Annotated in this window: 112 protein-coding genes and 2 pseudogenes (1 of these 114 running past the window's edge); 73 read left to right on the top strand and 41 right to left on the bottom strand. The window is 36.4% G+C overall.

Annotation, left to right across the window (positions count from 1 at the left end):
- Positions 1-911, bottom strand: partial view of a histidinol-phosphate transaminase gene (gene hisC / locus LS66_RS03885; protein ID WP_034366253.1) — the 5' portion only. The gene continues 202 nt to the left of window position 1, outside the view; only the first 911 of its 1,113 coding nucleotides appear in the window; its start codon is at positions 909-911; the stop codon falls past the left edge of the window.
- 191 nt (positions 912-1,102) lie between these two features.
- Here hisC and LS66_RS03880 point away from each other — a divergent pair, with 191 nt between their 5' ends.
- Positions 1,103-2,551 carry a phosphomannomutase/phosphoglucomutase gene (locus tag LS66_RS03880; RefSeq protein WP_052057352.1) on the top strand — a complete coding sequence of 483 codons (1,449 nt, stop codon included), beginning with the start codon at positions 1,103-1,105 and terminating at the stop codon, positions 2,549-2,551.
- Positions 2,552-2,560: 9 nt separating this feature from the next.
- Positions 2,561-3,592, top strand: a complete 1,032-nt coding sequence (gene pyrC / locus LS66_RS03875) for a dihydroorotase (RefSeq protein ID WP_034366250.1) — start codon at positions 2,561-2,563, stop codon at positions 3,590-3,592.
- 16 nt (positions 3,593-3,608) lie between these two features.
- Here pyrC and hemW read toward each other — a convergent pair whose 3' ends face one another.
- Complete coding sequence (gene hemW / locus LS66_RS03870) at positions 3,609-4,724, bottom strand: radical SAM family heme chaperone HemW (protein WP_034366249.1); 1,116 nt, start codon at positions 4,722-4,724, stop codon at positions 3,609-3,611.
- Positions 4,725-4,822: 98 nt separating this feature from the next.
- On the opposite strand from hemW, the gene LS66_RS03865 reads away from it, so the two are divergent.
- The 9 genes from LS66_RS03865 (at position 4,823) to LS66_RS03825 (ending at position 15,437) form a co-directional block, all read left to right on the top strand.
- Complete coding sequence (locus LS66_RS03865) at positions 4,823-5,332, top strand: RNA pyrophosphohydrolase (RefSeq protein WP_034366247.1); 510 nt, start codon at positions 4,823-4,825, stop codon at positions 5,330-5,332.
- Between the two features lie 61 nt (positions 5,333-5,393).
- Positions 5,394-6,599: an aspartate kinase gene (locus LS66_RS03860; protein WP_034366245.1), complete on the top strand. Its 1,206-nt coding sequence runs from the start codon at positions 5,394-5,396 to the stop codon at positions 6,597-6,599.
- A gap of 13 nt (positions 6,600-6,612) precedes the next feature.
- Positions 6,613-7,161 (top strand): HobA family DNA replication regulator, encoded by a 549-nt coding sequence (locus LS66_RS03855; RefSeq protein ID WP_034366242.1) that lies wholly within the window; start codon positions 6,613-6,615, stop codon positions 7,159-7,161.
- Between the two features lie 22 nt (positions 7,162-7,183).
- Positions 7,184-7,804, top strand: coding sequence for a DNA polymerase III subunit delta' (locus LS66_RS03850; protein ID WP_011115462.1), 621 nt, complete (start codon positions 7,184-7,186; stop codon positions 7,802-7,804).
- Positions 7,801-8,931: a dihydropteroate synthase gene (gene folP, locus LS66_RS03845; protein WP_034366238.1), complete on the top strand. Its 1,131-nt coding sequence runs from the start codon at positions 7,801-7,803 to the stop codon at positions 8,929-8,931. The genes LS66_RS03850 and folP overlap by 4 nt, the downstream gene beginning before the upstream one ends.
- Positions 8,928-9,914 (top strand): hypothetical protein, encoded by a 987-nt coding sequence (locus LS66_RS03840; protein WP_011115464.1) that lies wholly within the window; start codon positions 8,928-8,930, stop codon positions 9,912-9,914. Before folP ends, LS66_RS03840 begins: the two co-directional genes overlap by 4 nt.
- A 71-nt stretch (positions 9,915-9,985) precedes the next feature.
- The gene (locus LS66_RS03835; protein ID WP_034366234.1) at positions 9,986-11,290 is read left to right on the top strand and encodes a TolC family protein; all 1,305 of its coding nucleotides are present in this window, start codon (positions 9,986-9,988) and stop codon (positions 11,288-11,290) included.
- Complete coding sequence (locus tag LS66_RS03830) at positions 11,287-12,372, top strand: efflux RND transporter periplasmic adaptor subunit (protein ID WP_034366232.1); 1,086 nt, start codon at positions 11,287-11,289, stop codon at positions 12,370-12,372. The genes LS66_RS03835 and LS66_RS03830 overlap by 4 nt, the downstream gene beginning before the upstream one ends.
- Complete coding sequence (locus LS66_RS03825; protein ID WP_034366229.1) at positions 12,372-15,437, top strand: efflux RND transporter permease subunit; 3,066 nt, start codon at positions 12,372-12,374, stop codon at positions 15,435-15,437. Before LS66_RS03830 ends, LS66_RS03825 begins: the two co-directional genes overlap by 1 nt.
- On the opposite strand, the gene LS66_RS03820 is transcribed toward LS66_RS03825, so the two are convergent.
- Genes LS66_RS03820 through recA form a run of 8 tightly spaced genes read right to left on the bottom strand, consistent with a single transcriptional unit; the run spans position 15,438 to position 21,526 of the window.
- On the bottom strand, positions 15,438-16,406 hold the full coding sequence (locus LS66_RS03820; RefSeq protein ID WP_034366226.1) for a Gfo/Idh/MocA family protein: 969 nt from the start codon (positions 16,404-16,406) through the stop codon (positions 15,438-15,440). It lies immediately after the preceding gene.
- Complete coding sequence (locus LS66_RS03815) at positions 16,399-17,493, bottom strand: DegT/DnrJ/EryC1/StrS aminotransferase family protein (RefSeq protein WP_034366223.1); 1,095 nt, start codon at positions 17,491-17,493, stop codon at positions 16,399-16,401. The genes LS66_RS03820 and LS66_RS03815 overlap by 8 nt, the downstream gene beginning before the upstream one ends.
- 52 nt (positions 17,494-17,545) lie before the next feature.
- The gene (locus tag LS66_RS03810; RefSeq protein ID WP_011115470.1) at positions 17,546-18,049 is read right to left on the bottom strand and encodes a shikimate kinase; all 504 of its coding nucleotides are present in this window, start codon (positions 18,047-18,049) and stop codon (positions 17,546-17,548) included.
- Positions 18,050-18,051: 2 nt separating this feature from the next.
- Entirely contained in the window at positions 18,052-18,669 is a 618-nt protein-coding gene (locus LS66_RS03805; protein WP_011115471.1) for an AMIN domain-containing protein, read from the bottom strand.
- Positions 18,666-18,932 carry a hypothetical protein gene (locus LS66_RS03800; protein ID WP_034365365.1) on the bottom strand — a complete coding sequence of 89 codons (267 nt, stop codon included), beginning with the start codon at positions 18,930-18,932 and terminating at the stop codon, positions 18,666-18,668. The genes LS66_RS03805 and LS66_RS03800 overlap by 4 nt, the downstream gene beginning before the upstream one ends.
- Positions 18,933-18,947: 15 nt before the next feature.
- Positions 18,948-20,225, bottom strand: a complete 1,278-nt coding sequence (eno, locus tag LS66_RS03795; protein ID WP_011115473.1) for a phosphopyruvate hydratase — start codon at positions 20,223-20,225, stop codon at positions 18,948-18,950.
- Positions 20,226-20,251: 26 nt separating this feature from the next.
- Positions 20,252-20,470, bottom strand: coding sequence for a hypothetical protein (locus LS66_RS03790; protein WP_011115474.1), 219 nt, complete (start codon positions 20,468-20,470; stop codon positions 20,252-20,254).
- Between the two features lie 18 nt (positions 20,471-20,488).
- Positions 20,489-21,526 (bottom strand): recombinase RecA, encoded by a 1,038-nt coding sequence (recA, locus tag LS66_RS03785; protein ID WP_011115475.1) that lies wholly within the window; start codon positions 21,524-21,526, stop codon positions 20,489-20,491.
- Positions 21,527-21,626: 100 nt separating this feature from the next.
- Here recA and LS66_RS03780 point away from each other — a divergent pair, with 100 nt between their 5' ends.
- On the top strand, positions 21,627-22,484 hold the full coding sequence (locus LS66_RS03780) for a menaquinone biosynthesis family protein (protein ID WP_034365361.1): 858 nt from the start codon (positions 21,627-21,629) through the stop codon (positions 22,482-22,484).
- A 9-nt stretch (positions 22,485-22,493) separates the two neighbouring features.
- Here LS66_RS03780 and LS66_RS03775 read toward each other — a convergent pair whose 3' ends face one another.
- Positions 22,494-23,561: an AI-2E family transporter gene (locus tag LS66_RS03775; RefSeq protein ID WP_034365358.1), complete on the bottom strand. Its 1,068-nt coding sequence runs from the start codon at positions 23,559-23,561 to the stop codon at positions 22,494-22,496.
- Between the two features lie 252 nt (positions 23,562-23,813).
- On the opposite strand from LS66_RS03775, the gene LS66_RS03770 reads away from it, so the two are divergent.
- From LS66_RS03770 to LS66_RS03740, 7 genes are read left to right on the top strand one after another with little or no spacing between them, the layout of a single operon-like run.
- Complete coding sequence (locus tag LS66_RS03770; protein ID WP_011115478.1) at positions 23,814-25,106, top strand: O-acetylhomoserine aminocarboxypropyltransferase/cysteine synthase family protein; 1,293 nt, start codon at positions 23,814-23,816, stop codon at positions 25,104-25,106.
- Between the two features lie 8 nt (positions 25,107-25,114).
- Positions 25,115-25,996 (top strand): homoserine O-succinyltransferase, encoded by an 882-nt coding sequence (metA, locus tag LS66_RS03765; protein ID WP_034365346.1) that lies wholly within the window; start codon positions 25,115-25,117, stop codon positions 25,994-25,996.
- 32 nt (positions 25,997-26,028) lie between these two features.
- Positions 26,029-26,865, top strand: a complete 837-nt coding sequence (locus tag LS66_RS03760; RefSeq protein ID WP_052057288.1) for a Nif3-like dinuclear metal center hexameric protein — start codon at positions 26,029-26,031, stop codon at positions 26,863-26,865.
- Between the two features lie 32 nt (positions 26,866-26,897).
- Positions 26,898-27,674, top strand: a complete 777-nt coding sequence (locus LS66_RS03755; protein ID WP_034365343.1) for a zinc ribbon domain-containing protein — start codon at positions 26,898-26,900, stop codon at positions 27,672-27,674.
- A gap of 27 nt (positions 27,675-27,701) precedes the next feature.
- Entirely contained in the window at positions 27,702-28,958 is a 1,257-nt protein-coding gene (waaA, locus tag LS66_RS03750; protein ID WP_011115482.1) for a lipid IV(A) 3-deoxy-D-manno-octulosonic acid transferase, read from the top strand.
- Positions 28,958-29,695 (top strand): RNA pseudouridine synthase, encoded by a 738-nt coding sequence (locus LS66_RS03745; RefSeq protein WP_011115483.1) that lies wholly within the window; start codon positions 28,958-28,960, stop codon positions 29,693-29,695. The genes waaA and LS66_RS03745 overlap by 1 nt, the downstream gene beginning before the upstream one ends.
- A gap of 5 nt (positions 29,696-29,700) precedes the next feature.
- Positions 29,701-30,285, top strand: a complete 585-nt coding sequence (locus LS66_RS03740) for a YqiA/YcfP family alpha/beta fold hydrolase (RefSeq protein ID WP_011115484.1) — start codon at positions 29,701-29,703, stop codon at positions 30,283-30,285.
- A gap of 14 nt (positions 30,286-30,299) precedes the next feature.
- Here LS66_RS03740 and LS66_RS03735 read toward each other — a convergent pair whose 3' ends face one another.
- From LS66_RS03735 to LS66_RS03720, 4 genes are all read right to left on the bottom strand, one after another.
- Positions 30,300-31,193: a toxin-antitoxin system YwqK family antitoxin gene (locus LS66_RS03735; RefSeq protein WP_034365340.1), complete on the bottom strand. Its 894-nt coding sequence runs from the start codon at positions 31,191-31,193 to the stop codon at positions 30,300-30,302.
- Positions 31,194-31,270: 77 nt separating this feature from the next.
- Complete coding sequence (locus tag LS66_RS03730) at positions 31,271-32,611, bottom strand: UDP-glucose/GDP-mannose dehydrogenase family protein (protein WP_034365337.1); 1,341 nt, start codon at positions 32,609-32,611, stop codon at positions 31,271-31,273.
- A gap of 35 nt (positions 32,612-32,646) precedes the next feature.
- On the bottom strand, positions 32,647-33,186 hold the full coding sequence (locus LS66_RS03725; protein ID WP_034365334.1) for a hypothetical protein: 540 nt from the start codon (positions 33,184-33,186) through the stop codon (positions 32,647-32,649).
- A gap of 195 nt (positions 33,187-33,381) precedes the next feature.
- Entirely contained in the window at positions 33,382-33,660 is a 279-nt protein-coding gene (locus LS66_RS03720) for a DUF362 domain-containing protein (RefSeq protein ID WP_011115488.1), read from the bottom strand.
- Between the two features lie 211 nt (positions 33,661-33,871).
- On the opposite strand from LS66_RS03720, the gene LS66_RS03715 reads away from it, so the two are divergent.
- A complete protein-coding gene (locus LS66_RS03715; protein WP_011115489.1) occupies positions 33,872-34,810 on the top strand; it encodes a UDP-glucuronic acid decarboxylase family protein in 939 nt (312 codons plus the stop codon).
- The gene (locus LS66_RS03710) at positions 34,807-35,820 is read left to right on the top strand and encodes a glycosyl transferase family 90 (RefSeq protein ID WP_011115490.1); all 1,014 of its coding nucleotides are present in this window, start codon (positions 34,807-34,809) and stop codon (positions 35,818-35,820) included. Before LS66_RS03715 ends, LS66_RS03710 begins: the two co-directional genes overlap by 4 nt.
- Before the next feature lie 50 nt (positions 35,821-35,870).
- On the opposite strand, the gene LS66_RS03705 is transcribed toward LS66_RS03710, so the two are convergent.
- On the bottom strand, positions 35,871-37,646 hold the full coding sequence (locus tag LS66_RS03705) for an L-lactate permease (protein WP_034365331.1): 1,776 nt from the start codon (positions 37,644-37,646) through the stop codon (positions 35,871-35,873).
- Positions 37,647-37,939: 293 nt separating this feature from the next.
- On the opposite strand from LS66_RS03705, the gene LS66_RS03700 reads away from it, so the two are divergent.
- The 9 genes and pseudogenes from LS66_RS03700 (at position 37,940) to LS66_RS03660 (ending at position 44,652) form a co-directional block, all read left to right on the top strand.
- Positions 37,940-38,671 (top strand): (Fe-S)-binding protein, encoded by a 732-nt coding sequence (locus LS66_RS03700; RefSeq protein ID WP_034328276.1) that lies wholly within the window; start codon positions 37,940-37,942, stop codon positions 38,669-38,671.
- A 1-nt stretch (position 38,672) separates the two neighbouring features.
- Positions 38,673-40,112 carry a LutB/LldF family L-lactate oxidation iron-sulfur protein gene (locus tag LS66_RS03695; RefSeq protein ID WP_034365328.1) on the top strand — a complete coding sequence of 480 codons (1,440 nt, stop codon included), beginning with the start codon at positions 38,673-38,675 and terminating at the stop codon, positions 40,110-40,112.
- Positions 40,105-40,764 (top strand): lactate utilization protein C, encoded by a 660-nt coding sequence (locus tag LS66_RS03690; RefSeq protein WP_034365325.1) that lies wholly within the window; start codon positions 40,105-40,107, stop codon positions 40,762-40,764. The genes LS66_RS03695 and LS66_RS03690 overlap by 8 nt, the downstream gene beginning before the upstream one ends.
- A gap of 9 nt (positions 40,765-40,773) precedes the next feature.
- Positions 40,774-41,163 (top strand): winged helix-turn-helix domain-containing protein, encoded by a 390-nt coding sequence (locus tag LS66_RS03685; RefSeq protein WP_034365323.1) that lies wholly within the window; start codon positions 40,774-40,776, stop codon positions 41,161-41,163.
- 87 nt (positions 41,164-41,250) lie between these two features.
- Positions 41,251-41,663 (top strand): annotated as a pseudogene (locus tag LS66_RS10255) (class I SAM-dependent DNA methyltransferase); the annotation flags it as partial.
- Between the two features lie 219 nt (positions 41,664-41,882).
- Positions 41,883-42,650, top strand: coding sequence for a molybdate ABC transporter substrate-binding protein (gene modA, locus LS66_RS03675; protein ID WP_236096971.1), 768 nt, complete (start codon positions 41,883-41,885; stop codon positions 42,648-42,650).
- A gap of 21 nt (positions 42,651-42,671) precedes the next feature.
- Complete coding sequence (locus LS66_RS03670; RefSeq protein ID WP_011115497.1) at positions 42,672-43,088, top strand: hypothetical protein; 417 nt, start codon at positions 42,672-42,674, stop codon at positions 43,086-43,088.
- A gap of 17 nt (positions 43,089-43,105) precedes the next feature.
- Positions 43,106-43,765, top strand: coding sequence for a molybdate ABC transporter permease subunit (gene modB, locus LS66_RS03665; RefSeq protein ID WP_081947925.1), 660 nt, complete (start codon positions 43,106-43,108; stop codon positions 43,763-43,765).
- Complete coding sequence (locus LS66_RS03660; RefSeq protein ID WP_034365319.1) at positions 43,762-44,652, top strand: ATP-binding cassette domain-containing protein; 891 nt, start codon at positions 43,762-43,764, stop codon at positions 44,650-44,652. The genes modB and LS66_RS03660 overlap by 4 nt, the downstream gene beginning before the upstream one ends.
- A 4-nt stretch (positions 44,653-44,656) precedes the next feature.
- On the opposite strand, the gene LS66_RS03655 is transcribed toward LS66_RS03660, so the two are convergent.
- From LS66_RS03655 to LS66_RS03620, 8 genes are all read right to left on the bottom strand, one after another.
- Positions 44,657-45,979, bottom strand: coding sequence for a peptidase U32 family protein (locus LS66_RS03655; RefSeq protein ID WP_034365317.1), 1,323 nt, complete (start codon positions 45,977-45,979; stop codon positions 44,657-44,659).
- Positions 45,979-46,662, bottom strand: coding sequence for a chemotaxis protein (locus tag LS66_RS03650; RefSeq protein WP_034365315.1), 684 nt, complete (start codon positions 46,660-46,662; stop codon positions 45,979-45,981). Before LS66_RS03650 ends, LS66_RS03655 begins: the two co-directional genes overlap by 1 nt.
- 99 nt (positions 46,663-46,761) lie before the next feature.
- On the bottom strand, positions 46,762-47,862 hold the full coding sequence (gene prfB / locus LS66_RS03645; RefSeq protein ID WP_034365313.1) for a peptide chain release factor 2: 1,101 nt from the start codon (positions 47,860-47,862) through the stop codon (positions 46,762-46,764).
- Positions 47,863-47,987: 125 nt separating this feature from the next.
- The gene (locus tag LS66_RS03640) at positions 47,988-50,267 is read right to left on the bottom strand and encodes an outer membrane protein transport protein (protein ID WP_034365311.1); all 2,280 of its coding nucleotides are present in this window, start codon (positions 50,265-50,267) and stop codon (positions 47,988-47,990) included.
- A gap of 171 nt (positions 50,268-50,438) precedes the next feature.
- A complete protein-coding gene (locus LS66_RS03635; RefSeq protein WP_081947924.1) occupies positions 50,439-51,575 on the bottom strand; it encodes an asparaginase in 1,137 nt (378 codons plus the stop codon).
- A gap of 75 nt (positions 51,576-51,650) precedes the next feature.
- Entirely contained in the window at positions 51,651-53,528 is a 1,878-nt protein-coding gene (dnaK, locus tag LS66_RS03630) for a molecular chaperone DnaK (protein ID WP_011115505.1), read from the bottom strand.
- Positions 53,529-53,549: 21 nt separating this feature from the next.
- The gene (gene grpE, locus LS66_RS03625; protein WP_034365309.1) at positions 53,550-54,107 is read right to left on the bottom strand and encodes a nucleotide exchange factor GrpE; all 558 of its coding nucleotides are present in this window, start codon (positions 54,105-54,107) and stop codon (positions 53,550-53,552) included.
- A gap of 21 nt (positions 54,108-54,128) precedes the next feature.
- Positions 54,129-54,923: an HrcA family transcriptional regulator gene (locus tag LS66_RS03620; protein ID WP_011115507.1), complete on the bottom strand. Its 795-nt coding sequence runs from the start codon at positions 54,921-54,923 to the stop codon at positions 54,129-54,131.
- 339 nt (positions 54,924-55,262) lie between these two features.
- Here LS66_RS03620 and LS66_RS03615 point away from each other — a divergent pair, with 339 nt between their 5' ends.
- The 7 genes from LS66_RS03615 to LS66_RS03585 are packed head-to-tail and all read left to right on the top strand — an operon-like array spanning position 55,263 to position 63,063.
- Positions 55,263-55,886, top strand: coding sequence for a class II aldolase and adducin N-terminal domain-containing protein (locus LS66_RS03615; RefSeq protein ID WP_011115509.1), 624 nt, complete (start codon positions 55,263-55,265; stop codon positions 55,884-55,886).
- 16 nt (positions 55,887-55,902) lie between these two features.
- Positions 55,903-57,270 carry a M20/M25/M40 family metallo-hydrolase gene (locus LS66_RS03610; RefSeq protein WP_034365307.1) on the top strand — a complete coding sequence of 456 codons (1,368 nt, stop codon included), beginning with the start codon at positions 55,903-55,905 and terminating at the stop codon, positions 57,268-57,270.
- Positions 57,270-58,304 (top strand): N-acetyl-gamma-glutamyl-phosphate reductase, encoded by a 1,035-nt coding sequence (argC, locus tag LS66_RS03605; protein WP_034365305.1) that lies wholly within the window; start codon positions 57,270-57,272, stop codon positions 58,302-58,304. Before LS66_RS03610 ends, argC begins: the two co-directional genes overlap by 1 nt.
- A 9-nt stretch (positions 58,305-58,313) precedes the next feature.
- On the top strand, positions 58,314-59,219 hold the full coding sequence (locus LS66_RS03600; protein WP_011115512.1) for a metallophosphoesterase: 906 nt from the start codon (positions 58,314-58,316) through the stop codon (positions 59,217-59,219).
- 24 nt (positions 59,220-59,243) lie between these two features.
- Complete coding sequence (locus LS66_RS03595) at positions 59,244-60,170, top strand: chemotaxis protein (protein WP_034365368.1); 927 nt, start codon at positions 59,244-59,246, stop codon at positions 60,168-60,170.
- A gap of 42 nt (positions 60,171-60,212) precedes the next feature.
- Entirely contained in the window at positions 60,213-62,570 is a 2,358-nt protein-coding gene (locus LS66_RS03590) for a chemotaxis protein CheW (protein WP_034365303.1), read from the top strand.
- A gap of 1 nt (position 62,571) precedes the next feature.
- Positions 62,572-63,063, top strand: a complete 492-nt coding sequence (locus tag LS66_RS03585; protein ID WP_011115515.1) for a chemotaxis protein CheW — start codon at positions 62,572-62,574, stop codon at positions 63,061-63,063.
- 88 nt (positions 63,064-63,151) lie between these two features.
- On the opposite strand, the gene LS66_RS03580 is transcribed toward LS66_RS03585, so the two are convergent.
- Positions 63,152-63,982 carry a methylenetetrahydrofolate reductase gene (locus LS66_RS03580; RefSeq protein ID WP_236096970.1) on the bottom strand — a complete coding sequence of 277 codons (831 nt, stop codon included), beginning with the start codon at positions 63,980-63,982 and terminating at the stop codon, positions 63,152-63,154.
- A gap of 71 nt (positions 63,983-64,053) precedes the next feature.
- Between LS66_RS03580 and serB the strand changes: the two genes are divergently transcribed.
- The 15 genes from serB to LS66_RS03505 all read left to right on the top strand — a co-directional run bounded on the left by serB (position 64,054) and on the right by LS66_RS03505 (position 79,918).
- Positions 64,054-64,692, top strand: coding sequence for a phosphoserine phosphatase SerB (serB, locus tag LS66_RS03575; protein WP_034365298.1), 639 nt, complete (start codon positions 64,054-64,056; stop codon positions 64,690-64,692).
- Positions 64,693-64,694: 2 nt separating this feature from the next.
- Positions 64,695-66,128: a mannose-1-phosphate guanylyltransferase/mannose-6-phosphate isomerase gene (locus LS66_RS03570; RefSeq protein WP_011115517.1), complete on the top strand. Its 1,434-nt coding sequence runs from the start codon at positions 64,695-64,697 to the stop codon at positions 66,126-66,128.
- Positions 66,128-67,306: a glycosyltransferase family 4 protein gene (locus LS66_RS03565; RefSeq protein ID WP_034365295.1), complete on the top strand. Its 1,179-nt coding sequence runs from the start codon at positions 66,128-66,130 to the stop codon at positions 67,304-67,306. The genes LS66_RS03570 and LS66_RS03565 overlap by 1 nt, the downstream gene beginning before the upstream one ends.
- 126 nt (positions 67,307-67,432) lie before the next feature.
- Complete coding sequence (gene ndk, locus LS66_RS03560) at positions 67,433-67,846, top strand: nucleoside-diphosphate kinase (protein ID WP_034365292.1); 414 nt, start codon at positions 67,433-67,435, stop codon at positions 67,844-67,846.
- Complete coding sequence (locus tag LS66_RS03555; protein WP_011115520.1) at positions 67,847-68,200, top strand: hypothetical protein; 354 nt, start codon at positions 67,847-67,849, stop codon at positions 68,198-68,200.
- 15 nt (positions 68,201-68,215) lie between these two features.
- A complete protein-coding gene (gene rpmF / locus LS66_RS03550) occupies positions 68,216-68,365 on the top strand; it encodes a 50S ribosomal protein L32 (RefSeq protein ID WP_011115521.1) in 150 nt (49 codons plus the stop codon).
- A gap of 21 nt (positions 68,366-68,386) precedes the next feature.
- The gene (gene plsX / locus LS66_RS03545; protein ID WP_034365290.1) at positions 68,387-69,388 is read left to right on the top strand and encodes a phosphate acyltransferase PlsX; all 1,002 of its coding nucleotides are present in this window, start codon (positions 68,387-68,389) and stop codon (positions 69,386-69,388) included.
- Positions 69,389-69,397: 9 nt separating this feature from the next.
- On the top strand, positions 69,398-70,396 hold the full coding sequence (locus LS66_RS03540) for a beta-ketoacyl-ACP synthase III (protein WP_034365288.1): 999 nt from the start codon (positions 69,398-69,400) through the stop codon (positions 70,394-70,396).
- A gap of 80 nt (positions 70,397-70,476) precedes the next feature.
- Positions 70,477-72,720: a cation-translocating P-type ATPase gene (locus LS66_RS03535; RefSeq protein WP_034365883.1), complete on the top strand. Its 2,244-nt coding sequence runs from the start codon at positions 70,477-70,479 to the stop codon at positions 72,718-72,720.
- A 19-nt stretch (positions 72,721-72,739) separates the two neighbouring features.
- Complete coding sequence (locus tag LS66_RS03530; RefSeq protein WP_011115525.1) at positions 72,740-72,952, top strand: copper ion binding protein; 213 nt, start codon at positions 72,740-72,742, stop codon at positions 72,950-72,952.
- Positions 72,936-74,651: an ABC transporter ATP-binding protein gene (locus LS66_RS03525; protein WP_034365881.1), complete on the top strand. Its 1,716-nt coding sequence runs from the start codon at positions 72,936-72,938 to the stop codon at positions 74,649-74,651. The genes LS66_RS03530 and LS66_RS03525 overlap by 17 nt, the downstream gene beginning before the upstream one ends.
- Before the next feature lie 162 nt (positions 74,652-74,813).
- Complete coding sequence (locus LS66_RS03520) at positions 74,814-75,584, top strand: fumarate reductase cytochrome b subunit (RefSeq protein ID WP_034365878.1); 771 nt, start codon at positions 74,814-74,816, stop codon at positions 75,582-75,584.
- Positions 75,585-77,561, top strand: a complete 1,977-nt coding sequence (locus tag LS66_RS03515; protein ID WP_011115528.1) for a fumarate reductase flavoprotein subunit — start codon at positions 75,585-75,587, stop codon at positions 77,559-77,561.
- Positions 77,561-78,304, top strand: a complete 744-nt coding sequence (locus LS66_RS03510) for a fumarate reductase iron-sulfur subunit (protein ID WP_011115529.1) — start codon at positions 77,561-77,563, stop codon at positions 78,302-78,304. The genes LS66_RS03515 and LS66_RS03510 overlap by 1 nt, the downstream gene beginning before the upstream one ends.
- A 51-nt stretch (positions 78,305-78,355) precedes the next feature.
- The gene (locus LS66_RS03505; RefSeq protein ID WP_011115530.1) at positions 78,356-79,918 is read left to right on the top strand and encodes a phospholipase D family protein; all 1,563 of its coding nucleotides are present in this window, start codon (positions 78,356-78,358) and stop codon (positions 79,916-79,918) included.
- Positions 79,919-79,935: 17 nt separating this feature from the next.
- Here LS66_RS03505 and LS66_RS03500 read toward each other — a convergent pair whose 3' ends face one another.
- Genes LS66_RS03500 through glmU form a run of 3 tightly spaced genes read right to left on the bottom strand, consistent with a single transcriptional unit; the run spans position 79,936 to position 81,879 of the window.
- Complete coding sequence (locus LS66_RS03500) at positions 79,936-80,307, bottom strand: cytochrome c3 family protein (protein ID WP_034365875.1); 372 nt, start codon at positions 80,305-80,307, stop codon at positions 79,936-79,938.
- Position 80,308: 1 nt separating this feature from the next.
- Positions 80,309-80,515: a sulfur carrier protein ThiS gene (gene thiS, locus LS66_RS03495; protein ID WP_034365871.1), complete on the bottom strand. Its 207-nt coding sequence runs from the start codon at positions 80,513-80,515 to the stop codon at positions 80,309-80,311.
- Positions 80,515-81,879, bottom strand: a complete 1,365-nt coding sequence (gene glmU, locus LS66_RS03490) for a bifunctional UDP-N-acetylglucosamine diphosphorylase/glucosamine-1-phosphate N-acetyltransferase GlmU (RefSeq protein WP_034365868.1) — start codon at positions 81,877-81,879, stop codon at positions 80,515-80,517. Before glmU ends, thiS begins: the two co-directional genes overlap by 1 nt.
- A 98-nt stretch (positions 81,880-81,977) precedes the next feature.
- Here glmU and fliP point away from each other — a divergent pair, with 98 nt between their 5' ends.
- Together fliP and LS66_RS03480 are read left to right on the top strand one after the other, a co-directional pair.
- The gene (gene fliP / locus LS66_RS03485; protein WP_011115534.1) at positions 81,978-82,775 is read left to right on the top strand and encodes a flagellar type III secretion system pore protein FliP; all 798 of its coding nucleotides are present in this window, start codon (positions 81,978-81,980) and stop codon (positions 82,773-82,775) included.
- Between the two features lie 11 nt (positions 82,776-82,786).
- On the top strand, positions 82,787-84,001 hold the full coding sequence (locus tag LS66_RS03480; RefSeq protein WP_034365865.1) for a tRNA (uridine(54)-C5)-methyltransferase TrmA: 1,215 nt from the start codon (positions 82,787-82,789) through the stop codon (positions 83,999-84,001).
- Positions 84,002-84,003: 2 nt separating this feature from the next.
- On the opposite strand, the gene LS66_RS03475 is transcribed toward LS66_RS03480, so the two are convergent.
- On the bottom strand, positions 84,004-85,176 hold the full coding sequence (locus tag LS66_RS03475; RefSeq protein WP_011115536.1) for an MFS transporter: 1,173 nt from the start codon (positions 85,174-85,176) through the stop codon (positions 84,004-84,006).
- Between the two features lie 28 nt (positions 85,177-85,204).
- Entirely contained in the window at positions 85,205-85,906 is a 702-nt protein-coding gene (locus LS66_RS03470; protein WP_034365862.1) for a DUF2716 domain-containing protein, read from the bottom strand.
- Between the two features lie 154 nt (positions 85,907-86,060).
- Here LS66_RS03470 and LS66_RS03465 point away from each other — a divergent pair, with 154 nt between their 5' ends.
- The 9 genes from LS66_RS03465 to fliR all read left to right on the top strand — a co-directional run bounded on the left by LS66_RS03465 (position 86,061) and on the right by fliR (position 94,114).
- Positions 86,061-86,897 carry a peptidyl-prolyl cis-trans isomerase gene (locus LS66_RS03465; RefSeq protein ID WP_034365859.1) on the top strand — a complete coding sequence of 279 codons (837 nt, stop codon included), beginning with the start codon at positions 86,061-86,063 and terminating at the stop codon, positions 86,895-86,897.
- A gap of 2 nt (positions 86,898-86,899) precedes the next feature.
- Positions 86,900-87,985, top strand: coding sequence for a hypothetical protein (locus LS66_RS03460; protein WP_034365857.1), 1,086 nt, complete (start codon positions 86,900-86,902; stop codon positions 87,983-87,985).
- Positions 87,960-88,400, top strand: coding sequence for a ribonuclease HI (gene rnhA / locus LS66_RS03455; protein WP_034365854.1), 441 nt, complete (start codon positions 87,960-87,962; stop codon positions 88,398-88,400). Before LS66_RS03460 ends, rnhA begins: the two co-directional genes overlap by 26 nt.
- Positions 88,393-89,115, top strand: coding sequence for a ribonuclease III (rnc, locus tag LS66_RS03450; RefSeq protein WP_011115541.1), 723 nt, complete (start codon positions 88,393-88,395; stop codon positions 89,113-89,115). Before rnhA ends, rnc begins: the two co-directional genes overlap by 8 nt.
- Positions 89,112-90,188: a chorismate synthase gene (aroC, locus tag LS66_RS03445; protein WP_011115542.1), complete on the top strand. Its 1,077-nt coding sequence runs from the start codon at positions 89,112-89,114 to the stop codon at positions 90,186-90,188. The genes rnc and aroC overlap by 4 nt, the downstream gene beginning before the upstream one ends.
- 76 nt (positions 90,189-90,264) lie before the next feature.
- Entirely contained in the window at positions 90,265-91,608 is a 1,344-nt protein-coding gene (gatA, locus tag LS66_RS03440) for an Asp-tRNA(Asn)/Glu-tRNA(Gln) amidotransferase subunit GatA (RefSeq protein ID WP_011115543.1), read from the top strand.
- A gap of 19 nt (positions 91,609-91,627) precedes the next feature.
- Entirely contained in the window at positions 91,628-93,073 is a 1,446-nt protein-coding gene (gene guaB, locus LS66_RS03435) for an IMP dehydrogenase (protein ID WP_011115544.1), read from the top strand.
- Between the two features lie 10 nt (positions 93,074-93,083).
- Positions 93,084-93,332 (top strand): exodeoxyribonuclease VII small subunit, encoded by a 249-nt coding sequence (gene xseB / locus LS66_RS03430; protein WP_011115545.1) that lies wholly within the window; start codon positions 93,084-93,086, stop codon positions 93,330-93,332.
- Between the two features lie 5 nt (positions 93,333-93,337).
- Positions 93,338-94,114, top strand: a complete 777-nt coding sequence (gene fliR, locus LS66_RS03425) for a flagellar biosynthetic protein FliR (protein WP_034365849.1) — start codon at positions 93,338-93,340, stop codon at positions 94,112-94,114.
- 1 nt (position 94,115) lies between these two features.
- Here the strand turns inward: fliR and LS66_RS03420 are convergent, their stop codons facing one another.
- Positions 94,116-94,682 (bottom strand): phospholipase D-like domain-containing protein, encoded by a 567-nt coding sequence (locus tag LS66_RS03420; RefSeq protein WP_034365846.1) that lies wholly within the window; start codon positions 94,680-94,682, stop codon positions 94,116-94,118.
- 78 nt (positions 94,683-94,760) lie between these two features.
- On the opposite strand from LS66_RS03420, the gene LS66_RS03415 reads away from it, so the two are divergent.
- From LS66_RS03415 to LS66_RS03390, 6 genes are all read left to right on the top strand, one after another.
- Positions 94,761-96,575 (top strand): hypothetical protein, encoded by a 1,815-nt coding sequence (locus LS66_RS03415; RefSeq protein ID WP_034365842.1) that lies wholly within the window; start codon positions 94,761-94,763, stop codon positions 96,573-96,575.
- The gene (gmk, locus tag LS66_RS03410) at positions 96,575-97,177 is read left to right on the top strand and encodes a guanylate kinase (protein WP_011115549.1); all 603 of its coding nucleotides are present in this window, start codon (positions 96,575-96,577) and stop codon (positions 97,175-97,177) included. The genes LS66_RS03415 and gmk overlap by 1 nt, the downstream gene beginning before the upstream one ends.
- A 72-nt stretch (positions 97,178-97,249) precedes the next feature.
- The gene (locus tag LS66_RS03405; RefSeq protein WP_011115550.1) at positions 97,250-97,498 is read left to right on the top strand and encodes a twin-arginine translocase TatA/TatE family subunit; all 249 of its coding nucleotides are present in this window, start codon (positions 97,250-97,252) and stop codon (positions 97,496-97,498) included.
- Positions 97,498-99,144, top strand: coding sequence for an arginine--tRNA ligase (gene argS, locus LS66_RS03400; protein ID WP_034365838.1), 1,647 nt, complete (start codon positions 97,498-97,500; stop codon positions 99,142-99,144). The genes LS66_RS03405 and argS overlap by 1 nt, the downstream gene beginning before the upstream one ends.
- A gap of 1 nt (position 99,145) precedes the next feature.
- Positions 99,146-99,841 carry an AzlC family ABC transporter permease gene (locus LS66_RS03395; RefSeq protein WP_011115552.1) on the top strand — a complete coding sequence of 232 codons (696 nt, stop codon included), beginning with the start codon at positions 99,146-99,148 and terminating at the stop codon, positions 99,839-99,841.
- Positions 99,831-100,172, top strand: a complete 342-nt coding sequence (locus LS66_RS03390) for a branched-chain amino acid transporter permease (RefSeq protein WP_034365835.1) — start codon at positions 99,831-99,833, stop codon at positions 100,170-100,172. Before LS66_RS03395 ends, LS66_RS03390 begins: the two co-directional genes overlap by 11 nt.
- A gap of 30 nt (positions 100,173-100,202) precedes the next feature.
- Here the strand turns inward: LS66_RS03390 and LS66_RS03385 are convergent, their stop codons facing one another.
- From LS66_RS03385 to LS66_RS10045, 10 genes are all read right to left on the bottom strand, one after another.
- Entirely contained in the window at positions 100,203-100,700 is a 498-nt protein-coding gene (locus LS66_RS03385) for a flavodoxin (RefSeq protein WP_011115554.1), read from the bottom strand.
- 151 nt (positions 100,701-100,851) lie between these two features.
- On the bottom strand, positions 100,852-101,658 hold the full coding sequence (locus tag LS66_RS03380; RefSeq protein WP_011115555.1) for a MetQ/NlpA family ABC transporter substrate-binding protein: 807 nt from the start codon (positions 101,656-101,658) through the stop codon (positions 100,852-100,854).
- 50 nt (positions 101,659-101,708) lie between these two features.
- The gene (locus LS66_RS03375) at positions 101,709-102,542 is read right to left on the bottom strand and encodes a MetQ/NlpA family ABC transporter substrate-binding protein (protein ID WP_034365833.1); all 834 of its coding nucleotides are present in this window, start codon (positions 102,540-102,542) and stop codon (positions 101,709-101,711) included.
- Positions 102,543-102,565: 23 nt separating this feature from the next.
- Positions 102,566-103,165 (bottom strand): methionine ABC transporter permease, encoded by a 600-nt coding sequence (locus LS66_RS03370; RefSeq protein ID WP_226989508.1) that lies wholly within the window; start codon positions 103,163-103,165, stop codon positions 102,566-102,568.
- 121 nt (positions 103,166-103,286) lie between these two features.
- Entirely contained in the window at positions 103,287-104,342 is a 1,056-nt protein-coding gene (locus tag LS66_RS03365; protein WP_011115558.1) for a methionine ABC transporter ATP-binding protein, read from the bottom strand.
- A 92-nt stretch (positions 104,343-104,434) separates the two neighbouring features.
- A complete protein-coding gene (locus LS66_RS03360; protein ID WP_011115559.1) occupies positions 104,435-105,211 on the bottom strand; it encodes a pseudouridine synthase in 777 nt (258 codons plus the stop codon).
- Complete coding sequence (locus LS66_RS03355; RefSeq protein ID WP_034365830.1) at positions 105,212-106,345, bottom strand: tetratricopeptide repeat protein; 1,134 nt, start codon at positions 106,343-106,345, stop codon at positions 105,212-105,214. It lies immediately after the preceding gene.
- A gap of 66 nt (positions 106,346-106,411) precedes the next feature.
- Positions 106,412-107,620, bottom strand: a complete 1,209-nt coding sequence (locus LS66_RS03350) for a 2,3,4,5-tetrahydropyridine-2,6-carboxylate N-succinyltransferase (RefSeq protein ID WP_034365829.1) — start codon at positions 107,618-107,620, stop codon at positions 106,412-106,414.
- A gap of 222 nt (positions 107,621-107,842) precedes the next feature.
- A complete protein-coding gene (locus LS66_RS03345) occupies positions 107,843-108,316 on the bottom strand; it encodes a DUF302 domain-containing protein (protein ID WP_034365828.1) in 474 nt (157 codons plus the stop codon).
- Positions 108,317-108,343: 27 nt separating this feature from the next.
- Positions 108,344-108,520: a hypothetical protein gene (locus tag LS66_RS10045; protein WP_158295427.1), complete on the bottom strand. Its 177-nt coding sequence runs from the start codon at positions 108,518-108,520 to the stop codon at positions 108,344-108,346.
- Positions 108,521-108,738: 218 nt separating this feature from the next.
- Between LS66_RS10045 and LS66_RS03340 the strand changes: the two genes are divergently transcribed.
- From LS66_RS03340 to LS66_RS03325, 4 genes and pseudogenes are all read left to right on the top strand, one after another.
- Positions 108,739-110,958: a TonB-dependent receptor domain-containing protein gene (locus LS66_RS03340; RefSeq protein ID WP_034365826.1), complete on the top strand. Its 2,220-nt coding sequence runs from the start codon at positions 108,739-108,741 to the stop codon at positions 110,956-110,958.
- A 98-nt stretch (positions 110,959-111,056) separates the two neighbouring features.
- Positions 111,057-112,496, top strand: a complete 1,440-nt coding sequence (aspA, locus tag LS66_RS03335) for an aspartate ammonia-lyase (RefSeq protein ID WP_034325964.1) — start codon at positions 111,057-111,059, stop codon at positions 112,494-112,496.
- A 79-nt stretch (positions 112,497-112,575) separates the two neighbouring features.
- The gene (locus tag LS66_RS03330) at positions 112,576-114,003 is read left to right on the top strand and encodes an anaerobic C4-dicarboxylate transporter (RefSeq protein ID WP_034365825.1); all 1,428 of its coding nucleotides are present in this window, start codon (positions 112,576-112,578) and stop codon (positions 114,001-114,003) included.
- Positions 114,004-114,185: 182 nt separating this feature from the next.
- Positions 114,186-115,343 (top strand): annotated as a pseudogene (locus tag LS66_RS03325) (cache domain-containing protein); the annotation flags it as partial.

Raw genomic sequence — 115,343 nt, 5'->3', positions numbered from 1 at the left:
ATAAATGTAAATCCCATTTCATTAGCAAATGCTTCGTATCTTGCCATTTCAATAGCATTATTTTTTATACACTCACTCACAAACACTTGGTCTTTTAATGCAATAAGAGCAGCTTGTAAGCTAAGTGTAGTAACATTAAAGGGTGGGCGCACTTTATAAAGCATAGAAATAATATGCTCACTTGCAATACCATAACCCACACGCATACCACCCAAACCATATACTTTTGAGAATGTTCCTAGATAAATCACATTACTAAAACGCTCTATAAGCTGCTTGGGATTAATAGCCTTTGCCTTATCTTTATAAGCTGCAAACTCCTGATATGCGCCATCAACAATTACAAGTGTATCCTTATCCACTGCTTGTATAAATTGCTCAATAGCCGCTGCATCTAAACATTCACCCAAAGGATTATTTGGTGCACATAAAAACACTGCACTTATATGTTTTCTTTCTTTTTCGCTTTGATAGAGTTGAAAAAACTCCTCTAAAATATGTTCATCACTTGGTGTTTTAGAAATCTCTACACCAGCAAGTTTCGCATATACCTCATACATAGCAAAAGTCGTTTTAGCCATAAGCACCTGTGCATTGTGATGATTGAGCGCCTGCATACAAAATTCAATGATTTGGTCACTTCCTGCACCAATAATAATATGTTTAGATTCTATATCAAAATGCGAGGCTAGGGCATTTTTAAGCTCATACATAGAATCATCAGGATACAAAAAAGCTTTATGGGCATTTTTTTGAAGAGATTCTACTACTTGAGCAGATGTTCCATAAGGATTCTCATTACTGCCAAGCTTAATAATATCCTCTGGCTTAATCCCATACTCACGCACGACAAGCTCTATTGGCTTCCCTGCCTCATAAGTTACAATTTGCTTCAATGCGCTCCGAAACACTTCTGTATCACCTCTTATCCATAACTTGGTTTTAACTCATCAAAAAATGGTTTATTTTATCTTAAAATATTTATAAGTTTCTTTAAAATCATATCTTTTGGCTTGTAACGAAAATTTGCTACAATCTACTAAAATATATCAAGAGTAACTAACATTGATAAAAACTCTAAGATTTAAGGGGTCATTCCAAGATGCAAACACTACACAATAAACATATTTTAGAAATTACACATATTTTTCGCGAATATGATATTCGTGGTATTTTCGGTGATGACCTCACGCACGAAGTTGTATGTGGCATAGGGCAACTACTTGGAGAATATATTATAGAATCTAAACTGCCTCCTTGCATATATATTGGCTATGATGCACGCATACATTCGCCTACTCTTCTTACGTGGCTTGCGGAAGGTTTTGCATCAACAGGTATTGAAGTTTATGATCTTGGACTTATCCCCACTCCTGTGGCATACTTTGCAACCTTTAACACCATAGATTCTATCACTTGTCCTCATTCTGTAATGATTACAGGCTCACACAATCCGCCTCAATACAATGGCTTTAAAATTACCATTAATCAAACACCTTTTTATGGAGAGCAAATCCGTGCTCTTGGGACAAAACTCACTACGTTGCTCAATCAACAAAATAAACACAATATTCTCCCAAATACACATCAAAATAAAACATATACAAAAATTAACGCTCTTGGGGCATATATAGATTATTTGACGCGAGCATTTGCCTCCCTTGAGAATTTTCCCTATCTTATTGCTGTAGATTGTGGCAACGGCGTTGGTGGTATAGGTATAAAGAAAATCTTAGAAAATCTTAATATTAACTATACACCACTTTTTTTTGAACCAGATGGCACTTTTCCCAATCATCACCCAGACCCAAGCGAGGAAGAAAATCTCATTGCACTTAAAGACAAAATGAAATCGGATTCTATACCGATTGGAATTGCCTTTGATGGAGATGCTGATAGACTTGCACTTTTAACAACTCATTATAATTATAAAGGCGATGAACTTGCTATTCTTTTTGCGCAAGAGATGAAAAGACGCTTTTTAAGTCCTGTCGTCATTGGCGAAGTCAAATGTTCGCAAGTGATGTATGACGAAATCAACAAAATCGGCAAAGCAATAATGTATAAAACAGGACATAGTAACCTTAAAGTCAAGCTTAAAGAGCTCAATGCACATCTTGCAGCAGAAATGAGCGGGCATCTCTTCTTTAATGACCGATATTTTGGCTATGATGATGCAATTTATGCTTCACTTAGAGCTTTAGAGTTGTTTTTGCACTATACACCAAAGGAACTAGAAGCTACTATCAATGCTCTACCTCATCTTTACAGCACAGACGAAGAGAAGATTTCTACCACAGAGGAAGAGAAATTCACTCTTATTCACACCCTTGGTGAGGCATTAAAAAACCCTCCTGCTGATTTCCCTTCCATTAAAGATATTATCAGCATTGATGGATTGCGTGTAATATTTGAAAATGGCTGGGGACTCATAAGGGCAAGTAATACTACACCTGTGCTTGTTACACGTTTTGAAGCTATAAGCAAAGAAGAATGCGAATCTTATAAAACTCATTTACTTGCTCTTCTGAAAAATTGTCAAAAAACATAAGGACAAGCTATGCCACAAACATTACAACTCACAAACCCTATGGATATGCATCTTCATTTGCGCGAGGGAGAAATGCTTAGTGCTATCTTGCCTTTTAGTGCAAATCCTTTTAGTGCTGCTGTTGTTATGCCAAATCTTAAAACCCCTATTACCACTACTGCACAAGCTCTTGCATACAAAAGGCAGATTCTATCACTTTGTTCTACATCATTTGAACCACTTATGAGTATTTTTCTTACTCCAGACCTTGACAAACAAGAACTTATACGTGCTAAAGAAGCAGGCATTCATATTCTTAAACTTTATCCTAAGGGCTCAACTACGGGAAGTGAGAAGGGCGTTAAAGAGATGTTATGCGAAAAGACACTTCATATCTTTGAGATTGCTCAAGAATTAGGCTTTATTCTCTCCATACACGGCGAGAGTAATGGCTTTTGTATGGAAAGAGAATATGAATTTTTGCCTATTTTTGCCCATATTGCACAACATTTCCCTCGTCTTCGCATAATCATTGAGCATATGAGCGATAGGCGTAGTCTTGAGTTGATTGAAAAATACCCAAATCTCTATGCTACACTTACATTACATCACATCACTATGAATCTTGATGACGTGCTTGGTGGGGGGATTAATCCTCATCACTTCTGCAAACCTATGCTTAAAACCAAAAAAGACCAACAAGCCTTGCTGCAAGCTGCTCTAAATGCTCACCCAAAAGTAAGTTTTGGGTCGGATTCTGCGCCTCATTTAGAATCTGCAAAACTTAACTCCAAAGGTGCAGCGGGGATTTTTTCTGCCCCTATTTTACTTCCAGCCCTTGCTGAAGTTTTTGCATCTCATAACGCCCTTGATTGCTTGCAAACATTTATAAGCAATAGGGCTATCGCAAACTATAAGCTAAAGCATTTTCCGATTAAAACTATCACGCTTGAGCGTGTGGAAAATCCAGTGCCTCCTTACATCAATACACCTCTTGGGCATATTATACCACTCCGAGCGCAAACAAATCTCTCTTGGCGCATTAAAGAGGAAAATAGATGAGAAATAAATGCAGCACCTAAATCCTACATAAAATCCAAGTTGCAATCTCATCTGCCAAAAATAACTCATCTGCTACCAAAAATAATTTGCCATTATAAGATTCCCTAAAACATTTTTTATCATCAAACAAAGGTTTTAGAAATCTTTCATCATCAAATACTGCCATATCCACGCCTTTAACACACCTAAGACCTAGCATTATCTGCTCTAAACGTAAATCCTCCTCACTTAACTCCTCTACTAATCTATAATAAGGGTTTTTGATGTATTCATTGAGACTTGGATAAGCTCTAGTGCGCTTATTTGCTATCCTACCTACAGCTCCTGCTCCACAACCTAAATACTCTTCACCTTGCCAATACCCTAGATTATGCTTACATTCCGCATTTGTATTGAATTTAACATAATTTGACACTTCATATTGATAAAATCCATTTTCTTTAAGGCATTCTCTTGCCCAAAAACTTAACTCTTCATCTGTCTTAGAATCTATTGTCTTTGAATTTTGTGTAGGCTTTGATTTTTTAGATTCCAAAAAAAAACGAGAGCCCTCATCAATACTCAAAGTATAAACTGATATATGACTTAGTGGCAATGCAGCAGCTTGAGTAATTTCTGATGATATAAGCGTTTTAGAATCTAAAGGTGTATTAATGATTAAATCGCAGCTTATATTTTTAAATCCTCCATTATACGCATTCTCTACACATTTAGCAATCTCATACACACTATGTTCTCGTTCTAAAAAAGCTATCTTATCTTTATCAAAACTCTGAATCCCAACACTTAAGCGATTTGCTCCTAGAGATACCAAATCCTTGCACCATTGCGTGTTTAAATAATTTACATTTGCTTCAAGAGTGATTTCACAATCTTTTGATATAAACGCGTTTTTATAAAGAATAGTAAAAATAGCTTCATAATGCTCACTATGCAAAAGATTCGGTGTGCCACCACCAAAAAAAATAGAACTAATATGCGAGTGAGGATGCAAATGGCACAAAGTATGCTCTATATCCGCACAAAGTGCTTGTATGTAAGATTCAAAGTTGTCTTGTTCTACCACAAAAGAATTAAATGCACAATAACCACATTTACTCGCACAAAAGGGAATATGAACATAAAGCAACACAAATGCTCCTTGCAACCTTTATCATTATTAAAATAAATTGTTATATATTATATCCTATAATGCAAGAGATAAATTTATAGAATCTAAAAGGCAAAGGTATGAAATCATCTTGCACACAAGAAAAATTACAACAAGATGCCCCTATTAAAAAGTATCGTCCCAATGTTGCTGCTGTGATTCTCTCAAGTGTATATCCAAAAGAATGCCGATTTTTTATTGCGCAACGTTTAGATATTAAAGATGTATGGCAATTCCCTCAAGGAGGTATTGATGAAGGAGAAAGTCCTCGTGATGCGCTTTTTCGTGAATTGCGAGAGGAAATAGGCACAGATGAAATAGAAATTATTAGTGAATGCCCAGAATGGATACAATATGATTTTCCCAAAAGTATGTCAAAAAAAAAGTATAAAGGCTTTGCAGGGCAGATTCAGAAATATTTTTTGGTGCGACTTAAAAATGATGCTGCTATTAATATCAAAACCAAAGAACCAGAATTTAACAAATATGAATTTGTCAGTAGAAAAAAACTCCTAGAGTGCGTAACACCTTTTAAAAAAGGAGTATATAAGCAAGTTTTAGAGTATTTTAAAAAAGAAGGTTATCTCTAGTGATATATTTTAAGGAAGAACATTTTATGATTACGCCTTTATTTTACACTCAAGGATATATATGCTAATCGTGCAAAAATATGGTGGCACGAGTATGGGAGATTGTGATAGGATCCATAATGTCGCCAAACGCGTTATTAAAAGTAAAGCCCAAGGACATAAGCTTGTGGTTGTCGTATCTGCAATGGGAGGAGAAACGGATAGACTTATTAACTTTACACAACACTTCACGCCATTGCCAAATACACGCGAAGTTGATATGGCACTAAGTGCTGGAGAAAGGGTAAGTGCTGCACTCCTTGCTATTGCTTTGGAATCAATGGGCGTAAAGGCAATTTCGCTAAGCGGTAGAGGAGCTGGAATTATCACTGATGAATTTCATACTAAAGCACGTATTTCTTATATTGATACAACCAAAATTTTTCATCTTCTTAATGAAGATTATGTAGTCGTAGTTGCAGGGTTTCAAGGCATATCACAACAAGGCGAAGTAACCACGCTTGGGCGAGGAGGGAGTGATTTATCTGCTGTAGCATTAGCTGGCGCACTTAATGCTACTGTATGTGAGATTTATAGCGATGTTGATGGTATTTATACAACAGATCCGCGCATTGTTAAAAACGCACGCAAATTAGAAAAAATTAGTTATGATGAAATGTTGGAGCTTGCCTCTATGGGTGCGAAAGTTTTGCTTAATCGCTCTGTGGAACTCGCTAAAAAACTCAATGTCAATCTTATCTGCGCAAGCTCTTTTAGCGAAGCTCAAGGCACACTTATTACCAAAGAGGAGGATATAATGGAAAAACCAGTCGTCAGTGGCGTAGCACTTGATAAAAATCAAGCACGTGTAAGTTTAGCTGATGTGCAAGACCGTCCAGGTATTGCTGCAGATATTTTTGGACTACTTGCAGATAATAATATTAATGTAGATATGATAGTTCAAACAATTGGGCGTGATGGCAAAACTGATATTGATTTTACTATTCCTAAAACTGAAGTTACCCTTACACAACAAGTATTAGAAAAATTTAAAGATGATTTGGGCAATATCGAATACGATAACAACATTGCTAAAGTCTCTATTGTAGGAGTAGGTATGAAATCACATTCTGGCGTAGCAAGCACAGCATTTAAAGCGTTAGCACAAGATAATATTAATATTATGATGATAAGCACAAGTGAAATTAAAATTTCAATGATTATTAACGCCCAATTTGCTGAGCTTGCCGTGTGCAAGCTTCATAGTGTTTATGAACTTGATAAATAAATGCGGATTTACTATGGAAAATATCAGTGATTGGTTTTTGCGTATCATACGCGAAGATGAAAAAAAAGGTATTATGAGTGGGTGGATTGAAGAAAAACGTTTTATTTTTCTACCTTCTATGACATATACGATTGAACACATTATCAAAGGTGGAAGTATTATTGTCCTTACCGATGAAAAATGTGAATGGTTTGGAGACTATATCATTACCCATATTAATCAATCGCACAAAGGGCGTCCTTTTTTTCCTATTGTCCAAATTAAATATCTACACAATATGATAGATTCTAACAAAGAAGGGAGTATTCAAGGTTTTAAACTCATTAAAGATATGCTTGATATGATGTATTCAAATTATAGATTTTGGTATATTGGCAAAAAAAACACACGAGCAGATTTTGCAAAAAATAGCGGTGAAGGGTGGTTTTGGATATTTGATGAAAATAATACATTTTTAAGTTCCACTGATGAAAAACTTGATTATAAACTCTTAAGTCTTTTTAAACTCTTTGATAGAGCTATTCTTGAGGCTATGTTTAATAGAATCTCACTTGATATATAGCAAAAAGAAGGAGGATTAGAAAATGATAGGAGAAATTCATATAACACCTTTTCCTCAGAACCTTATAGAAGATTTTACTCACAATCGTGATGAGCAATATTATGAAATCTTTGAACGAGAAGATTTTAAAATTGATGATGCAAAAGAAGTAATCGCTCAAAGTTACCTTGCACACGAAAAAGAAACACTTATTATCATCACTGCTCATAAATATAATCAAGCTGCACAAAATGCTTTGCTTAAAATCATAGAAGAGCCTCCACAAAATGTGCGTTTTATCCTTATTGCAAAAAATAAAAACGCTTTTCTTCCCACAATTCGCTCTCGTATGCAGCTTAAAATACATAGGCATAAGAGCGACATTGCACCCTTTGAACTTGATATAAAAAAACTCAACCTGCAATCTATTTATGAATTTTGCAAACACAATGAAAATGCTCATCACAGCAAAGAGGAAGTGAAACTTCGCATTCAATCACTTCTTTTTGCACTTTTTGAAGCCAAAATCAAACTCAATGAGCGAGAACTTGCACTTTTTGATAAAGCCATCGCACTCAATCAAAATGATGCAAGTGAAAGAGAAAATTACATTTTTTTGCCACTTTTGCTTAGAATCTTGCAAAAACAAAAGAATAAACAATGATAGTGCAGAGAATCTACCCTCAATCTATTCCTCAAAAAATCCAAGCAATAGGCGCAGATGCCATAGGACAAAAGATTATGAGCAAAAAAGCACATATTTTTGGTTTTGAAATCACTGGTTTAAGCTTTGAAGCAGTCAATATTCTTAAACAAGAAGCTTTAAGTGTGGGTGGGGATTGTGCCACGCCAAGAGATACTATTGCCCATAAAGGCAAACATATTGCTCTGCTCATTGCCACTAGATCTCAACTTGAAAAAATCATTGCAAAACTCTCTATGCAACCCTTTGGCTTAAAGACACTTAAAAGCCTTCTTCAAACACATCTTAAAACACAATCTGCTGTACCCTCCCTTATGGCAATTATTAATGCCACGCCTGATAGTTTTTATAAGTATTCACAAACAGAAGGAGAACAAGCTATAAAAAGAATAAATACACTTTTAGAAAAAGAAGTAGATATTATTGATATTGGTGCGGCAAGTTCTCGTCCGGGCAGTGAGTTAATAGAATCTGATGAAGAAATTGCTCGTTTAAAACCCATTGTAGAATATATTGCTACACATAAACTCTACGAAAAAGTATGTTTTAGTATTGATACTTATAACCCGCAAACTGCTGATTATGCACTTTCTCGTGGATTTAAAATGATTAATGATGTGAGTGGATTCTCTAACGCACAAATGATACAAGTTGCTACAAAATACAATGCCCGAGTAGTCTTAATGCACACTAAAGGCACACCCGAAACTATGCAAAGCCTCACAGATAGCTACACTCATCTTTTTAATGATATAGATTGTTTTTTTGAGCATAAAATTGCTTTATTAAACGATGCAGGCATAACAGATATTATCCTTGATATTGGCTTTGGCTTTGCTAAAGATACCTCGCAAAATCTTGCTCTAATCAAAGATTTGGCACATTTTTTGCACTTTGGATTCCCATTACTTGTGGGAGCTAGCCGTAAAAATACTATCGGACAAATCACAGGGAAAAAAGTAGAAAATCGATTAGCTGGCACACTTGCGCTACATCTTTTTGCCTTACAAAATGGAGCAAGTATTTTGCGCATACACGATGAAGATGAGCATATTGATATGCTTAAAATGTATAAGGCGATGCAATGAATGAACCTAGAGATTTAAAATCCGTTAAGGCATTTTTACTGCGACACGGACATACCAAAGAAGAAATAGAGCGTCTTGATAAAGAAAGCGTTATAAATCTATATGAAAAGGATACTCGCAAAAATACGCTTAATTTTTTACACTATATGAACGAAGATACTTTCTCAGTAATAAGCACGCTTGATGAAGCTGATATTGGTGAATTTAAACTCAAAGTGCAAGAAAATTTAGATAATATGGCTATTCTTGTTGATATTATTAGAGATGGTTTTAATGATTTTAGTTATGCCGATATTGCTGATACTTTGACTTTAAATATTAAAAATATCTCTATCCACAAACTTCAAAGAATCTTGCGTATTGCTTATCGCGAGTTCCAAGAAATTCTCCTTGATAAAATCGCCACACAGCTTAAAGAATTGCCCATTGAAGAATATAAAACAATAATGAATCATTATGAAAGCATTCGCGGTGATACTGCTCGTCTTAGAAGCACTATTCAGGAGCTTTCTGATGAAAAAAAGCGACAGCAAATTCTAGATATGGCACGTTTTAAACTTCTTATTGTAAAAGATTTTATGTCAAAAAATACTTTTAATGATGTTTATAAAGAGTATCTTAATAATACTCCTGAAAAGCTTAAGCTTGTGGAAGATATCCTCATTCTTACAGGTATGTATTCCAAAAATTATCTCAAAAACGTTCCTATGGAAGAACTTGAAGATATGAAAGCAAAACTTCTTGAGCATAAACGACAAGATGAAAGAGACCATAAAATATTTACTCAATACACTCAAATGCTTGATGAATCTATGTATGGCTCTAATGAACAAGAATTTAGCGATGTGTGTGTAAAAATTATTACAGGACTTAATCAAAAACAGATTCTAATGATAAGTGATTATTTAAGCGCAAAAAATCCAGTCTTTGTCAATCGTTTTAACACACTTTTGCGAGATTTTAAAAATAGCCTAAAAAATTAAAATATAAATCATAAAAAAATGAAAAATACACTATAATAAACCCTCACAAAATCAAACAAGGATTGTAAATAATGAAGTATCTGTGCACTTTTCTGCTCTGTATAAGCGTAATGTGGGGAGATTCTGAATTTGTAGATTTCAATAAACTAGAAGAAGAATTTCATATTCATATACCCCAAAATAAGCAAGAGATGGATATTGATGAATTTATTGAGCGTGTGGAAAAAAACTCAATTAATCTTGCAAAATCTCGTGCAATGGCACGAAGTCTTTTTTATGAAGGCAAGGCGATGCGTGCGTGGAATGCTGGATATATTGATGCACAGGTTAATAGAGCAAAATCTCCTGCTGGTGGAACGGAACTTGAAAATACCATTTTGCTTATGCTCACTCCTCGTTTGCCGTGGGTTACTTATACGCTTGCTCAAAGCTATCAAAACAAAATTTTAAGGCAAGAAAAATCCTACGAGCTTACAAAACGTCTTGCTCTTATTGCAGCAAAAAGGCTTTATTTGGATTATCTCGTGCTTAAAGAACAGCACCAAATCTATACAAACCGCTATGAAAATGCCAAAAACCAACTTCGAATGTCACAAGTGCAATATGAAGCAGGACGTATCAGCAAATCTCAATATCTTTTTTTTAAAAGCGATTTTTTAGCAACCAAAGTTGCACTCAAAACTTCTCATACAGAAATGCTTAATGCCCTCAATGCACTCAAAGTAATTTTGGGCATTACAACTGAAAATAGTGATATAGACATAAATGGGTTGGTATTTAAATATTTGCATTTTGATAAGGCAAATCTTGAAAAAACACTCTCTAAAAATCTGTATCTTGAAATCGTATCACTTGATATTAAAGATTACCAATATAGCGCGAATATTGCTTCACAAAGCCGATTTGATAATATTGAAATTGGCGGAGGTATTAAAAAAGCAGAATCAAGTGATGGAGTAACCTTTCAGCTTAAGATTCCTATCCCTTTGACAACCAAATATGATAATCAAAAAGCGATGTATCTCGCACTCCAAAGTGGCTCTATTCGTGAGAGTGAGATTCTTAAAGATTCTTTACTTGTAAATGCCAAATCCTATCTTGAGCAGCTCGCATACAAAAAAGAGGTTATTGCTCTTGCAAAAGATAATGAAAATAATCGCGCACAATTAAGTGAAATTGCGCGAATTGGTTATGAAGCAGGAAAGACAAGTGCATTTGAATATTTAAGCGTAAAAAATGAACATCTTAACGCAATGATTGCTACCACTCAAGCAAAACGCGATTATGTCCAAACACTCTCTATGCTTGAGGAAACTCTCAGCTCTGTGCTCAACCTCAATACTTTGAAAAAACCACTTATGGAGGAACAATCGTGAAAAAATATTTATATTTATTATGCCTCATAATAAGCTTTTCTTTGTGTTATGAAGAAATATCTATCTCTCAAGAAGAACTTGCAAAAAATGGTATAAAAGTTATTGCTCTCAATCAAGCTTTTAACACTAAAGGCGTGCCCTTTAATGCGCTTATCGACTTTGATGATAAAACTTCAAGCACACAAAGCTCAAGTTTTAATGCTATTGTGGTAAATATTTATAAGCGCGAAGGTGAGAGTGTCAATGAGGGAGATTTAATCTGCGATATTAGCTCTAATGACTTAAGTGCGATGTTTTTTGAACTTACCAATGCCCAAGAACGTCTTAAAATTGCCTCCGAAAACGAACGCAAAGATAAATCACTCTATAAAGCTGGTGTTATCTCAAAACGTGAATACCAGCTTAGTTACCTCGCTATGAACGAATTGCGTTTAAAACTCAATGAAATCAAATCAAAGCTAGATTTATTAGGTATTGACCCAAATTTTATTAAAAATGGTGCTCAAGGAAAATATGGCTTTCCAGTTGTTGCAAAAGCTTCTGGGATTCTCTCGGTCGCCCCTAAGCAAAGTGGGGAAAAAATTGAAGCTTTTACGCCTTATGTAAGAATCTCACGGCATACAGATAAAGGAAGTGGTAACCTCCTCGGACGCATTAGAATCCCTTTGCATATTTCACACAATATTCAAAAGGGTGCGCCCGTTTTTGATGATGGTGGCACAAAAATTGGCGAAATTGAGAATCTCTCAGTTATCATTGATAAAACTTCAAATACTATTCTTGCTACTGCCAATATCTACGACACACGATTTAAGGTAGGGGAAATCGTAGAAGTATATATTGATGGTTCTTTGCCTAAAGGAACAATTCTTATCCCTTCATCAGCAGTGATAAAAAACGGTAATGATTACCTCATTTTTGTCCAAAGTGCAAAAGGCTTTAAACCCACCAAGATTCAAAAAGTTGAAGAACGAGATAATAGCTTTGTAATTGAACCTAAAGGCTTGAATAATCAAATGAAAATTGCCATAGGTAATATTATTAGTCTTAAGGGTATGATGGACGGACTAGGGAGCGAATAATGCTAGCTAAAATTATAGAATTTTCCCTCAAACAACGTATGATTGTAGTGCTTAGTGCCATTATGCTTTTTATATTTGGCATATATTCATTTTTTACAATCCCCATTGATGCTTTTCCAGATGTATCTTCTACGCAAGTAAAAATCATTCTCAAAGCACCAGGAATGGCACCAGAAGAGGTAGAAAATCGCGTTGTGCGTCCGCTTGAGCTTGAACTTCTAGGGCTACCTAATCAAAAGAGTTTGCGTAGTCTTTCAAAATATGGTATTGCAGATATTACACTTGATTTTAATGATGGCACTGATATTTATCTCGCTCGTAATATGGTTAATGAAAAACTCTCTATGGCTATGGATGATTTGCCCTCAGGCGTAAGCGGTGGGCTTGCACCGATTGTAACGCCTCTTAGCGATATGTTTATGTTCACCATTGAAAGCGCAAATGATTCTTTATCAGAAGTGCAAAAACGGCAACTCCTTGATTTTACAATCCGCCCTGCTTTGCGTAATATAAAAGGTGTAGCTGATGTTAATCGCTTGGGTGGATATGCTAAGGCGATTGTCGTTGTGCCTGATTTTAATGATATGGCAAGGCTTGGCATTAGTATGAGTGATTTACAAAAAACACTTGAAGCGAATCTCAAAAATGATGGTGCAGGACGTGTATCTCGAGATGGTGAGAGTTTCCTTGTAAAAATACAAACAGCCTCAACAAATATTGAAGAAATTAAAAGTATTCCCATTATTACAAAATTTGGCTATGTGCGTTTAAGAAATTTTTGTGATGTGATTGAAAGCCATATGACTCGACTTGGGCTTACAACTATTGATGGCAAAGGAGAAACAACTCTAGGTTTAGTGCTTTCTCTCAAAGGCGCAAACTCGCGCGATGCAATCGCCGAAATTAAAGTAAAACTAGAAGAACTCAAAGCCGAATTACCTCAAGGCACAGAACTCCGAGTATTTTATGACCGATCCGAACTCACACAAAAAGCAGTCAATAATGTTATCAAAACCCTTGCTGAAGCTATGGTGCTCATTGTAATTTTGCTCTTTTTATTTTTGGGTGATGTGCGCGCAGCTGTTGCTGTGAGTGTAATTTTGCCCCTTTCCATAGCTATAGCCTTTGTAATGATGCGCCATTATGGCATTTCTGCAAACTTAATGAGTCTTGGCGGACTTGCCATTGCAGTTGGTATTTTAGTAGATTCTGCGGTTGTTATGGTTGAAAATGCCTTTGAAAAACTAAGTCTTACCAAAAACTCGCCAAAGCTCCACACTATTTACCGCTCCTGTAAAGAAATCTCGGTGTCTGTATTCAGCGGGATTCTCATCATTATTATCTTCTTTGTCCCAATTCTTACGCTTGAAGGTTTGGAGGGCAAATTTTTTGTTCCCTTAGCTCAAACGATTGTATTTACTCTTCTGGGCTCATTAACACTCTCTATGACAGTAATCCCTGTGGTAAGCTCTTTTGTTTTAAAAGCTACTCAACACCACGAGACAAAACTCACACAATTTTTTCATAAGATGTATGCGCCTATGCTCAATTTTGCCCTTACAAAAACAAAACTCTTGCTTGTAGGTGCTGCGTGCTTCCTTGTTTTTAGCTTCTCACTTTTTCCCTTCATCGGAAGTGCTTTTATGCCCACTCTCCAAGAGGGCGACCTTGTGCTTAATATAGAATCTAGCCCCTCTATTTCTTTGGAGCAAAGTCGTGATGTAATACTTTTAATGCAAAAAGAACTCTTAGCGCGTGTGCCAGAGATTAAAAGTATTGTTGGGCGAACAGGAGCTGATGAAGTGGGGCTTGACCCGGCAGGCTTTAACCAAACTGATGCATTTATATCCTTTAAGCCAAAGGAACAATGGCAAGCCAAAAATATGGAAGAAGTAGAAGACAAAATTCGTGATATCATTAGCGAATTTAAAGGTATGAATATTGCTCTTGTGCAACCAATTGATATGAGAATCTCGGAAATGCTTACAGGTGTGCGTGGAGATTTAGCGATTAAAATCTTTGGTTTAGAAATTGAAAAACTCAATGAATTAAGCGCTCAAATTGTAGATATTCTTAAAGACATTCGCGGTTCATCAGAGGTTTTTACTACCTTCAATAAAGGAGTAAATTATCTTTATGTAACACCTTGGCATTCTGTGATGGCAAATACAGGCATCTCTAGTGATGAATTTACAAAATTTATGCGCTCTAGCTTAGAGGGCATTATGGTAACATATATTCCTCAAGGTTTTGCAAGAATCCCCGTCATCATTCGCCAAGATGCTGATATTGCCTCTGATATTACTAAACTTAAAAGCCTACAAATGAGTTCTCCTGATGGCAATTCCGTGCCCATTAGCTCAATAGCCGATATTGAAGAAATTGATGGACCTGTGCAGATTCAAAGAGAACAAGGTAAGCGTTATAGTGTTGTGCGAAGTAATGTAATAGGACGTGATTTGGGTGGTTTTGTTGAAGAAGCAAAACAAAAGATTAATGCGCAAGTGCAATTACCAGAGGGATATTCTATCACTTATGGAGGACAATTTGAGAATCAACAACGTGCGAATAAACGTCTTTCCACAGTTATTCCTTTGAGTATTCTTGCTATCTTTTTTATCCTCTTTTTTACATTTAAGTCTATTTCTCTTTCTTTACTTATTTTACTCAATATTCCTTTCGCTGTTACGGGTGGCTTTATCTCACTTTTCCTATCAGGTGAATACATTTCTGTCCCTGCATCTGTAGGATTTATCGCACTTTTTGGCATCGCTGTGCTTAATGGTGTAGTAATGGTGGGATATTTCTTGCATCTCCTTAAAGAGGGTTATAGCATTGAGGATACAATTGTTATTGGAGCAAAAAGAAGACTGCGCCCAGTGCTTATGACAGCATTTATCGCTGGACTTGGGCTTATTCCTATGCTTTTATCCACAGGTGTAGGAAGTGAGGTGCAAAAGCCTCTTGCAATCGTAGTCCTAGGTGGGCTTGTAACCTCATCAATGCTTACTCTTCTTCTTTTGCCACCACTTTTTAGAATCGTTGTGCGTAAATTTGGAGTGTAGCTACCTGTTGGCATTATGGATAATATCTTGAATCTGATGAGCAATGCGCATAGCTTTCATACCATCATTTTGATTGGGGCGATTTGCACTTAAAGAGGAAGGAACATTTTTACACAAACTCACAAAATCAATGAGTTCTGACAATAGTGATTCTTGTCCTCTAACTTCAATAGTTTCTGTATTAGCACTAATAGAAACATTATCAAGGCGCTGCTCCACACTCTGCTTATCTACAAAAACTTCTTTTCTTAGCAAATTGCAATCAATATATTCATTATTGGTTGTTATGCTAATTTGTCGCCTACGCTTTTCGGTAATGCGACTTGCTACGATATTAGAAAATGAACCATTAGTATGAATAATACACGCTCTTGCATATTCTATCATATCATTAATCACTACTCCGTGAGCATAAATATCACGCACATCACCATTAAAATTTAATGCCAAGTCAATATCGTGAATCATCAAATCAATTACAACATCACAATCTGTAATACGCGAACTCATTTTGTTCGTGCGAATAAAATCAATATTAATAATTTTATGGGTATTTGGAGTAAGAATATTCTTAAGTGTTAGCACAGCAGGATTATATCTTTCAATAAAACCTACTTGAATATTGAGTGATTTCTCCTTTGCGAGTGTGAGAATAATTTGAGTAGATTCTAAAGTATTGGTTAAAGGTTTTTCTACAAAAATATTTTTGACATAATCACTCACTTTATTGATATAATCAAAGTGTGTAAAAGTAGGTGTTACGATAATTGCCCCATCGCAGCTTTTTAAATCCTCATCAATATCTTTAAGTATCTTAACACCAAAACGCTCACTCATCACCTGACAAAGCTCTTGGTTTGTATCATACAAAAATGCAATTTCTGCATCTTTAAGCATACTTAAGATTCTAAGGTGATTTTGCCCCATTTTACCAATGCCAAAAAGTGCTATTTTAATAGGTTTATCCATTTACAGCCTTTATCACTTCATCTTGCTCTTGACTTGTAAGAAATGGGCTAAAAGGCAAAGAAAGTATCTCATTGCATACCGCCTCACTTATAGGAAAATCGCCCTTTTTATGTGCATAAACCTTGCTTACAACCTCTTGTAAGTGCAATGGAATGGGATAATGCACTGCATAAGGGATATGAGCTTGAGTGAGCTTTTCTATCATTTGATCTCGGTTTTGAATGCGAATTGAATATTGCGCATAAGCGCTCACATTGCCCTCTTGAATAAAAGGAGTAATAACATTTTGGAGATTTTCATCATAAATGTGTGCAATTTCTTGGCGCTTGGCAATTTCAAAATCTAAATATTTAATCTTCACATTAAGAACTGCTGCTTGAAGTGCATCAAGTCGTGCATTCAATCCAATAAAGCTATGTTCATAACGTTTAGTTTGCCCGTGGTTAAGCAAATAACGTATTTTTTGCGCTAATTCATTATCGCTTGTAAAAACTGCTCCTCCATCACCATAACAACCTAGCGGCTTACTTGGAAAAAAGCTAGTAGTAGCGAGAATACTTGCATTGCAAGATTTAAGAATCTTATTATCACACCTTTGACTAGCCCCAAAGCTTTGAGCTGCATCTTCAATGACAGGAATATTGTGCTTTGATGCAATAGCATTTATAGCTCCCATATCAGCCATTTGTCCAAAAATAGCCACAGGAATAATTGCTTTTGTATGCTTTGTGATGGCACTTTCGAGCTTTGTGCTATCAAGATTATAAGTTTTCTCATCAATATCTACAAATATCGGCTTCGCTCCAAGTAGCATAATTGCCTCTACACTTGCAATAAAACTAAATGGAGATGTAATTACCTCATCACCATTTTTTATATCAAGTGCCATTAAAGCTAAAATCAAAGCATCTGTCCCGCTACTGCACGCAATAGCATTTTTAGCACCTATATATGAAGCAAGATGTGATTCTAATTCCTCAACAGCCTTTCCCATAATAAATTGTGAAGAGTGCAACACATCTTGTATTGCGCTATCAATTTCGCTTTTATGATGTTCATACTGCGCTTTGAGATTGATAAATTCCATAATTGACCTTAATAATGAAGTAGAATATTATAATCAAATTAACTTAAAAGAACTATTCTTGCACCTCTTTATCCATACATTCTATAATTTTACGTGCAATTTCCAAAGCAGAAGCATCTCCATTGATAATATATTTGGATTGTTTTTTATAAATACTCTTACGCTCATTATAAAGCTGCCTTGCTTTTGAAATATCACTAAAAAGTGGACGCTTTTCTTGTTCTGTAATAGTCAATCGCTTTAAAATGCTTTCAAAACTCATATCAAGCCAAAACACATAGCCTAAATATGCTACATCATTATAAATAGGCATACCTCCGCCTGTAGCAATCACAGCATTTTTAACATTAGCGGAAAGCCATAAAATAAGTTGGGATTCTATACGTCTAAATCCACTCTCGCCCACTGATTCAAAAATTTCGTTTATACTTTTTCCCATATTTTGCTCTATAATTTGGTCAGTGTCAAGCAAAAAACGTCCTCCAAGTAACGCAATTTCTCGCCCTATGGTTGTTTTACCACTTCCCATAAAGCCAATTAAAACTATATTCTCCACACTTACTCCAAAGTAATCGCAAAACCATCACGTTGAGGAGTAATAACAGGTTTGTAACGTCCATCAAACCCGATAGATATTCTATAGAATCCTTCGTGTGTGGAGATTTCTGCATCACTAAAATATTTTTTACCAAGCTTAATTTTCTGGCTTTCATTGCTTTTTGTGCCTTCAATATCAAGCATAAGTCGATAAGGTTTAGGCAAAATAAAATCACGCAATAATTTTTTACGCGTAGCAATAAAAAGACTGCTTCTGTTAATAATAAGCTCAAATTCACCAAGCTTAAAACGATTTTCTGCATTATATGTAGCCCCTTGTGCTTTTTGTGCAATAAGTAGAGGATAATGCCAATCTATACTCTCATCAAGCTGAATAGTTTTGCTTTCAATAGAACCATCAAGATTCTGATAAGTTACCTGCACACTTTTTAACACTCTTGCAGTGCTTGGCAACACAAATTCTACACTTGAAAGTGGATCTTGATGTATGCTTGGCGCTTGATGTTCTTCAAGTTTTGGTGTAATAACAGATTCAAAAGGATTCTCTCTTGCTTCTAATATATTTGCACAACACATACCCACAAATAATAATACGCATATTAACATTTTCTTTTTCAAGGTTTTAACTCCTTTAATTCAAAAATTTGCTTTTGTAAATGCGCGTTTTGAGCTTCAATTACTTGTGCTTCTTGTAAAAGATGCTTTTTTTGCGACTGTAATCGCAAAAGCACTTCTACAGAATTACTTCCAAAAAGCAAATATCCTAAATAGAGTCCTGTTGCTAACAATAACCCAAAAACAATCAACCACACACGATTGATATAAAAAAAACGCCATAATTTTGAAGGCTTTTCTAATAACTCTTGGGTTTGTGTTCTCATCTTTTTACTGCTTATTTAACGCTTAAAAAGTGTTTTTCCAATATATTCCGCATCACTAATCTCTCGCTCAATTTCAAGCAAACGATTATATTTTGCAATCCGCTCACTTCTTGCAGTTGAGCCAGTTTTAATCTCACCTGTATTAAGTGCCACAGCAAAATCTGCAATAAATGTATCTTCACTCTCCCCACTACGATGACTCATTATGCACTTATAATTATTACGTTGGGCAAGGCGCACAGATTGCATTGTTTCACTCACGCTACCGATTTGATTAGGTTTAATCAAAATTGCATTAGCTATATTTTTTTCAATACCTTCTTGAAGAATTTTTTTATTTGTAACAAATAAATCATCGCCCACAAGCTGAATTTTATTGCCAAGTTTTTGAGTAAGAAGTTTCCAACCCTCCCAATCATCTTCACTTAAGCCATCTTCAATAGAAACAATAGGATATTTTGCTACAAGATTCTCATAATATGCAATCATACCTGCACTATCAAGCACTTTGCCCTCTCCTGCCAAATGATACATACCATTCTCATCTACAAGCTCACTACTTGCCACATCTAGTGCAATAGCAATCTCATCAAGCGGCTTATAACCCGCTTGTTCAATAGCCTTTAAAATAATTTCTATGGGCTCTTCATTGTTTTTTAAATTAGGGGCGAATCCACCTTCATCACCAATGCTTGTAATATGTCCACTTCCTTTAAGAATCGCTTTGAGATGATGATAAATTTCAGCTGATGCACGCAAACTTTCAGCAAAAGTATCAAAACCCAAAGGCATAATCATATACTCTTGAAAATCCACAGTATTATCTGCGTGAGAACCACCATTAATGATATTGAGCATCGGGGTAGGAAGTGTAAGCGCATTGCTCCCACCTAAATAACGATAAAGAGGTAACCTCAAAGATTGCGCACTTGCACGAGCAATAGCCATACTCACACCTAAAGTTGCATTTGCCCCAAGCTCTGAATAATTCTCTGTTCCATCAATTTTTTTTAAAATCAAATCAATTTTACTTTGGTCATAAGGTGATACCCCATCAAGTTGTGCAGCAATTTCAGTTTTAATATTTGCACAGGCTTTCAACACGCCTTTACCAAGATAACGTTCTTTATCGCCATCACGTAATTCAAGGGCTTCTCTTTTACCAGTGCTTGCACCACTTGGAACGATAGCTGCCGCTCTTGTGCCATCACTTAACCTTACTGCTGCCCTAACAGTTGGGTTTCCACGACTATCCATTACTTCTTGTGCATCAATTGCTTCAATATAAACCATACTTTTACTCCTTAAAATAAATGAAATTATACTTTATCTAACCTATCCTCTGGTGGAGAAATTGTCTCAACAATCGCCTCTCTGATTATTTCAGCCATAAAAGATAAAGTAACACGCATAAGCTTAAGAGATTCTAAATCCTTTTTTATTTCATAGCTTTCCTTATATTTTTGCTCTGCCTCCATATACTCATTTAAACGTTTATTGAGTACCGCCAAAGTATCTTGTTTGAGCTTATCCACCACAACCCCTCCTTATAGAATCTACTCATCAGTTTCTGGTTCATCAGGCAAAGGTAAAATCTCGTCCTTTGAGCCAATTTGCTCTTTAATTTTAGCTGTAATCTCATCAGCAAGAGATTTGTTTTCTTTTAAAACAATTTTAGCATTCTCACGCCCTTGTCCAAGCTTTTTATCATTATAGCTTAACCACGCACCGCTTTTATCAATAATATCAAGCTTGATACCATAGTCAATAATTTCACCTTCCTTACTAATCCCCTCACCAAACATAATATCAAATTCTGCTTCGCGGAAAGGTGGGGCAACCTTATTTTTTACAACTTTTGCTTTTGTGCGATTACCAATTTGCTGGTCATTTTGCTTAAGTGTAGCAACACGGCGCACATCAATACGCACACTTGCATAAAACTTGAGTGCATTACCGCCCGTAGTTGTCTCTGGACTACCATAACCCATAGTGCCAATTTTCATACGAATTTGGTTAATAAAAATTAATGTTGCATTCATCTTGTGAAGCACGCCTGTAATTTTGCGCAATGCGTGACTCATAAGTCGTGCTTGAAGCCCTACGTGCTGATCTCCCATATCTCCTTCAATTTCTGCCTTAGGAGTGAGCGCTGCTACCGAATCAATCACTATTAAATCCACTGCACCACTACGTGTAAGGGTTTCTAAAATTTCAAGAGCCTGCTCACCTGTGTCAGGTTGAGATACAAGAAGATTCTCTGTATCCACACCCAAACGCTTGGCATAATACACATCAAGAGCGTGTTCGGCATCAATAAAGGCACAAATTCCCCCGTTTCTTTGACATTCTGCTACGATTTGTAAGCTAAGTGTTGTTTTACCGCTGGATTCTGGACCATAAATCTCAATAATCCTTCCCTTAGGCACACCACCGATTCCAAGTGCCATATCAAGTCCAAGTGAACCCGTAGAAATACTATCAATTTTTTCAACTTGCTTATCACCCAAACGCACCAAAGCACCTTTACCAAATGCTTTATCAATTTGCTTTAAAGCAAGTTCAATCGCTTTTTGCCTTTTTTCATCTACCATATCTATCCTTAATGTATAAACTACAAATAAATGATGCTATTTTATCTAAGTTTGACTAAATTCTCCTTATAATTTTGTTTAAAAAAACACAGGAGAAACTATGATAAATGTCGCACATAGTCCTGATGCAGACGATTTATTTATGTATTATGCTATTGTTTTTGGGTGGGTAGATTCTACAAACTTACGCTTTAGCAACACGGCTAAGGACATTCAAACGCTTAATCTTGATACATTGCAGGGAAAATACGATATTAGTGCAATTTCATTTGCTCTTTATCCGCTTATCGCACAAAATTATGCACTTTTACGCACAGGTGTAAGCTTTGGGAATGGGTATGGACCAAAACTTATCAAAAAAAAAGGAAAAATATGCAAAAAACATTTCAAAGTGGCTTTAAGTGGAGAACATACAACAAATGCAATGATTTTTCGTATTGCTTATCCACACGCACGCATTATTTATAAAAACTTCCTTGATATTGAACAAAGCGTGCTTAATGATGAGGTTGATGCAGGGGTGCTCATTCACGAATCAATTTTAAATTTTGATAAAAGTTTAGAAGTAGAAGCGGAGTTATGGGATATTTGGCAAGAACTAAGCGCTGATAACTTACCCCTACCACTTGGAGGTATGGCTTTGCGCCGCTCTCTTCCGCTTACCACCGCTATAGAATGTGAAAAAATACTTACAAAAGCTGTTGATGTTGCTGTCAATAATAAAAAAATTTTAAGTGAAATGCTTCTTGAGAGAGGTATTATCCGTGTAAATGCCAAAGAGCTTGATATTTATCTTAATCTCTATGCTAATAAAGATTCTATCTCTATGAATGAAAGCGAAATAAAGGCTGTAGATAAACTCTTTGAACTAGGCTATAATGCGGGATTTTATCCACAAATGCTTAAAACACAAGATTACTTTATCCCTACTGAATATGAGCAACTCCGCTTTTCATAAAAAGTGAATCTATAAGCCGATTTTGTCTTGATGATGGGGTGTGAGGGATTCTTTAGCTGTTTGTTTGCGATAGATTCTAAGTAATGAAATAAAAAGTGCTGTAACTGCTGGTCCAAGTATAATTCCCCAAAATCCAAAACTTGTGAGCCCTGCAAGAATGGCAAAGAAAATAAGAAGTTCATTGATTTTCACAGAAGTTTTAAGCACTTTTTTGTTGATAATTCCAATCAAAATAGGCTTAATAATATTATCAATTAACACCGCACAAACAATAAGAGCATAAAGTGCAATAATGAGTGCATTATGTGTATTACCAAGATAAAATTCATATCCTGCCAATGGTAACCACACAAGCCCTCCACCTACTATAGGCACAATTGATGCAAGTCCATAAAGCATACCAAAAAATACTCCATCATAACCAAAAAACATAATCAATATACCAAAAGCAAAACCTTGAAGCACGATGTTTAGGAGCGAAGTATAAAAAACCACTTTAATAACATTTGTTACCTCATCAAGCACATTTGCAATTTGTATATTTTCAAAAGGAATAAGCTCAATAATATACTCATAGGCTTGTTTGCCATAAAGAAAATAAAAAAATAAAAATACAACAATAAAGCCCGTATCAATGATAAATCCCAAGCTTGATTTGCCAAGTTGAGAGCTAAAATTAAACACAGAGCTTAAAATTGATGGAGCAGATATATTATTAAATACATCACGCAATCTTGATTCTATCTCCGGAAACGAGCTAAAGAGCGCGAGAATTTGTGCTTTACTACCCTCAATAAATGCGCCAAAAGCAGTAGGATTAAGTTCAGATACAGAGGTTATAAGAGTTTTCATCAAAGAGAACAAAGGCACAATAAAGAGTAATACTAATATACTCACACTCACAAATGCACATATCACAGGGTATTTGATATATTTTGAGAGAATGTTATGCAATCCATAAGTAGCGATACAAAGCAAAAGAGCAATTAAAATATCCATTAAATAGGCTGCATACACGTAATACATCATATATGCGCTTACTCCAAATACAAGCCAAAAAAATGTAATTGCTCTCACCTTAATTCCCTTCTTATCTTTAAATATTTTATAGATTCTATAAATACTTATTGTAGCAAAAATTACCAAATCAGCTTTTTATGCTCATAGTGAGTTAATATTTTCTATACAAAAAAATAAGATTACAATATGTATTTGTAAAAAAGTAACAATTTATCCTTTTTAGCATATTTATATATATTACATATTGTAATCTTATTTTTTTGTGATATTATTAAATTCAAAAAATAACAAAATACAACGAGGTATAATATGGCAAATCTCTCTCACCACAATCTTTCACAAGATACGCTTGCACTTCACGCAGGTTATACTTATGACACACAGCGCACAATCAGCGTGCCAATTTATCAAAATACTGCTTATAGTTTTGAGAGCTTAGAACAAGCTGCTGCACGATTCGGACTTCAAGAGATTGGTAATATTTATACGCGCTTGAGCAATCCTACCACCGATGTTTTAGGTGCGCGCTTAGCTGCAGTTGAGGGAGGAATATTTGGTGTGCCTACTGCTAGTGGGAGTGCTGCAATTTTTTATGCGATTGTTAATTGTGCGCAAAGTGGCGATAATATCGTATTTTCCAATAAAATCTATGGTGGCACACAAACACTATTCGTGCATACTTTAAAACGATTTGGCATACAAACAAAAGTTTTTGATATTGACAATATTGAATCTTCTTTGGAATCTGTCATAGATGATAAAACAAAAGCGATTTTTTTTGAAAGTATTTCAAACCCACAAATATCTATTGCCGATACGGAGAAAATTACCGCTATTGCTAAAAAACATAAAATTATTAGCATTTGTGATAATACCATTCCCACCGCATTTTTACATAAACCTTTTGATTATGGCGTGGATATTAGCATATATAGTCTAAGTAAGTATATTAATGGGCAAGGAAGTGCGCTTGGTGGAGCAATTATTGAGCGATATGGATTAAATGAATTAATTAAGGATAATCCGCGCTATGAGGTATTTAACACACCTGATGCAAGCTATCACGGATTAATATATGCAAATCTTCCTTTGCCTTGCTTTAGTATCCGGCTTATTACAGAATGGCTTAGAAACATTGGTGCTACTCTCTCTCCACAAGCATCGTGGATTATTCTACAAGGCTTAGAAACTTTAGAGTTGCGTATTAAAAAACATAGTCAAAATGCCCTTAAAGTCGCGGAATTTTTACAATCACATCCTAAGGTGCAAAGTGTGGCTTATGCTGGATTAACAAGTAACCCTTACAATAGACTACTTCAAAAATATTACAAAGATTCTCAAGCAAGTGGGCTTATCAGTTTTGAGGCGCAAAGTTTTGAAGAGGCACAAAAAATTTGTAATGCTACAGAAATTTTTGCAGTAGTAGTTAATATTGGGGATTCAAAATCACTTATCATTCACCCTGCTTCCACAACACATTCGCAACTTAATGCAGATGAACTCTCAAGCGCAGGTATCACACCTTGCACTATACGCCTTAGCATTGGTTTAGAATCTGCAGATGATCTAATACAAGATTTAAAAAAAGCTTTAGAAAAATAAGGAAAACTATGCCACTCATTATCCCAGAAGATATTCCCGCTTATAAATTCCTCAATCAAAATGCTTTTGTTATGGGTTCTCAAAGGGCAAAACATCAAGATATTAGAGCATTAGAAGTGCTTATTGTTAATCTTATGCCAACAAAAATAGAGACAGAAAATCAGATTCTCTCTCTTTTGGCTAACTCTCCTTTGCAGATAAATATTACTCTTCTTTCTACATCAAGCTATATTGGCACAAATACACCCAAAAGCCATTTGGAGCGCTTTTATGTAAATTTTAGCGAAATCAAAGGACGCAATTTTGATGGAGCAATTGTTACAGGAGCACCTATTGAACATCTAGCATTTGAGCAAGTAGCTTATTGGAATGAAATCTCCACAATTATGGATTATCTCAAAAAGCATTGCACAAGCACACTTTATTTGTGCTGGGGAGCAATGGCAAGTTTATATCACTTTCACAAGATTCCAAAAATTTCACTACCACATAAAGTCTTTGGCATCTTTGCACATCATATTATAGAAAATGATTTACTCCTTAGCGGCTTAGATGAAAATATAAGAATCCCTCATTCTAGGCATTCAGGCATTGATGAGCAAAAGGTAAGAAAATCGCAACTCAAAATCTTACTTGAAAGTGATATATGTGGTATTTGCGCACTTAAAGATGACAAAGACTTTTTTATACTTGGACACCCAGAATATGCCAAAAATACGCTTTTACTTGAATATGAACGCGATAAACAAAAGGATTTAGAGATTACACAACCTCTGAATTATTTTAATGATAAAGGAGAACCTGTGCTTTCTTGGAAATCAAGTGCAAGCGTGCTTTTTTCAAATTGGCTCAATTTTTCTGTATATCAAGATACACCTTTTGTTTTATAATTATGTTTATATTTTCATAAATAAGGATTTTTATGCAGCAAGATAAACAAAATACACATCAAAAAAACCCAAAAGTGGGAGAGATTTATGAGCTATGTAATACTATCTCGCCTTTTAACACACAAGAATCTTGGGATAAAAGTGGTTTAAATCTCGGTAGTTTTCATAATGAATATACAGATATTGTGCTTTGTCTTGAGGTAAATCTCGCTATTGCACTCTCGCTTAAACCAAATACACTTCTTATTACACACCACCCTTTGTTTTTCAATCCTACTACTCAAATGATAACAGATACATACCCTCATAATATCGCTGCCATTCTTATTCGTAAAAATTGCTCACTCATTAGTCTTCACACAAATTTTGATAAATCACATCTAAATACCTACCTCACACATCAAATTTTACAATGGCATCATTTTGTGCCAAGTGAAGATGGGCTTTTAATGAGTGGGAAGATTCCGCCTATATCACTTCAAAAATTGGCTCAAGATGTATGCAAAAAGCTGAATGCGCCTAGTGTGAGTTTCGTGCAAGGCGATGATATAACATTTCTTAATCAAGAATCTCAAGCATCTCATACAAATGATACCATTACAGAAGCTTATGTTGTATGCGGAAGTGGTTGCTCACTCCTTTCTCAAATCCACCCAAATCCACATATATGTTTGCTTACAGGTGATATTAAACATCACGATGCAATGATGGCTAAAAGTATGGGCATAAGCCTTATAGACATAGGACACTACGAGAGTGAAAAATATTTTGTGGAAATTTTTGATTCTATTTTGCAAAATGTGGGATATAACGCTATAATTATGGATTGTAAAAATCCATTCTATTTTTGCCAAGCTAAGCATCAATAGATTCTAATCACCTAACCAAAAAGGAAATCCCGATGAATAAGCATTTAAAAGAACTTATAGAAGTGGCGAATTTTGATAAACAAATTGATGACTTAGAACCCAAAATTTCCCAAGCACGTTCCGAACTTAATGAACAAATCAAACAACAAGAGCAAATTTTAAAGAATATAGAAAAGCTTGACCGCGAATCGTATAGCATTGAGCTTGAAATTTCTCATCACAACCGAAACATTCAAGATGCCTCTTCAAAGCTAGAGCAAATTGGCAAAAAGCAAAAAGAAATTAAAACAGAAAAAGAAATGCGTGCTCTTGATGTAGAATCTGATATTGCTAAAGAAAATATGACTCATTCAAATAGCGAAATTGATCGCCTTGAAACACTGAAAAAAAGTAAAGAAGAAGAGAAAAAAGCTTATGAGCCAAAGCTTGAAGAGCTTAAATCTCTCATTAAAACACTTGAAGAAAAAACACAAAGTCAAGTCCAAGAAATTAAAAAAGTGCAACAAGAATTATTTAATAAAAAAGAAGCACTTGTGGAACAAATGGATAGTAAAATCACAAGTTTTTATGCCAAAATTAGACGTTGGGCAGGAAATACAAGCGTGGTTTGTGTTTTCAAACAGGCTTGCGGTGGTTGCTTTATCAAGCTTAATGACACTATTTATAGTGAGATTCTTAAAGGCAATGACATTATTAACTGCCCTCATTGCGGGCGGATTCTCTATGCAAATCCCTCTTCAAAAAGCACTCAAACACCAACAAATACAGCTGAAGAAAAACCTCAAAGCAAGAAAAAAACTAAAGCATAGAATCTAAGAGCTTTTTGAGGAATTGTTATGGATAGAGCAGATTCTACAAAAGATTTAGATAAAAATAAAACTCCTCGTTTTCCTTTTACATATTATTGTCTTTGTATAATACTCTATCTTATAGCACTACCTATTTTAATTGCAAATATATTTCGTGCAAAACATCGTGAATCTATTCCAGCACGTTTTTTTTACTCATCACTTGATTGTGAGCCACAATATTGGTTTCACGCGTGTTCTTTTGGCGAAATAAAATCTCTTGAACCCCTTATCAACGCATCAAAAACTATGCCTTGCACCATTCTTATTACAACTATTACACATACAGGTTTTAAAGAAGCAAAACGCCTATATCAAACGCATTCTGCAGATTCACAAGATACAGCCCATATTGTCGTGCGTTATTTACCTTTTGAAATATTTTTGCCCTTATGGAGTAAATCTTGTCGCCAACTTAAAACTCTCGTGGTTACAGAAGCTGAAATATGGCAAATGCTTTTTTATCTTGCGAAGTCTCATAGAGCACGCACTCTACTGATTAATGCCCGCATTTCTAATCGCTCACACAAAAATTATCAACGTTTTGCGTGGTTTTATCAAGGCATTTTTAATCTTATTGATGAAGTGCTTGCTCAAAGTCAAATTGATAAAGAGCGTTTAGAGAATTTAGGTGCACATAATGTTGAAGTTTTTGGTAATCTTAAAACACTCAATACTCCCTCACTTAGCGCACATTATACCAAACCTTCCTCTGCTGTATTTATTGGCGCAAGCACACATAGAGGCGAAGAAAAGCTTATCCTTGAAGCCTTTAAAGCTCTTAAAAATGCTCAAAAATCATCTGATAACTCTGCACTTTTACTCATTGCACCGCGCCACCCAGAACGTTTTAAGGAAGTGTATGAATTAAGCCTACGCACTTTTACAAACACTACACTTTTCTCACAAACACATTTGAATGCTCATAATGCAGATGTAATTATTATTGATACACTTGGAGAACTTAATAATCTCTATGCAATAAGTGATGTTGTCATACTTGGTGGTGGTTTTGCCAAAATAGGAGGGCATAATCCGCTTGAGCCCGCTTATTTTCATACAAAGCTTATAAGTGGAGAACATATTTTTAATCAATACGCACTTTTTGAGGAAATAGAACATTATGTGCTGATACCTCCCCAAAGCTTAAAAGATACGCTTCTTAGATGGGAATCTCTACCCAAGAGCGCCATTAAAACAAATTCCCAAGACAAACTCACTACCCTTATACAAAAGATATACTGATGTATAAAGATAAGGCTTACAAAGTCCTCGCCCGCACACATAATATTTCTCATAATCAAGCTAAATCTCTTATTGATAAAGGACTTGTCTTCGCTGCAGGCAAAAAAGTAAATATCGCACGACTTGAAATCCCAATCCATACTGCCTTTGAGATTCTTAAACCCAAAAAACCTAAAGTGCTTTTTACCGATGAACATATCCTTGCGCTTGAAAAACCACCATTTATAGAATCTTATGATTTAAGTAATATGTTTGAAGGCTGGCATTTGCTTCATAGGCTTGATAGGGAAACAAGTGGTGTCATTTTGCTCATTAAGGAAGGAAGTGCTTTTCACATAAAAGCAAAAGAGGCTTTTAAAAATCAAGAAGTTTATAAAGAATATGTTTGCCTTGTGCACGGAATCCTAGCAGATTCCATAGAAATAAATAAAGCGATCTCTACAACAAAAAGAGGTTTTGCAAAATCACGCATTGATAAAAAAGGGTTAAATGCACTCACTCTCCTCACCCCTCTAAGTATAATGGGTAAAAAAACCTTGCTCAAAGCCCTTATCAAAACAGGGCGCACACATCAAATACGCGTGCATTGTCAAAGTATCAATCACCCTATACTAGGCGATAGAATCTATGGTAAAAATGATGAAGCAAAACGTCTTATGCTTCACGCCCATAAAATCGCGCTTTTGGGCTATGAATTTACTTCGCCTCTGCCAAAAGAACTACGTATTGGAGAATGATAGCTATGCAATATTTTTATTCTCACGGATTTCACTCTAGTCGTGATTCTCAAGCGTATAAGCGGCTTTGTTGTGGTTTAGATATTGAGCCACAACAACTTGTTTATGACAATGGCGCAGATTTTTATACAAATCTGTATAGCTGCAAAAGTCAATTACAAAATTGTATAGAATCCAATATGCCCTTTGGTTTTATTGGCAACTCTCTGGGGGCATTTTACTTATGGCAACTCACACTATTTGCACCCACTCTAAGTATTCCTACACCTCATACGCTTATTCTTTTCAATCCTGTTCTTGAACCCTTAGTGCAACTTAAAAAATATATCAATCAACCTCAAATCAATACTACAACGCATCAAAGTTTTACATTTAGTTATGATTCGTGGGTTTCATATGCACATTCCTTGCGTATGCCTTTAGCAAAACAGATTCAATGTATTGTGTGCCTTTCACTTGATGATGAACTCATTGATGTGCAAGTTTCAAAAGCCTATTGGCAACATTATGCGCGTATTGTAATGATTGAAGGTGGTCATATTATTACGGATTTTTCACCTTTTAAACAAACACTTGCGCCTTTTCTTTAATCTACTTTGCTGTTCTATTTTCCTATGTTTTCACTCAAACCCGATATACAATTTTGCGCTTTACAATCAAGTTTGGATACAACCTCACCAAGCTCATTATATTCTTTTTGCCAAATGGCTTGATTCTCTTCATAAAGCATTTGCATTTTAGGCTTTCCGCTCGGATAGAACCAACTTACTTCTACTTTTTTTGGCACTCCTGTATCATAAAAACGCTCTATCATTACAACACCATTTCCATCATAGGTTCGCTCACGTCCAGTCTTTTGGTCATTATTAAAACTTGCCTCTTCACGCACAATACCATTTACATCATATTGCTTCATATCACCATTTTTTAGCCCATCACGATAATTGACGATTTCTTGTATCTTGCCATTTTTAAAAAATCCACGACTAATACCCTCAATCTTGCCTTGTTTATAGGTATATTGTCTTGCAACTTTTCCATTATCATAATATTCTATAACCTTACCATCAAGCAAACCATCATTATAATCAGCTTCCTTAGCAAGTGTGCCATTGCTATGATACCATTTGGCTTTGCCAATAATTTTACCCTCTGAATAAGTAATTTCGGATTTAAGTATATTTTGAGGATAAAATTCTTGTGCCAAACCTTCAAGCTTATTGTTTTTATAATTTGCATCATAAATAACTTCACCATCACGGGAATATTTCATCTCACGACCTTCTTTGCGTCCATTAATAAAGTGCATTTGATGCAATAAATGCCCTGTTTGATCATACCAAGATTCTCGCCCGTGCTTAATCTCTGTGCCTTTAATGTAAGTTACACGTCTTTGTTTTACCTCACCAGCAGTTTCAGTATTCGTAATACGCACTTCTAACTCTGTGCTATAAATTAAACCTATTAAACTTATGCAAATAATAATATATTTTAACATTTTATGTTCCTTATATTTCTAGCAAACATATCGGCATCAGCATAAAAAAATCAATTTATTATAGAAAGAGAAAGCTTTTAGTTATTATGCTTTACACCAATTTGGTAATACTCAAATCCTTTAGATTCCATATCAAGATGTTGATAAATATTTCGTCCATCAAAAATAATAGGATTCACAAGAAGTTTTGCAATTTCATTAAAGTCTGGGCTTCTAAACTCACGCCATTCTGTTACAATCACAAGTGCCGCACAATCCTTTAATGCCTCATATTTACTCTCCTCTAAGGTAAGAGATTGCATATAATCTTTAAGATAGAATTGTGCCTGTCCATAAGCCTTTGGGTCATAAGCTTTAATTTTTGCTCCCCTTTTACTTAACTGCTCTATAAGCACCAAGGAGCTTGCTTCTCGCATATCATCAGTTTCTGGCTTAAAGCTAAGTCCCCACAATGCAAAACTAAGCCCTGATAAATCTTCGCCAAAATAGCGCACGATTTTTTCTACCAAAAGCATTTTTTGCTCATTATTTACACGTTGAACTGCACCTAAAATACACGCATCATAGCCAAAATCTTTTGCGGTTTTTTCTAATGCACGCACATCTTTAGGAAAACAACTCCCACCATAGCCACAACCCGGATAAATAAAACTATATCCAATACGCGCATCTGAACCAATACCTAATCGCACATCATTAATATTTGCTCCCACGCGCTCACAAATTTGACTCATTTCATTAATAAAGCTAATTTTCGTAGCAAGCATAGCATTTGCGGCATATTTTGTCATTTCCGCAGATTCTATCCCCATAGAAATAAATCTATCGCTTTTAAGCAAAAAAGGTGCGTAGAGTGTCTTCATTGTATCTAATGCTCTTGTAGAATCTGTTCCAATCACTACTCTATCAGGGCTCATAAAGTCTTTAATCGCCATTCCCTCTTTAAGAAATTCTGGATTACTTACCACATCAAAAGCTACTGAAGTGATATGACGCTTTAGGAGCGTGGATTCTATTAGTTTTCGCACTTCCCGTGCAGTGCCAACAGGAACTGTGCTTTTATCCACTATAACCACATATTCACGCTCTATATACGTCCCAATATCCATTGCTACATTGCGCACATAAGATAAATCTGCACTTCCATCATTGCCCATAGGTGTGCCAACTGCGATAAAAATTACTTCAGCATTAGAAATTGCTTCTTTTTTGTCAGTAGTAAAACAAAGTGTGCCAAGTGCAGTATTTTCGCGCACTAAAGATTCCAAACAGGGCTCATAAATCGGAATATCCCCTTTTTGAAGTTGCAAAATTTTCTTAGAATCCACATCAAGGCATACAACATTATTTCCCATTTGAGCAAAGCAAGCCCCTGCTACAAGTCCAACATAACCACTACCTATAATTGTAATATGCACTCTTTCTCCTTAAGGCACTTTATACAAAATTAAATTTATATTTTTAAGAGATTAGTAAAAATTGTTTTTAAAGCACGCTGAACTAAACGCTCTTTTTGCTCTTGCGTAACTTGTGGCTCTTCGCCTATGCCAAGATACTTTTTCCCACTCATTTTCATAGTGCTTGAGGCATTTTGAGTGATTGTATAATTAGCTCTGCTCATAACAAACCTCACTTCACTTTTTAAACTAGCTGAACTTTGGGTGCTAACGGCGCTTGTATCTTTTTTACTCTCTTTGACTTCAAGTCCATATTCAATATTTAATACATACCCTTTTTCGCGATTGTTTAATTTAGATTCAACGACAAAACAACCAGAATCTCTAAGAGCTTTATCCAAAATTGTTCTAAAATCTTGCTTTGAAAGCACATTTTGTCCAATATCATTGATTTGCCCTAGTGTGATTGTGTATTTTGCCTCGTTACACATTTTTTCTATTTCATTTTGTGCGCTTGATGGTGTAGGCTTATTTGAAAAACAACCTGTCATCAAATACATTATGCCAATCATTCCAATAACATATAAATGCTTCATTCGTCACTTCTCCTTAATTATTGCATAATAATAAACAAAGTCTATTCTATCTTAAGAAGATAAATTGAACAAAAAAAGAGTGTTACTTGTTTATTTGCAAGAAATTCTTTAAGAGAAAAATAAATTGAGAAAATGCTAGGAAAAAGAGAATCTCACATACATTTATTCTTGCAATGTGAGATTTATAATTGAGTATTAAGACATTACTGGATGTGTGCCATCTCTCATATCCGCACCAATATAGTCGCGATTAGCAGTTCCTAACTCGCTCCATACAATGCAACCATCAGTCGGACAAGCACTCGCACACGCGGGTTGCTCATTATGTCCGACACACTCTACACACTTATTTTGATAAACATAATAAGTGCCCTCGCCTGTTGGATTAGCATCATCATCTACAATGGCACTTACAGGACATTCATCAATGCAAGAACCACAAGCGATACAAATATCTGTAATTTTTACAGCCATTTAGTTCTCCCTTATTTGTTGTTTATGGGCTTAAAACCCAGCTGAGAGTATAATCATATTTATCTTAAAAAATACATAAAATTAAGAATAATAAAATTTTACTTTACTAATAATTACAGCTAATTGAATAAGTGATTTAAATGGCATAGAAAGAATCTAATGGCATTTTGGATATAATATCCCCAATAAAAATAAATCATAAAGGAACCTAATGCTAAATAAAAAAATATTAGTTACAGGCGGAGCAGGATTTTTGGGCTCACATTTGTGTGAAAAACTTTTAAATCGTGGTGATGAGGTGCTTTGTGTGGATAATCTTTTCACAGGCACAAAACAAAATATTATACATTTACTCTCAAATCCCCGTTTTGAATTTATGCGCCACGATGTAACTTTTCCTCTCTATGTAGAAGTTGATGAAATTTATAATCTCGCTTGCCCTGCTTCTCCAGTGCATTATCAATTTGACCCAGTGCAAACAACTAAAACTTCTGTTATGGGAGCAATCAATATGCTAGGACTTGCAAAGAGAGTGAAAGCGAAGATTCTGCAAGCAAGCACGAGTGAAGTTTATGGCGATCCTGAAATCCACCCACAAGTAGAATCCTACAAAGGCTCAGTGAATCCTATTGGCATAAGGGCGTGTTATGATGAGGGGAAGCGATGTGCAGAAACACTTTTTTTTGATTATCAAAGGCAGCATAATTTAAATATTAAAGTAATGAGAATTTTTAATACCTATGGACCTAGAATGCACCCAAACGATGGGCGTGTAGTAAGTAATTTTATCATTCAAGCACTCAAAGGCGAAGATGTTACGATTTATGGCGAAGGCAAGCAAACTCGTAGTTTTTGCTATGTAGATGATTTGATTGAGGGTATGATAAGACTTATGGATAGTAGAGATGGATTCTATGGACCTGTAAATATAGGGAATCCACGTGAATTTAGTATGATTGAACTTGCAAATGCAGTGCTAGAGCTCACTCACTCTAAATCCAAACTTGTTTTTTCACCCTTACCTCAAGATGACCCAAAACAACGGCAACCCGATATTAGCCTTGCTCAAAATGAGCTAGGGTGGAATCCAAATGTTGAGCTTAAAGAAGGGCTAATAAAAACAATTGCGTATTTTAAGGAAATTATATGAAAAATAATTATTTTCTCTATAATCTTAAGGGAATCTCTCGTATGCTAACACCTGCAGTATTTTTGCCCAAAAATCGTGAGAAAATTTTAAAAGATGTGCTCACACGCCCTGATATTGAATATATTAAATCACGTGTAGATTATTATTGCCAATTAAATAATCCTATCACCCTTGATGATGAAGCGAAAAATCTTAGCTTTGTGCGATTTACACGCAAGAAAACCGTGTATTTTTTTGATACCTATGAATACACAAGATATTTTCCTCAAGATTTTAAAGCGCATTTTGCATTTGGCGATATTAACTTTATTTGCCCTAAACCCTCTATTACAAAATCACGTCCAATAAAGGATTATTATGAATCGCATTCTCAACAATTAACATTGGGGGGGGGGCATAACGCTCTTAAGTCTCCACCTTTTAATTATTCTACTTTGCTTAATTTAGAAAAGGTGCGACATTTTACATTTATCAATGATCCATATACCTTTGAAGATAAACAAGATAAACTTTTTTATCGTGGCGGGATTTATCAACCCCATCGCACACAATTTTTTGAAAAGTATTTTAATCATCGGCTCTGTGATTTAGGACATACCGGAAGTAAAAGAGTGCATCACTTATGGCAAAAGCCAAAAATTGGCATAGCCAAACATTTACCTTATAAATTTTTGCTCTCTTTAGAGGGGAATGATGTTGCAAGCAATCTCAAATGGGTAATGAGCTCTAATTCTCTTGCAATTATGTCAAAGCCAAAATTTGAAACTTGGTTTATGGAAGGCACACTTAAATCAAATGTGCATTATGCACAAATCCGCGATGACTATGAAGACTTGGAGGAAAGGTTAGAATATTTCATCAAACACCCAAATGAAGCTAAAGAAATTATCCATAACGCCCAAGAGTATATTAAACAATTTTTTGATACAAAACGTGAAGCTATCATTTCTCTTTTAGTGCTTGAAAAATATTTCTACTACACAGGACAAATCGATAAACTTAGAATATAAAACTAAAGCAGATTCTAAACAATGCTAATGCTCCCCTAGAGGAGCATTAGCTATTTAACCAGGGCTACCGCTTCGGGAATAATATAAGGAATAAACATAGCAATAATAGCTGTCCAAATACCAATAAGAATGATAAATGCAAGAGAATATTTTAAAGTAAATTTAAATAAATCTGATTCTTTACCAACTAACCCAACCGCTGCACAAGCAATCGCAATACTTTGTGGAGAAATCATTTTACCTACAACACCACCTACAGAATTTGCTGCAAGGAATAATGTTTCTTTAATACCAAGCTCTTGTGCAGTAACTTGTTGAAGCGGACCAAAGAGTAGATTTGAGCTTGTATCGCTTCCTGTGATAAACACGCCAAGCCACCCAATAACTGGACTAAAGAAAGCAAATAAATCGCCTGTTTTTGCAAAAGCAATACCCAAAGTTGCACTCATACCACTATTTTTTGAGATAAAAGCAAAGGCAACAACAAGCCCAATTGTGATACAAGGAATCGCCATTTCTTTTAAGGTATCTCCAAGTGCTTCTTCAGCCACACTTGATTTTATTCTCAAAAAAGCGATGGTTAAAAAAGCGGCTACTAAAATCGCTGTGCCTGCTTGAAGCGCAATAAGATTAATGGGCAAATCAATTTTTATAGGATTGCCGCTAGGGTCAGTTATGACACTTGTAAGAGGATTGAAAGCCATACTCACTTGGGTATAGTTTAAGGCTCCAATTTGATAATAACCTATCGTTGCTCCCGCATCATCAATTATAGGCTTTATGCTAAAAAAGAAACTCTCTTTAGGTAAAGCAATAGCTCCATTTATCAATAAATCTGGATTCTCAAATAAAATTTTCTTTGCTTCAAATATTGCTTTAAACCAAGGCTGAGTCCAAATAATTACACAAATAATGAGCAAAATAAACGGAAGCCACGCTTTAAAGACTTTAACAAATTCAAGTTTTTCGTGGTTTGAAAAATCTTTTAAATCATCAAGCCTAAATATATTTGTGGGAGACCAAAACTTCAAAAAAGCTGTGGTACAAACTAAAGATACCACAGCAGAAACTATATCAGGAAGCTCTGCGCCAAGATAGTTTGAGCTAATAAATTGAGTAGCTGTAAAGCTCACTGCTGCTACCAAAATTGCCGGGAAAGTTTCTCTCACACCTTTGATTCCGTCCATTAAAAATACAATAAAGAAAGGGATTGTTAAACTCAAAGGCACAAGCATACGCCCAACCATTGCCGCAACAGAATATTGCTCTACACCTACAAGATTACTCATTGCAATAATTGGAATCCCAACTGCTCCAAAAGCTACAGGAGCAGTATTTGCAATCAAACAAAGTCCTGCTGCATATAATGGACGAAGCCCCAAGCCCACAAGGAGTGCTGCTGTAATCGCAACAGGTCCGCCAAAGCCAATGGCTCCCTCCAAAAATGAACCAAAACAAAATCCAATTAAAATCACTTGGATTCTATGATCAGGCGTGATAGTCATTACACTTTGTTTAATTACTTCAAAAGAGCCAGATTTCACCGAAAGCTTATAGAGAAAGATTGCTGCAATAATAATCCAAGCAATAGGCCACATTCCTTGTGCAAATCCTTGCACAAAAGAAGCACCTATGAGTGAAAAAGGCATTTTGTAAGCATAAAATGCCACAAAAGTCGCTACAATCACTGTGATAAAGCCCGCTATATATCCCTTAAGCTTTAAAACAAGCAAACATAATAAAAAACACGCAATAGGTATAAAAGCTACTGCTGCACTTAACCACATATTGTTAAGTGGATCATAAATCTGTTCCCAAGCACCCATTTTAGAATCTCCTTTAATCTTTATGGTTAGAATCTTTTCAAAATAACAACTGCAACTGCCATTTTACTATTGATTTTAAAATATCAAAAAAAACTTAACCTTATGAAATAGATGAATGAGTATGTATTTTATATGCCAATGTGTAAAATTTTCACATTAAATCCATTTGACATAATAATTGAGAAAATTTTACACATTTATAAAAAGAAAAATAACTAAACTTTTACCTTTTGTATTTTTAAAGCTCCTTATTTATATCATAATTGTTTTATGAAATTTAGGAAGGAGTTAAAATGCGGGTGTTTTTTTTCTCAACTTGTCTAGGCGGTGTGGCATATGCCGATACTTGTGTAAATGCAATCAAATTATTACAAAAAGAGGGCTGTGAAGTAGTGTTTAAAAAAGACCAAACTTGCTGCGCACAGCCAAGTTATAATTCAGGCTATTATGAAGAAAGTCGTAAGGTAGCCTTATACAATGTCGAGCTTTTTAAAGGAGAAGAGCCAATCATCGTGCCTTCAGGCTCTTGCACGGGTATGATGAAAGAGGATTATCTCTCGCTTTTTGAAGGCACAAGCGATTTTGAGAGAGTAAAGCAATTTAGCAGTCGCGTATATGATTTAGGCGAATATCTCCATAAGATTCTCAAGGTGAAATATGAGGATAAAGGTGCGCCGACAAAAATCACTTGGCATAGCAACTGCCACGCTTTACGCACGGCTAAAGTGGTAGATAGCGCAAAGGCACTGCTTAACTCACTCAGTAATGTAGAGCTCATCGAGCTAGAGCGCGAAGCGGAATGCTGCGGTTTTGGCGGGACTTTTAGCGTAAAAGAACCCGAAGTTTCAAATGCAATGGTGAGCCAAAAAATAGAGGATATTCTCTCGCGCAATGTAGAATATGTCGTATCTGCAGACGCCGGGTGCTTACTCAACATCAGTGGCGCAATGAAAAAGCAAAACATTGCGGTTAAGCCTATACATCTCTATGATTTTTTAGCCCAAAGAATTGGATTAGGAGCATAATATGAGCAATCAAGGACACAATGCCATCGTGCATAGCGCACTCAACGATAATCAGTTAAGAAAAAATCTAAAAAGCGTTATGGATACGCTTAAGGGCAATCGTAAGAATCTTATCGCTTCTCGCTACACAGATTGGGAGGCTTTGCGTGAGCAAGGCAGGGCTGTAAAGCAAAAATCTCTCTCACAGCTTGATACCCTGCTTGAGCGATTCGAGCAAAATGCGCTCAAAAATGGCTTTAAAGTGCATTGGGCAAATGATAGCACAGAAGTAAATGAGATTATCTACAGGCTTATGCAGGAAAAGGGTGTAAATAAGATTCTTAAAGGCAAATCAATGGCAAGTGAGGAAACCCACCTTAACGCCTTTTTGAAGCAAAAGGGCATTGAGCCGGTGGAGACAGATTTGGGCGAGTTGATTATTCAGCTTATTGATGAGCCGCCAGTACATATTGTTGCCCCTGCTATTCATAAAAATCGCTACCAAATTGGTGAAATTTTTCAGCAAAAACTCGGGGCAAATTTAGAATCCGAGCCAGAAAAACTCAATGAAATTGCGCGCGTGCATTTACGCAAGGAGTTTAAAGAGTTTAAAATGGGACTAAGCGGCGTTAATTTTGCCATTGCAAATGAAGGCGCGATTTGGCTTATTGAAAATGAGGGCAATGGGCGTATGAGCACCACAGCAAGTGATATTCACATCGCTATTTGTGGGATTGAAAAGGTTGTTGAAAGCTTTGAAGATGCAAGTATTTTAGACGCGCTGCTTGTGCCTTCAGCCACGGGCGCACCTATCACTTGCTACAATAACATCATCACTTCCCCGCGCAAAGAGGGTGAGCTTGATGGACCAAAAGAGGTGCATATTATTATGCTTGATAATAACCGCTCGAATATGCTTAAGGATTCACATTTCTATCGCTCACTCTCGTGTATCCGCTGCGGGACTTGCCTCAATCACTGCCCGGTATATGACAAAATCGGCGGACACGCATATCTTAGCACCTATCCCGGACCCATTGGCGAGGTGATTTCACCTCAACTCTTTGGTATGCAAAAATTCGGGCATATGGTGAGTTTATGCTCACTTTGTGGGCGATGTAGCGAGGTATGTCCTGTAAAGATTCCATTAGCCGAGCTTATACGCGATTTACGCAGTGAAAAAGTAGGACAAGGGCGCAAGAATCTTAAAAGCAATGACGGCTCATCACGCGACAAAAATGAAGAATACGCAATGAAACAATTTGCTAATGCTGCAACAGATGGTCATACTTGGCGTGAATTATTGAATTTGCCAAACAAGCCTCTACTTATGCCTCTAGTAAAGCTTTTTAGTGGATTCATACCCGTGTTGAAAAATTGGGTAGCCTATCGCGCATTTCCTACTTTAAATGGCAACCTCCACAAAAAAGTTTCAAATATGAAAGGAGTTATCTATGAGTAAGCAAGACATTTTGGCGCGTGTGAAAGATTCAATGCGTGTTAATCCGCTCCATACAGAATCACCAAAATATACAAATCCGCTCAAAAGCGCACAACAAGACAAGGTGCAAGAATACATTGCCTTGCAGAATGCGAACAAAGCCATTGTGATAGAATCTAGCAAAGAAGCGCTTACACAAGATATTGCTAAAGCCTTAGTAGAAGCGGGCGCACAAAATATTTTGTATAATCCAAATATAAAAGACGCGCTTGATATAGGTGCGTTAAAGGGCGTTAGCGGGGTAGATTCTATGCATTTTGTCGCATATGAAAAAAGCGTTGATGAGACTAGAAGTGAGCTTTTTAACATTGATACTTCTATCATTCACGCAAATTGTGGCGTGGCAAATCTCGGCATTATCGGCATTGCTTCACACAAAAATGCCCCTCGTCTCTCATCACTCATCACGCGCACCTGCGTTGTTTTGCTAAAAAAATCAAACATTGTGGAAAACTTCTATGACGGCGTGTGTGCGCTCAAAGCTCAAAGCGAAAATAATATCCTGCCGACTAATATGATTTTTATCGCTGGACCTTCGCGCACTGCGGATATTGAGCTTCAAACCGTCTTTGGTGTGCACGGCTCATTACGCACCTATGTGATACTCTATTAAGGAAAGATTATGAATGTTTTTGCGCGGTTTTGGTTTGAAAAAGATAATAAAAGCTACATTGGGGTAGGACGCGCAGAGCTACTCACGCGCATAGCAGAATCTGGATCCATATCAAAAGCGGCAAAACAAATGCGTATGAGCTATAAAGCAGCGTGGGATAGTGTAGATATTATGAATAAGCTCTCCCCCTCTCCACTTGTGCAATCAAATAATGGCGGCAAAGGTGGTGGTGGCACAAAACTCACTCCACTAGGACATAAAGCCCTTGAAACCTTTAATGAAATTGAAAGGGTAAAAAATATATTTTTTGATTATTTGGATAACTCACAAGATTTTGATGAGATTCTCTTAAAATTATCGCATTTAGAATCTGCTTTAAAAGATTTTAAAAAACCTTAACTCATTAGCTTCACTCTTTAGATTTTTATACTCATTTTTTATGCTATACAAAAGATTTTAAAAAACAAATTTCCAGATGAGTCTCATAAAAGCAATTTTGAATCTACACTTTCATTGATGATTCTATGGCTTAATCGTGTGCTTTTTCTTCAGCTTATTGAAGCAAATTTAGTGCATTTTAATGGTGGCGATGAGCGTTTGAAATTTTTAAATTTTCATAAAATTCCTACCTTTAGCACTTTAAACACACTTTTCTTTGAAGTCTTAAGCCAAAAAAAGACAGAGACGATGAAAATTTTAATTATTTACCTTATCTAAACTCCAGCCTTTTTAATCGCAACGAAAAAGAAAAGGCTTTATGCGAAATTTCAGCACTTGATGACACTTTAAGCCTTGCATATTTTGAAAAAACTTCCCTCAGGGATTTAATCAATTCTAGTGTTTTGGGGCTTATCTTTGCAAAACTCAATGGCTACAAGGAGGGCAGTTTCTACACGCCTAAATCACAAAAGCAAACCAAAAAATTGCAGATAAAATTTTAGAATCTAAACCCAAGATTCCACATTTGACACTTCCGCTTTAGAATCCCGCACAGCACATTAGCACACAAATCATATAGCCTTACAAATGATGAGATACAAAGATATAGAAGCGCATAATTGGCTTTGGTTATATAAGTTAGTATATAATTTTGCTACTTGAATCTTATGGAAGGTGTTATGATATTTGTTAAAAAAATTCTCAATATATCTATTCTAAGTGCTTTTATCTGCGTAGGTGCGGTGGCTGAAGAAATTAATGTCCTTGCCGCAGCAAGTCTCAAATATGTGCTTGAAGATATTAAGAATGCGTATTTAAAAACGCATAAAAAAGATAAGATTCAAATTAGCTATGCCTCATCGGGCAAGGCATATGCGCAGATTCACAATGGCTCACCCACACATCTTTTTATCGCTGCAGATACAAGCTATCCACAAAAACTCTATGATAAAAAGCTTGCTCCTTTACCCCCTATCAATTATGCTAAGGGAAAACTTGTGCTTTTTAGCGCCAATGCTGCATTTAAAGTCAAAAGCATTGACATACTTCAAAATACTAACATTACTCACATTGCTATCCCAAACTCTAAACTTGCACCTTATGGTAGAGCAGCAGAGGAATTTTTAAAATCTCAAAAACTTGATAAGAAACTCAAAAACAAACTAAGCACAGGAGATTCTATCGGACAAACCACAACCTATGTGCTTACAGGTGCAAGCGAAATTGGTTTTAGCGCACTCTCTATGGTAATAAAAGATAAAACACCCCATCTCACCTATATCCTTATTGATGAAGGCACTTATAAACCTATCAATCAAGCATTGATTATCCCTCTATTTGGCAAAGATTCTCAACTTGCTAAAGATTTTGCTAAATATATTATTCATTCGCAAATAGCACAAAAAATACTCAAAGAATACGGATATGATAAGCCAGATAATGATTAAATCTTTAATGAAGTGGCAAAAATGAATAAAATTCCCGCTCGTATCTCCCATATCGTTACCCATAATGAATGCACAATGATACAAGCAGAATGTGCGCTTGGGTTGCTCCAAATTTTAGTGGTTGAAGCCGGTGATTTTGTCATTAATGACGAAGTTATAGCAACTTTTAAAGAAAATGAAGTCTTTATATCGCCTTTATCCAATACAAAAGGACATTTAAGTATCATAAATGCCTTTGAGGGTATAATAGATACTTATCAACACAGCGGACTTTTTACGCGTCTTCGCATATTGCCAAAAAGTGCGATAAACTCTACTCAACAATCTCTTGTAATCTATGCGCTTCTCCCCTCACTTACCCCCTATCCTCTTAAACCTAAAGAGCAATGTATGTGGTATGTGCCTTGCACGCATATTTTACTTGAAAGGAAAAGCTAGTGGATTTTTTTGAAACAATGCGACTTACTTTCTTAGTTGCTACACTTACTACATTGATTTTGCTCCCTATTGGCATATTTTTAGGTAATTATCTTGCTTTTTCACAAAATCCTTTGCGTCCCATCATAGAGGTGCTTGTATGGCTGCCTCTTGTGTTACCGCCATCTGTGCTTGGATTCTATCTTTTGATTACTTTTAGCCCTACAAATGCTTTGGGTGCGTTTTTATTAGAGTATTTTCATCTTAAACTTGTTTTTAGCTTTGAAGGGCTTATTTTAGCAAGTATCATTTTTTCTTTACCCTTTATGTGCAACCCTATCAAAGCCGCTCTTTCAAGCCTTTCACCCACGCTTAAGGAAGTAAGTTTCACACTGGGCAAAAATAGAATCTACACACTCTTTTTTGTCCTGCTTCCTAATATTAAACCTGCTCTTCTCTTAGGTTGTGTTACAAGCTTTGTGCATACTATTGGTGAATTTGGCGTAGTAATGATGATAGGGGGTAATATCCCAAATCAAACGCGCGTGGCAAGTATCGCTATTTACGATGAAGTAGAATCGCTCAATTATGCCCTCGCACATCAATATGCTTTTACACTTTTTGCAATATGCTTTATTTTGCTTCTAAGTATTTTTTATCTTAACAGACGATTCCAACAATCTCAAGGCATCTTATGAGCGATATTGTCTTTCGCTTTAATAAAAAATTGCTTGGGAGCAAAGGTGCATTTAAACTTGAAATAGATAAACAATTAAACTTTGGTGAGTTTATCGCACTTTTTGGCAAAAGTGGTGCTGGGAAAACAAGTATTTTGCGCGTTTTGAGCGGACTTGATAAAGTAGAAAATGGTTATATTCGCGTAGGTGATACGATTTGGTTAGATTCTCAAAAAAACATTGATGTCCCTCCGCAAAGGCGGCGCATTGGATTTGTTTTTCAAAACTACGCCCTCTTTCCTCATCTAAATGTATATGAAAATATTTGTTTTGGGCTCAAAAACAAACAAGATAGAATCTTTGCTGATGAACTCGTAGCTCTTATGGATTTGCAATCCCTTAAAAAGGCGCACATTCATCAACTCTCTGGCGGACAATCTCAACGCGTAGCACTTGCGCGTGCCCTTACTTCACGACCTACACTTTTGTTGCTTGATGAACCTTTCTCTGCACTTGATAATGCAATGGCACAAACCCTACAAAATGAACTCAAAAAGATTCATAAACACTTCAATCTCACAACTTTACTTGTGAGCCACAATCTAAGTGAAATTTTCTCTCTTGCTTCTCGCACTTTTGTCATAAAAGAAGGGCAAATTATCAGTGATGGAAGCAATCAAGAAGTGTTTATTCAAAAGCGTCTTAGTGCTAAAATCAAACTTACAGGCAAAATTATCAATATATCCATACAAGAGATTGTATGTATTATAAGCGTGCTTTGTCAAAATGAGATTTTTCAAATTGTCTATGACCCCATTGAGGCGGCAACTTTTAAGGTGGGCGAACAAGTAATTATTGCCTCTAAAGCTTTTAGCCCTGTGCTTTATAAGCTTGAGGTATCTTTATAACTCTTTAAAGCCTCTCTCGCAAAAAACTAAATGGTGGCAAAGGCAAAGGCAGCTTAAAAGCATTGGTATTGCCACTATGGATAGAATCTAGCTCTTTGTCATCTTTCAAGCAAATCCTATTAAAACGCATATATTTCACGCCTTGTTCTTCAAATATCTCGCCAAGATCACTTTTACCACAAGTTATACTTTCACCAAAAGGTGCGACAATCTCTTTTGCCTCTCCAACTCTAATGGTATGCCTACAAAATGCCCACTCGCCACTCTCATCAACTTCTGCATTCACTTGGTAACTCCCCTCACTTATGGCAGTGAGATGATTTTGTGTATTAAACTTCTCATAAGGACGATGGATAATATAACCATCAGTGAATCCACGATTTTTAAGTGTATAAAGTTCATTGGTATAAAAGGCACTATTTTCACTGCCATTATAATAATCATCAATAGCTGCGCGATATGCCCTTGCCGTAATGCCAGCATAATAATTTGACTTTGTGCGTCCTTCAATTTTAAGTGCATCTACTGCTCCAGAATCCAAAATTTCACGAATATGCCCACTTAAATTTAAATCCTTTGAATTAAAAATATGCGTCCCCAAGCCCTCTTCCTCTTGTAATCTCATCATCACACCATTATCAGGATTTTTGACATAGAACTCTTTGCCATCAAACTTCACAAGCTCATCATTCTCCACATTACGCACAAAATATTCATAATCAAATCGGCAGTCATTGGCGCAACTCCCACGATTTGGCACACGCCCACTCTGCAGAGCAGAAATCAAACATCGCCCAGAAAACGCAAAACACATACTCCCGTGCACAAAAATTTCAATCTCCAAATCAGGCAAATGTTTTTTAATCTCAAGTGCATCTTTGAGACTTATTTCACGGGCGGCAACAATGCGTTTCACACCCATTTCATAAAATACCTCTGCATCAAGCACATTAAGCACATTTGCTTGAGTAGAGAGGTGAATAGGGATTTGCGGAGCAATCTTTTTGCTCAATTTCACTACACCCGGTGCCGCTACAATAAACGCATCGGGATTTAGAGATGCCATTTTAGTGATATGAGATTCTAAAAGTTTAAGTTGGGAATTAAAAGGAAATCCATTAATCGTAACAAATACCTTTTTACCACGCTCGTGAGCATAGGCTACACCTTGCGCGAAATCTTCAAAACTAAAGTCTTTTCCCGCGCGCGCGCGTAAAGAAAAATGGCTCACGCCTCCATATACTGCATCTGCACCATAAGCAAGAGCAATTTTAAGTTTTTTAAGATTCCCAGCAGGAGAAAGGAGCTGGACCCTAAAATCTGCCATTATTTTGCGCCAAATGAAGCAATAAGAGCCTCAATATCGTCCTCATTCGCAACATCTTCCTTATCATCTCCCGCAATAAATACCGCTGAACTTACGCGCTTACTATCATCAATTTTACCCTCAAATAAAGAATTCATATATTGTGCTAATGCACGCATAACATTGATAACGCGTTCAATTTTTTGACGATGAATATCTTGATATTGCATTAAATCCATTGCCTGCATTGAAGCATCATTAATGTCATTGGCTGCATTTAAAATAATTTTTTCACTTTTTTGCAATTCTTTTGTAGATTCTAAAGCACTTTGAAAGCTCTGAATATGCGGAAATGTTGCACAAAGCTTACTGAAAAGATGCTCTTGATTTTCAAGATATTTTTTAATATTTTTAATCTCTTTTTCAATTTTTGCCGCACTATTGCTCATAATTTCAAGCTGGTCAAAAATCTGAATACCCTTAGCTTCTGTATCTTGAGTCACTTCATCAAGCTGATGCACTACTTTATGGTCTTCAGTAGGTGGTGGTGGAGGCCACTTTTTATCAGCCTCCACACGAAAATCATTAGGGTCAATAGTTTCTGTTTTAAACTCTTCTTGTGTGTCTGATGTATCAGAAAGCGCATCTACTTCACTTATATCTGGCTCTCCATTCATAAGAGAATCTAACTCTTCTTGGGTCATTATATTGCCTTTTTTTTATTCAAAATAATGGAATGCGTATTATACAACATTACATTGAATGGATTATTAAAATCAGCTAAGTGCTTTTGACTACACAACTTAATTATCTTTCGCACTTGTATGCACAAGAACAGATTCTATAATCTCATCAATATCTCCATCAAGCACACCGCTAGTATCACTTGTAGCAAATTGAGTGCGCAAATCTTTTACCTGTTGATAAGGAGCAAGCACATAGGAGCGGATTTGATGTCCCCAACCAATTTCACTCTTTTCTTGACTTGCTCCTTCTTGATTTTTTTGCAACTCTAACTCATAGAGTTTGGATTTTAACATTTTCATCGCCGTAGCTTTATTCTTATGCTGACTTCTATCATTTTGACATTGCACCACTATACCTGTAGGAAAATGAGTGATTCTAATAGCAGATTCTGTTTTATTGACGTGTTGTCCGCCTGCTCCACTTGCACGATAAGTATCAATGCGTATATCTTTGTCCTCAATCTCAATGTTTATATCATCATCAAGCTCTGGACTTACCTGCACACTAGCAAAACTCGTATGCCTCTTAGCATTTGCATCAAAAGGAGAGATTCTCACTAAACGATGCACACCATTCTCGCTTTTAGCATAACCATAAGCATTTTCGCCTTTTATGATAAAAGCCACACCTTTAATCCCTGCTTCCTCGCCATCTTGGTAATCAAGCAGCTCAACTTTAAACCCCCTACGCTCACTCCAACGCAAATACATACGATAAAGGATACTTGCCCAATCTTGAGATTCTGTGCCACCAGCACCGGGCTGAATAGTAATAATAGCATTTGAACCATCATTCTCACCACTTAACATTACTTCAATCTCAACCTTTTGAATATGACTAAGCAAAGAAGGTGCTTGCTCAAAAAGCAACTCTAAAGTGCGAGAATCTTCCTCGCTCAAAGCTATTTCATATAGTTCTAGCGCATCATCAATTTCTTGTTTTGTGTTCGTATAAGTTTGTAGCATTCGCTCACATTTTCGCTTTTGCTTCGCTACTTCTGCTGCTCTTTTGCTATCATTCCAAAAATGCTCATCTTGCTCAAGATTCTCAATATCTTTAAGCTGCTTTTGAAGCGAAGTTGGATTAAGAATCTTTGCAATATTCTCACATTTATTTTGCAAAGTTTTAAGTAACTCACCATATTCATAAGAATCCATATTCTACCCTTGATTTTAAAAACTCAAATTGTAGCACATATTTATAATTTCCTCTTAACTTTTTATTTTGCTATGAATTCTCTTAATGCTTGAATTAGGCTATTTTGTGCCTTTTTAATAAAAAGTTAAAATTGATAACCCAAAGAGGCAGAGAGCAAATGAAGTTGTCCGAATCCACCTGTTTGATAAATACTTTTACGCCCATCTTTAAGACTTAGACTATATGCAACGCCTAGATTCCATTGCTCACTAAATGTTTTTCTCACTCCTGCACCAAACATATAGGCATTACTATCGGGGATTCCTATTTTATCTTGAGGCACAGGGGATTGGTCAAATGCCGCAGAAAACATTAGAAGTAGATTCTTTTGTGTCAAATAAGTAACCCCTAAACGCAAAGCAATAGTATCCTGCCAACCATCACCCATAGCCACTGCACCATAATCAGCTAACCCCATCATTGCTTCTAATTGTTGCGAACTAAATTGCATTACCATACCGCTAAGAGGCGTAAATTTGGGATTGCTAAAGTTAAATGCAAATTTATCTCCCTTGCTCCAATAAATTCTCTCATATACAAACTCTACACTTAATTGCTCAAAATAGTGCATTATTGCAATTTGCACGCTTGAAGGAAGCGTAACGCCAAGATTTAAATCTGCTTTCATATTTACATTACCCACCGAACCACCAATATAAGTTGTAGCATCAAGGCCGCCCTTGAGGTTAAAAGTTACGGGAGAAGTATAAACAACACTCAAAGTAGTTTTCTTGCTTTCAAAGGGACGCATACTCATTGCAAGTTTATAGCCAAAGGCAAGATCTGCACCATTACTTTTTTGCTCTACTTTAGTCGCTCCTACAAGCCTTGTAGTAATCTCCATATCTCCCATACCAAAGGCATTTGCCACTTGTTTGGCATCCATTAGAGGGAGATAGCCACGTGGAGCTCCATCGGCATCTGTTTCTGTTGGAGATGGATAAGCACAAGGTCCCGGGTTACTTGTTTGCAAGTTACCATTAAAATCATAAAATGTCCCTGTGTAACAATTCACATATGCTCCTAAGTTTTGAGCTTCTTTCATAGTGTCTGCTAAATTACCACAACCATAAAAATCACTTGTGCTATAACCATTTTGAATACAATAATTTACGCCATTGACAAATTTATAGCCTGTTTGCTCTACCCCATTAATAGTAGTTTTATAAGTTTGATTAGGCACTTTATTGAATAATGTGGGCAAACAAATAGCTGTTTGACTTGCACAAGTCTTATCATTATACCGCCATTCTAAGTTACCATTTGTCCATTCACCCTGATAGTTCTCCCAATTCTTTTTAATTTTTGCGTTAATCTCTGCAACCTTTGCATTATAACCTGCAACATCAATGCTTTGTTTATTGTCATCAACATAAGGAGCAAACACACTCGGGTCAGGCATACCAAACCACGCTTCAGGATTAAATATTGTAGGCATTTGATATCGAAGCTTATTATTTAAGTGTCCTCCACCAGAAACTCCTAATCCTGCCAAAGCAGCTAAAGCATTACCTTGAGCTGTGTTTACTGCATAAATGAGCTGCGCCATAGCTGGTGGCACCATAGATTCTGGAATTTCATCAAAATCTTTAATATTTGTAATCACTTCACCGGGCTTATCTTTTGTGCCAAGTGGAACAAACACAGTGTTTTTGAAATTGCCCATTCCATAGAGAATCCGCGGACTTAACCCAATAGAAATACGTTCATCATAATTCCAACTCAAAGAAGGACTAAATTCCACCATTGCAATCATCACATTGCGTAAAAAAGCTCCTGCCTCGCCATTCCAATTCATTGCTAATCCGCTAGGAGCAGTAAAACTCGCACCAAAATTCCAATTTCCCCACTTATTTTTAGCAGTTTTGCTTTTATAAAAAATCTTAGGCACAGGAAAAAATGTCGGGTCAGCAGAACCCTCAACTAATGCACCTCTCTCACTAAATCCCCATTCTCCGTGCTGGTTTTTCACTTCAGAGGGCACTTCAATGGGTGCACTCAAATCCACACCCAAAAAAGTGTTTGCTAAATTTGCCATATTTGAATCAATACCCAATGTCGTAGTGGTGCTTAAGCCCCAATTAATAGAGCCCTCACCAATATTTTTCAAATTCGTATCTGTTGTAAAAGCAAAACCCGGAATGTAAATGCCTGTAAAAGTAATATCTAAATCGTGTTTAGCCGTGTCTGATAATGGGTGAGAAAAACCCATATTAGCAGGATTATAATATGCGCTATCCGCCCCATAAGCTCCAGCGACATAAGCAGAATTTAATGCAGTAGCGTTCAAACTTTGCTCGGTTATCTTAAAACCAGAAGCCATACTTAAAGAAAATAAAAGTATTAAAGTCAAAATAATACGCATATTCTTTTGTCCTTACTTACTATCTTTAAATTTCCCTAAAATCCTTAAATATTAAGGATTCTTACTTTTTATCTGCAAACATTCATAAAGGCTTTATATTCTAAAGTTGTCTATGCAACTATAATAAGATGGAATTGTATTATACCTAGATAAACAAATTTTAAAATCACATTAATATCTTTGAAAAATTTTTGCAATTTCTGCTGAATTTTTGGTTTGAGTAAGGGCAAGCATTAAAAGCACACGTGCTTTTTGTGGGTTCAAATCCCCACTGCCAATAAAGCCAAGTTTAGCATCTGCTTCACTTGCTAATACTATGCCATTATTTATCCTTGAGCTTTGCACGACTATCAAACCCTCTTGCATTAATTTTTTAAGCATATCTTTGTGATTCTTATGGATACTTCCAGCGCCACTTCCTGCTATGACCAAGCCTTTTGTGCCTTGATTTGCCAAAGCTTGAGCCGCTATGGCTAAGCCATCATTAGCATAAGAATAAAGAATATCCACTTTTGGCAGAGATCTCAAAGAGCGCACATCAAATTCACTATGAGTCGTATGAGGCTTATTTGGAAATGTGTAGAAAAATATTTTACCATCTAAAATATAGCCCATATCGCCACTATTAGGGGAGGAAAAAGCATCTACATTAAGACTATGTGTTTTGCTCACATATCGCGCACTTTGGATTCTATCATTCATCACTACCATAACGCCCTTACCCTTTGATTGCGTATTAGCTGCTAATGCAAGTGCATTGTATAGATTCTTAGGACCATCAGCACTTATCGCAGTGCTAGGACGCATTGCTCCTGTAAGCACTACAGGCTTATCACTTCGAGTAGTAAGATGCAAAAAAAATGCGCTCTCTTCCATTGTATCTGTGCCGTGAGTAATAACAATACCATCAATCTTTGGATTCTCAAGCAACTTATTCACGCGTTGAGCCAAAGTGAGCCATATTTCATCACTCATATCTGCACTATCAATATTGGCAATTTGCTCCCCTTGAATATGTGCAATCTCTTGAAGCTGTGGCACAGCCTCAATCAATGTATCAACGCTTATTACTCCTGCATTATAGCCTGTTGTTTTAATTTGAGAATCTACCGCCCCAGCTATCGTGCCTCCTGTGGCAAGAATCACAATATTAGGCTTCTTTATTTTGGCATTTTGCTCAAAGCCTTCCAACTTTTCACTCCTTTTTTCTTTCACTTGCTGTGCTTTCTCTTCACTTGAACAACCTAGCATTCCTAATGCCATCACAAGAACACAAACAAAGATTTGAGCAATACGCCATATATTCATTGTAATCTCCTACAAAATTGCATCTAAATCGAATTATTGTAGGAGATTTTATCAACTATGTCAAGCGCTTTTAGCCTACTCTACTTCAGCATCAATGACATCATCATCTTTTTTCTTTGTATCTGTGCCTTGTTGTGTGCCACCTTGCTCTTTGGCATACGCTGCTTCAGCAAGTTTATGGCTTACTTCTGTGAGATTTTTAATTTTCTCTTCAAGCTCCTCTTTTGAAGCATTTTCATTTTTCAAAGTCTCTTCAAGTGCAGCAACCGCGCTTTGAATCTTTTCTACTTCGGCAGATTCTATTTTATCCTTAAATTCTTCAAGGCTCTTTTTTGTTTGATACACTAGAGAATCCGCATTATTACGCAATTCAATAATTGCTTTTTTCTTCGTATCCTCTTCTTTGTGTAATTCTGCTTCTTTTACCATTTTTTCAATTTCAGCATCTGAAAGCCCGCTTGAACCGCTAATCTTAATCTCTTGAGATTTTCCTGTGGCTTTATCCTTTGCTGAAACGGTTAAGATTCCATTTGCATCAATGTCAAATGTTACTTCAATTTGTGGCACACCACGAGGAGCTGCTGGAATACCGCTTAAATCAAAACGCCCAAGCGATTTATTATCACGCGCTAATTCCCTTTCTCCTTGCAATACATTAATGCTCACTGCAGGTTGATTGTCTTCGTAGGTAGAGAAAATTTGTGTTTTTTTCGTAGGAATAGTTACGCCTCTCTCTACAACTTTTGTTGAAATACCACCAGCAGTTTCAATACCTAAACTCAAAGGCGTAACATCAAGTAAAAGTACATCTTTTACATCTCCTTTGAGCACGCCACCTTGTATTGCTGCACCCACAGCCACAACTTCATCAGGATTGACTGATTTATTTAAATCTTTACTAATAAATGCTTTAACGCGCTCTTGCACTTTTGGAATCCGTGTAGAACCACCAACCATCACCACTTCAGAAATATCACTTTGAGAAAGCCCTGCATCTTTAATCACAAATTCAATTTTTTTAATCGTATCCTCAATTAAATCATCAATCAAACTCTCAAACTTCGCACGAGTGATTTTTTTCACCAAATGCTTTGGACCACTTGCATCAGCTGTAATAAAAGGTAGATTAATTTCTGTCTCTTGCGCACTGCTTAACTCTTTTTTAGCATTTTCTGCCGCATCTTTTAGTCGCTGCAATGCCATTACATCATTTTTTAAATCAATCCCTTCATCACTTTTAAATTCTTCTGCTGCCCAATCAATGATTCTATTATCAAAATCATCACCTCCAAGAAATGCATCTCCACCAGTAGCGAGGACTTCTACGACATTATCGCCTGTTTCTAAAACGGTAACATCAAATGTCCCACCACCCAAATCATACACCATAATCTTTTCGGCTTCCTTTTTATCTAATCCATACGCTAATGCTGCTGAAGTAGGCTCATTAATGATTCTAAGCACATTAAGTCCAGCTATTGTCCCTGCTTCTTTGGTTGCCTTGCGTTGAGAATCATTAAAATACGCTGGAACAGTGATAACTGCTTCTGTTACATCTTCTCCCAAATAGCTTTGCGCGTCTTCTTTAAGCTTCATAAGAATCTTTGCCGAAATTTCTTGAGGTGTATAAATCTTATCAGCAATTTCTACCGCACACGCACCATTTCTATCTACGATATTATAAGGAAGTCTCTTCTCTGCTTCTTTTGCCTTGTCTTCATTAAACATAAGCCCCATAATACGCTTAATAGAATACACTGTCTTTTTTGGATTTGTTACCGCTTGTCTTTTAGCAGGTTCACCGACTAGAATCTCACCCTTATCAGTAAATGCTACGATTGATGGCGTAGTATTTTTACCTTCTTTATTTGCAATAATTTTTGCCTCATTTCCTTCATACACTGCCATTGCAGAGTTTGTTGTTCCTAAGTCTATTCCAATTACTTTTGCCATTTTGTCTCCTTTTTGTTTAAATTAATTTTTTACGACACTCACCATAGAGGGACGAAGCACTCTATGCTTATACACAAACCCTTTCTGTAAGGTTTGGAGAATCTCACCATCATTCTTGTTTGCATCAGGCACTTGCATCAGGCACTCGTGCAAATTCGGGTCAAATTCTCCATCTGTGGCTATCACTTCCACCCCGTGCTTACTTAATACTTTCAAAAAGCCTTCAAGCGTAAGCTGCAATCCTTGCGCAATCGCTCCTGCTTCTGGGTTACTTTGGGCACTCTCTAGGGCTTTTTCTAATGTATCAAGCACAGGAAGTAAATCATTCATAATGCGCTCATACGCATATTCTAAGCTCTGATTCTTATCTCGTTCTAGCCGCTTTTTCGTGTTTTCGAAATCTGCAAATGCCCTCACATATTGGTCTTTTAACTCCAAATATTTTGCTTGATAATCTATTTCTTGCTCTTGAGGGGTTTGTTGTGCGCTGGTGCTCTCTTGTAACTCTTCACGCATTTGAGTGCCTTCCTCATTGTCTTGAATGTTTTGGTTATATTGTTTTTCTTCTTGCTCTTCCATCAAAATCACACTCCTTTCATTTTAAGATTGAATACAGCCATAAAAATAAGCAAAATCTCTATCTAATGCCCCGATACAAAGCATTCTTGTCTTTTTATCTGGGTGAGTTTTTAGCTTTATATCTTGCATAATTGCCATATAGCCTTTAGGTAACACCTCCTCGCAATACATACCGCTCTCTAAGAAATCAAACATACTTCCATCAATAATAGAATAAAAACTCTGTTCATTGGTATTATGTATGTAAGCTTGAGCCATTGCTCCTACACCAAAATATGTAAGATTCCTACTCTGCACACAAGAAAGTGCATCAAGCAAACTCTGTGCACGAACTTGATGAGCAATTTTTCGCACATCAATAACCTCTAATCCTTTTAGCTCGTGCAAAAATCTCTCTAAAGCACTTGAAAAAGGTAGGGTAATACCAATGCGCTCAAATTCTAGTAAAAGTTTATCATCTTGCAATCTTTGTATATTGCAAAGACGATTACTCTCTTCCACACTCACAGCACAAAAAAGCTCGGCTGCAAAACACGCCTCTTGAATACATTTTACAGAATCTACTTCCACAAGAGACTTCGTATCAAGTTGTTTATACCAATATGATTTTAAAGCACCAAGCGTAGGAATGCGTCCGCTGCTCACGTGAGGTTGAAACAATAATCCCTCATCTGCTAATGCCTTAAAATAATTGCGTATGGTAGCAGATGAGATTTTTGTATTCATAAGAGATTTTAAAGATTCAGAACCAATAGGCTCTTTGTGTTTTAAATACTCAACAATTACACGCGAAAGAAGCAAATCTTTTTTACTCAATTCCTCACCTCTTTAAAATAGCTTTCAGATACAAATCTACATTTTTATGTTATGACTTAAATTTTATACTTTTGTTTCATTGATTAAATTTCTTAAATGAAACATTGTAATCATAACATAAAAATGGCAAATAAATTAGCAAATAAATAAAAATATTGCTAAAAAATACAAAACTTTAGTCTATTGATATAAAGTTATATTAGTAAATATAATTAATAATCTTAATAAATATAATTTACTTATGGGTTTTTATCATAAATATAACATTTACAAACAATTATTGAGTGAATTTTATACTTTTTTTTCATATCATTACCTACAAAATGCTACAATCACTTTATGAATATACATACCACTCAAGTTAGCCCAGAACTTATTGCAAGTATTGCTAGTATTTCGCTTTCTATGTTTAGAAAGAATTTCTTTGGTGTATTTCACGGAGCAATTTCTGCGCGTGTGGCAAAAAATCGCTTTATTATCAACAAACAACAAGCTATTTTTGATAACCTCAATGCGAATTCTATGATTGCACTTTATCATAGACAAGATTATCGCTGGGACGAAGCTAGCTTACACGCTCCTATACACGCAAGTATTTATGAGCATTTCTCTGAAGCAAAATTCATTGCTTATGCTATGCCACCCTATCTTGTTTCCTACTCTCTCAAATATAATGCCCTTAAACCTCAAGATTATTTTGGCTACAAATTTCTCGCCCCCTGCATTGAAATTTTTGACCCCAAAGATTATGAAACTTGGGAAAAACGAGCAGATACTGATATTCCACGATATTTTAAAGAACACAATCATTCTTTTATGTTAATTAAAGGCTATGGTGTATATGCCTATGCTCGTGACATTTACACACTTGCTAAAGTAATTGCTCTTATTGAAAATTCGTGTAAAATCTTACATTATAATGCAAGTTTGCACGAAAGATGTCAAGATAAATCCCAAATATAATTTTTAAGGATCAGGAATGAATGACTTTGCCCTCCAAAGCCTACAAGAATTTTATAAACTCTGTGAAATTCCTCATTGTAGCTTTCATACGCAAGATATGTTTTCCTATCTTTGCACCACACTCACACACAAAGGCTATGAAGTCCAAAGTGATGAAGCCAAAAACATCTATGCTAAAAAAGGTAACCCAAGTGTCTGCCTCCAAAGTCATTATGATATGGTATGTGTAGGAGATTCTACACAACACAAAGGAATACAAACTATCCAAAAAGATAACTTTTTATGCGCAAAAAATTCTAGCCTTGGTGCAGATAATGGTATTGGTATGGCTTGTATGCTAGCCCAAAATGCTCCTGATATTGAGCTTCTTTTTACCAACGACGAAGAAGTAGGTATGATAGGAGCTAATCATCTTGGACTTAAGATAGAATCTTCCCTTTTGCTCAATCTTGATAGCGAAGATATTAATGAAATTGTTTTAGGTTGCGCTGGCGGAGTAGATATAGAATGTGAGATTGACCTTAAAGCATTTAACAAACCCCTTGCACAACTCACTTCTAACTACCCTCATATTTATCGCATTACGAGTAAAGGCTTTTTGGGAGGACATAGTGGCATTGATATACATAAAAATAAAGAAAATGTCATTACAGAATTTGGTTTTTTCCTTGCCTCGCTTGATGTATATATTCTTATGCTTCAAGCAGGAGAAAAACGCAATTCAATCCCCACAGGATTAGATTCTATAATTGCTTGTACCACGCCTCTAAATGAAACTTTTACTACACCACAGGGTGCTATTTTTGACATTACACCAATTAAAGACAACATTACTTCTTATCAATATGCTTACCACAAAAATGCAATTATCCCGCTTATATGCGGTATCCATAGTGGTATATATGCCGTGTCTTCTCAAGGCACACTCTCTTCACTTAATCTCTCACTCCTTGCCCAACAAGAAGAAACGCTTAAACTCATTATGATGGCACGTGCTAATACTGATATACTTTTGCAACGCACAATCAATCGGTTGCAAAATAGTGTAGCCTTTCTTAATCCTCATTGCTCTTTGCATACAAGCGGATTTTATAGTCCGTGGGAAAAAAGCATAGATGATAATCACCCGGCACTCACGCTTTTGCAAACACTCTATACATCTCATCATATTACACCCCATATCGCACAAATCCACGCAGGTCTAGAATGTGGAATTCTCAAAAGGCAACTCCTCTCACTTGGCTCACATACAAACCTTGATGTTATTTCTATTGGACCGACAATTCATACTCCACATAGTCTTAATGAATGCCTTGATATGCGCGATTTTGAAATCTTTTGTGCTATTTTGCACGATTTTATTATCTCTTATAAGGGCTTATAATGTTAGCGCAACATATCAATGTCGGAATCATCGGAGTGAGTGGCTATACGGGCTTAGAACTTGTTAAGCTTATTCTTGCTCACCCGATTTTTAAATTAAGCTACATCGCTAATACACAAGGAGAGATGCATCTTGATGAGATTCATAAAATGCTCTTCTCTCTTAGTCATCTGCCGGTTTGCAAAGCTGATGCCAAAGAAGCTGTAGATAAATGTGAGCTTATTTTCATTGCCCTGCCGCATAAAAGTGCTATGACTATGGTGCGTGAGATTCTAAGCATTAAGCCAATAAAGATTGTTGATTTATCAGCTGACTACCGCCTCAATGCGAAAAATTATACAGCACATTATTGCCCTCATATTGATACAGAAAATCTCGCTAGCGCTGTGTATGGATTGCCAGAATATAATCGTGCATTGATACAAAAATCTCATCTTGTGGCAAATCCGGGTTGCTATCCTACTGCTAGTCTTTTGGCTCTGCTCCCTTTTTTGGATTATATTGATAGCTCTTGTGGTGTGTTTATTGATGCCAAAAGTGGTGTGAGTGGAGCAGGAAAAAGCCTTACTGAGAATACACACTTTCCCCACATTAATGAGAATCTCTTTAGCTATTCCCCTCTTACACATCGTCACCAAATAGAAATTGCCGAAAAATGCCAAACTATTGGCGCTAAGGAAATGGATATTGTCTTTGTGCCACACCTTATGCCTATTACACGTGGTATGCTTATAAGCATATTTGCGACACTTCATTCACCACTAAACTCACAAGAAGCATATGAGATACTCCTGAATGCCTATAAAAATGAGGCTTTTGTCCGAATCCGTAAGAGCCCTGTCAGTATTGCCCACGTTGTTGGTAGCCATTTTTGTGATATTTTTGTTGCTACTACGAACAAAAATATTTATATCAACTCTTCAATAGATAATCTTCTACGCGGAGCAAGCTCACAAGCTTTGCTTAATGCTAACCTTATGTGTGGCTTAGATGAGCATTTAGGTGTGCCAAATATACCTTATGGTATTTTTTAGGTTTTATTAATGAATCTAGCTCAAAGAGGTATTTTGCAAAATCAAGATACCAAAGATATTGCAAAAATATGGGAAGAGGCACCTTATATTAAAAATGATGCTGTATTTATTGCAGATGCACATTTTATACCTCCTGATTTTCCCTTACTCTCACAACAAAGCATATCTGCTTCGCGTGCATTACTTGCATACTTTGATTCTCTTTTAGACAATCCTACGCAAATTCCATCACAAATATTTTTAATGGGTGATATTGCACATCTTTTATTAGGGAGTGCAATATCAAGTCAAAAATCAAATGTTTCACTTTTACAATATATAGAATCTTTAAGCCAATATAGTCAAATATGGTGGTTTGAAGGTAATCACGATTTTGGATTATCCGCCTTACAAAATGCTATGCCGCCTTTTTTAAAAAATGTAAGATGTATTCCACGTAGCAATCAACCTCTTGCTTTTAATTATCAACACAATCAAGAAAAGAAAAAAATTTTGCTCGCTCACGGCGATATATTTTTAAATACCAAATATGAACTCTATATCCGCATAATGACTTCCACAATAATGCAATCTCTCATCAAATGCCTTGATGCGATAACTTTGGGTAATCTCTATAAATCCATTATCAAAAAAATTAATCATAAACCCATCAAGGAAGGGAAAATAGACATATCTCGCTTTGCTCCAAAGCGCATTTGTGCTTATGAATCTTATTTATATAAAAATCTCAATTCCTGCGCTTTTGATACACATTCTTCCTCATACTCCGATATTGTTTTTATAGAAGGACATTTTCATATTGGAAAAACCTACGTTGATAGGGCTTTGTATATATCATTGCCTTCATTTTATGTTACTAGAAGTATTTTTAGTATAGAATCCGCCTTAAGCTCAAACCATATTCAAGGAGCATAATTGAAAACAAATGAAACCAATGTAATGAGCATTGCAAGCAATGAGATGGAACTTGTAGATTTCAGGCTCTATGAGGATAAAGAAGGAGAAACTTATGAGGGCGTATATGGTATTAATGTCGCCAAAGTAAGTGGCATTGTCATCTATCCTGAGGAAATTTTTGAATCTCCAGGAAGCCCTGATTATTTACTTGGTATGTTTGATTTACGCGGAGAGATAGTGCCACTCATTGATTTAACTTTGTGGATGAATATCAAGCCAAAAGAAGATGCTATAAATGAAAAAAAAGTAATTGTTACAGAATTTAACAACAAACGACTTGGTTTTGTCGTCCATGCAACAAAGCGTCTTAGACGAATAAGTTGGGCAGATATAGAATCTGCTATGTTTAGCTTAAACAATGACAACCAACGTGGTAAAATCACAGGAACAACGCGCATTGAAGATGGAAGAACTTTGTTAATTTTAGATTTAGAAAGTATTATTGATGATTTAGATTTCCAAATGCCAAATGGTGCTAATGCAGATACAGAAGAGTTTAAGCCAACTAGAAAATTTGAAGGAAGTGTGCTTATTCTTGATGATAGCTCTATTGCCCGCAAACTCTTACATAGCACAATGACTGATATTGGCTTTAATGTTATTGAAGCCATTGATGGACAAGCAGGGTTAGAGCGTTTAGAACAACTCTATGAGCGTTGGGGCAATGACATAACAAATCACCTTAAATTAATTGTTTCAGATGTGGAAATGCCAAAAATGGACGGCTTTCACTTTGCAGCACAAGTTAAAAATGATGCAAGATTCAATAAGATTCCAATCATTTTTAATTCTTCTATTAGTGATAAGTTTAGTTCCACCAAAGGAAAAGAGATAGGAGCTGAAGCTTATTTAGTTAAGTTTGATGCAAAACTATTTTATGATGAAATCACTAGAATTTTATCAAAATAAATAGTAAAATACTTTATTTAATTTCGTGCAAGAGGATTCACAATGGATGATTTACAAGAGATAAAAGAAGACTTCTTAGTAGAAGCCTTTGAAATGATAGAACAACTAGACCAAGATTTGGTAGAGCTTGAGAGCAATCCTGAAGACCTTGATTTACTTAATAGAATCTTTCGGGTAGCTCATACAATCAAAGGTTCAAGCTCATTTTTGAATTTTGATATTCTCACTCGTCTTACACACAATATGGAAGATGTGCTCAATAAAGCTAGACGTGATGAGCTTAAAATCACGCCTGATGTAATGGACGTAGTATTGCACTCCATAGATTTAATGAAAGCACTTCTTGTCGCTATACGTGATAACGGCACTGATGCAAATAGTGGTATTGAAATTGATGACACTGTTGTGCGCCTACAAGCAATTTCTAATGGCGGTGCGCCAACTGCAGAAGATTCACCTGCTCCAGCTCCTCAAGCTCAATCAACCGAATCTGCTCCAGCAGATAGCAATAATCCACTTGCTGACGAACCAGAACTTGATTATTCAAAAATGAGCACCGAAGAGGTAGAAGCAGAAATTGAAAGACTCCTTAAAAAACGTCAAGAAGCGGATAAACAAGCTCGTGCAGCTCAAAAAGCAGGTGGAGCAACTCCAGCTGTGCAAGCTCCCAAAGCCCCTGAAGCACCAAAACCTGCCGCTGCTAAACCTGCTGCAAAAGCTGCCCCTAAAAAAGATGGGGGAGGAGAGAAAGCTCCGGCTACAAATGTAGAACAAACTGTGAGAGTAGATGTTAAACGCTTAGACCACTTAATGAATCTCATTGGTGAGCTAGTGTTGGGTAAAAACAGATTAATCAAAATTTATGGTGATGTTGAAGAACGATATGATGGAGAAAGATTCCTTGAAGAGCTTAATCAAGTCGTGGCATCTATTTCATCAGTTACCACAGATGTGCAACTTGCAGTGATGAAAACACGTATGCAGCCTGTGGGCAAAGTATTTAATAAATTTCCTCGTATGGTGCGTGACCTTTCACGAGAACTTGGCAAAAATATTGAGCTTGTTATTACAGGTGAAGAAACCGAACTTGACAAATCTATTGTTGAAGAAATTGGTGATCCGCTCGTGCATATTATCCGTAATTCTTGCGACCACGGGATTGAAAAACCAGAAGACCGCATTGCTGCAGGAAAGCCAGAGGGTGGAACGGTAAATCTCAAAGCTTACAACGAAGGGAATCACATCGTAATTGAAGTAGCAGATGATGGCAAGGGACTCGATGCTGATATGCTTAGACACAAAGCAATTGAAAAAGGTCTTATTAGTGAAAGAGAAGCAGATTCTATGAGCGATAAAGAAGCTTTTGGTATTATCTTCAAACCCGGATTCTCAACTGCAGCAGCAATTACAAACGTTTCAGGGCGTGGTGTAGGAATGGACGTAGTAAAAACAAACATTGAAAAACTCAATGGTATCATTGATATAGAATCCGAAAAAGGCGTGGGCACAACTCAAAAACTTAAAATTCCTCTTACACTTGCAATTACTCAAGCATTACTTGTAGCTGTTCAAGAGGAATATTATGCTATTCCGCTATCTTCAGTTATTGAAACTGTGCGTGTAAGTCAAGATGAGATATACACCGTTGATGGTAAAAGTGTGCTTCGTTTGCGTGATGAAGTGCTCCCAATTGTCCATTTAGCAGATATTTTTAAGGTGAATTTTGTGTTAGAAAGCACGAATGAGGTGTATGTAGTCGTTATCGGTTTGGCAGAACAAAAAATGGGAGTTATTGTAGATTACCTCGTTGGACAAGAAGAAGTGGTTATCAAATCTCTTGGTTACTATCTCAAAGGCACTGAAGGTATTGCTGGAGCAACGGTGCGTGGTGATGGTAAGATTACAATGATTGTTGATGTGGCAGCGATGATGGATATGGCAAAAGAAGTTAAAGTAAATGTTGCAAAACTGATAGATGACACCGCAGAAACAAAAAAGAAAACTTCCCCAAGTGATTATGTAGTGCTAGCTATTGATGATAGCAATACTGATAGGGCGATAATGAAAAAATGCCTCAAAACACTTGGTGTTACAGTTCTTGAAGCAGCAAATGGACAAGATGGATTGGACATTGTTAAAAATGGAGACAAACATCTTGATGCGGTGCTTGTAGATATTGAAATGCCAAAAATGGACGGCTATACTTTCGCATCTGAAGTAAGGAAATATAATAAATTTAAGAATCTCCCTCTGATTGCTGTTACAAGCAGAAATAGCAAAACTGATAGAATGAGAGGTGTAGAATCAGGTATGACAGAATACATCACAAAACCTTACACGCCAGAATATTTAGTTAATGTCGTTCGGCGAAACATCAACCTCACAATAGATGGAGAATAAAATGAGCGAAAATAAATTAAAAGAAGTCCTTGAAAAACAACAGAACAAAGAAAGCGACATTGCTACTGAAGAGACACTCCATATCATAGGCTTTATGGTTGGCAATGAAGAATATGCTGTGCCTATTTTGAATGTAAAGGAAATTGTAAAGCCTATTGAATTCACTCGTGTCCCTGCAGTGCCTGATTATGTGCTTGGTGTATTTAATCTGCGCGGAACGGTTTTACCTCTTATTAATATGCGCTTAAAGTTCGGCTTACCTGCTATTAAACAAGATGCGGATACAAGATATCTTATCATCAACCAACAAGACGAAATGATTGGATTTATGATTGATAAACTCACAGCTGCAGTGCGTATCCCTCAAAGTGATATTGAACCCATTCCAGAATCTTTTAATGAAAATCAAAATCTTTTGCGAGGTATTGGTAAGCGCGAAGATAGACTAATTACTATTTTACGTGTAGAAAATCTTCTCAAACGCACTTTTTAATTCCCCTATTTTGCTCTCCATTTTGAGAGCAAAACACTCAATAACTAACCACCCTTTAAGTTTCCTGCTTTTCCCATTTTCCTTGAACTTATCCCTCACTCATTTGCACACCATAAGCCCTTAAATCATTATGTTTTGGCGTGGAGAGGTAGAGGCAAACATCATTTTGTTTTGCTACTTTTTGTAAATTCTCCCATAAATGCCTAAATGCCACTAAACTTGCATTGCAATCTTCTTGTCCCGCTTCCCCTTGCATTTGCTCTATATAGCTCTTAGGCACTTCAAAGCCTAAATTTGCTTCATTTATCGCTCTTACACTTTGCAAACTAAAAATCCCAAACACACCCAAACTAAGCTCTGCTACGCTTTTACTCTCACTTTTTAACTCTTGAAAACTTCTTATAAATTTGCTTGCTTGATGTGGACAAAAAATAGGTTGTGTGATGATTCTATCCACGCCAATGCGCAACTTTTGGGCTAATCGCTCTCTTGTTATAGGATTAGTCGTATCTATGGGGGTGCCGCTTATAATGCTTATATCGCTGCCTAATGTATCTCTTGTCATTTGAATAAGCTCTATGCCATCTATTTTTTCACTCCCTGCTTTATTTGTATCATCTCCACCAATAAGGGCTACACACGTGAAGTTTGCATATTTTAAGCTTAGGATTTGGGAGAGAATCTGCGTTTTATCTAGCCCTGCCGCACTTATTGTAGGCACAAAGGGCAAATCTATATGCTCACGCAGTATATACGCGCTCAAAATTGCATTTACACTGGCATTTTTACGCACATTTGCAGGGATAAGCACAAAGCCAACATTTTCTTTCAAAAATTCTCTTGCTCCCTCTAACATTGCCTTTAAGTGCTGTATATCTTCGCTTTTTTGATGTGGTAAAAACTCAAATCCAAACATCATCTCTCCATTTTAATCCCAAATTTAATCCCAAACGCTATAATTGTAACATTTTTTGCAAGGACATTAATGATATGAAACTTGTTGTTTTTGATTTTGATTCTACTCTTATGGATGGCGAGACGATTGATATACTTGCCAAAGCGCATAATGTTAGTGACGAAGTTGCAAAAATCACTCACAAAGCGATGAATGGGGAACTTGATTTTTATGAAGCACTTAAAAGTCGTGTAGCACTCTTAAAAGGATTAAGCCTACAAAAAACCAAAGAGATAGCGCATAATCTACCACTTATGAATGGTGCATTGCCTTGTGTGAAAGCCTTGAAAGCACAAAACTACAAAGTCGTATGCTTTAGCGGAGGATTCCATATTGCAACGGATTATTTTGTAGATATTTTGGGACTTGATGCAAGCTTTGCTAATATTTTGCATCATAAAGATTCTATCCTTACAGGCGAAGTGGGTGGGGAGATGATGTTTAGTGATTCTAAGGGTATAATGCTCCAACGCTTACAGAATCTCCTTAGCCTCACACGCAAAGATACAATTGTGATAGGCGATGGTGCAAATGATTTAAGTATGTTTGCCTATGCCGATGTGCGCATTGCCTTTTGTGCAAAGGAGATTCTTAAAAAAGAAGCAAATATTCTCATTGAGACACAAGATTTAAGAGAAATTCCTAAAGCGCTCAATATTCCCTTTAAGGAGTAAATATGACGATTTCAATCCTTTGTGGTGGCTCTGGCACGCGTCTTTTTCCCCTATCGCGTGAGCTTTTGCCTAAACAATTTGCTAATCTACTTCCATCTAAAAACGCTCAAACTTCCTCACACTCACTTTTCCAAGAGACACTTTTGCGCAATGATTTTTTACGCAAAAGCCACAAGGGCAAATTCCAAATTATTACCAATGATAATCACTACTTCATCGCGCAAGAACAAGCTCACAAAATTAATATTCCCTTATCAGAATTTATTTTAGAATCTCTTGGCAAAAATACCGCTCCAGCACTTACTTTTGCGGCTCTAAAGTCTTTAGAATCTTTTTCACTCAATCAAAATGAAGATGATATTATTCTTGCGCTGCCAAGCGACCACCTTATCAAAAATACTGCTGATTACGAACAGAGTATATTTCAAGCCATAGAATTAGCACAAAAAGGATTCTTAGTTACTTTTGGGATTAAGCCAAATTGCCCACATACAGGCTATGGCTATATTAAGGCAAAAGATAGCGTTGTAGAAAAATTCATTGAAAAGCCCTCCATTAAAGATGCTAAAGCTTATGTAGAAAATGGCAACTATCTATGGAATAGCGGTATGTTTTGCTTTAAAGCAGAAGTGTTTTTACAAGAGCTTGAAGTGCATAACCCAGAAGTATATAAGCGCTGTAAGCTTACTTTTGAAGCTTCTAAGGAAAGTGAAGCAAAGGATTTTATCCGCTTAGATGCCAAAATGAGTGAAAATTTGCCTGATATTAGCATAGATTACGCATTAATGGAAAAAAGTCAAAAGGTCGCTTGTGTGAGTAGCAATTTTATATGGAATGATATTGGAAGTTTTGAATCTCTCTCTAATGAATATCCCACAGATGAAGCAGAAAATGCAAGTAAAAATACCTTTATTCAAAAAGAATGCAAAAATAATTTTGTCATTTCAGATAAGCTTGTCGCAGGGATTGGGCTAGAGGATTTAATGATTATTGATGAAAACGATTGCCTCTTAATAGCCAAAAAAGGGTATTCTCAACAAGTCAAAGATATTGTGGCTTTGCTAAAAACTACCCACCCTGAACTTACTCAAATTCACAAAACTGCTCATCGCCCTTGGGGAACTTATACAATTTTATTAGAATCTCAAAATTACAAAATCAAGCAAATTGTCGTTAAGCCAAAGGGCAAATTGAGCTTACAAAAACATTATCATCGTAATGAACATTGGATTATTGTAAGCGGTTGTGCCATAATTACACTTGGAGAATCACAAAAATTCCTCAAAGCAAATCAAAGCACTTATATTCCTATGGGTGAAGTGCATAGACTTGAAAATCCCGGAATCCTGCCACTTGTACTCATTGAAGTACAAATGGGAGAATATTTAGGTGAAGATGACATCGTGCGTTTGAGCGATGATTATCAGCGTAAATAATGATTATAGCCATAGTCGTAGATAGTTATAAAGATAGAAGTAATGGCACTTCTATGACAGCCTTTCGCTTTGCAAGAGCTTTGATCGAAAGAGGACACTGCGTGCGCATAATCACAACAAATCCTACACAAGAAGAAAGTAATGAACAAAGTAGCGGTGAAGAGTTTTATTTTGTCAAAGAAAGATATATTCCAATCGTTACAGAAATCTCGCATAAACAACATATGATTTTTGGTTCACCAGATTCTCACATTTTAGAATCTGCCCTTAAAGGTTGTGATATTGCACATTTTTATTTACCTTTTGCATTAGAAATTGCAGGTGTTCATTTGTGTAGAAAGATGAAGATTCCCTATATAAGTGCGTTTCATCTCCAACCTCAACATATCAGTTATAATATGAATATGAACTTTAAATGGTTTAATGCTTATCTTTTTAGGAGATTCTATAAAACCTTTTATCGTTACACACATCATATCCACTGCCCAAGTCAGCTTATGGAAGAAGAAATACAAAAGGCAGGGTATGGTGGGAAAAAGTTTGTTATAAGCAATGGTTTCCAAATTAATAGAGCACAATCTTGTGTGAAGCCATTTGATGATACATTTTTTCATATTATTTCAGTGGGAAGATTCTCTAAAGAAAAGCGGCAGGATATTTTGATAAAAGCTATTACTCAAAGTAAATATGCAAACAATATCAAATTACATCTACACGGAGTTGGACCAAAAGAGCAATATCTGCGCAAACTCTGCGATAAACTTTTAATCAATCCACCTGAATTTGGCTTTATTGATAATAATATACTCATTGAAAAACTTAAATGTTGCCATTTGTATGTGCATTCTGCGGAAGTTGAAAGCGAGGCTATTTCTTGCCTAGAGGCAGTTTCTATTGGATTAGTTCCTGTTATTGCTGATTCTAAAATAAGTGCTACTACACAATTTGCCCTTGATGAAAGAAGCTTATTTAAAACAAATAATATAGCGGATTTAAGCGCAAAAATTGACTATTGGATAGAACACTCTAAAGAACGAGAGCAGATGAAAAAGCAATATGCCAAAAGTGCATCAAAATATGCGCTTGAGAAAAGTATTGATAAAATCATTAATATGTATGAAGAAGCTATCACCGATTTTACGACAAATCCTATATTATTTGAAGCCATTAACGCTTGATAAACGTTACACTCTTAAAATTATTTTTTATTTCTACATAAATATTTATATTAAAGCAAGTTTTTTTTAGATAAAATTTGAGGTTTTTAGCATTTGTATCCACATACTATTAGAGAAAGGAAAATTATGGAGCAAACACTCTCAATTATTAAGCCCGATGCTGTCAAAAAAGGTGTGATTGGCAAAATTATAGACCGCTTTGAAAGCAATAATCTCCGCATTTGTGCAATGAAGAAACTTCAACTTACTCGTTGCGATGCAGAAGCTTTTTATGCTATTCATAAAGAACGACCATTTTTTAAGGATTTGGTTGATTTTATGATAAGCGGACCAGTGGTTGTGATGGTGCTTGAAGGCAATAATGCCGTAATGAAAAATCGTGATCTTATGGGTGCAACAAACCCAAAAGAAGCGGCAGCTGGCACGATTCGTGCAGACTTTGCTCAAAGCATTGATGCAAATGCTGTGCACGGAAGTGATAGTCTTGAAAATGCAAAAAATGAAATTGCTTTTTTCTTTAGCACAAGGGAGATTTGCTAGTTGAAAATTGCGATGCGAAAAATCTCCCATACCCCTAAAGATATCGCCCTTAATATTGAGGGTGTGAATTTACAAGCGCAGCTTTATCGTATGGATTCTCAAATGCTGTGCCTCAAAGGCAAAATCTACGGGGAAATAGAGCTTGTTTGCGACAATAGTGGAGAAGAGTATATTCACAAACTTGAAAATCCTTTGGTTTTGTATATTTCAGATGGTATCTGGAATGCACAAAGCCAAAGCAAAAAGCTTGATAGTTTTGAAGTTGTTGAGTTTTTTGATGGCTTTATTGATTTACATTATATTTTAGAAAGTGAAATTGAATCTATACGAAGCGATTATCACACCAAAGACTAATTTTAAGGAGTAGAAATGGCAGTTCCTAAAAGACGCGTAAGCAAAACCCGAGCAGCAAAAAGACGCTCACACTACAAAATAGCTCTTGCAAAACCTATCAAAGATAAAGATGGAAGCTGGAAAATGCCTCATCATATTAATAAATTTACAGGTAGCTACAAGTAATTTATAACTCAAGGAGTGAAGATGCTAAAAATAGCCATTGATGTTATGGGTGCGGATAATGGGGTAACTCCTATCGTTCAAGGAGTTATACAGGCATTAAAATCACGTGATTTTAATGCTGTCATTATCGGTGATGAAGCGCAAATCGCTCCTCTTGTCCCCCCATATCTTCAATCGCGCGCGCAAATCGTGCATTGCACAGATTATATTCGTATGGAAGAATCTGCATCTGCAGCGGCAAAACGCACACAATCTTCTATTTTTAAAACCACCGAACTTCTTAAAAATGGAGATGTAGATGCACTTGTCTCACCTGGACATAGTGGAGCAACAATGAGCCTTGCTACACTTAAAATTGGACGCATCAAAGGTGTATCACGCCCTGCAATATGCACTACTATGCCAAATATTACTGATAAACCGAGTATTATCCTTGATGCAGGAGCAAATACAGACTGCAAACCTGAATACCTCGTAGATTTTGCCATTATGGGTTATGAATATGCAAAAAATGTTATAGGATTTGAGAATCCGCGCGTAGGGCTTTTATCTAATGGTGAAGAAGATAATAAAGGAAATGAGCTTACCAAAGCTACCTTCAAACTCTTAAAAGAATTTAGTTTCTTTAAAGGCAATGTTGAAGGACGTGATATTTTTAATGGAAGTGTTGATGTTATTGTATGTGATGGATTTAGTGGGAATCTCGTGCTAAAGGCAAGTGAAGGGGTAGCGAGTGCTATGTCATTGGTGCTGAAAAAAGATATTAAATCCTGCTTATGTTCAATGTTTGGCGCACTTTTCTTACGCGGAGTATTCAAACGATTAAAGAAAAAAATGGACCATAGTGAATATGGTGGTGCCCCTCTACTCGGTGTGCAAAAAGTTGTCATCATTAGTCACGGAAGTGCTAATGCGCGCGCTATTGAATGCGCTATTTATCAAGCGCTTAATGCCATAGAATCTAATATATGTTCCAAGCTCTCTGATGCTTTTGCAAATAAACCTTCGAGCGCTCAACAATAAGGATTCTCTATGGGCAAAATATATGCTTCACTTAAATCAATTGCTTCTTATATCCCTCCCACCTGCATAAGCAATGTTGATTTTGAAAAAACACTTGATACAAATGATGAGTGGATTACCAAACGCACAGGTATTAAAACGCGTTATTTTGCCTTGCCTTCACAACAAACAAGTGACCTTGCTTATGAAGCAGGTAAAAAAGCAATAGAACGCGCAGGCATCGAACCAAAAGATATTGATGCAGTAATCGTAGCAACTCTAAGCCCTGATTATCTCACAATGCCTAGCACTGCTTGTATTACTTCCTTTAAACTCGGTATTGAAAATAAAGCTGCCTTTGATATTAGTGCGGCGTGTAGTGGATTTGTTTATCTTCTCTCTCTTGCTAAATCTTTTATAGAATCCGGCACTTATAAGCAAATCCTCATCATTGGTGCAGAAAAAACAAGTTCTGTTCTTGATTTTAGCGATAGAAGCACTTGTGTTCTTTTTGGTGATGGAGCTGGAGCGTGTGTTATAAGTAGCACAAATGATGAGAAAGCAGCTATCTTGGGCGTGAATGTAAGTGCAAATGGACGATATCAAGACTTTCTTTGCACTCCACGTGCTCATGCAACCTTTGGCGCTATTCAAGCACAAGAAAAGCAATCATTTATTCAGATGAAAGGCAATGAAACCTTTAAAGTTGCTGTGAAAACGCTTGTATCAGAAGTAAAAGAGATTCTAAACACCCATCACATAAACCCTCAAGATGTATCATTTTTTATTCCTCATCAAGCAAATTTACGTATTATTAATGCAGTGGGAGAGAATCTAAACTTCACTCCAGAACAAATCGTTGTAAGCATACAAAAATATGGTAATACTTCAGCAGCCTCTATTCCTATGGCAATGAATGACCTTTACGAGGAAAAAAAGCTTAAATATGGGGATTTAATGCTACTAGATGCCCTTGGTGGTGGGCTTACTTGGGGTTCAGCACTTGTGCACTTTGGTGGCACAAACTAGGCTTTTTAAATATTTTTTGCCTTTCATTTTTTTTTTTTTTTGTTAGAATGTCGCCAAAATATTTCAAAGGATATAACGCAATGAAAGAGGCTTCTTTTTATATTGAACAAATGACTTGTCAAGCTTGTTCTAGTGGGATTGAGCGTAGTCTAAAGCGTAAAAGTTTTTGCCAAGACATACAAGTGCATCTTTTAAGTAAAAAAGCCCATATTGTATATGATGAAACGCAAGCAAACCTTGAAGATATTTTTAAACTCATAGCCAAAATGGGTTATGAGCCTCATTTAAACGATTCTGCGCTTGATAAACGCTCTACCTCAAAACACACTTCATTTTCACTCAATGCTCTTATAGAATCTTTTGATAATCGTTTCTTATCTACTCAAACCAAACTCATTGTAAGCATAATCGCCACAATTATAGTTGTAGTGCTCTCTTGGAGTGAAATGTTTATAGGCATAAGTCTGCCATATACACTTCATTACACGCTTTTACTTGTTTTAAGCTTGGCAGTTATGCATATGGGAAGAATGTTTTATTTGCGTGGATTTAAAGCACTTTTTGCGCGAAATCCCAATATGGATTCTCTGATTGCCATAAGCACTTCTAGTGCATTTTTATACAGCTTACAAGGCGCATTTAATGCACACTTTCATACATACTTTGATAGCGTATGCGTAATTATCACCCTTGTGCTTGTTGGAAAATCTATTGAAGAGCGCTCCAAAAAAAATGCATTAGATAGTGCCTCGCTGCTTTTGCAGCTTAACCAAAAAACGCTCCAAAAAATTCAACTCCCAAATAATGCCACACTTGATATTCAAACCCTATCAAATGCACCTTGCAGGGCAGTTACTGCACAAGATATTCAACAAGGAGATATACTTAAAGTCTTACCTGGTGAAATGATTATGGTAGATTCTATAATGATAGAGGGACATTCAAGCATAGATACCTCTGCTATTAATGGCGAATCGCTCCCTCTTTTAGCCCATAAAAATGATAAGCTTTTTTCAGGGAGTATAAATCTTGATGGCGTGCTGTATGTGCGTGCAGAAAAAAATGCACAGCAATCTACTCTTGCACAGATTCTACAACTCGTGCAAAATGCCCAAGAAAGTAAAGCACCTATCGCCTCACTTGCGGATAAGGTGGCAGCATTTTTTGTGCCGCTTGTAATATGTTTGGCAGCAGGTGCTGGTGTATTTTGGTGGGGTATGAGAGATTTTGAATTTGGGCTTAGTATTTTTATCGCTACTCTTGTTATTTCTTGCCCGTGCGCACTTGGGCTTGCTACACCAATGGCGATTCTCCACGCACAAGCTATTTCAAATAAAATGGGCGTTTTTTTTAAAGATGCTAAAAGCTTTCAAACACTTAGTCAAATCACACATATTGCATTTGATAAAACAGGCACACTCACTCAAGGACTGGAAATAGCACAGATTCTCTCTTTTGATAAGCACTTGAGCCAACAAGAAATTTTTAATCTCGCCTACACTTTAGAATCCACAAGCACACATATTATTGCCCAAGCTTTTCACACTCACCCTATGAGTGCAAATGTTACGCTTTACCCCATTATAAATGCACAAAATATCATAGGCAGCGGTATTAAAGGCACTATTAATGATTGTGAATATTGGCTTGGTAATGCCCATTTGCTTCCACCACATCTTAGAGGTGAGCTTGAAAATCTCCCGCAAGATGATAAAATCATACTTTATCTTGCTACAAATGAGCGCATTTTGGCACAATTTGCATTACAAGACCATATCAAATCCGATGCACTTTCCACCCTTGCACATTTTAGAGAAAAAAATATAAGCTTTAGTCTTATAAGTGGGGATAATCTCCTCAATACACAAAAAATTGCCTTTGCTCTAGGTATTACAGATTTTACCGCCTTAGCAAAACCTCAGGATAAAATGCGCCTCCTTGAACAGCTTAATGCAAACAATCACAAAGTTCTTATGGTTGGCGATGGGATTAATGATGCGCCTGCTCTTGCTTATGCACATACTTCCATTGCTTTTGCCTCGCCTCAAGATATTGCTACACAAAGTGCCGATATTACTATTTACAATCAACATTTAATGAGTATTTATAACGCATACTCTCTTGCAAAAGCCAGTATTTTAAATATAAAACAGAATCTTGTTTTCGCTTTTTGCTATAATATTGCTTTTATTCCTCTAGCAATGGGTGTATTAGGGGGATTTGGCATATTCTTACACCCGATGTTTTGCGCATTTGCAATGACCTGCTCAAGCCTAAGTGTCGTTGCCAACGCTGCAAGATTAAAAGCATTTAAAATTTTATAAAATCTCAAAAGGAGATGAAATGACAACGACTCTATCAGTAAGTGGTATGCGCTGTGGGAAATGTGTAGATAAAATTGAAAAATTTATCGGAGAAATAGAAGGCGTAAGCCTTATTGATGTAAATTTGGAAAAAAGCCAAGTTAAAATAGAATTTAATGCCCCTGCTACACAAGAGCTTATTTCAGAAGCTATCCTTGATGCAGGATTTGGAATAGATGAGAACAATTCTTGAATTTTTTAAAAAGTTTTTTCCTTATATCAAAGGACATAAACTTTCTTTTGCAATCGCCATTATTGCTTCACTTGTTGTAGGATTATGCACGGCTGGAACTGCTTATCTTATTGACCCTTTGCTTGATACACTCTCTGGCAAAGTTCCACGCGCTAATCCATTCTTCAGCTTTGATGAGTTAGCTCAAAATAATACATTAACATTTGCGATGATGTTTATGATTATTGGCACTTATTTGGGAAAATCTCTTGGCACTTATGTGCAAGCTTATTTTATGAATTTTATTGGACAAGATATCGTGCGACAAGTGCGTGATAGAATGCTTAGACATATGCTTTCGCTTGAAATGGTGTTTTTTAATAAAATGCGTAATGGTGAGCTTATGGCGAGAATCACGAATGATATTGGTATCATTCGTTCAGCCGTTTCAAACTATATTACAGAATTTATCCGAGAAAGCATTACAATTATTGGGCTTGTAGCGATTGTCATTTATCAAAGTCCCAAATATGCACTCATTGGGTTAGTTATTGTGCCCTTAGCTCTCATACCTATTAATCTGATTATCAAAAAACTTAAAAAATATTCACGCAATATAATGGAAAAAAATGCAGATATTACCGCTAAACTTCACGAAATCTTCAATAATATAGAAGTCATTAAAGCGAGTAATGGGGAGCGATTGGAGCTTAAAAAATTTAAACTTCAAAATCTCACTTTTCTTAAAATCAGTATGAAAGCTGTGCGAGTAGGAGAATTAATTACCCCTCTTATGGAGCTTTTAGGGGCTATTATGCTTGCATTGGTCGTATATATGGCAATTATTGATATTTCCAAAGGAGAACTTAGTGTAGCACAATTCTCATCTTTCGCAGGTGCGTTGCTTTTTATCTACACACCACTAAAGAGACTTGTTAATCTCTATGGACAAATGCAATCTGCCATTGTTGCAAGTGATAGAATCTTTGAGATTCTCAATCAAACTCAACAAATCCGTGATGGTGGGATACAACTCCAAGCCCCAATAAATGAAATTATTTTTAAAGATGTGCATTTTCGCTATAACGAAGAAACCCACGCACTTAAGGGCATAAGTATGTGCTTTGCAAAAAATAAAATCACTGCTCTTGTAGGTAAAAGTGGAAGTGGAAAAAGCTCAATTATCAATTTGCTTTTGCGTCTTTATGAAGCCGATAGTGGAGAGGTGCTTATCAACAGTCAAAACATTAAAAACTATACACAAAAAAGTGTGCGCAATAATATGGCAGTAGTTACACAAAGAATTTTTATATTTAATGATAGTATTTTACATAATGTTGCTTATGGTAGCAAAATAGATGAAAAAAAAGTCATTGAAGCTCTCAAATTTGCTCACGCGTGGGATTTTGTGCAAGAAATGCCTCAAGGAATACATACTATCCTTGATGAATTTGGCTCAAATCTTAGTGGCGGGCAACGTCAAAGAATTGCCATTGCACGCGCAATTTATAAGAATCCTGAAGTGCTTATCCTTGATGAAGCTACTTCTGCACTTGATTCACAAACTGAAGAGGCAATTAAAGAAAGTATAGAGCATCTAAGGCATAATAAAATTATTATCATCGTAGCTCACCGCCCAAGCACAATTGAACTTGCTGATGAAGTCTTACATTTACAACTGGGGCAAATTATCAAACAAGAAACTCACTCTAAAAAATAGAATAAACATCTTAAGATTCTCAAAATGGCATAAAAAAACTTTAATCAATATTTTCCTATAATGTAGCTTAGCCTTTTTAAAATGCTACTAAGTAGTTTTGGGATAAAAGCTCCTAGAGTGCTTGTGTAAGCTATAGAGGTCAAACTACAAACAGGAGGTTTCATGCGAGAGGATAAAATAATTGAAAGCTACACAGGGGTAACACCTCAAAGAAAAAAGAGTAAAATCCCTGCCAAACTTGATTTTTGGCAAAGTGCAACAGGGCTATTCTTAGGGTTGTTTATGTTGGCACATTTACTTTTTGTATCAAGTATCTTAATCAGCAAAGAAGCGATGTATAAAGTTACAAAATTCTTTGAGGGCAGTATGATTTTTGGTGAGGCAGGCGAGCCACGTCTTGTTTCTGTTATTGTGGCTATTGTCATTATTGCTCTTGTAGTGCATGCGTTCTTGGCGTTGAGAAAATTCCCGATTAACTACAAACAATTTCTCGCCTTACGTGTTCATAAAGATTTAATGAAGCACGGGGATACAAGTTATTGGGCAATTCAAGCAGCGACAGGCTTTGCTATTTTCTTTTTGGCAATGCCACACGTATTCATAATGCTTACACAACCTGAAAATATCGGTCCAAGTGCAAGTTCATATAGATTCTATCACCAAGATTTCTATTTGCTTTATGCACTTTTACTTTTTGCTGTTGAATTTCACGGCTCTATTGGACTTTATCGGCTTTGTATTAAATGGGGCTGGTTTGAAGGGCTTGGAATTAAAGCATTACGTGCTATTAAGCTAGCTCTCACAGCATTCTGCCTTATACTTGGTATTGCTTCATATGTGGCGTATATGCAAATTGGACACGGACTAGATAGTAGCTACAGTATTCAGGAATATAGAATGATTGATGAGCACACACAAGGGAAAGGAGAGTAAATGAAAGTAGTATATTCAGATGCACTGATTATTGGCGGTGGTTTAGCAGGACTTCGTGCTTCTATTGCAGCAAAACAGGCAGGGCTTAACACCATTGTGCTTTCTCTTGTGCCAGTCAAAAGAAGCCATTCAGCGGCTGCTCAAGGTGGTATGCAAGCAAGTCTAGGTAATTCTGTAAAAAGTGATGGTGATAATGAAGATCTACACTTTGCAGACACGGTAAAAGGAAGTGATTGGGGTTGTGATCAAAATGTAGCAAGAATGTTTGTTACTACCGCACCAAAAGCAATTCGCCAACTAGCAGGTTTTGGGGTGCCTTGGACAAGAATCCAAAAAGGCGACCGCCCTGCAGTTATTAACGGCGAAAAAGTAACAATTACAGAAGATGATTTTAGACACGGTTATATTCATTCACGCGATTTTGGTGGAACAAAAAAATGGCGAACTTGTTATACCGCCGATGCTACTGGACATACAATGCTTTATGCAGTAGCAAATGAAGCTTACAAACTCGGTGTAGATATTCAAGATAGGAAAGAAGCTATCTCTCTTATCCATCAAGATGGGAGATGTTATGGAGCCGTAGTGCGTGATTTGGTAACAGGAGAACTTATAGCTTATGTATCTAAAGGCACTTTACTCGCTACAGGAGGCTATGGTAGAGTATATCGCAACACTACAAATGCCGTTATCTGTGAAGGAACAGGTGCAGCTATTGCAATGGAAACAGGCGTAGCAAAACTTGGGAATATGGAAGCTGTGCAGTTTCACCCTACTCCGATTGTGCCAAGTGGAATCCTCCTTACAGAAGGTTGTCGTGGCGATGGTGGTGTTCTACGTGATGTTGATGGCTACCGCTTTATGCCTGATTATGAGCCAGAGAAAAAAGAACTTGCAAGTCGTGATGTTGTTTCAAGAAGAATGCTTGAACATATCCGCAATGGTAAAGGCGTAAAATCTCCTTATGGCGACCACTTATGGCTTGATATATCTATCTTAGGACGTGCTCACGTAGAGAGAAACTTGCGTGATGTGCAAGATATTTGTAAAACATTTGCAGGAATTGACCCTGCAACACCGGGTGTTTGGGCTCCCGTGCGACCAATGCAGCACTACTCTATGGGCGGTATCCGCACAGATTATAGAGGAGAAACTTACCTTAAAGGACTATTTGCTGCTGGTGAAGTAGCTTGTTGGGACTTACACGGATTCAATCGTCTTGGCGGGAACTCTGTAAGCGAAGCTGTAGTAGCTGGTATGATTATTGGAGAATACTTTACAGAATACTGCCAAGGAGCAAACCTTGATGTCCAAACAACCTTGCTTGAAAAATTTGTCAAAAAAGAAGAAGAATATCTCGCTTCATTGCTTAATAGCACAGGAAATGAAGATGTCTATGTGCTTAAAAATGCTATGAAAGACATTATGGATAATGATGTGGGAATCTTCCGTGATGGCAAAAGTTTGCAAGAGGCTGTGAATAAACTTGAAGATCTCTATAAACGCAGTAAGAATGTTCGTGTGCAAAACAAAAAACTTCATAACAATCCCGAGCTTGAAGATGCTTACCGCACACCAAAAATGCTTAAAATTGCATTATGTGTTGCAAAAGGTGCACTTGATAGAACAGAATCTCGTGGTGCACATACACGCGAAGATTATCCAAAACGTGATGATGCGAATTGGTTAAAACGTACACTTACAAGCTGGGAAGACCCAAATCAAACATTACCAACGGTTACTTATGAAGATTTGGATATTATGAAAATGGAAATTGCACCCGGCTTCCGTGGCTATGGCGCAAAAGGTATGATTATTGAACATCCAAATAGTGCTATTCGCCAAGCTGAGATTGAGAAAATTACACAAGAGATTCAAGCAAAGGGCGGTGATAGATATGCCTTGCAAGAAGCCTTGATGCCTTTCAATCTCCAACCACAATTTAAAGCAAGAAACCAACGACTAGGAGATAAGTAATGAGTGCAACACAACAAAAAGGAAGAACACTAACTATTCGAGCATTAAAGTTTGACCCACAAAGTGCAGTGTCGAAACCACATTTTCGTGAGTATCAGGTTGAAGAAGCTCATTCAATGACAGTTTTTATTGCATTGGGTATGATTAGAGAGCAACAAGACCCTGATTTAAGCTTTGATTTTGTATGTCGTGCTGGTATCTGCGGAAGCTGTGCAATGATGATTAACGGGCGTCCAAGGCTTGCGTGTAAAACACTTACTCAAGACTTCCCTGATGGTGTCATTACCCTTATGCCTCTCCCTGCATTTAAACTTATCAAAGATTTAAGCGTAAATACAGGCGAATGGTTTGCAGGTATGACAAAACGAGTAGAAAGCTGGATACATACTCAACATCAGCCCGATATTTCTAAACTTGAAGTGCCTATTGAACCTGAAGTAGCTGATGAAGTTTTTGAACTTGATAGATGTATTGAGTGTGGCTGTTGTATTGCAAGCTGTGCAACAAAAGTTATGCGCGAAGATTTTGTTGGTGCAGCTGGAATGAATCGGATTGTGCGGTTTATGATTGACCCGCACGATGAGCGCACTGATGAGGATTATTATGAGCTTGTAGGTAACGATGATGGTGTATTTGGTTGTATGAGTCTTATTGCTTGCCACGATACTTGCCCAAAAGAACTTCCTCTACAGAGCAAAATTGCTTATTTGCGCCGCAAAATGCTTAGTGTAGGTATGAAATAACACAATCTTTCTACCCTTTTACTTAAAAAGGGTAGATTCTAAAGAAACATAATGCAATCTATTTATTCTGTCTTTTTTTCATCAACAAATATTGCTCTGCTTTGTCTTATATGTCTTTTTATCTTTGCTGGTTGTTCTTCTATTGTCGCTTCTACCAAAGACATTAAAGACCCACTTGCACTTCAATCAAATCCAACACCTGTTTTTGACCCTGTGCTCACTGCTATTGGTATGCCTTATCAGAATAAACTTAAACAAAACCCAACTATTACGGGAGGAATGCTCGTAAGTGATGGGTTAGACGCATTTTTGCATCGCGCTTATCTCGCTCGTATGGCAGAAAAAAGCATTGTTTTGCAAACTTATATTTATAAAAATGACCTCGCTTCACGTATTCTTATGCACGAGATTTGGCTTGCTGCACAAAGAGGGGTGATTGTTAAAATGCTCATTGATGATAATGGATTAGATTCTGATTTTTCAGATATTATTGCTCTTAATTCTCACCCAAATATTGAAGTAAAAATCTTCAACCCCTATAAAAATCGCTCAAAAATCCTACGTTATCCAGAAATGGTGTTTGATTTTAATCGCATTAATCATCGTATGCACAATAAACTCTTTATTGTAGATGATATTGCCCTTATCATTGGTGGACGAAATATCGCAGATAATTATTTTGACCAAAATCATCATATTAATTTTGTTGATACCGATGTGCTTTTTATTGGTAATGTAGCAATGGAGGGGAAAAAAAATTTTTATGAATATTGGAATTTTCATCGCTCTATTCCTGTTTCACTTCTTAAATTCAAAACGCCACTTAAAAAACTTAAATCCTCTATGGAAAGTCTTAAAGCGAATCCTGAGTGGGCACATTATGAGGAAAAAATCAATACCCTTATTAAAAAATACAAAAACAAATCTTTTGAGGTATTTTGGGGCAATGCCGTGTTTATTGCTGATAAACCAGAAAAAATTCAAGACCCACAAGCGCCAAAACCCATTGCCAAAGCACTTGCAAAGATTCTCAACTTTACATATAACAATCTTTATATTTCTGCCGCCTATTTTGTGCCAAGCAAAGAGGGTATAAAACGTTTTAAAACCTTGATTGCTTCGGGTGTGGATATTAATATTCTTACAAATTCTCTTGCCTCTACGGATTCTCTTGTCGTATATAGTGCGTGGGAACGTTATCGTGGCACTCTTATTAAAGAGGGTGCAAATATATATGAATATCAATATCAAGGTAGAGGTAAATCAAAGTTACGTGATAAAATATCAAAGTCCAAAGCTTCTTTGCATAGCAAAAGCATTGTATTTGATGATTCTATTACTTGGATTGGGAGTTTTAATCTTGATCCACGTTCAACTCATCTCAATACTGAATGCGTTGTTATCTTTGATAATCCTAAATTTGCAAAAGTCTTTAAGGCTGATTTGATGACAGATATGGAAAGTGCGTGGCACGTATATAATAAAAATGGAAAAACGCTTTGGGAGGGAGATGATGAAAGCAAGACAGAGATTTTTACCTATCCTCCTGATACAGGGATTTGGACAAGGATTCTAAAAACACTTGCAAAAATTCTCCCTGAAAGCCAAATTTAAAATCTCTGCATCTGCAATTAGGGCGCCAATCCGTTACTGAAACTTTTAAGACTTTTTTGAAAAACATTCTCTCCTGTATTAATAGGTGAGGTAGAAAGCTGCGTATGACATTGAATACAAGCATTAATAACACTATGTTCTTTAGCAAGTGCTGGAGATTGAATCTTCTTCACATCGTGGCACGAAAAACAATCCTCTCCACAGCCGCCCATATCAATTTGTGCCATTTTTTCATCAGTATGACAAGTTTTACATTCAAGCATAGGACGATGTCTTATATCATTTTTATAATCAAGATTCTGATGGCACGATTTACAATCTCCTGTGCAGCCCCATATATCTAATATTATAATACTCACTGCCCATAGCACTCTCTTAAGCAATCTCATTTTATCCACCACCAACAAAATCTAAAATCTCCACTTCATCACCATTTTGTAATATATAGCTTTCCCATAAAGGCTTTTTTACAATCTGTGTATTAACTGCAATCGCCATTGCCTTATGGGTAATATTCAACTTTTTTATAAGCGATAGAATCGTTACTTGCTCATCTATCTCATAGTCCTTGCCATTCAATAATATATGCCCACTCATTACTGCTCCTTTTTCTCTTCATTTTTGTCAGAAAAAAATTTAAAAAACCCATCTTTAATATTTTGCTGTGCAACACGTGAAAGTGCTAAATCTCCATATTCAATGTCTTTTGTAATAGTGCTTCCTGCACCTATAAGCACATTTGATTCTATGTTTAAAGGTGCGATGAGTTGCACATCACTTCCTACAAACACACTTTTGCCAATAGTCGTCTTATGTTTTGCCTTACCATCGTAATTACAAGTAATCACTCCCGCACCAATATTGCTTCCCTCATCTATTTCGCAATCTCCAAGATAACTCAAATGACCCACTTTCACACCGCGCAAGGTGCTTGATTTTGTTTCAACAAAATTGCCAATATGAGTATTTTTAATATGACTCTTAGGGCGGATATGCGCCAAAGGTCCTACATCACTTGATTCTATAATGCTCTGTTCAATCACACTATGCGCTTTAATGTGAGAATCACTAATATGAGAATCCCCTAATATCTGCACACCCTGCTCTATAATGCACTCCCCACTAAAAGTAACATTAGATTCTAGATAAATAGTATGAGGCAAGTGCATAATCACGCCCTGATCCATTGCCTTCTCACGCAATCTTTGAAGCATAATCTCTTGAGCACAGGCAAGCTGAATCTTAGAATTCACCCCCATAAATTCCTCTTCTTTTACCTCCAATGCAGCTATTTCTATGCCATTTTCTTTTGCATAAAAAACTACATCGGTAAGATAAAATTCTTGCTGATTATTGGCATTTCCCACTTGAGGCAAGTAAAGATCAAGGATTGATTTGTGGAGTTTATAAACACCTGCATTTACATCTTTTATCAAAAGCTCGGATTCTTTTGCATCTTTTTGCTCAATAATTCTTTGCACTACGCCAGATTCCATCACTACACGTCCATAGCCATCTGGATTTTGAAGATGCAAGACACTCATTACAATTTGTGCTTTGTTTTGGCATAAAGACTTGAGAGTTTGTGAACACACTAAAGGCATATCACCATTAAGAATAAGAATCTCATCATATTGATAACAAAAAGGCTTTTTAGCGTTTGCACCTGCATTTTGTCCTTGCATTAGCGCACCACCTGTCCCGGGATAATGAGCGTGGTCTTGGAGATGAAAATGCAATGCCCCATCAGCATAAGCCTGTTTATATGCACAAAGCAAGCGCTCTTTAATCACATTTTCTTGATGAAAAAGCACAATATGCACATCATCACTTATTTTTAATGCCTCATCAATGGAGTAAAACAACATTTCTTTGCCACAAATTTTATGCAATACTTTAGGAATATGCGATTTCATACGCGTCCCTGCTCCTGCGGCTAAAATCACCACTGATACATTCATAAATTACTCCTTCATTTATATTGAATTGGCTTAATTTATATAATTTTAACACACTAAATCCTATAATACGCCCTTGAGTTTCAATTTTGGAGTGATTTTTGAAAAAAATATTTTGCCTGCTTAGTTTATGTATGCTTTTTACTTATGCAGAGCCAAAACTTGAGCCCGCACTTCCTGCACCCTCTAGTATTCCATCTGTGCCATCAATCCCTAATAACCCTATCTTACCATCAGTAGATCTCTCCCTTACTGCACCAAAAGAACCAACCGAACTTGTTGCCACTCTCAATATCGTGCTTATCATCACGCTTCTTGTCATTGCTCCATCGCTTGTGCTTGTGATGACAAGCTTTACACGTATTGTCATTGTTTTTGCTTTTTTGCGCACTGCACTTGGCACACAGCAATCTCCCCCAACACAAGTGCTTGTTAGCCTTGCTCTAATTTTGACATTTTTTATTATGGAACCTGTGGCAACCAAAAGCTATGAAGTGGGTATTAAACCTTATGCAGAAAAAAAAATCTCCTATGATGAAGCCTTTGAAAGAGCGATTGTGCCTTTTAAAGATTTTATGATTAAAAACACGCGTGAAAAAGATTTGGCTCTTTTTTTTAGAATCCGCCAACTTGAAAACCCTCAAAGTGTTAATGATGTGCCCTTAACAGTGTTGCTTCCGGCATTTATGATTAGTGAGCTTAAAACTGCATTTTGGATTGGTTTTTTGCTTTATCTGCCTTTTTTAGTTATTGATATGGTTATTAGCTCGGTGCTTATGGCAATGGGTATGATGATGTTGCCACCTGTAATGATTTCGTTGCCTTTTAAGATTCTTGTTTTTATACTTGTTGATGGTTGGAATCTCCTCATAGGTAACCTTGTGCAAGGCTTTAAGTAGCTAGGTCTAGAATGAATTGTGAGCATTTTGGCATATGTGGAGGCTGCACAAATATACAAGATTATTCCACACAGCTGCAGACAAAACACAATCTTACTTTGCAAGAATTTCAATCTTTTCTTGATACAAAAAGCAAAAATTTTCAATATCCCACCAATCCCTTAGCCATAGAAGTATTTGCTTCGCCACAAGAGGGGTTTAGAGCTCGTGCAGAGTTTAGATTCTCTCACACTTTCCAGAATAAAAGTGGGCTTGATTTTGCTATGAACGCATTTGGCTATAATCACCGTGTGCCTATTAAAAAATGTCCTATTTTGCTCCCTACTTTACAGGACATTATGCCTCTTTTGCTGCACTATCTCAATACATACGACTTACTTAATCATAAACTTTATGCGTGTAATCTCCTCTCCTCCTTGCAAAATGAAGTTATCATCACCCTCGTTTATCATAAATCCCTAGATTCTCATTGGGAATCTCTTGCGTTAAAAATACAAAAAGAGCTTGAATATACTCTTAATACGAATATTCACATTATCGGACGCAGTAAAAATCACAAACATATCCTCTCAAATGATATTATTTGTGAGCATCTCACACTTTTTGCCAACACTCCAAAAGAACGCACTTATACATTTTTCAAACAAGAATCCCGATTTTGCCAACCTAATCCATTTATCAACACTCAAATGCTTGAATTTATTGTCTCCGCACTCTCATCAATCTATACCCCACAAACTCCTTGTGATATGCTTGAACTCTATTGTGGTAGCGGTAATTTTACCATTCCACTTGCCTCAATATTCCGCCACATTTTTGCTACGGAAGTGGTAAAGTCTGCAATTACACTTTTACAAAAAAATATGGCTAAAAATAATATAGAAAATATTATACCTGCGCGACTTAACGCATTTGAAAGTATCCAAGCTCTACGTAAAGAGTGCGTATTTTTTCGCCTTAAAAATATTGATTTAGATGCTTTTGCATTTGATTGTGTATTAATTGACCCACCTCGTAGCGGTGTAGGCGAAGAAGAAGTGTTGTATTTTTTGCAAAACTTTAACACAATTATATATGTCTCGTGCAATCCCCATACGCTACTAAACGATTTGCGCATTCTTTCTCAAAGCCATTATGTAATGCAATTTGGGCTTTTTGACCAATTCCCACATACATATCATAGAGAGTGCATAGTAATTTTACGCAAATCCAATAAGATTCTATAAAATTATTCCATCTTACGTAGCACTAAAATAAATGCAGGAAGTGCAAAAAGCGAAGCAAAAAGAGGATTAAAACTAACACCCAAAAATGGTGCAACAACGACTAAGCCACCAATTTGATTTGCCAATGCAATGCCTACATTAAAGGCTGCTTCATTGACACTTACTGAACTATCCATAGAATCTGGCGTGTATTTACGTGCCATATTCATTGCATTCACTTTGAGTGCTGGGATTGAGGCAAAAGATAAAAAACCCATAATCGCTAAATTAATCACAACAAACACTTGTGAATGGGCGCTCACACTCACAAGAGCGTAAAAAATAATTTGTAAAAAGAGCACGATTTGTAAAGCGCGTCTTGAGCCTTTATTGTCTGCAAGCCTACCGCCAAAAAGATTCCCTAAAATTGCAAATATGCCATAAAGCAACAAAATATATACAATGCTCGCCTCATTAAAATGGCTTTTTTGTGTGAGTAAATCTGTTACATAAGTATAAAGTACAAATGCCCCACCACAAGTGCATATCGTAATTGCATAGGCTTTAAGTAATGGAATATGTAAAAAAGCCTTAAAAAGTGCGTTTATATGCGTTTTGCAGCCTTGCAAATGGCTTGGCATAAAAGCAATTGCACTGATAAAAGCAATAAGTGTGCAAAGGCAAATAAGCAAGAAAATAGATTTAAAGCCAAAAATCTGCCCAATAAATGTCCCCAAAGGAACGCCACTTACAAGTGCAATCGTCAATCCGGACACCATAAGGGCGAGATTGCGAGATTCTTTTTCCTTAGAAGAAACTTGAATAGCCGTAAGTGTAGCAATAACAAAAAACACTCCGTGTTGTGTGCCTGCGATAAATCGTGCAATCACATTGAGTATAAAATTATCACTGATATAAATCACAAAATTTGCCAAAGCAAACACACCAAGATTAAGCAAAAGCTGCAATTTACGATTAAAACCACTTAGAGGAATGCTTAAAAGTGGTGCGCCAATTACTACACCCACTGCATACATAGTCGTAAGCAATCCTGCCTGATTAGAATCTACACCAAAATATGCCTTTACATCTTGTAAAACACCTGCAATAATAAATTCTGTAACTCCCATACAAAAAGAGCTAAGAGCCAAAACTAAAATCGTTTTGCTTGTTGCATTCAAAGCAAATTTGTTCATCTTATACTTTCCATTTTTTAATTCTTTGTTATTTATGTAAAAGACCTGCCATCTCTATGATTTCAAAGCCAAAAATCTTTTCATCATAATATCGCATTTCCTCTATAAAATGTTCGCCAAAAATGGTAATTGTAGTTTTTTTGCCTCTGCTTTCAAAATCAAATAATCCCACCATACCAAAGGCAACTTGATTGCTTCTTGTGTCATATTTGAAAAAAGCAAAATGCTCTCCGTTTGGATAGAATGTAGGGAAGTAAAAAATGTCATTTTTACCTTCTTCATAATAAGGATTGAGTTCATAATCCCCATTACAATAATATGGAAAACACTCTCCGCTAGGCTTTTTAGGATAATAAGCATAGCAAGAGTGTTGCCAATCAAGCACAATAACCTCATCTGCTGCTTTTTGCTCCTCTTTTTGAGCATAGGATTTTAAATTTGTAAGAGCATATTTATCTAAAACTTTCGCAAAAATTTGTGGCATATTCTCTTGAAAGGCTTTATGATTGACTTTATCAAAATCCGCAATATAAATAATATAGGGCAATTTAGGCACAATCTCTAAAATGTTCCAATGTGGCATCACACCAAATCCAATTCTTTCATACATAAAATCTGTTTCCTCTTCCCCTAACACTTCATAATTCTCATTTGGCACAATAAGCCTCTTTTTTAAAAATATCTCGCGTTTGGTTTGTGCTTTCTTTGCTAAATATGCTCTTAATCCCATTCTTTCTCCAAAAGCCTTATCTCATTATTGCTGCAATGATTGCAAAAGCGACATTATATTATAATTTTCAAATAGAGTAAGATAAAGATAGAATCCTCTTTGCTGCTTATTGCTTTGAATATGATAAAATATGCCGAATTTACAAAGGATACAAATGAAAAATATTATTTATGGAGTATGTCTGCTCTGTGCGTGCGTGTTTAGCGCGTATGGAGAAGTTATCGCTGGAGTAGCCATACGCGTAAATGGACACGCTATCACTTTATATGAAATTGCCTCTTTGCAATCACGTCTTAAAATCTCCAAACAAGCCGCTATTGATATGCTCATTAATGAACGGCTCAAAGATGATGAAATTGAACGTTTTAAAATCAGCATTGAGGATTTTAAAATTGATGAAGAAATTGCTCTGCTTGCCGCAAATGCTAATCTAAGCAAAGATGAATTTCTTAGAAAAGCTACGCATACAATGAGTTTGCAAGAATATCGCACACAAATTAAAAAACAACTCCAAACAAAAGAACTTATGCAGAGAATCCTTGCTTCTAATATTAGCATTTCAAGTGAAGATGAGCTTCTTACCTATTATACACGACATAAAAAAGAATTTCTAATTCCCTCACAAGTGCGTGTAGTGCGTTATTTTGCTCAAACCGATAATGCCTTGCAAAAAGCGATACAATCACCCAAACAAAATATTAAAGGTGTGCAAAAAGTAAATGAAACTATCGCTCTCTCTTCCCTTAATCCTCAAATTGCCCAAGTATTTATACACACGCCAAATAATGAATTTACTCCTGTGCTTACCACAGGTGGCAATGGTTTTGTGAGCTTTTTGGTAAAAGAACGTTTAGGTGAAACCCCTATTAATTTTGAGGAGGCAAAACCTCTTATCAATCAAAAAATTATGGCACAAAAAGAGCAATCTATTATCGCGGAACACTTTAACAAAATCCGCTCTAGTGCTAATATTGTAAATCTTAGAGAATAATTATGCTCTCTTATACTGACCCACTTTTTGGCATTATTATCTTTGTATCTCTTATCGCTACGGCTGCATTTATTGATTATTGGCAAAATCGCTACAAAGAAAAGAAAAAAAAACGCTCTTTAAAAAACTTAACGAAATCGTATGAATTTGCTGGACTAACCCAAGGAGTAGAAGAGTTCCTTGCACTTTCGCAAAACCCTATTCCTACTTTACAATTCATCGCTAATGCCTATATTCAAAGCGGCAATACGCAAGAAGCAATTAAAATTTATCTTAGTATTTTAGAGAATCTTGATAATTCAAAAGAAAGTGCAAAATCAAAAATTGAGATTCTCCAGCAGCTAGGCATTGCTTACTACACTGCAGGATTTTTACAAAGAGCAAAAAATATTTTTTTAGAGATTCTCAAAAATTATCCCCGAAATCCTCAAGTGCTCATTTATTTGCTCAAAACTTACGAAAATCTAAGCGAATATAAAAATGCTATCGACACACTTGAATGTATCGAAGAAATCTATGATTCACACTCTACCCCTACAATAGCCCAAGAGCAATTTTTTCATACAATTGAACTCAATAAAGCTTATTTATACACACTTTTACTCATCAATCAATACGCTATGCCTCTATCAAGCAAGATTCAAAGGCTCAATGAAATCAAAGCAAAAGAAATAAAACTTGAAAAAATTATTCTAGTCTTTTTTAAGAGCGTAAGTCATTCACTCTTTTGGGAAGAAATCAATAAAAGCGAAAATATAGCAAGCCTCATTGATGTATTATGGGATTTTGAGCGCAAAAATGTGCCTCTAGAGCAAATTACACATCCGCAGATTCTTGATATCTATCGTGCAAAAGGCTGGATACAAGATACAAAAAATTGCAATATTTTTGAGCTAGAAAATATGAGAATCTTAAAGCAACATTCAACCCTTTGCATAGATTTTAGTTTTGAATACCGCTGCCATAGCTGCAAACAAGTATTTCCCTTTGAAAACGCACGTTGTTCGCATTGTGGTGAGTTGCTTAATACCGATGTAATCTATAAGATACAAAAGGTTGATAATGAAACAAGTTACTCTTTATTGTGATGGTAGTGCACTTGGAAATCCCGGTGCTGGAGGCTGGTGTGGCATACTCTCTTTTGGTGATAAGCAAAAGATTCTTACAGGTGGCGAAACCTATACAACAAATAATCGTATGGAACTCCTTGCAGTGATAGAATCTCTTAAAGCTCTTAATCAACCTTGCATTGTGAATGTATATAGTGATTCTCGCTATGTATGCAATGGTATCAACTTATGGCTTAAATCGTGGATTTCTAAGCAATTTAAAAATGTCAAAAATCCTGATTTATGGCAACTATATTTACAAGTTTCATCACCTCATCAAGTGATTGCACATTGGGTAAAAGGACACGCGGGAGTAGCACAAAATGAGCTATGTGATAAACTTGCAAAAGAAAGTGCGCAATTTTATTTAAATAAAGGAATTTCTGATGAGTAAATCTATTTTGCCCAAATCTCCCCAGCTCCTTGAGAAAAAGTTAGGCTATGTTTTTCAAAATCAACAACTCCTCCTTGAAGCCCTCACGCATAAAAGTTGTAAAAAACAATATAATAACGAACGGCTTGAGTTTCTAGGAGATGCAGTGCTAGATTTGCTTGTAGGAGAATATTTATTTAAAAAATTCCCTCTTGCCAAAGAAGGTGAGCTATCTAAATTACGAGCGTGCATCGTCAATGAGAAAGGTTTTATGAAACTTGCTCAATCACTTGATTTAGGTGCATATTTATATATCTCACAAAGTGAAGAAAACAACAATGGACGGCAAAAAGCTTCCATTTTATCTAATGCCTTTGAAGCCCTCATAGGTGCAATTTATTTAGAATCTAGCCTCACTTATGTTCAAAGTATTATTTATGATTTACTTGAATATAATTATATCAAGATTGATTTAGATTCTCTTTTTATGGATTATAAAACTGCGCTACAAGAGATTACTCAAGCTTTTTATGGTGAGATTCCAACTTATACGCTCATTAGCGAAAGCGGACCCGATCATAAAAAAAGTTTTGAAATAGCTCTAAGTGTGCAAGGAAAAGAATATGCAAGAGCAAGCGGGAACTCAAAAAAAGAGGCGCAACAAAAAAGCGCGCAAATTGCTTATAAAAAACTCTATTCAAAGATGAATAAAACTCATCATAAAGGGGAAAAATGAATACTTTTGGCAAATCATTTCGTGTAAGCACTTTTGGAGAATCTCACGGCGAGGGGATTGGTTGTGTGATTGATGGCATTCCTGCAGGATTGCATATAGATGAACTTTTTATAGAATCTATGATGACAAGGCGCGCACCCGGACGCAATCAATATACAACACAACGTAAAGAATCTGATAAAGTGCAAATTCTAAGTGGTGTGTTTGAAGGGTTGAGCACGGGCACACCTATTGGTATGTGGATAGCAAATACTGGAACAAAAAGCAGTGATTACGCCAATATTAAAGACATTTTTCGTCCCGGACACGCTGATTATACATATTTCAAAAAATATGGTATCCGAGATTATAGAGGGGGAGGAAGAAGTTCAGCAAGAGAAAGTGTAGCAAGAGTAGCAGCTGGAGCTGTAGCACAAATGCTTTTGCGCGAATTTGACATAAATGTTCAAAGTGGTATATGCTCAATTGGCAATATCACAGGGAAGCAATATGATTTTGCATACGCACTCAAAAGTGAAATTTATGCACTTGACAAAGAATGCGAAGAATCACAAAAAGCGCTTATTGAAAATGCTAAAAGAAAGCACGATAGCATTGGTGGAAGTGCTCTCATTCGTGTAGAGGGGCTTCCTGCAGGATTGGGCGAACCACTTTATCATCGCCTCGATGGAGCGTTGGGAGAAGCACTTATGGGGCTTAATGCTGTTAAAGCGGTAGAAATAGGCGATGGAATCATCTCTTGCACCCAATATGGAAGTGAGCATAATGACCAAATGGATAAAAACGGCTTTAAAAGTAACCATAGTGGTGGTATTTTGGGAGGTATAAGTAATGGCAATGCACTTCTTGTTAAAGCACATTTCAAACCTACACCGAGTATTTTTATACCCCAAGAGACGCTTGATATACACTTACAAGAACAAACTTGCCAAATCAAAGGACGACACGACCCGTGTGTAGCAGTTCGTGGCAGTATAGTCGCGCAAGCAATGGTTGCTCTCGTCCTCGCAGATATGCTTTTATTACACGCTACTTCACAACTTTGTTTTTTAAAAAAGATTTATAAGCAATAACAAAATTTATATTATAGTTATTTTAAAGCAAGAAGATTCTATAATCACACTTCCTTAACACAATAGGAGACAATAAATGATAACACTCAAAGAAGCTCTAAACAAATCCGAAAATGAACTCAAAGAGATAAAAACTCTCTTGCGCCAACGCGTCAAGGAAAACATAGAACTCAATGCTTATATTGGCGAAATTAACGAAAGTGGAAGTGGTGTGCCAATTCTCATAAAAGACAATATCAATGTTAAAGGTTGGGAAATCACTTGTGCGAGTAAAATTTTAAAAGGCTATGTTTCTCCTTATAATGCAAGTGTTATCACAAAATTACACGAAAACAAAATGTGTGCTTTTGGACGCGCCAATATGGACGAATTTGCAATGGGAAGCACAACAGAATCTAGCTGTTATGGGAGAGTGAAAAATCCTCTTGATACTTCGCGTGTGCCAGGTGGAAGCAGTGGGGGAAGTGCGGCAGCTGTAGCGGCTGGACTTGCTATTGCCTCACTTGGAAGCGATACGGGTGGTTCAATACGGCAGCCTGCTGGATTTTGCGGTTGTGTAGGGTTAAAACCAAGCTATGGAAGAGTAAGTCGTTATGGGTTAATTGCATATAGCTCAAGTTTAGACCAAATTGGACCTATTACGCAAAATGTTGAAGATGCTGCACTTTTGCTTGATGCCATAAGCGGATATGATAAGCAAGATTCTACAAGTGCGAATCTCCCATCACTCAACACATTTAAAGACCTTGACCCAAATGCACGTTACAAGGTTGCTATTTTAAAAGATTTCCTTAAAGATGCCACCCCCCAAATACAAGAAGCCTATAATCACACTATTAAAATTTTAGAATCTATGGGGCATACCATTGTTGAAAAATCTATGCTTGATACACGCTATCATATCTCGGCATACTATATTATCTGTACTGCAGAGGCTAGCTCTAACCTTGCGCGTTTTGATGGAATCCGCTATGGCACAAGAAGCGAATCAAAAAATCTCAAAGATGTATATCTTAATACACGCAGTGCATATTTTGGCGAAGAAGTAAAGCGCCGCATTTTGCTTGGAAGCTTCGTGCTAAGCAGCGGTTATTATGATGCGTATTATCTCAAAGCACAGCAAGTGCGAAAGAAAATCTGTGCAGATTACGAATCTATCTTTAATGAGTGCGATAGTATTCTCTTGCCTATTGCCCCAAGTGTAGCCCCTAAATTTGGCTCAACGCATTCGTCCTTAGAAATGTATTTAAGTGATATTTATACTATTGGTGTCAATCTAGCAGGATTACCAGCCTTATGTATGCCTGTAAGCAAGGACAAAAATGGTTTAAGCATTGGTATGCAGTTTATTGGTGCAAAATTCAAAGAACAGAACATTCTCAATATTGCCTATGGATTAGAAAAAGAAATAAACAATTAATTTTATAAAGGAGTAAAATATGAAAATTAAACAAAAAGCTCTCACATTTGAAGATGTTTTACTTATCCCTGCATATTCCGAAATTCTCCCTCAAGAAGTTAATACTCAAACTCTTTTAAGCAAAAATATTTCACTTAATGTTCCCCTTGTAAGTGCTGCAATGGATACAGTTACAGAATGTCGCACTGCCATTGCTATGGCAAGACTTGGCGGCATTGGTATTATCCACAAAAATATGGATATTGATTCACAAGTAGAACAAATCAAACGCGTGAAAAAAAGTGAAAGCGGCGTTATTATTGACCCTATTTATATCCGAGCAAACAACACACTTGCTGATGCAAAATCAATTACAGATAATTATAAAATCTCTGGTGTGCCTGTTGTTGATGAATATGGCAAACTCATTGGTATTCTCACTAATCGTGATATGCGCTTTGAACAAGATTTAAGTAAATATGTAGGCGATTTAATGACAAAAGATTCCCTAGTTACAGCAAAAGTAGGCACCACACTTGAGGAAGCAAAAGAGATTATGCACAAAAATAGAATTGAAAAACTCCCAATTGTTGATGAAAACTATATGCTTAAAGGACTTATTACTATTAAAGATATTCAAAAACGTATAGAATACCCTAATTCCTGCAAGGATAGCTTTGGACGATTAAAGGTTGGCGCAGCTATTGGAGTAAAGCAATTTGAAAGAGCACAAGCACTTGCTGATGCAGGAGCTGATGTGCTAGTGCTTGATTCTGCACACGGACATTCTATTAATGTTCTTAAAACTTTAGAAAAAATCAAATCCAAGCTCACCATTGATATTGTTGTTGGCAATGTCGTTACACCACAAGCCACACAAGATCTTATTAATGCAGGAGCTGATGCAGTAAAAGTAGGTATTGGACCGGGTAGTATTTGCACCACTCGCATTGTTGCTGGCGTGGGAATGCCTCAAATTTCAGCTATTGATGATTGCTCTCAAATAGCCCAAAAACATAAAATCCCTATTATTGCTGATGGCGGTATAAAATATTCAGGAGATATCGCTAAAGCTTTAGCAGTTGGTGCTTCAAGTGTAATGATAGGAAGTCTTCTTGCGGGCACTGAAGAATCTCCGGGTGATCTTATTATCTATCAAGGCAGACAATATAAAATTTATCGTGGTATGGGAAGTATAGGTGCAATGACACGAGGAAGCTCGGATAGATATTTCCAAGAGGGCACAGCGCAAGATAAACTTGTGCCCGAAGGTGTAGAGGGAAGAGTTCCTTATCGCGGAAAGGTAAGTGATGTAATTCATCAACTTATCGGTGGATTAAAATCGTCAATGGGCTATCTAGGCAGTAAAGACATTCAATCCTTATGGGAAAGGGCAGAGTTTGTAGAAATTACCTCTGCTGGGCTTAGAGAATCTCACGTGCATGATGTAGATATCACCAAAGAAGCACCAAATTATCACGGCTAAAAGGAATAAAATGGCAGATTCTAAAAAGCAAAAAATCATTTCGCAAACTAACACCGAAAATAAAAAAAACGAAATAACACAAGAAGAAGACTTTGAGGATATGCTTGAACGAGCTAAAGAAGTATTAAGCAAACTCAATGCTCAAGAAATTACCCTTAAAGAATCTCTCGCTCTTTATGAGCAAGGAATGCAAAGTCTTAAAAATGCTCAAGAAATTTTAGAACAAGCCAAATTGCAGTATCAAGAATTTAAAGATTAGATTCTATGGAGCTTGTCGCTTATCTTACTCAACCAAATAGTGTTGCTGTATTTTTATTACTCATAGCACGTTTTGGTGGTGTATTTGCGTTTTTTCCATTTTTTGACAATCAACTTATTAGTATTCATATCCGTGCGGCAATGGTATTTTTTATGAGTGTGGCATTTTTTCCTCTTGCAACCTATACGCTGCCTGATATGACTATGGTAGAGTTTCTTATTGCTGCACTTTTTGAAATTATGCTAGGATTCATTGCTTCAGTATGTTTGCAAATTGTTTTTGCAATGTTAAGTTTTGGCGGCGAAATTATCAGTTTCACAATGGGATTCACTATGGCAAGTGCATATGACCCTGTGAGTGGGGCACAAAAACCCATTATTGCGCAACTTATAGCCATTATAGGCTTACTTGTCGCTTTAAGTCTTGATTTTCATCATACTATTTTTCTTATCATCTCTCATAGCATTGAAGCTACGCCATTGGGGGGCTTTGTATTTGAGCCAAAAAGTGCAGCTTATTTTGTCAAAGCCTTTAGTAATATTTTTGCTGTGGGCTTTTCTATGGCATTTCCCATTCTCGCAATTATCTTGCTCTCTGATATTATCTTTGGTATGATTATGAAAACCCACCCGCAATTCAATCTCCTTGTTATAGGTTTTCCTGTAAAAATTGCCATTGCCTTTGTCGTGCTTGTGCTTACAATTTCTACCATTATGTATACTTTCAAAAATGAACTTAAAAATGCTTTTTTTGCGGTAGGGAAAATTTTTTTAGGGCAATAAATTAGAATCCTACACACGCTCTTGTCATTTTTTCATAACCTTGCAGTGCCTTTTGCACAAAGCGTTGATTATAGCTTATAAGTAATGTTTCAAAATTATTTTCAAATGCATTTTTACTCCAATTTGCTGAACCAAGGACAAGAATCTTCTTATCCACAATCGCCATTTTTTGATGCATAATGCCATAATAGCGCTTGTTCTTAGCTCGCATACCACTAAGAAGACATACTGAAATGTTATTATATTTAGCAAGATAACCGATAACGGAAGTGTCATTCTTCAAATTACTTTCCTTATCAAAAATAATAGAAATCTTAACACCTCTCTTAGCGCTATCTCGAAGTATTTTAGCAATATCATTATTCGTAAAACTATAAATGCTAATTTTAATTTCACTTTGAGCATTTTTAAGCACAGATTTGAGCGTATTAATGGCTTGGTCTTGTTCATAAGGGAGCATATAAAACATATCATTCTCAGATGAATGTAATGAAGTGCCCCATAAAATTGTGTGCAATATCCCCACAATCAAACAGATTCTATATATTTTTGTCATTTTTTGTTGCATTTTATTCCTTTTGTAGCGTGGATTTAGATATAATTTTAAATTACTATCACAAAAAATGCAATAAAAGTGGGAGTTCGTATGAAATTTTTGCTAATCAACACCAATCAAATTGTTCAAAAACTTGTAGAAATTACAGCTAAAAAGGCTGGGGCAAACCTCACGAGTATAAGAGAATCTAACGAAATGGGTGATTTAGAACAATATGACTATGTGATTATTGATGATGATTGCCTTTCGCTTGATGCAAAAACCTATCTCAATGCTCTGAAACCAAAACGCAAATGTCTTATTTATAATAAACAAGGTAAGCGTATTGAGGGATTTGACGATTATGTGCAAAAACCATTTTTGCCAACAAGTATTTTAGATATTTTCACAGCACAGCTTGGACACGAAAATACGCAAAATGGAGTAGAAGCAGAAACTGGCAAAGTGTCCATTATAGAAGATATAGGCGATGAGAGTGCAAATTTAAGTCTTGATAACCTTGATGAAGGCTTAAGCGAGATAGATTCTCTCCTTGAAGATAGTGCGCTTGATGAACATATATCATCTGAAGATACAACGCCTAAAGTCAATACCGAATCTAACCAAGAAGAACAAGCACCAAATGAGCAGGACGCACAGACTGCAGAAGAGGACATTGCACAAGAAGAAATAAGCGAAAATGAGAGTGAAGAGATTTCGCTTGAAAATACTAATAAAGATGCAAATACAGATGAGGAAGTAAGTTTAGAAGAATTAGAACTTAATGATGCTATTTTAGAAGAAGATTCTACGGCTGAAAATGATTTAGATGTTGAGCTTGATTTGAGTAATATTGACAAACTTGGAGATGAAGAAAAAATCCAAGAGAGTGCAGATGAGGCAAAACAACCAGATGATATGCCTCTAGAAGAAAATACGGAGCAAGAAGAGACTTTGGCAGATACTCCAACTCAAGCAGATATTGCAGAGGATAATGAATCTGAAACCCAAACAGAGGTAGTAACAGATGAGACAAATGTAGATTTAGCAGAAGAACTAAGTGATACACAAGATTCTAAAAACTTAGAAGATTTAGATACCAAAGACACTCAAGATACTGCAGAAGAAAGTATAGCAGCAGATACTTTAGAAGAAGAATTAGAGGCAACAGAAACAGAAAATATAACTGATGATATAACGCAAGATTTGCCTGAAAATGCTGCGGACGAGGAAGGTATAGAAGAGTCTAATGAAGAATCTCTTGAAGATTTGCCCCAAAAAACACAAGAAAATGAAGATGATACGCTCCAACCTGAAGAATTAACGCTTGAAGAATCTCCACAAACAGATGAAGTAGAAATTGCAGAGGGATTAGATTTACAAGATGCCCTTGCAGATACAGATTCTATGTCTGATGATATCCAAGATGATGAAGAAAAACAAGAGAGTGCAGATACGTTAGAAAACGATTTGCTTGATGATGTAGAGAGTATCGCGCTTGGAGATGAGAATATACCTGAACAAGACACAGATGAAAATATGGGTATTGATTTAGGAGACGAATTAGATAAGGATATAGATAAAGAATCTGTGCTTGATGAAGAACAAGTAGGCGAGGTATCTGAAGCTCTTAGCGCACTTGAAAGCAATGATACAAAAAAAGAAGATTTTGCTTCGCTCAAAGAGCCTGATGTTGCTCACGCTTTAGGTGAAGAGCTTGAAAATGTTGAAGAAGAAAACCAAGATGCTCAAACACAAGAATACAAACCTCAAGATTCGCAACATCAATCTCAAGAAATTGTCAAAAATATGATAGCAAACTCTGTGCAAAGTAGCATTTCTAGTTTAAGTTCTAATAATCTTAAATCAATGCTTGATGGGCTTGAAGTAACAATCAATATTAGCTTTAAAGACAAAAGCAAATGATGAGCAAAGGGGCAGTGCTTATTATCTCTGGACCAAGTGGCTGTGGCAAAAGCACATTAACAAAATCGCTTATAGAATCTATCCCTAATGTGTATTTTTCTATTTCAACAACTACGCGCCCTATGCGTGAGGGTGAGACTGATGGTGTGCATTATCATTTTGTGAGCAAAGAACATTTTTTACAAGACATTCACAATAATGTTTTTTTGGAATGGGCAGAAGTGCATACAAATTTTTATGGCACTTCACTCAAACCTGTTCAGCAAGCGCTTGAACAAGATAAAATTGTGCTCTTTGATGTTGATGTGCAAGGACATCACAGCATTAAAGAATATTTTGGGGATTTTGCCAAGTCTGTATTTATTACAACAAAAAATAAAGATATTCTCCGAGAGCGACTTATTTCGCGTCAAACAGATGATCTTCAAACTATTGAATTTCGTCTTATTCAAGCCCATAATGAAATGCAGCATATTCACAATTTTGATTATCTTATTATTAATGATGATATTACTACTGCAAAAGAAGCTATGGTTGCCATTGCGCGCTCACTTAAATATCAGCAAATTGAGCGTTTGAGTAAGATTATCCAAAAATGGTAAGATTGAACGATAAGTTTAAGATTTAAAGACGAGTTTTGGTATAATACCTCAATTTTTATCAAAGGAGATTCTATGCACCCCCCTAGTATTACACAATTGTTGATTATTTTGCTTATTATTGTGCTCCTTTTTGGTGCAAAAAAAATTCCCGAACTTGCAAAAGGATTAGGAAGTGGTATTAAAAACTTCAAAAAAGCTGTCAAAGAAGATGAAGAAGATAATCAAAGTGAAGAAAATACAAAATCTCAAATCAAACAAAGCGAATCTAAAAATGAGAATGTATCAAAAACTCACACAGATTCTCAAAAACAAGACACTTAATGCACCACCATATCAAAGCTCTTCTCCAAAGTGCATTGAATATTGAAAACACAATTGATATTGTGCTTGAGAGACCAAAAAACAAAGACTTGGGGCATTTTGCTACGCCTCTTGCCTTTAGCCTTGCTAAGATTAAAAAAACCAATCCTAAGCTTATCGCTGAAGAGATTGCTAAAATACTTACAAATTACGCAGAGTTTGAAAAAGTAGAGACGCTCAATGGCTTTGTAAATCTCACACTTTCTACAACTTTTCTTCAACATATTGCACAAAAACAACTGCAGCATTGTATGACTCTTGAAGCAGATTCTATAAATCCTAACATATCTCAATATACCCAAAAGACTCAAATAACACCAAAAGAGCATGTTTTGATTGAATTTGTCAGTGCTAATCCCACAGGACCGCTTCACATTGGGCACGCAAGAGGTGCTGTATATGGCGATGCACTTACTCGTGTAGGGCGGTTTTTAGGTTATGATATACTCACCGAATATTATATAAACGATGCAGGGGCACAGATTTATATGCTTGGGCTATCAATTTTTCTTGCAGGGAGAGAACATATCCTTAAAACTCAAGTAGAATATCCACAAAGTTATTATAAGGGCGAATATATTATTGATTTAGCAAAACAATGTGCGCTACACTTTGGTGAAGATGTTTTTAAAAGTGAAGATTCTATCTCCTCTCTTGCAGATTTTGGCAAAGATATGATGCTTCAAGAGATTAAAGATAATCTAGCGCAAGTTGGGATTGAATTTGATTCCTTTGTGAGCGAAAAATCTCTTTATGACAGATGGAAAGATACGCTTGATACTTTAAAATCTCATCAAGGTATTTATACCAAAGATGGCAAAATCTGGATTGCTTCCTCGCAAATTAATGATGAAAAAGACCGAGTTGTCGTGAGGGAGAATGGTGAGCCGACCTATCTTGCTGGAGATATTATCTATCATCAAGATAAATTTCATCGCCATTTTGAACATTATATTAATATTTGGGGAGCCGATCATCACGGCTATATTGCACGCGTAAAGGCAGCTATTCATTTTTTGGGCTATGATGAAAATAAACTTGAAGTACTGCTTTCTCAAATGGTAAGCCTTCTTAAAGGTGGGCAACCTTATAAAATGAGCAAACGTGCAGGAAATTTTATCCTTATGAAAGATGTAATAGAAGATATTGGAGCTGATGCACTTCGTTTTATTTTTCTCTCTAAAAAACCTGATACACACCTTGAATTTGATGTTGATGAACTTAAAAAAGAAGATGGAAGCAATCCCATTTATTACATTAACTATGCTAATGCTAGAATCCACACACTTTTTAATAAAGCTGGAGTAAATATGCAGCAGATAGCACAAAATGCGAATAAATTGGATATAAATGAACAAGCAAAGGCGCTTTTGTTTGAAGCTCTTTGTCTGCAACAAATAATAGAATCTAGCTTTCGCGATAGAGAGATTCAAAAAATATGTGATTATCTTAAAAGCCTCTCTGCTTCATTTCACAGCTTTTATAATACACACAAAATCTTGCAAAGTCCAAATGAATCAAGTATTCTTTATGTGCTAATGATTGTCAGCCAAAGCCTCACACTTGGATTATCTCTGCTTGGAATTAAAGCAAAAACAAGAATGTAATATGTGCCAGAGCTCAAAAGCATTTATTGCTCTTAAAGATGCTTTTCCACATACAATTCCTATTATGCTTGGTTATATTTTTATGGGTGCAGTATTTGGTATCTTATTGCAAAAAACAGGTTATGGTGCGATATGGGCAGCTATAATGGCAGTGGCTATTTATGGGGGAACGACACAATTTATTGCTGTCGGGCTCATAGCAAGTGGAGCTGGCTTATGGGAGAGCTTTGTGCTTGTTTCTATGATTAATGCACGACAAATTTTTTACTCTATAAGTATGTTAGAGAGGTTTAAACGTATGGGCAAAAAGCGTTATTATATGATTTATTCCCTCACTGATGAGACCCTTGCACTTCTTAATCTTAAGTCTCCCAAAACAGGAGTGGATAAACAATGGTTTGATTTTTTTATCGCTGCGCTCAATCAAAGCTATTGGGTTATAGGCTGCACTCTTGGAGCAGCACTTGGTGGAAAGCTTGAGTTTAATTCTAATGGACTTGATTTTGTGATGAGTGCTATTTTTGTTGTGATTTTTATTGAACAATGGCGTAATAAAACAATGCGTATTCCTGCACTCATTGGCATTATAATAAGTTTAATATGTTTATATATTTTTGGGGCACAACAATTTTTAATCCCCTCACTTGTGGGTATTTGTGTTATATTAAGTCTATGGAGAAAACCCATTGTCGCCTGAAATTTTGCACTCGATCCTTCTTATTGCGCTTATTGCGCTTAATACTCTCTTAAGTCGCTTTTTGCCTTTTATTATCTTTGCTAAATCTACACCCACATTCATTGTCGCTTTAGGTAAAGTGCTGCCAAGTGCAATTATTGCAATGCTTATTGTATATTGCCTTAAAGATATGGATTTAGAGCACTCTCCATATGGACTTAATGAAATTATTGCTGTCTTAGTAGTAAGCTACATACATATAGCGTTTAAGATTCCCGTTTTAAGCATTGTATGTGGAACTATCACTTATATGATATTAATACAAAATGCAATTTTAGATTTTATACCCTAGAATCAAAAATCTCTAGGGTATAAATAAATATTAAGCAAAAGCACCTTTAAGTGTCTTTACCCACGCTTGAATTCTGCTATCTGTCATATCTTCTTGATTAACCTCATCAATGACTAAGCCTACAAACTTTCCATTTACAACTGCCAAACTCTCATCAAAAGTGTAGCCATCTGTGCTTGTTTGTCCAATAATTTTTCCTTGTTTTGATACTTTTTCATAAATATGTGCAATACCATTACAAAAAGTTTCGCTATAAATTTCTTGGTCGCCAAGCCCTACAAGAGCGATAGTTTTACCTGAAAAAGCAGCTTCATCAATACTAGAAAGAAAACTATCCCAATCATCTTGTAAATCACCTGAACCATAAGTAGGTGTAGCAAAAATAAGATTCTCAAATGCACTTAAATCATCAGCTTTACTTGAAGCAACATCAAATATTTGACAATCGCCTAATTTATCAGCAATTTTTTGAGCAACTTCTTGCGTAGTACCACCATCGCTTCCATAAAATAAACCAATTTTTTTCATATATGTCTCCTAAAATATTAAAATAATCTCCTTTACTTTATACTATAAAAACTAATACAAGGTAAGAAGACTAATCTCCTTAATCTCAATTAATTCTTATCCAGCAAACCCAAAAGAAATAAGATTCTTAAATAAACTTTTGCAAGTGCACTTAAAATACAGGCACAATCTCGCCCTGATAGTGCTGCTGAATAAAATCTTTTACTTTTTGAGATTGCAACGCATTTTTAAGCTTTTGGAGATTCTCATCATTCACTCTTGTGCTTTGCACAACTAGAATATTCGCATAAGGCGATTGTGAGCCTTCCAAAAAAAGTGCATCAGAGCTTTTTAATCCAGCTTGAAGTGCATAATTGCCATTAATCACTGCACCATCAACATCATCTAAAGTGCGGGGCAAAAGTGCTGCTTCAACAGGCTTAATTTTAATACTCTTTGGATTCTCAACAATATCAAGCTCTGTAGCATTAAGGTTATTAGTATCTGCAAGCTTTATTATGCCTTTAGAATCTAACAAAAGAAGAGCCCTTCCACCATTACTTGGGTCATTAGGAATAGCAATAGTAGCACCTTGAGGAAGAGAATCTATATCCTTAAATTTATGTGAATAAAATCCAAGTGGCTCAATGTGAATACTTGCAATAGATTCTAAATTAAGCCCTTTATCTTTTTTAAGCGCATCAAGAAAAGGCTTATGTTGGTGATAATTCGCATCAAGAGAACCATCATTTAAGCTCACATTAGGTGTTACATAATCTGTAAATTGCACGATTTGCAAATCAATACCCTCTTTTTCCAAATCAGGTTTAATAAATTCAAGAATCTCTGCGTGTGGCACAGGGGTTGCGCCCACTTTAAGCACAACTTTTTCTGCTGTGCCATCTTGTGATGTATTTTTCTCATCACTACAACCAAAAAACACTAATCCTACTAAAATAAAAGTAAGTAACTTTTTCATTAATTCTCCTTAAAATAAAATTAATCTGCCTTACACAATGTAAGGATTGCCTAATTTTCTGCACCCACAGGAATAATTTCCCCTTTATACTTTGAGAGAATAAACTCACGGGTTTCTTTACTCAAAAGCACCTCTTTAAGTGCCAAAATACGTTCATCACTTTGATTATCCTCACGCGCTACAAGCACATTCACATATGCACTTTTGTCATTTTCGTGAAAAAGCGATTGAGTGATACTCATCTGTGCTTGCAAGGCATAATTTGCATTAATCACTGCGCCATCAACACTATCAAGCACCATAGGCAGAGAAGCTGCTTCCATAGGTTTAAATACAAGATTTTTTGGATTCTCAATAATATCCATCTCTGTAGCATTAAGGTTACTTGAATTTGAAAGCTTTATTATTCCATTATCGTGGAGCAAAATAAAAGCTCGTGCCATATTAGATGCATCACCCGGAATAGCAATAGTCGCACCTTGTGAGATAGAATCTATATCTTTAAATTTATGTGAATAAAATCCAAGTGGCACAACATATATAGGCGCAATTGCTACAAGGTGATAACCCTTTTGAGCATTAGTATTATCCATAAAAGGCTTGTGTTGATACATATTTGCATCACTACTTCCTTCGGCTAAAGACACATTAGGCACAACATAATCCGTAAAATACTGAATAAGCATTTGCACTCCTTTTGCCTCAAGCTGTGGCTTAACATACTCTAAAATCTCCGCAGCAGGGACAGGTGTTGCACCTACTTTAAGTATTTGTGTCATCTCATTGCTTACTTCTTGATTAATTTTACCTTCTTTTTCACTTGAACAAGCCACATAACCCGCTCCCAATGCCAACACAAAAACTAACTGCACAATATTTTTCATAAAACCTCCTTAAACAAAATAAATTAACGATGCTGACGCAAACGTTTAATGAGTAAATCACCGCTTGATTGAATACATTGCACAATCACAATCGTGCATATTACCGCATATGCCAATATATCAGGCTTAAAAGATTGAAAGCCTATGCGATAGGCTAAGTCTCCCAACCCTCCAGCACCTACAACTCCAGCCATAGCAGAAAAGCCAACTAAACTTACAGCTGTAATAGTGATAGCATTAGCAAGTGAGGGCAAACTCTCACTAATCATCATCAAAATAATGCGCATTTTGCTTGCCCCCATACTCATAGTAGCCTCTATAAGCCCTTTATCAACCTCATCAAATGCTCCTTCAAAAAGTCGCGCAATAAAAGGAGTGGCTGCAATAACAAGTGGAATAATCGCAGCAGTGCTTCCAATGCTCGTGCCAATTAAGTATTTTGAAAGAGGCAAAAGCAAAATAATAAGCACGATAAAAGGGAATGAACGCACAACATTGACAATCGCTCCTAAGATTCTATAAAACAAAGGATTTGCTAATATGCCAGAAGGCTTAATCACGCTTAATAATACCCCCAAAGGTAATCCAAAAATCATAGCAAAAAGCGAAGAGAAAAAAACCATATAGAGCGTTTCGCAACACGACTTTACTAAAGTAAAGATTATAGGATTTTCAAAAGTAGAGCGCAAAAATATAAGCCAATGTTTCTCGCAAAAATCTAAAAACTCTAACATAAATGACCCTTCACACTGCCTTAGATTCTATTTTTTGAGAGAGTTGAATAGAATCTGTATTTTGACACATAAGATTCAAATCCTCAATACTCACACCTTGCTCTTTAAGCCACGAGAGTGCTTTGTCTCTTTTATCATCTGTTGCTATAAATTTTAATACTAAATGCCCAACCTCTCCTGTCGCAAGCTCATCAATATTGCCACTTAAAATATTTACATCAACATCAAATTCTCGTATCATTTGACTTACAAGCGGCAAATGTGCGTAAGGACCAGTAAATATAACTTTATATACATTATGCAAATCTTTCAAATGCGAAATAATATGTCCTTCATCTTGAGGTAAAAATGAAATAAGTTCCCGAGTAATGGGATGTTTAGGGGCAGCAAAAACTTCGGCAACGCTGCCACGCTCCACAATAGCACCATCACTCACAACACACATTTTATTGCAAATCTCGCGCACGACCTCAATTTGATGTGTAATCAACACTACACTTAAACCCAAACGCCTTTGAATATCGCGCAAGAGGGCAAGAATTGATTTTGTCGTTTTAGTATCAAGAGCCGAAGTTGCCTCATCACATAAAAGCACTTTAGGGTGATTAGCTAACGCTCTTGCTATTGCTACTCTTTGCTTCTGCCCACCACTAAGCTGACTTGGAAAAAAGGAGGCTCGTTCACTTAAACCCACAAGCTCTAAAAGTTCATCAACACGAGGTTTTATCGCTTTTTTATCCCATTTAGCAATCTCCAAAGCAAATGCAACATTATCAAATACATTTCTTGCACTTAAAAGATTAAAATGTTGAAAAATCATACCAATTTTTTGTCTTTGCATTTGCAATTCTTTTTGTTTTAAGCCAAGCATATTCACGCCATCAACAAAGAGTGTGCCACTTGTAGGCTCTTCAAGACGATTGATAATACGTATAAGTGTGCTTTTACCCGCACCTGAATAACCAATAATCCCCATAATATCGCCTTTTGCTACTTCCAAATCTATATTTTTAAGAGCAACAAATCCATTTGGGTAAGTTTTATTGATGTGGTTTAGCTTTATCACACCGCATTCCTTTTAATACTTTTATATTTTTAAAAACTGCGCATTATATCACAAATTTTAAAAATACCCTATGTATTAATTTCCCTGTTTTTTTACATCTGGGGATTATTGGCTTTGTCTATTTTATCCCGTAAAAAAATGTGTAAATCTCTATATTCTTCGTGTGTAAAAAACCGCTTTTTCCCACAAGGTAAGGCATTTAAATGCACAAATCCATAGCTTATGCGTCTTAAATCTAATACTTCACGCCCAAAAGCTCCAAAGAATCGGCGTAACTCCCTATTTTTTCCTTGTGCAATACTAACTTTGATTTTAGAATATCTTCTATCATTTTTAAGAATCTTATAAGAGTTAAAAGGAGCAAACTCCATACTTGTAATATGACTTTTGCTATGTGCTCCAACTCTCGTATCTTCACTAATAAGCCCATTTTCCATAGCACTAATGATTTCTTGGGTGATAAAGCCATTAATTTTAAGAATATATGTGCGCAATAAATCAGATTCCATAAGAGCTCTAGCAACAGGTGTGCTATCGGTAAGAATAAGCAATCCCTCACTTGCAAAATCCAATCGCCCCACATATACAAAATGCTTAAATTTTGCTTCTAAACTCTCGTATATTACTCGCCTACCACGCTCATCACGTTTGCTTACAATTTCGCCTTTGGGTTTATGATATACGATACAAGTAAAGTGCTCCTTGGGAATAATCTTTTTGCCATCAATAAATACTCGTTGATTTGCACCCAAAAGAGAATGTAATGTCGCCTTAGTTTTTTCAATATTAACCCGCCCTTGAGAAATGAGTTTATCAGCCTCACGCCGAGAATATTTTGTATGATGAGCAATATATTGATTAAGGCGCATCTATTTTAAGCCAAATATTGGATTCCCTCCATTTACGCTTCCTCTTGTTTTTATAAGTGAATAATTATTACAACCCGATTCAATTCCATAATCACACGCTAAACCAAAAAGTTCAATCGCTTTACGCTTATCCTGCCTCACACCAAACCCACCATCATAAAGCACACCTAAATTGTTACAACTTTGAATATGCCCACTATCACACGCAAGCGTAAAATATTTTGCTGCATTATAATAATTCTTATCTGCACCATTTGAGCCAGTAGCATACATCCAACCTAAATTTCCACAACCTATAATATCACCTTGCTGACAAGCAACATAATTCATCTCAACATAGCTCATCTTATCTTTTGTCATACCATACACATTATAAGTATTACTCATAAGCCCTAAATTATAACAGCCCAAATCGCTCCCGAGCTGACAAGCGCTATTATAATAAGCTAATGATTTTTGGTAATCTTTTTTGACACCTACGCCATTAGCATACATCCAACCTGCATTAGTACAACCTAGAGAATCTCCCCCTTGACAAGCCACCTCATAGAGCTGTGCTGCTTGAACTTTATCTTCTTTAACGCCCTCACCATTATCATACGCCATTGCAAGATTCGCACACGCCACAGCATCACCACCTGTGCAAGCTTTATAGTAATAATTAACTGCCTTTTGAGGGTCTGGTACACCTGAATTTGCTCCATACATATAAATAAGTCCAGAACCAAAACAACCTGCAGCATTACCTTGATCACAAGAGCGTGCAAAGAGATTCAATGCGCTTTCATAATCTCCATCTCTTGCAAAAACCATTGCTGATTTGAGGGTATTATTTGATTCATTAACATTCTCAAGCATATCCTCAATGGGTGCTCCATTGATTTGATTAGCAGGAGTAAGAGGAGCAGAGCCCAAAAGCCCTGCAGGAATATTTGTATTTTGATTGTTTTGGATAGGCGATGTAGGCTGAGTATTTTGAGGCAAATTTGATACATTAGGAGCAATAGGATTTGTGGTATTTTGTGAGTTGGGTAAAGGTTGTGTGGAAACTTCCCCTGCCGTCTCCTCTGGCTCTGCAAATCCTATCCCTACAATACATATTATTGCCCACATAAGCGCAAAAATCTTTTTCATCACACTATCCTAAGTAATAAATTTGCCTTTCAAAGCAAATGGCTTTAAGCAAATATAATACCATAATTAATGCAAAGCTGTATTAAGCTCAATTTTTCTATTACTCCTAAAAGCTATCATCTTGCCACTTTGACTATCACAGCGAAAATGAATGCCGTGTTTGCCTGAAAGCTCTCTTCCTTTATAAAAATTATTTTCCTTAATAGCAAATGTATCATTTATTTCAGCAATTTTTGCAGCTTCCTCAGGTGCAATATAAAATACTCCTCCAGCAAGAACGGCAATACCTCCATCAACAATGCACCCATCGCCCAAGCTAATACCGGTGGCACTATTAACGCCTAAAAGACAATTTTTACCAATACTTATAGGCTCGGAATTTCCTCCACTTAATACGCCAAGGATACTCGCACCACCTCCCACATCAGTGCCTTCACCTACCACCACACTTGAGCTAATGCGCCCCTCATTCATACAAGCTCCCATTGCTCCAGCATTGAAATTCACATAACTTGCTCCGGGCATTTGGGTATAGCCACCTGTTCCTAAATACGCTCCAAAGCGCGTTTTGGAACTATCAAGTAGGCGAATATTATCATATTGTGGAATCACCTGCATTAGGTATCGTGGAAACTTATCTACAAAATCAATATGAGGAAACTCGCCCTCCATTTTAAGACGAATCTCATTTTCTCTTAGCCATTCCAATTCATAGGGTTTATTGCCGCTCCAAGCGACATTTTGCAGCAATCCAAAAATACCATCAAGTTGCAAAGAACGCAAAGGCGCTTTGCCTAAAGATAAAGCCAAAAGTTTAAGATATGCAGATTCTACGCTTTCGCATTTTTCATCTTTATAGATAACACAGAATCTATACCGAGCTCTACCACCCTTTGTTTTTAGCCTGCCTTTATTTGCTTGTTTTTTAAGCTCTAAAATGACTTGAATATTTTTGTGCGTTTGAGAATCGCTTAATGCCTCATTTAAGAAGGGAGTGTAAAGCTCAAGTGCCTTATACACAAATTCCTGATTAATGCCATACACCGCTTCATTATCACTTTGAGCTATGAGTTCACCAGCTTTTGCACTCTCACATAGCACGGCATAAGTGCCGAGATTCTCTCCTTTCCAATTCATCGTAGGATAAGTTGCGCACAACACTGCCTTAGACTTTTTACCAATCTCCACACGCGCAATACCAAAACCTAATGGTTCTTTATACGTTGCTGACTTTTGGTATTCATCAACAAATAACTTAAATTTCTCAATACCCATATATTCTCCTTAATTCCTTTAATGATATAAAATTTGTAACTTGGTATTTTACATTATTTATTCTAAGATAACAAATAGTAAGTAAAAGCAACATTAATCCCCCTTTAATGCAAAAAGCAAGAAGTTTAAATTATAAAATTTAAAATCTTGCATTCATAAAAAAGCTAAAGAGTAAATTTATAAGCTTTTAGAATATTTATAAACAAATAGATTCTATCATTGCTAAAGTTTGTTGGTTTTTGGCACAGCGATTTTACCACCATACAAAGAATTTATTTTGACAATATCTTTTAGCAAATTATCTATATTTGTTACAACCTGCTTGTTTTTTATTTTATATCGTTTTGCAAGTTCTTTTATATCTGTATATGTGATATATACATTATTTTTAGAATCTTGCCATACAGAAATCTTGAGAGGCAGATGAGTGGCTATTTGCTGATTCTCTTGCATCAAAAGCGTTCCAACTTTTGGATTCCCAAAAACTATTACCTTTGTAGGATTAAGTTCTAATCCTGCTTCTTTAGCATTTTTGCTATGGTCAAATTCTGCAAAAATGGGTATATTCTTTTGCATTATAGTATTTTTAATGTTTTTATAAGTAGTATCAAAATTATATGTGCTTTTTAGTGCCTCTGCACTGTTTGCTATTTGAGCTATGGCAAACAAAGAAAATATGATTTTTTTAATACCCATTGAAATTCTCCTTAAACTTAAATTCATTTAATATCCTAACTCATATTCCGAACTTGATTTAAAAGCATTTTTATATGGTGCGTCCCACCAACTACAAAAATCAAGTGCGTGTGTCTTCCTACAATCTGCCGATGGCTCACGAGCAGGTGTTAGCCCACAACTACAAAATAAAAGAGGAATAAACAAAAGCAATATTATTTTCAAATATCCTCCTATGCGCTAGACACAATACTTATACAAGAAAAAATGCAATAAATATTAAAGCATTTTGATATTTATAGAATCTAGCAAAAAATAATCAAAATTTCTAAACAAAAATCACTCTTTACATTTTAGTAATTATTCCTATAATAAATTTTATTTTAAGTTTTGTATGCTAAAATCTCACCTCATAAAAAATAATTTGCATAAAAGGAGATAAAATGATAACGATAAGTAGAATATTAATATGTGGAGGTTTAACCTGCTGTCTATGTCTTTTTGGATATGCCGATGAGATAGGCAATGAAACTTTTTCGGATACGACAGAATCTACAAAAGAAAAGTCATCTTCAAGTGCAACGCGCAATGTCAAATTACAAGAATCTATCGTTACTGCCGCTTCAGGGAGTGAAAAAAATGTAGTTGATGCTCCTGCTTCTGTTAATATTGTTACCAAGGAAGAATTAGAGCAAAAACCTTTTAGGGATTTGGGCGAGGCACTCAAAGAAGTGCCCGGCGTGAGCCTTGATGAAACCTCCAACAAACTCGGTGCTTCTGCTATTTCTATTCGCGGTATGCCATCAGGTTATACACTTTTTTTGGTTGATGATTTAAGGCAGAATCCTAGTGGCGATGTCGCCACTGCAAATTTAGGTGCTGGTGTGTATAATACTTTTATCCCTCCAATGGGTGCGATTGAGCGTATTGAAGTTATCAAGGGACCTATGAGCACACTCTATGGAAGTGATGCGATAGGGGGTGTTGTCAATATCGTTACTAGACCTATTACAGATAAATGGCACACTTCTTTTCAATCTCAAATCATTGTGCCTGAATCTTCTACTTTTGGCAACACTTATCAAAACTCACTTTGGACGCAAGGCAAACTTACAGAACATTTAGGATTGACTTTAAGAATGCGTCAGATTCATAGAAATCCAAGTGATAGACCTAAAAATGACTTAGGGCAAGATGTCAATACTTTTTTTGGCACAAAATTTTCATTACTCAATGTCGGCACAAGGCTCACTTGGCTACCTGATAGTAAAAATATGCTCTATGCCGATGTGGATTATACAACCTCAACTTATGATAATCGTAAGGGCGAGATAGGAACACTTGGTGTAAATTCTAGTAATGGGAGAGGAGGCTATGAAAAAGATGTAGGTGTGGATAAGATTCTTGGGGCTATTGGGCATAAGGGTTCTTATGATTTTGGGACTTGGAAAAATACCTTGCAATTTATGCGGACAAATAATACAGGGCGACTTGTAGCAGGAAATACTAGCTCTCCAAATCTTGGTAAAAACAGAGATATTGCCTCTAATGATGTGATCGCCGATACGCGACTTTTGCTTCCTTTAGGAGAAAGCAATATTTTAAATGTCGGCGCAGAATATCGCTTTGAGAATTATTACGATTTAGCTGCTACTCCTGCAAGTCATAATCGCCATACTTTCGCACTTTTTGCTGAAGATGAATATAATATCTTTGAGCCACTTACATTCACACTCGGAGCAAGATACAACTATAATGACAAATTTGGTTCAAATGTGAGTCCTCGTGCCTATCTTGTATATGAGATTCTTGATGGCTTTGCTTTGAAAGGTGGGGTAGCCACAGGATACAAAGCTCCTTATGCAAATCAGCTCATTGATGCTGTATATGGATATGGGAGTCAAGGCACACTTGCTTTTTTAGGTAATCCAAACCTTAAGCCAGAAACTTCAGTGAGTTATGAAATAGGCACAATCTTTGATGGACAATATTTTGATTTTTCTTTAATGTTTTTCCGCTCAAATTTTAAAGACAAAATTGAAAGCACAAGGGTGAGTAAAAATGCAAATGGTGCTTTTTATGAAATTACTTGCCAAAATTACGGAGGGAACAGTCAACACGGAGGGAACAGTCAACAATGTAGTCTCGCTATTAATGCAGATAGTGCATTTTCTCAAGGTATAGAATCTAGCTTTGGCATAAAACCCATTTATGGTGTAGGATTTGATGTGGCTTATACCTTCGTAGATTCCGAAATTACTTCAGGAAACAATAAGGGCAGACCGCTTTCAAGCGTGGCAAAGCACAATATCGTTTCTAAGCTTTCTTACACGCATAATAAATTTAATATCTACCTGCAAGGACAACACAAAGCAGGTTTGCTTAATACAAGCGCATTAGGCGATACTGCCGCCGCAATAGCGATTAGAAATACGCTTGGAGGCACATATTATAAACCATACACGATTGTCAACCTTGGTTTAGGTTATAAAATTACAGAATCTATCCGCTTAAATGGTGGTGTGTATAATCTCTTTGATACAAATTTTATTGATTTTAGAAATTATACATATGGTAATAATCAAAATGGCAATGTCAATATGCACGGAGCGTATATTCAAGAGGGGCGCAGATATTGGGCAAATATCACACTTGATTTTTAAACTATTCAAGTTTAGTTTAATCTTTGAGAATATATAATTCTTGTAAATTATCTAATGATTCGTGATAATTTACCTAATAATACTTACAGGAGTTTAAAATGGGCAAACGAGTAGAACACGATTTCATCGGTGAGCTAGAAATAACTGATGATGTATATTATGGGGTGCAGACTTTTAGGGCATTGCAAAATTTCAACATCACAGGGGACAAGCTAAGTAGCTATCCTAGCTTTATTAAGGCGTTCGCGCAAGTAAAAAAAGCTGCTTGTTTGGCAAATTATGAACTTAAATTGCTTGATGAGCAAAAAAAAGATGCTATTTGTAAAGCTTGTGATAGGCTTATTGCAGGCGAGCTAAGGGAGCAATTTGTAGTAGATATGCTTCAAGGTGGAGCTGGAACAAGCACAAATATGAATGCAAATGAAGTGATAGCAAATCTTGCCTTGGAGATTATGGGGCACAAAAAAGGCGAATATCAATACTGCCATCCAAATGACCACGTGAATCTTTCACAATCTACAAACGACTCGTATCCTACTGCTATCCACGTGGCACTATATGCGGAACTTTCAGCTCTTGCAAAAGATATGGGCGTGCTTAAAGATTCTTTTGAGAAAAAGGCAAAAGAGTTTAAGGATGTGCTTAAAATGGGGCGCACTCAACTTCAAGATGCTGTGCCTATGACTTTAGGACAAGAGTTTCACACTTTTGCAGTGATGATGGGAGAAGATATTGCGCGTGTGCTTGAAGCAAGAAACCTTGTAACTGAAATCAATATGGGCGGGACCGCAATTGGGACAGGCATAAACTCACACCCTGATTACCCAAAAATCGTTAAAGACAAGCTATGCGAAGTTACGGGGAATCCATTCAAAACCGCTGATGATTTGATTGAGGCTACACAAGATACAGGTGCGTATGTGCAAGTGAGTGGTGTGCTTAAAAGAGTGGCAGTTAAGCTTTCAAAAATGTGTAATGACCTGCGCCTTTTGAGTTCTGGTCCTCGCGCTGGACTTAACGAAATCAACCTCCCCAAAATGCAGCCCGGAAGCTCGATTATGCCCGGAAAAGTGAATCCTGTAATCCCCGAAGTTGCAAATCAAGTGTGTTATGCGGTGATTGGAAACGATGTAACCGTAAGTTTTGCGAGCGAGGGAGGACAACTTCAACTCAATGTGTTTGAGCCTGTTATTGCATATGGATTGTTTAATTCTATCTCTATGATGAGAAATGCTATGCTCACTCTTGCTAGTAAGTGTGTCGATGGCATTACTGCAAATGAAAAAGTATGTAGTGATTTCGTGTATAACAGCATTGGTATTGTTACCGCACTTAATCCTTACATCGGCTATGAGAACTCCGCGTCAATCGCTAAAGAATCTTTACAAACAGGTAAGCCTGTGAAAGCAATTGCACTTGAACGAGGACTTTTAAGTGAGGCACAACTCAATGAGATTTTCCAACCACAAAATATGCTTAATCCTCATATGAGTGCTGAAGATAAGGCGAAATTCCAAAAAAATTCGCCTTTTGCATAATCTCTTTGTAAAGTGTTTTTAGAGGAGTAGCCAAAGGCACTTCTTTAAAACTTACAATTTCATTTTTTAAGGATTTTTTATGGAAATAATATTACTGGTTTTACAAGTAGCAGTGCTACTTGGTGCGATTTTCTTAGGTATCCGACTAGGAGGTATGGCGATAGGTTATGCTGGAGGATTCGGTGTTGTAGTGCTTTGTCTCGTGCTCGGTATGAAACCCGGAGATATTCCTTGGGACGTGATTTTAATCATTATGTCTGTGATTGCAGCGATTGCGGCAATGCAACTTGCTGGTGGGCTAGACTATATGGTGCAAGTGGCAGAAAAAATCTTGCGCAAGAATCCAAAATACATTAACTACCTTGCTCCAACGGTTACATATTTCCTTACATTCTTAGCTGGCACTGGGCATACAGCATTTTCAATGATACCTGTGATTGTAGAAGTGGCAAAAGAGCAAAACATTAAACCTTCCGCACCTCTTTCAATCGCCGTTGTCGCTTCACAAATTGCCATTACGGCAAGTCCTGTGAGCGCGGCGGTGGTGTATATGAGTGGAGCACTTGAGCCATTTGGGTGGAGCTACCCTACATTGCTTCTTGTGTGGTTGATTACGACTTTTAGTGCGTGTATGCTGACAGCACTTGTTGTAAGCAAGTTTTTTCCGCTTGATTTGAGTAAAGACCCTGTGTATCAAGAGCGTCTTAAGGCTGGGCTTGTCAAACCTTCTATGGGTGCGCAGCACATCGAACTCAAAAAGGGTGCAAAATTGAGTGTGGCGATTTTCCTCATCGGTGTTTTGTGTGTGGTGATTTATGCGACTTCAATTTCTGATGTTGTGCGTAAGCCTTTCTTGGATATCCTAAATGGTGTGATTGTAAGCAATAATGGACAAGGGCTTATGGCAGGTATTGCTGAATTTATGAGAGGCTACATTGACCCAGTGAGATTACCACGCGATGGAGCGATTATGGCATTTATGTTAGCTATTGCTACTTGTATTACGATTTTTTGCAAGATAGATACAGGCAAACTTCTTGAAGCCAGCACTTTTAAGGCAGGTATGACAGCTTGTATTTGTGTGCTAGGCGTTGCTTGGCTTGGCAATACCTTTGTTGCCGGATACAAAAAAGAAATTGGAGATTTAGCAAGCAACCTTGTAGGTGATTATCCTGCACTTTTAGCAGTGGCACTTTTCTTTGCAAGTATGTTGCTTTACTCTCAGGCAGCAACAGCAAAGGCTATTATGCCTGTGGTCATTGGTGCGCTTGGTATCACTGCGGTTGCTCCAGAATCTTCTTATATTTTGGTGGCAAGTTTTGCAGCGGTTTCAGCACTCTTTGTGTTGCCAACATACCCAACCTTGCTTGGCGCAGTGCAAATGGACGATACTGGCTCAACACGCATTGGCAAATATGTCTTTAATCACAGCTTCATTGTGCCGGGCACACTTGCGATAATCTTTGCAGTAGGGCTTGGGTTTATAGTCACTCCTCTCTTTGCTTAAGATGTCTCTATATGCAGGAGCATTCAATGAATATCCTTGCGTATAGATTCTATTTTATTATTTATGTAAAATATATCGTTTTTTCTATTTGTTGGTATTGTTGGTATTATCTTAAAAATCATTTTTTATATTGATAACATAACAACTATTTTTATCAAACTTAGTTTAAAAAAGGTCGTATTATGAACATTTTTTCTCGTCTAAATGTTGGTGCAAAGGTAGCGTGTGTAGTAACTGCATTTGTAGTAATTTGTGTAAGCATATTGGCATTTTTTATTATTTCCGCTTCAAAGCATTCACTTGAAGAACAAGCTCATAGAATTGTAGAACAGGCCTCTTATCGCTACGGCAATATCCTTGATATGGTAAGTTCAGAGGTGCTTGATACATTATTTGTTGGTGCTACTGCTATTAATACTCAAATTGAGCACAATACTATCAGTGCCGAGCGTCTAAAGGATATTGTCACTGCAATTCCTAATAATATCAACAGCATTGAGTATGCGTATTTATTTATGCCTCAATTTATGGGTGAAGAACTCATCATTCTCGCACAATCAAATGGAAAAGAGGGACAAAAAGCTGCCATTATCAAGTCCGAACCCATCATTAAAACATTTACATCTATACAAGGTGCTATTGCAAACAATAAACCGAGTTTGTCGCACCCTGCAATCATCAATTTTCAAAATAAAGAGTTATATGCACAGGGCTTTGGTGTCCCCATACACGATAAAAATGGCAAAGTTATAGGTGCATTAGGTGCTTTTATAAATTTTGCCAATATTGGGATTCCTCTATTAAGCGAAGAGGCTAGAGTTTTTAATGATGACCAAAGGTTTGTTATAGATGAGCAAGGCACGATAATCATCAATCAAAATCAAAATTTTATAGGCAAAAAGCTTGATGAAATCGTTCCAACACAAGAAACAAAAAATATTATTATTGCTGCCAAAGAGGGAAAAGATGGTATTTTCCCTTACCGCACAGCCGCAGGAATTGAAGGTATCGTCGGTATGCGCTCTATAAAGCCACTCAATGAGGGTAATATGTATTGGAATGTCTTATCATATATCCCCAATAAATCCATTAATGAACCACTTGTAGAACTTCTATGGATTATTATTGCTTGTAGCATAGGGACAATATTAATTATTGTCATAGGCACGATGTATTATTTACGCACCTGTGTAGCTAAACGCATACGATTAATACTTAACGCACTTACAAGCTTTTTTGCCTATCTCAACCACGAACGCAAAGATGCACCACAACCTCTTAAGATTGTTGCTCAAGATGAATTAGGTGAAATGGGTAATGCTATTAATGATAATATTCAA

Source organism: Helicobacter sp. MIT 03-1614 (genome assembly GCF_000762925.2).
GTDB classification, from domain to species: domain Bacteria; phylum Campylobacterota; class Campylobacteria; order Campylobacterales; family Helicobacteraceae; genus Helicobacter_C; species Helicobacter_C hepaticus.
The sequence above is the reverse complement of the archived record's forward strand: the minus strand, read 5'-3'. Positions and strand labels throughout refer to the sequence as shown.

What these genes read in the sequence shown, in the direction of transcription:
- LS66_RS03505 (WP_011115530.1), top strand. Translation starts at nt 78,356, where the DNA reads ATGCAATCTATTTATTCTGTCTTTTTTTCATCAACAAATATTGCTCTG.
- LS66_RS03415 (WP_034365842.1), top strand. Translation starts at nt 94,761, where the DNA reads ATGAAATTTTTGCTAATCAACACCAATCAAATTGTTCAAAAACTTGTA.
- aspA (WP_034325964.1), top strand. Translation starts at nt 111,057, where the DNA reads ATGGGCAAACGAGTAGAACACGATTTCATCGGTGAGCTAGAAATAACT.
- LS66_RS03710 (WP_011115490.1), top strand. Translation starts at nt 34,807, where the DNA reads ATGAAAAATAATTATTTTCTCTATAATCTTAAGGGAATCTCTCGTATG.
- dnaK (WP_011115505.1), bottom strand. Translation starts at nt 53,528, where the DNA reads ATGGCAAAAGTAATTGGAATAGACTTAGGAACAACAAACTCTGCAATG.
- LS66_RS03720 (WP_011115488.1), bottom strand. Translation starts at nt 33,660, where the DNA reads ATGGCTGTAAAAATTACAGATATTTGTATCGCTTGTGGTTCTTGCATT.
- LS66_RS03850 (WP_011115462.1), top strand. Translation starts at nt 7,184, where the DNA reads ATGATAGGAGAAATTCATATAACACCTTTTCCTCAGAACCTTATAGAA.
- ndk (WP_034365292.1), top strand. Translation starts at nt 67,433, where the DNA reads ATGGAGCAAACACTCTCAATTATTAAGCCCGATGCTGTCAAAAAAGGT.
- folP (WP_034366238.1), top strand. Translation starts at nt 7,801, where the DNA reads ATGATAGTGCAGAGAATCTACCCTCAATCTATTCCTCAAAAAATCCAA.
- LS66_RS03855 (WP_034366242.1), top strand. Translation starts at nt 6,613, where the DNA reads ATGGAAAATATCAGTGATTGGTTTTTGCGTATCATACGCGAAGATGAA.
- LS66_RS03515 (WP_011115528.1), top strand. Translation starts at nt 75,585, where the DNA reads ATGAAAGTAGTATATTCAGATGCACTGATTATTGGCGGTGGTTTAGCA.
- LS66_RS03780 (WP_034365361.1), top strand. Translation starts at nt 21,627, where the DNA reads ATGATAAATGTCGCACATAGTCCTGATGCAGACGATTTATTTATGTAT.
- LS66_RS03865 (WP_034366247.1), top strand. Translation starts at nt 4,823, where the DNA reads ATGAAATCATCTTGCACACAAGAAAAATTACAACAAGATGCCCCTATT.
- LS66_RS03745 (WP_011115483.1), top strand. Translation starts at nt 28,958, where the DNA reads ATGTATAAAGATAAGGCTTACAAAGTCCTCGCCCGCACACATAATATT.
- LS66_RS03690 (WP_034365325.1), top strand. Translation starts at nt 40,105, where the DNA reads ATGAGTAAGCAAGACATTTTGGCGCGTGTGAAAGATTCAATGCGTGTT.
- metA (WP_034365346.1), top strand. Translation starts at nt 25,115, where the DNA reads ATGCCACTCATTATCCCAGAAGATATTCCCGCTTATAAATTCCTCAAT.
- pyrC (WP_034366250.1), top strand. Translation starts at nt 2,561, where the DNA reads ATGCCACAAACATTACAACTCACAAACCCTATGGATATGCATCTTCAT.
- LS66_RS03540 (WP_034365288.1), top strand. Translation starts at nt 69,398, where the DNA reads ATGGGCAAAATATATGCTTCACTTAAATCAATTGCTTCTTATATCCCT.
- thiS (WP_034365871.1), bottom strand. Translation starts at nt 80,515, where the DNA reads ATGAGTGGGCATATATTATTGAATGGCAAGGACTATGAGATAGATGAG.
- LS66_RS03600 (WP_011115512.1), top strand. Translation starts at nt 58,314, where the DNA reads ATGAATCTAGCTCAAAGAGGTATTTTGCAAAATCAAGATACCAAAGAT.
- argS (WP_034365838.1), top strand. Translation starts at nt 97,498, where the DNA reads ATGCACCACCATATCAAAGCTCTTCTCCAAAGTGCATTGAATATTGAA.
- plsX (WP_034365290.1), top strand. Translation starts at nt 68,387, where the DNA reads ATGCTAAAAATAGCCATTGATGTTATGGGTGCGGATAATGGGGTAACT.
- LS66_RS03800 (WP_034365365.1), bottom strand. Translation starts at nt 18,932, where the DNA reads ATGAGAACACAAACCCAAGAGTTATTAGAAAAGCCTTCAAAATTATGG.
- eno (WP_011115473.1), bottom strand. Translation starts at nt 20,225, where the DNA reads ATGGTTTATATTGAAGCAATTGATGCACAAGAAGTAATGGATAGTCGT.
- LS66_RS03615 (WP_011115509.1), top strand. Translation starts at nt 55,263, where the DNA reads ATGAATATACATACCACTCAAGTTAGCCCAGAACTTATTGCAAGTATT.
- LS66_RS03735 (WP_034365340.1), bottom strand. Translation starts at nt 31,193, where the DNA reads ATGTTAAAATATATTATTATTTGCATAAGTTTAATAGGTTTAATTTAT.
- guaB (WP_011115544.1), top strand. Translation starts at nt 91,628, where the DNA reads ATGAAAATTAAACAAAAAGCTCTCACATTTGAAGATGTTTTACTTATC.
- modA (WP_236096971.1), top strand. Translation starts at nt 41,883, where the DNA reads ATGATATTTGTTAAAAAAATTCTCAATATATCTATTCTAAGTGCTTTT.
- gmk (WP_011115549.1), top strand. Translation starts at nt 96,575, where the DNA reads ATGAGCAAAGGGGCAGTGCTTATTATCTCTGGACCAAGTGGCTGTGGC.
- LS66_RS03770 (WP_011115478.1), top strand. Translation starts at nt 23,814, where the DNA reads ATGGCAAATCTCTCTCACCACAATCTTTCACAAGATACGCTTGCACTT.
- rpmF (WP_011115521.1), top strand. Translation starts at nt 68,216, where the DNA reads ATGGCAGTTCCTAAAAGACGCGTAAGCAAAACCCGAGCAGCAAAAAGA.
- rnc (WP_011115541.1), top strand. Translation starts at nt 88,393, where the DNA reads ATGAGTAAATCTATTTTGCCCAAATCTCCCCAGCTCCTTGAGAAAAAG.
- LS66_RS03705 (WP_034365331.1), bottom strand. Translation starts at nt 37,646, where the DNA reads ATGGGTGCTTGGGAACAGATTTATGATCCACTTAACAATATGTGGTTA.
- LS66_RS03395 (WP_011115552.1), top strand. Translation starts at nt 99,146, where the DNA reads ATGTGCCAGAGCTCAAAAGCATTTATTGCTCTTAAAGATGCTTTTCCA.
- LS66_RS03510 (WP_011115529.1), top strand. Translation starts at nt 77,561, where the DNA reads ATGAGTGCAACACAACAAAAAGGAAGAACACTAACTATTCGAGCATTA.
- LS66_RS03520 (WP_034365878.1), top strand. Translation starts at nt 74,814, where the DNA reads ATGCGAGAGGATAAAATAATTGAAAGCTACACAGGGGTAACACCTCAA.
- LS66_RS03820 (WP_034366226.1), bottom strand. Translation starts at nt 16,406, where the DNA reads ATGGATAAACCTATTAAAATAGCACTTTTTGGCATTGGTAAAATGGGG.
- LS66_RS03345 (WP_034365828.1), bottom strand. Translation starts at nt 108,316, where the DNA reads ATGGGTATTAAAAAAATCATATTTTCTTTGTTTGCCATAGCTCAAATA.
- LS66_RS03695 (WP_034365328.1), top strand. Translation starts at nt 38,673, where the DNA reads ATGAGCAATCAAGGACACAATGCCATCGTGCATAGCGCACTCAACGAT.
- LS66_RS03815 (WP_034366223.1), bottom strand. Translation starts at nt 17,493, where the DNA reads ATGGAATTTATCAATCTCAAAGCGCAGTATGAACATCATAAAAGCGAA.
- LS66_RS03715 (WP_011115489.1), top strand. Translation starts at nt 33,872, where the DNA reads ATGCTAAATAAAAAAATATTAGTTACAGGCGGAGCAGGATTTTTGGGC.
- LS66_RS03640 (WP_034365311.1), bottom strand. Translation starts at nt 50,267, where the DNA reads ATGCGTATTATTTTGACTTTAATACTTTTATTTTCTTTAAGTATGGCT.
- LS66_RS03385 (WP_011115554.1), bottom strand. Translation starts at nt 100,700, where the DNA reads ATGAAAAAAATTGGTTTATTTTATGGAAGCGATGGTGGTACTACGCAA.
- LS66_RS03860 (WP_034366245.1), top strand. Translation starts at nt 5,394, where the DNA reads ATGCTAATCGTGCAAAAATATGGTGGCACGAGTATGGGAGATTGTGAT.
- LS66_RS03420 (WP_034365846.1), bottom strand. Translation starts at nt 94,682, where the DNA reads ATGCAACAAAAAATGACAAAAATATATAGAATCTGTTTGATTGTGGGG.
- LS66_RS03685 (WP_034365323.1), top strand. Translation starts at nt 40,774, where the DNA reads ATGAATGTTTTTGCGCGGTTTTGGTTTGAAAAAGATAATAAAAGCTAC.
- LS66_RS03670 (WP_011115497.1), top strand. Translation starts at nt 42,672, where the DNA reads ATGAATAAAATTCCCGCTCGTATCTCCCATATCGTTACCCATAATGAA.
- LS66_RS03380 (WP_011115555.1), bottom strand. Translation starts at nt 101,658, where the DNA reads ATGAAAAAGTTACTTACTTTTATTTTAGTAGGATTAGTGTTTTTTGGT.
- fliR (WP_034365849.1), top strand. Translation starts at nt 93,338, where the DNA reads ATGGAGCTTGTCGCTTATCTTACTCAACCAAATAGTGTTGCTGTATTT.
- LS66_RS03500 (WP_034365875.1), bottom strand. Translation starts at nt 80,307, where the DNA reads ATGAGATTGCTTAAGAGAGTGCTATGGGCAGTGAGTATTATAATATTA.
- waaA (WP_011115482.1), top strand. Translation starts at nt 27,702, where the DNA reads ATGGATAGAGCAGATTCTACAAAAGATTTAGATAAAAATAAAACTCCT.
- LS66_RS03590 (WP_034365303.1), top strand. Translation starts at nt 60,213, where the DNA reads ATGGATGATTTACAAGAGATAAAAGAAGACTTCTTAGTAGAAGCCTTT.
- glmU (WP_034365868.1), bottom strand. Translation starts at nt 81,879, where the DNA reads ATGAATGTATCAGTGGTGATTTTAGCCGCAGGAGCAGGGACGCGTATG.
- argC (WP_034365305.1), top strand. Translation starts at nt 57,270, where the DNA reads ATGTTAGCGCAACATATCAATGTCGGAATCATCGGAGTGAGTGGCTAT.
- LS66_RS03360 (WP_011115559.1), bottom strand. Translation starts at nt 105,211, where the DNA reads ATGCGCCTTAATCAATATATTGCTCATCATACAAAATATTCTCGGCGT.
- LS66_RS03565 (WP_034365295.1), top strand. Translation starts at nt 66,128, where the DNA reads ATGATTATAGCCATAGTCGTAGATAGTTATAAAGATAGAAGTAATGGC.
- LS66_RS03655 (WP_034365317.1), bottom strand. Translation starts at nt 45,979, where the DNA reads ATGGCAGATTTTAGGGTCCAGCTCCTTTCTCCTGCTGGGAATCTTAAA.
- LS66_RS03405 (WP_011115550.1), top strand. Translation starts at nt 97,250, where the DNA reads ATGCACCCCCCTAGTATTACACAATTGTTGATTATTTTGCTTATTATT.
- LS66_RS03585 (WP_011115515.1), top strand. Translation starts at nt 62,572, where the DNA reads ATGAGCGAAAATAAATTAAAAGAAGTCCTTGAAAAACAACAGAACAAA.
- recA (WP_011115475.1), bottom strand. Translation starts at nt 21,526, where the DNA reads ATGGTAGATGAAAAAAGGCAAAAAGCGATTGAACTTGCTTTAAAGCAA.
- LS66_RS03355 (WP_034365830.1), bottom strand. Translation starts at nt 106,345, where the DNA reads ATGAAAAAGATTTTTGCGCTTATGTGGGCAATAATATGTATTGTAGGG.
- LS66_RS03525 (WP_034365881.1), top strand. Translation starts at nt 72,936, where the DNA reads ATGAGAACAATTCTTGAATTTTTTAAAAAGTTTTTTCCTTATATCAAA.
- LS66_RS03460 (WP_034365857.1), top strand. Translation starts at nt 86,900, where the DNA reads ATGCTCTCTTATACTGACCCACTTTTTGGCATTATTATCTTTGTATCT.
- LS66_RS03480 (WP_034365865.1), top strand. Translation starts at nt 82,787, where the DNA reads ATGAATTGTGAGCATTTTGGCATATGTGGAGGCTGCACAAATATACAA.
- LS66_RS03595 (WP_034365368.1), top strand. Translation starts at nt 59,244, where the DNA reads ATGAGCATTGCAAGCAATGAGATGGAACTTGTAGATTTCAGGCTCTAT.
- LS66_RS03835 (WP_034366234.1), top strand. Translation starts at nt 9,986, where the DNA reads ATGAAGTATCTGTGCACTTTTCTGCTCTGTATAAGCGTAATGTGGGGA.
- LS66_RS03635 (WP_081947924.1), bottom strand. Translation starts at nt 51,575, where the DNA reads ATGAATATATGGCGTATTGCTCAAATCTTTGTTTGTGTTCTTGTGATG.
- aroC (WP_011115542.1), top strand. Translation starts at nt 89,112, where the DNA reads ATGAATACTTTTGGCAAATCATTTCGTGTAAGCACTTTTGGAGAATCT.
- LS66_RS03755 (WP_034365343.1), top strand. Translation starts at nt 26,898, where the DNA reads ATGAATAAGCATTTAAAAGAACTTATAGAAGTGGCGAATTTTGATAAA.
- LS66_RS03340 (WP_034365826.1), top strand. Translation starts at nt 108,739, where the DNA reads ATGATAACGATAAGTAGAATATTAATATGTGGAGGTTTAACCTGCTGT.
- LS66_RS03470 (WP_034365862.1), bottom strand. Translation starts at nt 85,906, where the DNA reads ATGGGATTAAGAGCATATTTAGCAAAGAAAGCACAAACCAAACGCGAG.
- xseB (WP_011115545.1), top strand. Translation starts at nt 93,084, where the DNA reads ATGGCAGATTCTAAAAAGCAAAAAATCATTTCGCAAACTAACACCGAA.
- LS66_RS03700 (WP_034328276.1), top strand. Translation starts at nt 37,940, where the DNA reads ATGCGGGTGTTTTTTTTCTCAACTTGTCTAGGCGGTGTGGCATATGCC.
- LS66_RS03370 (WP_226989508.1), bottom strand. Translation starts at nt 103,165, where the DNA reads ATGGTTTTTTTCTCTTCGCTTTTTGCTATGATTTTTGGATTACCTTTG.
- rnhA (WP_034365854.1), top strand. Translation starts at nt 87,960, where the DNA reads ATGAAACAAGTTACTCTTTATTGTGATGGTAGTGCACTTGGAAATCCC.
- prfB (WP_034365313.1), bottom strand. Translation starts at nt 47,862, where the DNA reads ATGGATTCTTATGAATATGGTGAGTTACTTAAAACTTTGCAAAATAAA.
- LS66_RS03740 (WP_011115484.1), top strand. Translation starts at nt 29,701, where the DNA reads ATGCAATATTTTTATTCTCACGGATTTCACTCTAGTCGTGATTCTCAA.
- LS66_RS03840 (WP_011115464.1), top strand. Translation starts at nt 8,928, where the DNA reads ATGAATGAACCTAGAGATTTAAAATCCGTTAAGGCATTTTTACTGCGA.
- LS66_RS03825 (WP_034366229.1), top strand. Translation starts at nt 12,372, where the DNA reads ATGCTAGCTAAAATTATAGAATTTTCCCTCAAACAACGTATGATTGTA.
- LS66_RS03650 (WP_034365315.1), bottom strand. Translation starts at nt 46,662, where the DNA reads ATGACCCAAGAAGAGTTAGATTCTCTTATGAATGGAGAGCCAGATATA.
- grpE (WP_034365309.1), bottom strand. Translation starts at nt 54,107, where the DNA reads ATGGAAGAGCAAGAAGAAAAACAATATAACCAAAACATTCAAGACAAT.
- LS66_RS03610 (WP_034365307.1), top strand. Translation starts at nt 55,903, where the DNA reads ATGAATGACTTTGCCCTCCAAAGCCTACAAGAATTTTATAAACTCTGT.
- LS66_RS03660 (WP_034365319.1), top strand. Translation starts at nt 43,762, where the DNA reads ATGAGCGATATTGTCTTTCGCTTTAATAAAAAATTGCTTGGGAGCAAA.
- gatA (WP_011115543.1), top strand. Translation starts at nt 90,265, where the DNA reads ATGATAACACTCAAAGAAGCTCTAAACAAATCCGAAAATGAACTCAAA.
- LS66_RS03350 (WP_034365829.1), bottom strand. Translation starts at nt 107,620, where the DNA reads ATGGGTATTGAGAAATTTAAGTTATTTGTTGATGAATACCAAAAGTCA.
- LS66_RS03570 (WP_011115517.1), top strand. Translation starts at nt 64,695, where the DNA reads ATGACGATTTCAATCCTTTGTGGTGGCTCTGGCACGCGTCTTTTTCCC.
- LS66_RS03330 (WP_034365825.1), top strand. Translation starts at nt 112,576, where the DNA reads ATGGAAATAATATTACTGGTTTTACAAGTAGCAGTGCTACTTGGTGCG.
- LS66_RS03725 (WP_034365334.1), bottom strand. Translation starts at nt 33,186, where the DNA reads ATGAAGCATTTATATGTTATTGGAATGATTGGCATAATGTATTTGATG.
- LS66_RS03530 (WP_011115525.1), top strand. Translation starts at nt 72,740, where the DNA reads ATGACAACGACTCTATCAGTAAGTGGTATGCGCTGTGGGAAATGTGTA.
- modB (WP_081947925.1), top strand. Translation starts at nt 43,106, where the DNA reads ATGCGACTTACTTTCTTAGTTGCTACACTTACTACATTGATTTTGCTC.
- LS66_RS03375 (WP_034365833.1), bottom strand. Translation starts at nt 102,542, where the DNA reads ATGAAAAATATTGTGCAGTTAGTTTTTGTGTTGGCATTGGGAGCGGGT.
- LS66_RS03580 (WP_236096970.1), bottom strand. Translation starts at nt 63,982, where the DNA reads ATGATGTTTGGATTTGAGTTTTTACCACATCAAAAAAGCGAAGATATA.
- LS66_RS03880 (WP_052057352.1), top strand. Translation starts at nt 1,103, where the DNA reads ATGCAAACACTACACAATAAACATATTTTAGAAATTACACATATTTTT.
- LS66_RS03535 (WP_034365883.1), top strand. Translation starts at nt 70,477, where the DNA reads ATGAAAGAGGCTTCTTTTTATATTGAACAAATGACTTGTCAAGCTTGT.
- LS66_RS03760 (WP_052057288.1), top strand. Translation starts at nt 26,029, where the DNA reads ATGCAGCAAGATAAACAAAATACACATCAAAAAAACCCAAAAGTGGGA.
- LS66_RS03465 (WP_034365859.1), top strand. Translation starts at nt 86,061, where the DNA reads ATGAAAAATATTATTTATGGAGTATGTCTGCTCTGTGCGTGCGTGTTT.
- LS66_RS03475 (WP_011115536.1), bottom strand. Translation starts at nt 85,176, where the DNA reads ATGAACAAATTTGCTTTGAATGCAACAAGCAAAACGATTTTAGTTTTG.
- serB (WP_034365298.1), top strand. Translation starts at nt 64,054, where the DNA reads ATGAAACTTGTTGTTTTTGATTTTGATTCTACTCTTATGGATGGCGAG.